This window comes from Winogradskyella arenosi (assembly GCF_003337305.1).
Classification (GTDB): Bacteria; Bacteroidota; Bacteroidia; order Flavobacteriales; family Flavobacteriaceae; genus Winogradskyella; species Winogradskyella arenosi.
In genome coordinates this window covers 865,073-980,415 of the sequence record NZ_QPJO01000002.1, presented here as the reverse complement: position 1 = coordinate 980,415, position 115,343 = coordinate 865,073, and the positions used below count along the sequence as shown (strand labels likewise).

The window sequence follows — 115,343 nt, the reverse complement described above, 5'->3', positions numbered from 1 at the left end:
CTGTATATAATTTATTGCTTCGTTCTAGCCTACTTACGAAAATCTTCGAGGTTTTTCTATTCAGTATTTATTTGTTAACTTAGTTGCTTAACCACGCAACAAACATTTACAAACACGTTGGGCATAATTTTGACCCGTCCTGAATAAAGGCTACATAATTTTAAACATTATGTACAAAAATGACAAAGTAATTAGACGTTACAGTGAACCTTTTAAATTAAAAATTTTAGACGAACTTAGCATTGGAAAACATACAAAGAGCGAACTTTGTAAACTCTACTCTATCGCACCTACAACTGTTAATGAGTGGATTAAAAAGTATTATCGTAAAGATTTAATGAACACCAGAGTAAAAGTGGAAACTAAAGACGAAACCTAACGAAGTGGTTCAGGGAAGCTAAATATCTAGAATCAAAGCATTGCAAAAAGAGAATGAAAAACTTAAAAAGCTACTGCTTAAAAAGGATCTGGATGCAATGGTAGAGGAATCTTATCTTGAGGTTGCTGCAGAAAAATTAGGATATAAAAATGTTCAGCAACTTTAAAAAAAAACTTAATATCTAGCTTTTATTAAAACTAGGAATAAAGCTAAGGGGTTTGCTTCTTTATCTACTATAGCAAGTTGTTTTGGACTTAAACGTGATGCGTATTATAAATACAAATCCAGAGCTGATAAACGTTTAAAACTAGAACAAAAGATTATAAACATAGTCAGTAAAAAACGTAAATCCCTTCCTAGAGAAGACGTACGTAAACTCATAAAATCATTAGATTATGAGTTTACTAAAACCAACATTAAAGTGGGTAGAGATACCCTATTTAATGTCCTTAGAAAACATAATATGCTAACACTTAGAAAGAAAACTAGTGCCAGAACTACCAACTCATATCATCGCTTTTATAAGTATAATAACATCATAATAGACTTAGAAGTTTCTAAAACTAAATAAATTAGGGTATCTGATATCACATACATGAGAACCGTAAAAGGGTTTTGTTATTTGGCTTTAATAACAGATATGGATTCAAGAAAAATAGTGGGTTGTGATATTAAGGACAGCTTAGAACTTAGAAGATGTGTGAGAGCCCTAAATAAGCCCATTTATCAAGCTAAAAACATTGAACAGCTTATTCATCATTCAGACAGAGGAATACAGTATTATAGCAATCAATTCAAAGATTCAAAAAATGAACCATAAATTTAAAACGCATTCTCCCCTTACCACTGTACAAAAACGTAAAATTACCTTCCTTTTTACCCTATGTGTTATAGCCTGTTTTAATGCTATATACGTACAAGATGTAAAAGAGAATGCCCTGATAAATGAGATGAAGAAAGACATATCGGAGCCCACGGTTATTCAGAATTTCATAAAATTAAGTAACGATTTAAACCGTATAGACCAATACCCTTGTTTGGGCCCTTAGCAAAAAGCATACATCCGTTGTTGTTCAATTAGCAGAAACCCCATCTCAAATCTTTGAGGGGAGATACACTCAAGATAAGATGCCCCTAACTACCACAATTCTTGGAGGTCCAACAACGTACCAAATTGTTAAACGTCCGGACAGCACCTTGCATCTTAAATCGCAACGTTATCAGGTCCCTCCTATTTCTGAACATAATCGCAATAAAATTGCAGAGCACTATTTTACACTAAGACACAAGCAAACTCTTCAGAAGTAAAATTTACCAATTCAATGGGCTAAAACAAACAACATCTCCCACTCTTACAACCACGTTTATTAAAAAATATCTAATTAGAGATGAATGAGAACGTCTAGAATATAGCCGACAAGCATAATCCAAAAAAAAGCTCCTTGAATAAAATGAATTAGATTCACCTTATACAAAGAACTATTTTCAGACTCAAATAATAATCAGTTTAGACCAATAAAATCCATTGATTTCAAACTCATAAATACCCTACTCAGGCATCCCAATGAAAAGGTTTTAAAATTTATTGCTCAAATTATAGCCTTACATCGCTTTCAGCCCTATATAGAACCCGAATGTCAAACCAACACAAAAGTCTATAAATTCATTAGAGCCTTCACTTCAGATCTCGATGAAAAATTTCAGGAACGCCGCACTAAGATCCTTAACTTAAACCCCTAGTTTCTACATCATACCTTTACTGAGACTTAACTCTACCCCTAACCCAAGCACACTGCAGTTAAGAAATTATGCTAAGGTCGTAGTTGAAAAAATAAAATCAATTTTATAATTTAGAGTATTAAAAATCATTTAAAATAACGACTAAATATATTGAATCATGACCGATAAAAAAAGATGGCAATTTGTTATTATTATGGTATTAATAGCTGTACTCATTGGTGCAATTTCCGTATTATTTGTCCATTAATCACATAAAAACCGAACAACACATTTCATTTTATAGGTTACTTAACTTATTGTTAATCAACCTATAAAACAACTCTAACCAGTCTATAATTCACCCTTATGAAATACAATTCTTATATAAAAGACACTGCTAAAGTTTCTGAAATTGGCCTTGGTGCATGGCAGCTGGGCCAAAATTCAGGATGGAAAAGTATGTCCGAAAAAGACGCGATACATTTGGTAGAAACAGCCATTGATTATGGGGTTAATTTTTTTGATACAGCCCCAAATTATGGACATGGTTCAGGAGAAGAACGGCTAGGAAAAGCTCTAAAAATCATCGACCGCTCTAAGGTTGTTATAAACACAAAATTTGGGCATACACATAAAGGTATCACCAATTACAAGGCCAGTTACATCCGTGAATCTTTAGAAGGAAGTCTTAAACGTCTACAAGTCGATTATGTTGATTCACTCATTATCCATAATCCACCGTCTTCCTACCTAGATGGTTATAAAAACGACCACTATGGACTCTTAGAAACTTTAATTGAAGAAGGAAAAATTAAAGCTTATGGCGCTTCCGTAGACACCTACAAGGATATGAAACTACTTATAAGCACCACTAATGCTAAGGTTATTGAAGCCTTTTTTAATATTTTACATCAAGACACGGCTAGAGGGTTTGATTTGGCAAAAGAAAAAGATGTCGCGATCATTGCTAAAATCCCGCTAGATTCAGGATGGTTATCCGGAAAATATAACAAGAACTCTAACTTTAAGGGTATTAGAAGCCGTTGGTCTAAAAAAGATATAGAAACCCGCGCACAGCTCATAGAAAAAATTAAAACCATCATAGGTGAAGACACTCATCTCGCTCAAAAAGCACTTTCATTCTGCCTAAGTTACGATGCCGTTTCCACAGTAATTCCCGGTAATGCTAATTGTAATCAGTTAAAAACTAATGTTGAAAGTGTAAATTATCCCTTATCTAAAAACACTATTAACGAATTAGAACAATTTTACCACACGGAAGTAAAACCTCTTAATTTACCATGGTAAGCTTTAATCAGATAAAGTAGCAACATCTAAACCTCTAATTTCTATAGATTAAAAACATGTGATAGAAGTTTAATTTCATTTGAAAAAACAAAAAGATAGACAGATCTGTCTATTTTTTAAAATATTGTCTATATTTGTTCCATGAGACATGCCGAAGTAAAACATAGAATTACCGAAACGGCCTCTTTTTTATTTTATAAAAATGGGTATAATTCTACAGGTATTAATCAAATTATTGCTGAAGCAGGAATTGCTAAAGCTACCCTATACAATCATTTTAAATCTAAAGAAGACATCTGTCTCGCCTACCTTCAGCATAAAAATAACAGCTTTCTAAAAAATTTTGAAGCCTTTACAAGCTCAAAGCCTAAAGGGAAAGAACAGATTTTAGCGATGTTCGATTTCTTACAATTGTTTTATCAAGATAAAGATTTTAACGGGTGCTGGTGTATTAAAACAGTTTCAGAAATACCTAAAAATAATGAACGCATTCGCAATGAAATTCAATCTCAAAAAAACGGTTTTATTACCCTTATTGCGCAACTTATTGAAAATAACCTTGAAGATATTAAGGCGGAACAAATCCCCTCTCTAGCCCGACAAATTTACCTCCTCTATGAAAGTGCTGTTGGCGAAAGTCACCTTCACCAAGACGATTGGCCTATTGTAGAGTCTAAAAATTTATGTCAAAAAATAATCCACTAAAAAAATTTACCCAAACATAGACCGACTTGTCTGTCTATAATTAATTATTAAATAAAAATTGCTATGAAAGAATTTGAAAACAAAACAGCCTTAATTATTGGCGGAACAAGTGGTATTGGTAAAGCAACTGCCCAAACCCTACTCCAAGGTGGTGCTACCGTTCACGTTGTAGGTAGAAATACAGCCAAAATTGAAGAGGCTCCAAACCTAATAAAGCACAGCGCAGACATATCAAACACCAATGATGTTGAGGCCTTAATCGCTAAAATAGATGCCTTTGATCATTTAGATTATTTGGTTAATGCTTCTGGGATTTTTGGTCCTAAACCTTTTTTAGACCACACTATGGAAGATTATAATTCCTATTTAGACCTCAATCGGGGCTTCTTTTTCCTTACGCAAAGTGCTGCTAAAAAGATGAAAGCCAACAATGGTGGATCTATTGTAAACGTGGGATCCATGTGGGCAAAACAAGCCGTAAAAGCAACGCCTTCTTCAGCCTATTCTATGCAAAAAGCAGGTTTACATTCTTTAACGCAACACCTGGCTATGGAATTAGCAGACGACAATATCAGAGTCAACGCTGTATCACCAGCTTTAGTGAATACACCAGTTTACCACGGCGTTTTTGGTGGTGAAATGGCTGCACAAGAGGCTTTAGTGGGGTTCAATGCTTTTCATCCTATTGGGCGTTTTGGGGAGTCGCAAGACATAGCCAATAGTATTGTGTTCTTACTTTCCGATAAGGCCGCTTGGGTCACGGGAGTTATTTGGGATACTGACGGTGGTGTTATGGCCGGAAGAAACTAAAAATAACCTACAACATAAGCCATGACCATGACTGCGGTTATGGCTTTTTTTTTAAACATGCTTCTAAAAGCATAAAACGGAGCCACAACTCATGAAATAATCCCTATTTCCCTTAATTATTGCCTTGGTCCTATTAGCTTGTAAAGCTAATGAGCATAACAGTGCAGGCCGTTACATAAACAAAACAACGTAAAACGCTATCTAAAACGGCAAAAATATTTAAGAACACTTCAGCCTCCTCTATTAATTGTGTGGGGTAAAAATGATACGTTTTTTCCTGAAAGTGGCGCTGAAGCCTTTAAAAAAGACGTTATACATCTCGATTACAATATTTATAATACCGCATATATTGCTTTAGAAGAAGAGGGCGATGCTATAATTCAAAAAAAATAAGAAGCTTTATGAGAAAACTCAACGCAGAAAACCGTCTAAACTAAAAGTAATCATTCCCTTAACCCTTAAACAACCTTATGAAACCGTTGATCCTAATTCCCTTTATCGTTTTAACGCTTTGGGCTTGCCAGAATCCTAAAACTGAAAACAACAGTACTACACAGACCAATATTCTACCAATACCAACAACTTATAATTATGTCGAAATTGATTCAGTTAAGCTGTTTTACAGAGAAGCAGGACCTAAACATAAACCGACCATCGTGTTGCTTCACGGTTATCCATCCTCATCACACTCGTACAGAAACCTCATTCCTATGTTGGCTTCACAGTACCACGTTATTGCTCCAGATAATTTAGGCTCGGGTTACAGTACGCATTTAGATCCTGAGACGACCAAACATACCTTCAATTTGCTAGCCGATTACACCGAAAAGCTCTTAGACACCCTACATATCAAAAACTACGTGATGTATATGCAAGATTTTGGTGCTCCTATTGGCTATCGTTTAATGATGAAAAATCCACAGCGCATAAAAGCTCTAATTGTTCAAAATGCAAATGCTTATTTAGACGGCTTAACACCCCAACGTCAAGAGTTTTTTAGAACAGCACAAACAGATACAACGCAAGCAAAGCATGATTTTCTGTATAATTTAACGAGTGAAGATGCTATTATAAACAAGCAATATTTATTTGACATAGACCCCTCAAGCAGAAATAGTCAAAATCCGGATGCTTGGACCCACGACCTGGCGTTTCTAAGTACTAAAAAGGATAGAGAAATTCAAGTGCAACTATTTCAAGATTACAATACCAATTTAATACGTTACCCGAAGTGGCAAAACATGCTGAAAATACAACAACCAAAAACCTTGATTGCTTGGGGAAAAAAAGATGTGAAATTCAACTATAAAGGTGCCAAAGCTTATTTGAGAGATCTCCCCAATGCTGAATTACACTTGCTTGATGCAGGACATTTTGCGGTTGAAGAAAAGACGAGAGAGATTGCAAAACTGATATTAGATTTCTTAGCGAAACACGAAATAGAATAAGCTTAAACAGCACTATTGTAAACCTAAAAAACGTTAACCCTAGCATATAAAACGATGTGCGATGACTAACGTTTTTTTGTTTCAGAACAATACAGTATTAAGAACTAAAACCTCCTATTATTTTGAAAATAGCTTTGGAATCCTCACAAATTTCTATGTGTTTACTACATTAGTTCCAACAACGAATCATTAGGCGATAGTTATACAGTCCTTAAACCCTATTTAAAATGAAAATTAACTACTTACTTGGTATATTATTATGGATTACCCAACTGTCGTTTGGACAAAACCTTCCCAAACTTGTTGAAGAAACTGAATTTTCCATTGGTAAAACCCTTCAAATTAAATCAGAAATCCTAAACGAGGATCGTGTTTTAAATATTTATTTACCGTCAAGTTATACTGAAGATAAAGCTAAAACTTATCCCGTTATTTATTTACTTGACGGTTCTAAAACAGAGGATTTTATACATATCTCAGGCATTGTTCAATTTGCTAGTTTTTCTTGGATCAATATACTTCCAGAATCTATTGTTGTTGGAATCGCAAACGTTGACAGAAAAAGAGATTTCACCTATCCGTCTCAAAATAAATTAGATCAAAAAGAATTCCCAACTTCCGGAAAATCCGAACAGTTTATAACGTTCATTCAGCAAGAACTTCAACCTTTTATAGAAAAAAAATACAGAACCACAACCGTTAAAACCCTTATAGGACAATCTTTAGGCGGGCTTTTAGCCACAGAAATTCTATTTAAATCACCAGAGCTTTTTGATCTATACATCATTGTAAGCCCAAGTTTATGGTGGGACGATCAAAATCTACTTTCTGAAATTCCTACATCTTATAACGACGAAAAATCCATTTATATCGCTGGTGGAAAAGAAGGCGAGATTATGGAAAAAACCACAAAAGCTCTTTATCAAAAATTAGCGGAAAACAAAGGTGCACAGACCCAATTGTACTATGAGTTTCTAGAAGATAAAACCCATGGCGATGCCTTACATATCGCCGTTTATAACGCATTTGAGAAATTTTTTAACACAGATAAAGAGTAAACCTTCATCTGAAACGTGTTTAAGAAAGATTCATCCTAAAACATGATGTTCTCGGTTTTTTAGACATTTTATATTCCGTATTTATTTGCTAATTTTAAGGTATAATCGCACTGTAAATAAGACCTATATTTCAGTTGTGAATTAAGATCCCAAGACGCTTATAATGAAAGAACTTATTCTATATTCAGGTTTTGCCGGCATTACTGTTTTTATCGGCGGACTTTTAGCCAATTATTTTAATCATCATATTAAAGAAAGTCCGGTTAAGTATGAAATTACCCATACCATGATGTCTTTTGGCGCTGGTATTATTTTATCGGCTTTGGCGTTAGTCCTCATCCCTAAAGGTCTTGAAAAATTAGAGCTCCTTCCCTTTACGCTTTCCTTCCTTTTTGGAGCCTTGTTGTTTTTAGTGATCGACCAATATCTTTCTAAAAAAGGCAACCAGACGGCAACACTTTTAGCGATGCTTATGGATTTTATTCCAGAATCTATTGCCCTTGGTGCTGTATTTGCCATAGAGCCTAAAATGGCTACCTTGCTCGCCCTATTTATTGGCTTACAAAATCTACCTGAAGCTTTTAATTCCTTTAGAGATTTAGTACAAAGCGGATTCGCCGTTAAAAAAACGCTGGTCATCTTTTTCTGTCTTAGTTTTTTCGGTATTGCAGGGGCACTCATTGGGCATTTCCTTTTAAGTGATTACCCTAATTTAACGGCCCACCTGATGACCTTTGCCAGTGGTGGTATCTTATATTTATTGATTCAGGACATTATCCCTGAAAGCAAATTAGACAAGAAATATTTAACGTCCTTAGGCGCTATTATTGGTTTTTTGGTTGGTGTTATTGGCGAAAAGCTTATTTAAGTTTGAAACTTTACATAATGGGTAGATACGTCCAAGAAAGCTAAGAGCATTAACGTTAAACCAAAAGCATTCCCATTTCTTTCCAAGTTTTTAAAGTAAATTTATACTGTGAAAATTTTAGTAATAGAAGACGAGCCTCAATTGCTCAAGAACATAAAAGAATCTCTTGAAAAAGAGAAGTTTATAGTAGAAACAGCTACCGACTACCCCAGTGCCATCGATAAGATTTTTATTTATGAGTACGACTGTATTCTGCTCGATATTATGCTGCCCTATGGCAATGGTTTTGATATTTTAGTTGAACTTAAAAAAAAGGAAAAGAATGAAAATGTCATTATCATCTCGGCCAAAGATGCTTTAGATGATAAGCTTAAAGGCTTAGAACTTGGTGCTGACGATTACCTTTCAAAACCTTTTCATTTAGCCGAACTCAATGCTCGCGTAAAAGCCGTATTAAGAAGACAGAAAATGGAGGGTAAAAATACCATTAAGGTCGCTAACGTTGTATTAGACATCACCGAACGTAGCTTTATGGTTCAAAATAAGGCCGTTCCTTTAAACCGAAAAGAGTTTGATATATTGAATTATTTTTTACTGAACAAAAACCGACTCGTAACCAAATCGGCCTTAGCCGAACACGTTTGGGGCGACCATTCTGACGGCGCTGACAACTTTGATTTTGTTTATTATCAGATTAAAAATCTACGGAAAAAATTACAACCGTCTAAGGCTGAGATAGAAATTGAATCGGTTTACGGCGTAGGTTATAAACTTGTTGTGATATGAAACTTCTTAACCAATCGATGACCTATTTATCCGTTTCAATCCTAGCTATTGTAACGTTATGGGCGACTGTATTTTACTTTAATATGCTAAGCGAAATTAAAAGCAGTATAGATGAAGGGCTAGAAAATCATAAACGTGTTATCATTAAAAATGCCCAGCAAGACCACACCATACTGACCAAAAACTACTTTGACGAAAGTTTCTTTACCATTGAGCAAATCGATAAAAACCAAGCCTTGAGTATTAAAGATTTATATCTCGATACCTTTTTAAATATGCAAGATGCTGATGATGATGCCCCTGAAGCTGAACCTGTAAGAATGCTCATTACCGCATTTGAATTAGATAACGCTTATTATAAACTAAAAGTGGCTAATTCTATGGTAGAAGAGGACGATTTAATGCAAGAATTACTCTACGATATTATCTGGTTATACATCTGCCTAATTGTCGCCATCATTTTCATTAACAACCTTGTCTTAAAGAAATTGTGGACGCCTTTCTACAATTTATTACATCAGTTAAAAGACTACCGCTTAGGAAAAACTAAAAATTTGCCTCAAGTACAGACCAATACCAAGGAATTCACTGATCTTCAGAATGCGGTTAATACCTTATTACAACACACGGTTGCCACCTATGAGCAACAAAAAAAGTTTATTGGTAATGCTTCACACGAATTACAAACCCCTTTGGCCATTGTCACCAACAAATTAGAGTTACTCTTGGAAGATGGGAACCTGCAGCAGACACAAGCTGAAAACATTGCTGAAGTCATGGCCATTATTGAGCGTTTAGTACGCTTAAATAAATCGTTATTGCTTTTAACCAAAATAGAAAACAAACAATTTTTAGAGCATAAAACCATTTCTCTAAACAAAACTGTCAATAACAGCATCCAAGATTACCAAGACATCGCCAACTTTAAAGAGGTTTCATTCCGTTATACTGAGCATGATGACCTTGGGGTTAAAATGGATCCTGCTCTGGCCAACGTCATTGTTTCAAACTTATTTAAAAATGCTATTTTTCATAATTATGACGGCGGTACTATTGCCATAGATATCGCGAAAAACAGCCTAACCATTAGCAATACCAGTAATACTGAAAAACTCGATGGCAAGCTTATTTTTAATCGATTCTACAAACCCAATCACAATACTAAAGGTACAGGTTTAGGCCTCGCTATTGTAAAAGCAATTTCAGACCTCTACGGCTTTAAAATTTCATATCAGTATAATAACAATAGGCACAGTTTTAAGATAACATTCCCGCTAACAGCTTAAGTCTTCCCAAGTCTTTCCAAATTCAGGTTGTTCTTTTGTCTCGTAATAAATTATAAATCTAAAAATTTTACAAGATGAAAAAACAAATTTCAATTTTTGCAACTACACTAACTTTAGTTACTGCGTTAAATGCGCAAGACATTCCTCAAAGTCAAGTTCCATCTGTTATCGTGAATGCATTTCATAAACAATTTCCTAAGGCTACAGATTTAGAATGGGAAATGGATGGGAATTTATACAATGTCGATTTCGAAATGCATTGGAATGAAGATCATGATGTGTGGTATAATGCCGAAGGAATAATGGTGAGACACAAGGAAGATCTTGCTAAATCCGACTTACCCGAAGCCGTACGTCAACGCATAAAAACAGATTTTACTGGTTATACTATAGATGATTTAGAACGCATTACAGATCGTGGCAATGTGATCTACAAAATGGAACTTAATGCCTTTACCACAACCGATTGGGACGTTGTTATTGATTCTGAAGGCAGCATTATTAGTAAAATAGCGGACTAAACAACACTTCAGAAATGCTAAGAATTATCTTAACGCCCCTACTGGTAATTAGCTTTAGTTTCAATGGCTTTGCTCAATTCTCTCCACCAGGATTGGGCGAAGCTCATACCGCAAGTTGGTTTGCTCTTGGTCTAAAACAACCGCTTAATAAAAGCGGAACACTAAGCTCTAAAACTTACTTAGGCTTAGGACGCATAAGCACACCAAACCGTTACAACGGCTTTGAAAAACCAGCAATCTATGTCCTTAATGAAGAAGTTACACACCGATTTCATAAAAATTGGTCCTACGCAGCTGCCTTAAGTTATCGCTGGCAATACCAATACAACAGCACACCGCCCTATGCCCAAAGTTCCCCTGACACACGACAAGAAATAAGAGCTTACAGCCGATTTTCTTATCATAATTCGGTAGGGAAATTAAATTATCATATTGGTTTTAGACCCGAACTTCGTTTTTTTTATAATCCTGACTTTAGTCCTTATTCTAAAAAAACACAGTTTAGATCACGTTTACGAGCTAAAGCCTCATTTTTTCTTAATCCGTCAAAAACACAGCAATTTATAACTACAGCCGAGGTCTTATATGCAACAACTAAAACCGATCAATGGAGCACCTTTAAATATCAAGATACCCGATTTTGTTTCTATTATTCCGTTGCCTTATCCCAACCGCAAGTCGTTCTAAATATTGGCTATATGACCGATCTAATAGGGACAACATCGTTAACAGATGTGCACTATATTGCCTTTGACGTACTACTTATGAACCCATTTAAAAGTTAATATCTGAAGAAGGTCTAAAGCAAAAAATAGGGCGTATGATTCAAAATCAAACGCCCTATTTTATTTATAATCTTACGGACTGAAAGCTTAGTGCCTACAAGCTTCACATTGTCCCATTAAAAGAATATCCGTAGAATCAATTTTATGATTCTTAACTTGTGGAATTTCAATTTCTAGAGATAAACATTCCACCTTATCACATTCCGTACATTGAAAATGCGGATGGGCATCTACGTGATGATTAGAGTCACAGCCATGACATTTCGCATACCATCTTAATCCATCTTTTCCATTAAACGAATGAATTATTCCATCTTTTTCAAACCGATCTAAAATACGATAAACCGTAGTTCTATTCATCTCATCTTTGAGCAATTCTATGAGATGAACAACGGATTGCGCATCTTCTTGTTCTTCAAAAATCTGAAGTACAGCAGCTACCGATTTTGTTTTTCTAATTATTCCCATAAATACTAATTTAATGCAACTAAGCCGCATTTACAAATTATTTAAGTCCTTATTACATCTATCCGAAAGCTTTAAAAGGGTAAACTTTATACGGTCCCTATTTTACACTTTCAGAAACCTTAAACGAAAGATAATCCCATTTCAAATTTCGAAGATAGCTTATTGATTTTTAGCATTTTAACAAACAAATCTCCTATTCCATGTTTAACTCAATCATATAAGAACCATGAAATCAACTTTCGGTTTAAACAAAAAAAGCCTTCTTAACAATTGCTAAGAAGGCCTTTTACATTCGCGTAATCCCCTATTTAGCGTTTGGTAAATTTTATAGTATTCCCATTTTCAAATTTTATAATATATACACCCTTTGGAAAATTAGATACCTCAATTTTATCGTTATTAGACGCCGTCCCTTGAAACATTTTAGAACCTAAAATATTATAAATTGAAAAACGTTCATTAGCTGTCATTCCTGAAACCTGAACATAATCACTAGCAGGGTTAGGATATAAAGAAATGCTAGGCGTATTTGGCGTTAACGGATCGTCTAAAGACAATGTAGCAACCTCTACACCTCCAACCCAGTTAGAGCTTGTTGCGGTTAATTCAAAATTATATAAAGTTCCATCTATACCAGAGCTTGAAGCATCGGTTAATGTCATTACTCCTGTATTATCGCCATTTGCGGTCCCTTGGTCAAAGGTATAATACCCTATTAATCCGGTTTCAGTACTCGCAGAGGCCGTGGTATAATGTTGTGAAATTTCAGAATCTGTACGGGCTATATTCCATAATCTTACTTCATCAATATGCCCATGAAAAGCATCCGAAGCAGACCATTTTCCTATTTTTAATTTTGAAGAACTAACGGTTATCGATCCCGTTTGTGGTTTTGTGGCGCTTAAAACCCCATTTACAAAAATTTTCATAGTCGCCCCATCATAAACCGCAGCGATATGCGTCCAAGTGTTCAAACTTACAACGTCTGTAGCATCAACTTGAGCCCAACCATATCCTACAATTTTAAGATGAAACGTAGGTATACCATTTTGAAGTCTTAAAAGATAAGAATCTTGGTACGTTACATCTCCGTATTTGGTAATGATAGAGTTCTCATTGGCATATTGCGTAGGATAAACAAAAGCTTCCATAGAAATTTCAGAGGTAATATCGAAAATGGCATCACTAGGAAACTCAACATAATCGTCATTACCATCAAAATTTAAAGCGTTGTTTTGGGCCTTTAACGAAAAAAAAGAAATCAGTAAAAAGGTCGTTAAGTAGAAATGTTTCATAATTTGAATTTTTAAATTTAGTTATAATTAGAGTTAATTGTTTACGTGTTGAGCAGCATAAAAACAGAAGCGTTTCATGAGCATTAGACATCAAAAGACTAAGGCGAATAGAACCCGATTAATAGTCTACCCACATCTTTTATAAGACGTACAAAATATTGGAAATAAGATTTAAGATTAGGAACTTAACGTGAGGTCCGTTTTGGTCTTAAGATTAAGACTATGCGTTAAGAATAATTGAAGCGTTGGTTCGCTTATAGATTGGTCGTCAAGTTCTTCTATTTGAAGTTGCGTTAAAGATTCTGAAGAATTTTTCAGAGCTTTAACAATCGAAATAAAAAAGATTTGGGTCATTTTTTTCAATTTAATCGGTATTTAAAAAAGCAACACCTTTAATAGATATTAGGCGTTGTCACTTCGTTTATGCTACTCCAAATCTAGTCTTTGTCTTCAAATTTTACTTTCAAAATATAACAAATGATACAAAACCTATATTTTTTGATATGAAAACTTGACGCTACAATTTTACCGTGTCATTAAAATGGTAAATTTGTTAACTTTAAAGTATGACACATTTTTAGAGGTTCTTTTCCTCACCCAATTTATGCGGTATACTTTAAATGCAAGGCCTTAAAAACCAATAAATAACCCAAACCGTTAAGCAATTACGCCTACTTGAAAGTTTTTTTAATCCTCACAGCACTACTCTCTTCCTTTTGCGGTTTTTCGCAAGACATCAACTATGACGAATTTTATAAAACGATTGAAAAACGTGTATTTTATCATGAGCATGCCAAGCTCTTAGATGAGATCAATGTTGTACTGGCTAATAATCCGGATGGGTACAGCACAAGTGAAATCGAGAATTTAAAGGTCTTAAAAGTACAGGCGCTCGTAGATGCCAATTTATTAGATGAAGGACTAGCCCTTTCTAATGAAATGTTATCAGAAAATCATTTAACGCCTTACCATCTAACAAGCTTATTAATTCAGCGTGCACTGATCTACGAAATTTTAGAGGAGTTCCGGAAGTCTTTTGATGATCTTAGTTCTGCAAAAGTTTACATCGATAAAGACCAGCGAATTAAAACCAAGTACTATGCCACATGGTTAATACGAATGTCTTCATGGTATCGGGTTCAAGATAAAAAAGAACAATCTTATCACTTAGCCTTAAAAGCTAAGGAATTTGCAGAAGCGCAGCACAATCTTAGTAAAAGCTCTGAGGCTGGTATTCTACTCGCTTTTTACCATTCTGACCATGAAAATTACGACGAGGCTATTGCGTTAAACAATAAAGCCATCGCTGTGGGAAAAGCGCTAAACAACAAAATAAGCGTTACTTACTTATACTTAAACCTCAGTGGTATCTATAAAAAATTAGATCAGGAACGGATCTCTAACATCTATATAGATTCGGCCTTTAATCATATTAAAAACACCGATTATCTCGAAATTAAATCGGCGAGTTATAAAATGAAAAGTGAAGCTTCTAAAGCCCGACAATTGTTAGACTCAGCCTTATATTACTACAAAACAGCTGTAGACTATGAAAAAGCGCACAATTTTAATCTAAAAACGATTAAAATCAATGAGCAAACTTTAGATTTTGAACTAAAAAAAGAGCAGATTGAAAAAGAAAAGGTCATAACAGAAAATAAAACTCTCTATAAAAACCTTCTTCTAATTTTCATCATAGCGCTTGTCTTATTAGCTTTTTTAATTCAAGAAATAAAAAGAAAAAAGCAAACGGACCGACAAAAACTCATCATTGAAAAAGAGGCTTTAAAGCTAGAACAAACGGTTAAGGATAAAACTTTTTTAATTCACGAAATCAATCATAGGATTAAAAATAATTTGGCTGTAATCTTGAGCTTAATTGAAATTCAGGGCCAAGAAAGCAATAAAACCACGGACGAGCAGATTAAGCAACTTCACGATCGTGTTAATACCATAGCGCTTGGGCATCAACTTTTTTCATACGACCTTGATACGGCGGAGAAATCCTTTGTGAATATGGAAACCTATGCCAAAACGGTTTTTGAAACTAAACGTTCTGCCACGACTAAACCTTTTAGTTACTATATTGAGGCATCTAAAGTAGAACTCATGGTTGATATTGCCCTTCCTTTTGGCTTGGTATTAAACGAACTTATTACCAATTCAATTAAGCATGCCAAACCCAATAATGCTAAGATTTTAGAGCTGAACTTAAACATTAGTTTACAAGACCAAAACATACAGGTTATTTATAAAGATAATGGTGCTGAATTTCCAACACCTCAAAATTCTGAAGCCATGGGGCTTTATATTGTAGAAGGTATGCTGAACCAAATATCTGCAACCTATACAAGAGAACTAAGTACATTTTTCATCACTATTCCTTATGCCAAAAACAGCTAATATCCTTATTGTAGAAGATCAAATGCTCATTGCATATTCTATAAAAAAAATGATAGAAAACCACTTCAATACGGTTGAAGTGGTTAAGAATTATGATGGGGCCTTGCAATGCTTAGCGTCTAAACCTATAGACTTAGCGCTTATTGATATTACCTTAAACCAAAGTAAAAGCGGTATTGACGTTGCCATAGAAATTAATAGAACTTATCACATTCCTTTTATTTACTTAACCGCCTCTACAGACGATGCCACATTAGCAAAGGTATTACAAACGGCTCCTAGCGCCTATATTTCTAAACCTGTACAAGAAACCAATGTTATTACAGCTATGAAAATAGCATTGGCCCATACCACAACAAAAAATATTACGCTAAACGTTGGTAAAACGGAATATCACCTTAATATGTCGGAATTTTTATATGCCGAATCTGAAGGCGTATATATCACCTTACATTTTACGCGAACTTCCTCTTTGTTGTTAAGAACCACCTTTGCAAAACTGGAAACACAACTCCCTGAAAGTCATTTTAAACGCATTAATAAAAGTGAAGCCATTAATCCAGAATTCGTGACCAAAAAAGATACGAATTGGGTTTTTATTGATAAAAAAAGTTTTAAAATCTCTAAGAAATTTTGGAATTAGCCCTTTAAATCACAATTCTAAATCAACAACAATCGGCTTCACCGGAACGCAACCAAAACCAAGTTTACATTTTAATCTTTTAAGATCAAATAAACGCTTTTAGCAAAATGACCATGGTCTTCCGACCCCTATTTTTTTAGATAGCATTCAAGAAGTACATCCCTAACTTCTGCCCTTTCCATTCGTTTATTCAGCTTTTATTTGTTAAATTACCTGAAGTCAATGATTTCAATTCGCACTCTTACTGCTGTGTATCAACTTTTAAAATTTCAATACAATGAACACTTCAAATTATACGAAATTTATTCTCATGCTCCTTTGTTCTGCAATATCCATGTACATCACCATGTATTTTAACACCTATGAATTTAGTCATGTCTTTTTTAGTTGGACTAGAATGTATATGACCCTCATTGGGATTGGTGGGATGGCTCTTATCATGTTTTTATTTATGCGAAACATGTATACCGATAAGACCAAAAATAGAGCTCTTGTTCTGGGGAGCATACTACTCATGATAATCCCAACGTATTTAGTTAGACAACAAATTCCTATTGATGATATCAAGTGGATGAGAGCCATGATTCCGCATCACTCCATCGCTATTTTAACGAGTAATAAAGCCGATATTAAAGATCCTGAAGTCAAAAAATTAGCAGAAGATATTATAAAAGCGCAAGAAAGAGAAATTACCGAGATGAAGAAAATGATTCAACGACTTGAAAACGAAAAATAGAATGCTAAAAAACATCATAATCTTTGTACTTCTTGTTTTAAACAGCAATAGTGTCATTGCTCAAATAGGAACAAATGGAGACGACCGATCCGAAGAAGGACGCCCAATAAAGACCTACAATTTAACTATAGATCAAGATGAAGTTACACTTGCTGGCGTAACTGCAGATGGGATGACGGTTAATGGCGGGATTCCTGCACCAACATTAGAGTTTACCATTGGTGACCTTGCTATAATTAACGTAACGAATAACATGGATGTAGAAACCTCTGTGCATTGGCATGGCATTATCCTTCCAAATTTTTATGATGGGGTTCCCTATTTAACCACGCCACCTATTAAACCCGGTACCACCTTTCAATATCGAATCCCCATAAACCAAACAGGCACCTATTGGTACCACTCACACACCATGCTTCAAGAACAAAAAGGCGTATACGGTTCAATCGTTATCCAGCCGAAGGAAAAAACGTTAGAATATGATAAAGAATTGGTCGTGGTCTTATCCGATTGGACCAATGAAAAACCAGAAAACGTCCTTCGAAATCTTAAAAGAGGGAATGAATGGTATCAAGTAAAAAAAGGAACCTCTGTACCCTTGAGCCGCGCCATAGCAAGAGGCGCCTTGGGCGCGCAACTAAAGATGTGGAGAGACCGTATGGAAGGTGCTGATATTGCTGATATTTATTACCCGGCTTTTATAAGTAATGGGAAGGCTATAGCCAACTATCCGAATTTTGAAGTTGGAGAAAAAGTACGGCTGCGATTTATCAACGCTTCGGCATCCACTTACTTTTGGTTAGATTTTGGCGCTGGTAATCCACAAATTGTTTCTAGTGATGGATTGGACGTGCAACCCGTAGCCAAAGACCGATTTCTTTTCGCCATAGCCGAAACCTACGATGTATTGGTGACAATTCCAGATGGCACATTAGAGATTACCGCAACCGCACAAGATGGTTCGGGACATACGTCTATTCAACTGGGAGAAGGCAAATTATTTCCGGCAATGGTAATTAACAGACCCGATAAGATTGCCATGATGCAACAAATGGCGAAAATGGATATGAAAATGGGTGCACCGTCTATCGTATTCAACCCGGAAAAGAAAGATCCTCAATTCTTAAAAGACCGATACGGGATGAAAATGGATATGAATCACAATAGCATGATGATGCAGAATTCAACCATGAAAGATTCCACTAAAACACAAAACATGAAGATGGCAGGCATAGATCATCATAAGCACCAGGAGCCCATGATGAAAAAGGAAACTATGACATTTGATCATGCAATGCGGAAAACGCATTTCAATTATGACTTTTTAAAAGCCAAAACCCCAACAACGTTTCCCAAAGAAGCCAAAGTGAATACGCTTTTACTTAATCTTACGGGAAATATGAACCGATATATATGGAGCATGAACGGTGTTCCACTAGCGGAGACGGACAACATCAAAATTAATAGCGGTGAAGTTACCCGGATTACCTTCAATAATCTAACAATGATGCACCACCCTATGCACCTCCACGGGCATTATTTTAGGGTTATCAATAAAAACGGCGAACGCTCTCCCCTTAAACATACCGTAAATGTTCCTCCGATGCAGGAGTTAACTATAGAATTCTATAATGAGGAATATGGCGACTGGTTTTTCCATTGTCACGTGTTATACCATATGATGAGTGGGATGACGCGTATCTTTAGCTACGACACACCAACAGATGAACGCATGGAAGCCTACCCTGTAGAAAACCTAATTCATGAAACCAATCAATATTACACTTGGGGAATGGCCCGTATAGGATCAAATTTTAATGAACTAACGCTAACCTCTAGTAATATTAGAAACGAATTTGGACTAAAAGTAGAGTTTGATTACGACGAAAATGCAGAAATTGAAGTGAGCTACAACAGATATCTTAATGATTGGGTGCGGTTATATGTTGCTGTGAATGCAGAAAATGAAAGTCCAGATATGTTTGGCAAAGTACATACCGTTGGTTTAGCAGGTGTCAAATACTTCACGCCTTATATGTTCAATGTTGATGTAAGTATGGACCATCAATTGCGCCCAAGAATCAGGCTGGATAAGGAGCTATTGGTCTTTCCAAGGCTATTTCTGGAAGGCGAATATGAATATAGAACCGATTTTGGTTGGGTCAATGATCTTGAGGAAGACGTAAACTATAAAGAAGAAACTGAATGGCTTGTGGCGCTGTCCTATATCCTTTCAAGAAATTTCTCTATCCAAGGTAATTATCACAATCATTACGGTTGGGGTGGCGGTGTATTGGTTCGGTTTTAATACTCCCTCTCTAGTCAAGAAGAAAAACGACTATTACTGTCGTTACCACACCTTCTACTTTCCTGATTCCAACGCTACTTGGACAGGTTTAAATATCTCTAAAAAAAGATAATGAATGTGACAAAAGTCATGTTTCTAAAGCTCTACCCATCGTAAATTTACGATAGTTAATTCGTAAAGAGATTTAGCCACATGGATACTATAAATGAATCTGAAAGTTTAGCGAAATACGCCAAAGCCTTAAGTCATCCCACTCGACTTGCCATCTTAAAGCATCTCGAGAACCAATCGTGTTGTTGTACAGGTGATTTGATAGAATTATTTCCCCTCGCACAATCTACAATCTCTCAACATCTTAAAGAATTAAAAAATGCGGGATTGATTCAAGGGGAACTAAATCCTCCAAAAATAAAATACTGCATCAACCAAACCCATTGGCAACAAGCCCAAGTCTTATTTCTACAATTTTTTAGTTGAAACCTGGTATAAAACAAGCGTATAATTTACCTAAAATAAAAATTAAAAACATCATGAGTAGAGTTATTAAAATATTAGGAACCGGTTGTCCAAAGTGCCAATCTATGACTAAGGTCGTACAAACTGTGATTACTGAAAATAACATCGATGCCAGCATTGAAAAAGTTGAAGATATGATGGACATTATGAAGTACAACATCATGACGACTCCATCATTAGTTATCGATGATGCCATTACCATAAAAGGCCGAGTGCCTTCTAAAGATGAAATTTTAGCTCTTTTAATATGATCTAAAATGACGTATTCAATTAAAGCGACCTCCCTTGCTAATAAAGCCGGGGAGATTCAGATTAAATAATCACAGATCACTTTTGGAACCACCTTTCAGAGCTCAGAAACCTTAGCAAACCCTGCGGAATTATTCTTAGCAGCTTTCAGCGCCTGTATGCTTAAAAATGTAGAGCGTTTTTCAGCCATGATGAATTTTTCTTATTCTAAAGCTAGCGTTGAAGTCCGAGCCACACGACTAGAGCATCCCCCTAGAATGGATCAGATCAATTATGAGTTAACACTATACAGTAATGATGACAGATTGAATGTTCCACTTTTAAAAAAGAACATTGAAAAACATGGCACTATTTACAATACTATAGAACAATCGTGCGCCATAATAGGTACTATTAAAACAACAGCAAATGTTTAATTGGCTACAAAATTTTGCAGATTGGCTTATTTACAGCATTTTTAATATTGCTCCTGGAAGCCATTTAGGAACGGCCCTTAATTTTTTTGTGTACGATACTCTAAAGATATTAATCCTCCTATTTGTCATTGTATTTTTTATGGGGATTGTAAATGCCTACTTCCCTGTAGAACGGCTTAAAAACTACCTTCAAAACACAAAACTATTTGGCTTAGAATACGTCTTCTCCTCTATTTTTGGAGCCTTGACCCCATTTTGTTCTTGCTCTTCTGTACCGCTATTTATTGGGTTTGTACAAGGTGGAATTCCTTTAGGAGTCACCTTTTCTTTTTTAATTACCTCGCCTTTAGTTAATGAAGTTGCCATTGCTATGTTTATAGGAATGTTTGGACCTAAAGCTACTTTAATCTATGCTTTATCAGGAATTTTATTAGGTACACTAGGCGGCTGGCTTCTTGGAAAATTACATTTGGAACCTTTACTATCCGATTGGGTAAAACAAATTTCAAACCAAAATATACAACAAAATTTATATGAAACGGAAGCACGTACCTTCTACCAACGCTTGCCTGAAATAGGTCGTGGCGCTTGGAGTATCGTTAAAGATGTGCTGATTTACGTTATAATAGGTATTGCGATTGGGGCCGCGATGCATGGCTTTGTTCCGGAAAACTTTTTTAGTCAGTATCTCGGTGGTGGCCAGTGGTGGACCGTTCCTCTTGCCGTACTTATTGCCGTACCCATGTATGCTAATGCCGCAGCAATTGTACCCATTATAGATGTTTTTGTCGCAAAGGGAGTGCCGTTAGGTACCGCCATTGCCTTTATGATGGCAACCGTTGGCTTATCCATTCCGGAAGCCACCTTATTAAAAAAAGTGATGTCCTTAAAACTGATCGCCATTTTTTTCGGCGTCATAACACTAGCTATTATTTTTTCAGGATTCTTATTTAATCTTCTACTATAAGACTCATGAATTATAGAAACAGTATAAATGCTAACGGACTATAAGGTTTATTGAAATCAATAATAAGCCTATTAAATCCTGTTTTAGCCTAAAATTTTAACGAGCAATTCCTTGAGCAAGTCGCCCTGAGAAACCGCATAAGACCCCACACCTTTACTTTTTACATCAAACTCTCGAAGCACTTCAATAACATAACTTACCTTTTTCATAGGGTAGTTTCTAGAAGCTTCAAGATATTCGTTTACAAAATAGGGATTCACTTTTAAAGCTGAGGCTACAGATCGCGGACTCTTATCAGACATGCCGTGTAAGTGCAATAACTGAGAGAAAAAACTAAACAATAAAGACACCGAAACCACCATAGGATTATCCTTCGGGTTTTCTGCAAAATATTTAGCGATTTGATGTGCTTTTACAATATTGCGTTGCCCAACGGCTTTACGGAGCTCAAAATTATTATAGTCCTTACTAATCCCAATATTCTCCTCTATATGGTTGGGCGTAATCTGGGTCCCTTCAGGTAAAACAATTTTAAGCTTATTAAGTTCATTATCTATTTTACTTAAATCCGTACCCAGAAATTCTACGAGCATCTGTGCTGCTTTTGGAGAAATTTCGTAATTTTTTCCTGCAAGGACGCGTCTAATCCAATCGGCCACTTGGTTTTCATAAAGCTTTTTACTTTCAAAAACAACACCGACTTTTTTTAGTGCCTTGTATAACGCCTTACGTTTGTCTAGTTTCTTATACTTATAATTTAAAACTAAAACGGTCGTTGGTTGTGGATTTTCAGCATATTTAGCCAATTGCTCAATGGTTCTACTTAAGTCTTGAGCTTCTTTTACAATAACCACTTGACGTTCAGCCATCATAGGGTAGCGCTTTGCATTGCTAACAATATCATCTATGGTCACATCGCGACCATAAAGCACCATTTGGTTAAAGCCCTTTTCGGTCTCATCTAATACCGTGTTTTCAATAAAATCTGACACTTTATCAATGTAATAAGACTCATCTCCCATTAAAAAATAAATGGGCTTAAGGTCTCCCTTTTTTATCGCGGCTACTAGTTGTTTTATTTCGTCCAAATTGTAAAAAATACCAAGTTAAATAATTCAATTTTTGTTCTTATCAATGCCCTAGCTAGGAAATCCTTAGATTTTACCAATTGAATATTGTGATTTGTACTATTCTGCTGTAACTTTGAAGAAAATTAGCTATTCTAAGTGTTGCAAGAACTCAACTTTCCAAAGTTTGAATACCGCTTCAAAAGTACAGAAAATAAAGTTTCTATTTTTGATGTGATTCGTAAAAAATTCATCATTCTTCAACCTGAAGAATGGGTAAGACAGCATTGCGTTCATTATTTAATGAATGTAAAAAACTATCCAAAATCTCTAATTAATGTTGAAAAAGAACTGAATCTTAACGGCTTAAAAAAACGTTACGATATTGTTATTTTCAATCCCGATGGAAGCATTTTCTTAATTGTAGAATGTAAAGCACATAGTATTACCATAAACCAAAACACTTTCGATCAAATTGCACAATATAATATGGTGCTCAACGCCCAATATTTAATGGTGACCAATGGTTTAAATCATTATTATTGCGAAATGGATATGGCTAATGAACAGTATGCCTTTTTAATGGATATCCCTGATTATACTCTAAATTAAATGCTACAAACCAAAGATATTGCCGTTGTTATTTTAAACTGGAATGGAAAAGCCCTGTTAGAACAGTTTTTACCTTCAGTTATACAATACTCAAAAGAGGCTCAAATTTATGTTGCAGACAATGCCTCTACAGATGATTCCGTAGCCTTTGTAAGGTCTAATTTCCCAACGGTACAACTGATTCAAAATCGTGAAAATGCTGGTTTTGCTAAAGGGTATAACGAAGCCTTAAAGGCCATTGATGCACCCCTACTCTGTTTATTGAATAGTGATATTGAGGTTACTGAAAATTGGCTCGATCCTATAGTGACAGAATTTAACAGCCATGAAGCTACCGCCATCATTCAACCTAAAATATTAGATTATAAAAACCCTTCTGCTTTTGAATATGCTGGTGCGGCCGGTGGTTTTATAGATGCCTATGGCTATCCGTATTGCCGAGGACGGATTTTTGATACGCTTGAAGAAGACCAAGGCCAGTATAATGACGAGGCTTCCATCTTTTGGGCCTCTGGTGCCTGTATGTTTATTAGGAATGCGGTTTTTAAAACACTCAACGGTTTTGATGCAAGCTTTTTTGCACATATGGAAGAAATTGATTTGTGTTGGCGCGCCTACAATAAGCATTATCAAATTAGATATATTGGCCATTCTACCGTATATCATGTCGGTGGTGCCACCTTAAAGACCGACAATCCTAAGAAAATCTTTCTTAATTTCAGAAATAGCCTCTTTACCTTAGTAAAAAATGCATCGTCTCAGGTATGGCTTAAAGTCTTTATTAGAATGGTTTTAGATGGCGTGGCGGCGCTTCGCTTTTTAGTCCAATTAAAGCCTTTGTTTTTTTTAGCCATATTAAGAGCTCATTTTGCCTTTTACCTTCAATTGCCTCGACTTATAAAATTTAGAAAATCAGTACCAAAGCGTGATGGTTACTACCATTCTAAGTCTATTGTATGGTCTTATTTCATAAAAAAGAAACGGACTTTTGATTGTTTATAAAACTGTTAAAGTTTTTGTTAATCCATGTGTGCGCCGTTATTCTTTTGCATAATTTTGTTAGGTTAAAATTAACTTTTTAAACTAGAAATCAATTATGAAAAAATTAATGTTATTTGGTGTATGTTCTATGCTATTTTTGGCCTCTTGTGTGTCGAAAAAAGAGTATGCTGCACTTCAAGAAAAAAATCAAAAAACCGAAGATTTATTAAATACAGCAACCGTTAAATTAAATAGTTGCCTTTCTGATGTTGCTGCGGCCAATGCGCGTGTAGAAACGATGAAAGATCAGCTTGCCGATTTACGTAAAGCTAACCAGGATTTAATTGACACCAAAGGTGATTTAACCATCTTAACGAAGAAAGGTTCTGAAAATCTTGAAAAATCTTTAGAAAGCTTAAAAGAACGTGATTTAAAAATTACGAGATTACAAGACGCTTTAACCAAAAAAGATAGTGTAACCCTTGCTGTAGTAACAAGTCTTAAAAAGGCCGTTGGAATCAACGATCCAGATATTGAGATTAATGTTGAAAAAGGTGTGGTCTTTATTTCTATTGCTGATAAACTTTTATTTAAAAGCGGAAGCTATAACGTAACCACTAGAGCTAAAGAAGTATTAGCTAAAGTTGCTAAGGTTATTAATAGCAAGCCAGATTTTGAAGCTATGGTAGAGTCTCATACAGACAACGTACCTTACAATAAGCCACCATTAGTGGACAACTGGGATTTAAGTGTAAAACGTGCGACTTCTGTAGTAAGAGTTTTAGAAAGCTTAGAAGTTAACCCACAACAATTAATTGCTGCTGGACGTAGCCACTATGTGCCATTAGTAGAAAATGATACGGCAGAGCATAAAGCTAAAAACAGACGTACACGTATTGTTGTAATGCCAAAAATTGACCAATTCTACGAAATGGTTGAAAATGAAATGAAGAATTTGTCTGAAAAATAAAAAGCAGTCAAAAATTTAAAATAAAAAAGCCCAATGTTTTGCATTGGGCTTTTTCTTGTTTTATAAGCTTAGTTTAAGAGCTCATAAGATTTTACCAACCTAATAAACTCAGCTCTATAACCGTTACGATCCGCTCCTCTTCCTTTCTCTGCCAAGGCTATAACTTGGTCTATTGTAGCATCGTTATCGTATTTAGAATTTCGTAATTGCATTCCGAATAATGCTACGGCAGAAGCAAACTGCATATCCGTAGAGATGTTGTCTAAGACATTGGCTTGTACGTGTACCATTTCAATACTTTTATCTTCAGTAGGCTTCTTATATCTAAATTTCACCGTAAACAACTCATCGTTATAATCCGATTTATTTTCCACCACCGTATATTTTAAATCAGGCACATTCTTAAGATAGTCACTAGGCACACCTTGAGGAATAATTTCGTACAAGGCCGTAACCGTATGCCCACTTCCTAATTCGCCAGCATCCTTAGTATCATCAATAAAATCTTCATCGGCAAGCAATCTATTTTCATAGCCAATTAAACGATAGGCTTGTACTTTATTCGGATTAAATTCAACTTGAATTTTAACATCCTTAGCAATCGTATAAAGTGTACCCCCAAACTCTTGTCCAAATACTTTCTGAGCTTCTTGCATATTATCAATATAAGCATGGTTCCCATTACCTTTATCGGCTAAAATTTCTAGCTTAGAATCTTTATAATTACCATAACCAAAGCCTAAAACAGATAAGAATACGCCAGATTTACGTTTTTGCTCAATTAACGTTTCCATAGCGTCATTAGTTGAGGCTCCCACGTTAAAATCGCCATCTGTAGCAAGAATAACACGGTTATTTCCATTTTTCTTAAAATGGGATTGTGCTAATTTGTAAGCCAATTCAATACCTGCCCCACCCGCTGTAGAACCTCCCGAATGCAATTGATCTAAGGCGGCCAAAATCGTTTCTTTTTGATCTCCAGACGTTGGTTTTAATACCACACCGGCAGCTCCTGCATACACGACAATAGAAACTTTATCTTTAGCGCGAAGTTGATTGACTAACAGTTTAAACGCACTTTTTAATAAAGGCAATTTGTTAGAGGCTCCCATAGATCCTGAAACATCAATTAAAAAGGTTAAGTTAGAAGCGGGCAAGTTGTCATTCTCATAGGTCTTTCCCTGAAGACCAATACGTACCAATTGCGTATCTTGATGCCAAGGCGTTGTAACCACTTCAGAATGTATTGAAAAAGGATGCTCGTCAGTAGGTTGTGAATAGTTATAGTTAAAATAATTCACCATTTCTTCTAATTTTACGGCATCTGGAGGAATGGTTTCTCCATTATTAATCATGCGGCGTACATTACTATAACCTGCTTTATCAACGTCTATAGAAAAGGTAGATAAAGGTGATAAACCCGTAGATTCAAAATCATTTTCTGTAATATTCGCGTAATTTTCGTTGTTTTCTATACGGTAGTTTCCGCCTGTGGTGGTAATAACAATGCAACCATTTTTAGCAGACGATCCAAACATTGATAGCGCCTCGTTACCTTTATAAACATTAATATGTTCTATAGATTTTGGGTCTATACTATCAACTAAAGTATTGTATGTTTTTTGAACCGGAACACCATCAATAATATATAAGGGGTCTTTATGATTTACAGATCCTACACCTCTAATTTGAACACCTGCAACTTGTCCTTTAAGTTGTTGAGCGATTTTAGAATGTGTACGGTGACGTTGGTTGTTTTTTCGTGTTCTAATCTGTGTAGCAGCACCGGTATAACCCCGAGAAACATGTGTTCCATAGCCTATAACAACGACTTCATCTAACTGAACATCTTCCTCTAAAGCTACATCTATAACTGTTCCGTTTCCTACCGTTACACTAACCGTTTTTAAACCCACATAACTGAATACGAGGAGGTCTCCTACTTGAGCTTTAAGTGTATAATGGCCATCAAAATCAGTAAGTGCACCGACGGTCTGCCCTTTAATAACAACATTAGCACCAGGCAATGGAAGACCATCTGACGCTGATGTGACAGTACCTGTAATGTTTTTTTGCTGTGCCTGCACCTGACATAAGGACCACATGAGGCAAAAAATAAGTGTAAGATTTTTCATAATAGACGATTTATAAGTTTATGTAAACCTATTAATAAATGCTACTATGAAAAATCTACAATGAGTAAAGTGACCCCTTCAGTGAGTTAACGTGCTAAAACGGTTTGTAGCGTTTTTTTACGTTGAATTTTTCCGTTGACGGTTTCAGCAAATTTTTCAGAAGTATAAATTTTCTTTGGAACCTCAAATTTATCTAAGGTTTTTAAGTTCTTAATAGACGTCTTAATGTCCTCTAAAGGATCCGTTGGATTTTCAATAATAAGAATTAATTTCTCTCCTAATGTACCATCTTCTTCCCCAGCAACAATAAAACGTTGCGAAATAATAGGCTGTAATTTTTCTTCTATTTGCTCTGGAAATAATTTTACACCACCAGAATTTATAACGTTATCAAAACGTCCTATAAGTTGAAAACTCGTGTCTGAATGTAACTCTACAAGATCGTTTGTTACAAGATCCTCATCGACTAAATTAGGTGCGTGGATCACCAAACAATTTCTATCATCTTTTTTAAAGGTAATGTTTTCTAAAGCCTTAAAATAAGGTTCTCGTTCTCCGGCTAAAGATTCTAACTGACGTAAGGCCACATGTGTTACGGTTTCCGTCATACCATAAGTTTCAAAAAACTTAGACTCACAGTGCTTAATCTTTTCTACTAAAGGTTTTGTTACTTTAGAGCCTCCTACAATTATGTTCTTAATATTATGAACGTGACCAATAGTATACTTGAGTTGCAACGGAATCATAGCACAGAAATCATAGGTTTTCTCGTAATCGAAAATAGGATGAGCAGAAGGCTCAACAAAATCAATCTCTAAGCCCAAAACCAATGCTCTTACAAACATCATTTTACCCGCAATAAAATGACTCGGCAAACAATGTAACGCTTTATCCCCAGGTTCTAAATTGAAAAAATTACCTGTAGCAATGGCCGAGTTCACCATGGTCTGTTTCTGTAATTTAATCTCTTTTGGCTTTCCGGTAGAGCCCGAAGTGCTGACGTAGATATGATCTTTACGATCTAACCAATCGATTAGAAAATCACCCGTCTCCTTTTCAAAAGGCTGTCCTTCCTTAATAAGACTGTATGCCACTTCTTTTAATTCTTCATGTGTAAAATGAAGCCCGTTAAATTTAAAACGATTATGTACTTTGTCGAATGTTGGTGTCATAATTACTCTATTATTTTATAATCTTCTTTTGCTGGCACTTGTACTTTTCCTGTTAATTTCTCTTTCCAATTGGACCAACCATACTTTTTTGAAAGAATCAATAACAATATAGGATAAACAATTAAAACAGGGGCAACAATTTCAGAAAAAGCCATCTCTTTAGGATCTGCTACCGAAGTTAATAAGGCATCGGTTTGTAAGGCAGACCATTCTGAAGTTACTAGTAAAGCGACGAAAATATTGTTAGCGGCATGGAATCCTAGCGCTAATTCTAAGCCTTCATCCATCAAGGTCATAATCCCTAACAACAGTCCGGTACCGATATAAAACACCATTATTATAGGTCCTAATTTATCGACTTCAGGATTTAAACCATGCAATAAACCAAAGATGACTGAGGTAATAATTAAAGGTGCTAATCTATTTTTTAGTAAAACACCGAAGCCTTGCATGAGGTAACCTCTTAGTAAATACTCCTCGAAACTGGTTTGTAAGGGCATAAAAATAAAGGCGATTAAACACAAAATGATAAAGGGCTGTACGTCTAGGTTATAGACATAATCTTCTGGTGCCAAATAATAAGATAAAAATGTACTTCCTATTGAGAAGATTCCCCAAATTACAAAGATGAATCCTACACGTTTCCAATCTATTTTAGATCGTGATGTGGTTAATTTTAAAAAGGATTGTTTATGGATCACTTTAGCTGAAACGATAATTCCAACGAGTCCTATAGCAAAGGACAAGAGCATTAAAAACAGGAATACATTATTCCCAAGTAACTTTGCCATTTGTGTGACGTCTGTAGCCATCGCTAAATCGGCGCCATTCACGACTTCTATACCAATAAAAATGAGCAAAGGAATCATTCCTATAATTTGCCAAAAGACAAAAATTAAAATTAAACCAATTAAATATCTCCACCATTCATGAAGCACGTTGTAGGCTTGTTCTATATAACCCATATTATAAATTAAATTTCCAATTATGTTTTAAATCGTAATGCAAAGTACCGTTATTTACCCTTAACGGCGAAGGAAAATTATTACTAAATAAACTCCCTGTTCCTAGGCCTTGTGGTCGTGGATTTTGAAGTGTATATGTCCACTGCGCAATAGCATTGAGTCCCACGTTACTTTCTAATGCACTCGTAATCCACCAATCTATGTTCTGAGATTCTGCAAGTGCAATCCACGCTTCACTTCCTTTAAAACCACCTACTAAACTCGGCTTTAAAATGATATATTGAGGTTGAATAACGTCTAAGACCTTTTGTTTGTCGCTTTTTGCAAAGACCCCAATTAACTCTTCATCTAAAGCAATAGGTAACGGTGTTGCCTCACACAATTTTGCCATTGCTTCTAATTGTCCAGATTGAATAGGCTGCTCTATAGAATGCAATTGATACTCCGACAATTGCTTTAATTTTTCTAAAGCTTCATCTGGCGCAAAAGCACCATTAGCGTCTACGCGTAATTCGATGTCATCCACAGAAAACTCCTGACGAATAGATTTTAATATGGCCAATTCGGTATTAAAATCAATAGCTCCAATTTTTAATTTAATACATGAAAAACCGGCTTTAATCTTGTCTTTAATTTGACTTCGCATAAAAGCTTCGCTTCCCATCCACACCAATCCATTAATAGGAATTGCGGCAGATCCATCGGTGAAAGCTGAAGGAAAAAGTTCAAAAGGCTTCGGACTCTTTAAGGATTTAAAAGCCGTCTCTAAGCCAAACTGAATACTTGGATAGGCTGATAATTCAGCCAACAAGGTCTCTAAACCTAAATTTATATGCTTACAGGCCCATTGAAGTTTTTCTTCATAATCGGGTTGATCGTCTACAGACAATCCTCTTAAAATTCCGCATTCTCCTACACCGCTGCGATCCCCTTCTTCTAAGGTGATGAACCAGGTTTCTTTTTCGGTCATAACCCCACGAGAGGTACCACTAGGTCTATTAAAATTAAGAATGTATTTTTTATATGTTGCTTTTATCATCTTATATGGTATGGTGCATACTTAGTTGTAATTGGCCTTTACCCCAATTTACGGTCTTCTGATTCATCCACCCTAATTGAAATCTTATATTGGGGTTTAAGACATAACCAAGCCCTAAGTAAGTTCTGTTTCTATCAAAAATTTCCACTGTGTTGCCATCCCCTATATCGGTATTTCCATTTATAAAAATCTCGTTATATAAGGCAGCATAAATGGTTTTAGGATCTAAAGTTTTAGCATTTATAGGCACATTAAGGAAAAGGTTGTAACGGTAACGCGTTCTAAAATCTTGATCGTCAACAAAACGTTGTTCGTAGCGAAAACGATGGGTTAAGTAAACTCTATTTCCTAATTTTTGAGGTATTAATGCTTCTTGATAAATTCTATGTTCTACAGCCGTCGCACTACTCTCGCCAAAAGTGCCACTTGTTACATGCCCGTAACCTAAAGTAAATTTTACGTTGGTTTTTTTAGGCGTATAGGTAAGTCCTGAACGAAGTAATAATTGCTCCATATCGCCGAGCCCTTGCCAATCTCTATATTGAAAATCACCTTGAATACCCCACTCACTTTCTTTAAACTGATGTTTATAAAAGTACATATACCAACTGCCTGTCTGAGACTCATCGACTTGGGCATACAAACCAGAAACACTTAAGCATAAAAGCCATAAAACACGAGTTAACTTCATTGATATGTTTTCTTAGATTAAAGCATAAAAATACACATCTCCTCGTATCTAAACGCTAATTTATTCTAAAAAAATAGTCTGAATTTAAATTTGTTTTTAAGTGTCTTAGACAAGTTAAAATAGGATTTATTAGCGAAGAGGAATACAGTTTTATGTATAAGGAAACCTCATAATTGCCTTCGTGTAAACTCCTAATTCAATTGACGCCATACACCATAAGTCATTACCATCTATACTACAGTCTTGATGAGCAGTATTGAGAAGACGTTACAAGGTACGTCGATAAACCTTCAACATTTTGTCTACCATCATATCTTCAGAAAAATGACCTTTAACATGTGCAAAAGCATGTTCTCCCATAAGTGATAATCGTTTAGGGTCTGAGCTTAGTTCTTCAATAATTTTAGCCAATTTGTCGTCGTCTTCAGATTCAAACAAATACCCATTGACACCATCCTGAATTTGATCCTTTGCTCCTTCGATATTAGACCGAATAACAGGCGTTTTCATCATCATCGCTTCCAAAGGAACTAAAGGAAACCCTTCTACCCGAGAGGGAAGAATTAATACATCCATCATATTATAAATATCCGAAGGATCTCTAAAAGGAATAAATGTTAAGCACTCCTCTAAATGATGTTCCCTTACAAAGTTCTCCATTGCTTTATCTTTTCCATCTCCTAAAATCACGCCATGTACATTGAGATGTGCGCAACGCTGCATTGCTTTTAAAAATACATCAATTCCTTTTCTATGGTTTAAGGTTCCCACAAAGCCAAATAGCATTGGCTCTAAAGGGATATGATAGGCTTTTTTTAAATTCTGAATTCCCTGCGGCATCAAAATACAATTCCGATCTTTAACGCCATTATAAATCCGGACCACTTCAGTCTTTTGGTAGCCGTAATTAGCGACTAAATCTTCTTCTAACTCTCTACTTATTGCAATGGCATAGTCCGCTTTCCTATTCAACAAATGCCTAGGAATATGCATGTTATGATAGGTTACAATAAATTTCTTCCCCGTAAGACCTCTATAAATCGAAGCTAAATAAGTAGTTACGGGATAATGAGCATGGATAACATCTGGCTTTAACTTAAAGAAGTAGAATAAAGCAATTGGAATAGCGAACAGATAATGCAATAGCTGATTAAACTGCGTTATTAGGTTGATTTTGTTGTAAAGCGGAAATGGTAAAGTGATAAAATTAACCCCGCGTGATTTGATCTGATGGTAAAGTTGCATAGCACTTGCATCCTTCCCCGGCCCTCTCGAAAGCATATAAACGGTATGCCCACGCTGCACAAGATTCTCTGCCACGGAATACATGTGAGTTGTAGAACCTTCCGCAGGTAAATACCTTGCTAATAGCACAATTTTCATAATAACATCCCCTAGAATTCTAGTCTTCTTTAGCGGTTAAAGTTTAATCCATGAAGACTTTATAGCGTACAGCGCATTGAAAACACAATCTGTCAGCCCCTCTAAATTAACTATAAATAACTATAAATCATAACGATGCATGATTTTAAAATCGCAAATCCTTATATTTTATACTGAATTTGTAATATGCTCCGGATGAGTAGTAACTTCTGACATCCCAGCCTTAAGAAGTGCTAATAAAATTACCTTTAAGGCCTATGTTTAAATACAGGAGAAATAAAATATTAGGTAAACCTTCCTCCATCGACTTATTTGATCCCCACAATCGTCATTAAAAAGAAAGAAATTGCAAGCTCTTATAACAAACAAAAGGCTTAAAAGGAGCTTCTAGAACACAAAATATGATTCTATCTACCTTTTAAGCCTATCGTCTTTTTATTAGAAGTCGTTTTCCCTTATCGTCATTCATACGAAAAGGAAAATTCACAATCTTAGAGCTCCATACTTTCTCCTATATCTAAAAGCATAAGGTCTTTATTTTTATCAAAGAATTTACGTTTGGCCTCTTCATGATCAATTTCAATATAACCAAAAGTATCAAAATGGTAACCTAATATTTTATCGCATTCAATAAAATCGCTCGCCAGAATAGCATCCTCTACCCCCATTGTAAAATTATCACCAATAGGCAGTATGGCTAAATCTAATTGTGTTTGCATCGGAATTAATTTCATATCCATAGTTAAGGCCGTATCACCTGCAATATAGATGGTTTTATGCTCGCCTTCTATAATAAATCCGCCTGGTTGTCCACCATAAGCGCCATCTGGAAATGAAGAGGTATGGATAGCATTAACGTATTTCACCGTTCCGAATTCAAAATCCCAAGACCCTCCATGATTCATTGGGTGTCCTTCTAAACCTTTATTCTGGTAGTAAGAAATGATTTCGAAATTAGAAACGATAACCGCTCCAGTACGCTTGGCAATAGCCTCAACATCTAAAATATGATCTTGATGCGCGTGAGTTACCAAAATATAATCCGCCTTAAGACTATCAATATCGATACCAGAGGCTTTATCATTTCCTGTTATAAAAGGATCCACAATGATATTTATATCTTTTATCTGAATGCCTAATGCGGCATGACCGTAAAATGTAATTTTCATAAAATTAGAATTTATCTGCTTAACAAAACGCTTTAAAATTAATATAAAATATACCCAACTCCTAAAAGTACAGCGATTAGAAATGTAGATAAGGCAACCACCTTTAGTTGACTATCAAAATCATTGGCCTGCTCTGCCTTCTTTACATTATTAAGATGCTTAATTAAAGGTATAAAGCCAATGAGATATAAGAAATTATAAGGCTCTACATAGTACAAAATTGAAAATAGAACCATCAGAAACATGGCTCCAAGGACAAGAGCGAAATGATAGCGCTTAGCCCCTTTTTTACCCAATTTTATAGCCAAAGTTATTTTCCCTGCATTTGTATCTGATTCTAAATCTCTCATATTATTAAGATTTAAAACGGCTACACTTAATAAGCCTAAAGCTACAGCCGGTAATAAGACCAAATGATCAATTTGCTGCACATATAAGAAATACGTCCCTATGGTACTTACCAATCCGAAGAAAATAAATACAAATACATCTCCAAGTGCCCGGTAACCATAAGGCGATTTACCCATGGTGTAATTTAAGGCCGCATAGACTGATAAGCCTCCTAAAGCTGTAAATAACAAGACGTATACAAACTGATTCGCCCCAAAAGCCACATAAAGCAATAAGAGGGTGACCACAATCACCACAGCGATATTTAAACGTATAGCGTTCATCATTTGCTGAGGCGTTATAACCCCACTTTGAATAGCACGCTGCGGGCCTAAACGCTCATCATTGTCGGTCCCTCGAACCCCATCACCATAATCATTTGCTAAATTAGATAGCACCTGTAAGGCAATAGTAGTCAATAAAGCTAGTGCAAATACAAGCCCATTAAATTTCCCATTATAAAAGGCAAAACAACTTCCTAAGATGATTCCTGAAACAGAAAGCGGTAATGTTCTTAATCGTATGGCAGAAAGCCACGGTTTTATTTTATTCATCACCATTCAATTAAGGAATCCACTTTTTTGGAAAATTAGGTTTTCTTTTTTCTAAGAATGCATCTCTTCCTTCTTTCGCTTCTTCTGTCATATAAGCCAATCGTGTTGCTTCTCCTGCAAAAACTTGCTGTCCTACCATACCATCATCGGTAAGGTTCATGGCAAATTTCAACATCTTGATTGAGGTTGGCGACTTTGCTAATATTTCTTGTGCCCACTCATAGGCTGTAGATTCTAATTCTTCATGCGGAATAACGGCATTCACCATTCCCATTTCATAAGCTTCTTGTGCTGAGTAATTTCGTCCTAAGAAAAAGATTTCTCTAGCCTTTTTCTGCCCAACCATTTTTGCTAAATAAGCCGAACCGTAACCGCCATCAAAACTGGTAACATCGGCATCGGTTTGCTTAAAAATAGCATGTTCTTTACTGGCTAAGGTTAAATCGCACACCACGTGTAAACTATGACCACCACCAACGGCCCATCCTGGAACCACAGCAATAACCGCCTTAGGCATAAAACGAATAAGACGTTGAACTTCTAGTATATTTAAACGGTGGTAACCATCTTCACCAACATACCCTTGGTGTCCTCTTGCTTTTTGGTCTCCTCCAGAGCAAAAACTCCAAATCCCATCTTTAGACGACGGTCCTTCTGCACTTAACAATACCACACCAATATTCACATCTTCATTAGCATCATAAAATGCATCGTAAAGCTCTGAGGTTGTTTTAGGTCTAAAGGCGTTTCTGATATCGGGTCTATTGAAGGCAATTCTTGCAACTCCATTGCATTTATGGTAGGTTATATCTTCATAAGATTTTGCAACTTTCCAATCTATATGGCTCATATTTATCAATGTTTTAGCCACAAAAGTAAGGAAATAATAATAATACTTTAATCTCAATTTTTAATTTGAGCATATCATTTAATAGAATTATTTTTGCACACTATTTTACTCAAAAACAATGAATTACAACCCTAAAATAAGCCCAAAACCATATAAATCGTATCATCTTAGTATAGGAAAAGTGTTTCTTTATGAGAATTTTATCGTTACAGAATTCAATGAAGGTGTAGAAATGAATTTTGAAAGCTTCAATGAAATTTCTGAAATCATTCTGTTAAGTTATAGAAATAAACCTTTTGGTTTTATTGCTAACAGAACTAATGCTTACGCGATTAAGTTAAAGGATGTTTTAGCTTGTAAAAAATCATACCAAAACTTAAAAGCTTACGCCATAATCGCCTATAGTGACCTTACAGAAAATATTATAGAAATTGAAGATCATTTCTTTAATTTTAACCGCAAGGTCTTTACAGATTTTTCGAATGCTATTCAATGGGTTGAAGAGGTCCTAGAGACCGAACCTAGCCCTATATTATCGTAAGTAAATCCCGTCAGATTTAATTTCAATCTGGCGTTCTTTATATAAAGATCCTACGGCTTTTTTAAAGCTTTTCTTACTCATTTGAAGACGCTCTTTAATCAGTTCTGGATCCGATTTATCATGTATCGGTAGAAAACCACCATTATCATGAAGTTCGTTTAGAATAAAGTCCGCATTAGGTTCAATATTACGATAACCTATTTGGTTTAAAGATATGTCTAACTTATTATCGGTACGTACTTTCTTTACAATACCTTTTAAGCGATCACCAACACTAATATCTTTATAAATATCGTCGTTAAAAACGAGACCTAAATGGGTTTTGTTTACAATGACATTCATCCCTAATTCTGAAGGATGCGACACAATAAGGTCTACTTCATCAAACTGCCCTACCGTCAATTCTTTATTATCTAAAAAACGGTTGGTTTTACTAGATGCCACCAAACGCTCGGTTTCTTCATCTAAGTAACAGTGTACCAAATACCAGCCGCCTGCTTTCATTTTGAACGCCTGCTCTTTAAATGGGCAAAACAATTCTTTAACAAGTCCCCAATCTAAAAAGGCCCCATATTCTGTAACCTGATTACAGCGCAAAAGTGCAAAATCCCCATTTTTAATATAAGGATGGTCTGTGGTGGCCACAGGTCGCTCTTCATTATCTAAATAGACAAAAACTTCAATTTTATCACCAATTTCGAATACCTTAGGGACATACCGGTTTGGTAAAAGAACTTCGCCTTCATTTCCGTCACCCAAAAATAATCCTGGTTCTGTGTCTCTTAATATTTCTAATGTATTGTATTCTCCTAAATGTATCATGGTGCAAAGGTAAATATATTTTTACGAGATTTAAGATAAAGTTTAAACCAAGCGTAAATAATTTTAACAAAAGAAAAGCGTCATAGAATACATTCTAAAACGCTTTATTTTTTAAGACGGTGCAACGTACTATGCGTATACCGATTCTTTATTAAAATGTTTTGTAAGTAAGTAATAAATAACAACTCTATACTTCGATCTGTTAGAACGACCGTATTGCTCTATAACTGAATCAATGGCGCTATCTAAAGCTTCGCTATCTTCTAAACCTAATTTTTTAATTAAAAAATTATTTTTAACCGTTGCAATTTCTTTAGCATCAGAACCTGAAACTGTAGAAGAATCTGCATTATAAATAGAAGGCCCTAAACCTATAGTCACTTTAGTTAATAAATCCATATCTGGAGTTACACCACATTTGTCTTTTAAATCTGCAGCATATTTAACGATTAAATCATCTCTTTTACTCATGTCTATATTTATATTAAGTTAATAATTGTGTCTTTAAAGGTAGTATTTTTTAGACACAATTAAAACGGAAAAGTCACAACTTAACAATTTAATCGTCTTTATTTAACAGCTTTAAAAAAGTCTAAAAGTATTTTATCATTGAGCTGTGAGGGCGTAAACACTTCCAATAATTTTGGGGCATCACTATCAGCATAGAACGTTTCTAATGCCGTATTCAGTTCGTCTTGATCGTTTGCTGAAACATACTGGAAACCGTACATTTTACATAAATGCGATGCACTTAAGTGATGTTTGGTTTCAAAATAACAATCAAAATTAGCGGTATCTTTTTGTCCTGGAAGAATTCTAAAGATCCCACCGCCTTCATTATTAACCACAATAATTCTAAAATTTTGAGGAATATAGGCATTCCAAAGAGCATTACTGTCATAGAAAAAACTTAAATCGCCTGTAATAAATGTCGTGCGTTTATCAGAACCTAAAGACGCTCCTATAGCTGTACTCGTGCTCCCATCAATTCCACTGGTCCCGCGATTACAGAAGACATGAACACTTTTTGGAACCTGAAACAATTGCGTATACCGTATTGCAGAACTGTTTCCTACTTGAAGTTGACTATGTCTAGGCAAGTTTTTTAGAAGCGTATAAAACACGGTAAAATCACTAAATGGTAAATTCTTTAAGTATGCTTTCTGAAGTTTTCTGCGCTTTTGGCGAACTGCTAACCACGTGCTCTTATATGTACTCTTGGTATGATGTGTAACCTGTGGTAAAAAAGCAGCTAAAAATGCGTTAGGGGCTAATTTAATATGTTTATCTAAAGTAAAAAAGGTGTCGTTTGCGCCATACAAATCAATATGCGCATGGAATTTTGGCTTATAAGCCCTTAAGAAGGCTTTAATTTTTTTAGAGACAACAAGACCTCCAAACGTAAAAAGCACATCGGGTTGAAGGGCTTTAAAATCATCTTCATCTAAAGGTGCAATCATTTTATCTATCCCCGGAAAAAAATCAGGGTGATGCAGATTAGAGGTTGTTTCCGTAAAGACAATAACACTATCATCATCAGCAATTTCCTGAATCCATTGCGTCTCAATAGCATTAGGTGGTAAAACACCAACTAAAATCATTTTTCGTTTCGCACTGTGCCAAACTTCTAAAAGACTTTTTATTTCAAAAGGATCTACTTTCTCTACCCTTTGCTGAAGTTTAAAGGGCTTGGGATTAATACTCAGTTCTTCCACCGTATCATATAAAGGCTCGTCAAAAGGGCAATTAATATGTACGGGACCCGAGTGTAATTTAGAAATTGTTAGGGCATCATGAATTTCAGATTCATTATGCGACTGAATATCTTTTTGTAAACCTAAAAAGCGCTCTAACTTATTTTCTATACTTTTTAAAATTGGCACCTCTTGATCAGGATGCCCCTGCTCTACCTCTAGCAAATCAAGTTTTAAGTTCGCATTGTGCAACACATGGGTTCCGTAAACGTTTTTTTGATTAATGGTTTGTCCATCCCCAATATCGATAAGATGTTTAGGACGATCGGCAGAAATCACTACCAGAGGAATATGACTATAAAATGCTTCAGCAACTGCTGGGTAGTAATTTAGCAACGCACTACCCGAAGTACAAATTACTGCCACAGGTTCTTGCAACTGCTGCGCTAGCCCTAAGGCAAAAAAAGCAGCACAACGCTCATCTACTATACTGTAACAAGAAAAATACGCATCATGGGTAAAGCCTATGGTTAAAGGGGCATTTCTACTCCCCGGCGAAATCACTATATGTTTTACCTCGTGTGTTTTACAAAGCGTAACTACTGTTTGTGATAAGGGTATTTTTGAATATATCATAAAATCAATGTTCTCTTACAAGGCACAGAAGACGTTATGAAGCCTAATACCTTGCGTTTTTTTAAACTAATACTGCACCAATCGTTCGCGATTTATTTACGGTTTCTTCCCATTCTGCCAAAGGTTGAGAATCTTTCGTTATTCCGCCTCCAACATAGAGTAGCGCTTTCCCTTCCTTTAATTGCATACAGCGTAGGTTGACATAAAAATTAGAGTGCGTCTTTACCACAGCATACGCATTGTTCTCTATATTTCTACGATTTGTATTTCTGGTTCTAGAAACTTTTAAGTTTAATTCTCCCAAAAAACCGGTATAAAATTCCCGTTTATAATTTTCATTTTGGAGGATAAAATTTTTAGCAGTTTCCTTAGGAAATCCACAGACTGCAGGTGTAGGATGCAAAGCCTCTATCATAGCGCTTAAATTTACCGAACGCTCCATGGTTCCAGTAATTTTAGACTTTAAATGAACTAAGTTTCCAGCTCTTACCGTTTCGGTTTGACCAACTGATGTGGTTTTACAATACGGTGCAATTTGCTCACTAATATAATCGGTAACAATTTGCTGCTCTTCCACTTCTTTTGGTGACCAATTCATCTCTGAATCTGCCTTATACCTCTGTGTTCCTGCTAAAGATATGGTGGTTAATTGCGGTCCGTTGACCTTTAAAAGCAACTCTGGTGTGGCTCCTAACCACAAGCCCACTTGCGGATGGTACCAACAATAAACCATCGCCTCTTTGTAAGTGTTAAATAATTTTTTAAAAATGTGAAAAGGATTATCGTTGCTTAGCTCTAAAGATTGACGCCGTGATAAGACCACTTTTTTAAGTGTTCCTTCCGTTATCGCTTCTATTCCATTAGCCACCAAGGCTACATGAGACGCTTTTTCGGTTTCCGAGGTTATAAAAGATGAATTCTCAGAAGACACTGCTAATTGCGAGGCATCAATTTGAAACTGTTCACAGTCTTGCTCAGGAAATAAAACCGTTTGTTCATTAAAATTAAAAGGGGCAAATACAAATCCGCTTTCCGTAAACGACGCTGTCTTATGTAATGCTGCATCATTCTGTAACCAACATTTTATTACGGAATTAACAGGTCGACTATAAACCACAAAAGGTAATTGCTTAGAATATTGTGCTTCTAAGGCTTTAAAAAAAGAATCTTCAGACTCCATAAACTTACTTGTTTTTAGGAAGTGAAATGGTCGATAAACGACAAATGGAAATTAGCTGTCCGGCTTCATCTGTCACTTTAATATCTAGAAGTTGTGTGGTTCTTCCTTTATGCAAAAAGGACGCTTTAGCAAATATAAATCCGTCTTTTACACTCTTTAAGTGATTCGCTGTAATTTCCAAACCTCTAACAAACATATTTTCAGTATCAATAAAAATATGCGAAGCAAAACTCCCTACACTTTCCGCTAAGGCTGCTGTGGCTCCGCCATGTAAAACACCATCAGGTTGGTGCACCCTAGAAGTCACTGGCATTCTTGCTACCAAAAAATCTTCTCCATAGTCCACCATAACGATATCTAAGGTTTCCATTAGGGTGTTTTTGCTTGCCGCATTAGCTTTAGCTAAGACATCCTCTTTAGTCATTTGCATATAAAAACAGTATTTTTGAATCCATTACAAAGATACAGAAACCGCCAAGAATAATGAATTCACAAGAGAAAGAAATCACATACACCACAAGTAATTCCTACTCTACCCTTAATCAGTTAACGCCCCAAACAAAAAGGGTTTGGTTGGTCTGTCATGGTATGGGCTACCTCAGTCGGTATTTTTTAAGATATTTTAAAGGTTTAAATGCTGAAGAAAATTATATCATTGCCCCACAAGCTCCCAGTAAATTTTATTTACAACCCAAGCGCCATGTTGGTGCTAATTGGTTAACTAAAGATGAAACGGCAGCTGGAATGGCCAATATCCTCAACTATTTTGACGCTGTTTTAAAGGCCGAAAAGCTTCCTAAATATTTTCCTTTAATTGTTTTAGGTTATTCTCAAGGCGTCAGTGTGGCTATGCGCTATTTGGCCCAACGCCAACTGCAATGCGATCAATTGGTATTACATTCCGGAGGGATTCCGAAGGAATTGAAAGCTTCTGATTTTAATTATTTATCTGAAGCTACTAAAGTGAAATTGATTTACGGCACCGAAGACCAATATTTAAATAAAGCACGTATTGAAGAAGAAACATCACGAGCCCGTGAACTTTTTGGGTCACGGGTAAGCCTTTTTCCTTTTAAAGGAAAGCATGTTGTTAACGTTAATTATATAGAAAAATTAGTCTAATAAATCTGGACTTAGTTTGAATTCTCTTGAAGGTCTGCCATAATGGCTTTTAATTGCTTAACTTTAATAGGCTTAATAATGTAATCTGAAATATCACTAATACTTTTAGCCTTTGCAATATCTACAGGGTCTACCGACGAAGACACCATATATATAGTAATCTCTTTATTAAGTTTAGGCTTAAGCTTTACGTATTCTTCCATAAACTGAAAACCATCCATAATAGGCATATTGATGTCTAGGAAAATAACATCAGGGAGTTCACTATCACTATATAGGTTATCTATCATAAAATCTAAAGCTTCCTCGCCATCAGAGAAAAGCAATATCTTTTTATTCATTTTAATAGAACTTAAGATCTTAGTAATCGTAAACTGATAGATGTCGTCATCATCAATGACACAAATATTAAAGTGGTTATCCATATTTTTTAAAAAATTATCGTAAAAGTTGAACCTTCATTCACTGTACTTGTCACTGAAATCTCTCCTCCCATAGCTTCTACTTGCGTTTTGGTCATGTACAACCCTAATCCTTTGGCCTCTGGATGGCGATGAAATACTTTATTTAAACCAAATATTTTTTCGCCATGCCGTTCTAAATTTATTCCTAATCCATTATCGCTAATCACTAATTTAGTGCGTCCCTTAAAGGTCATAGATTTTACCGTAATTTCAGGTGGTCTATCCTTTGCTCTATACTTTATGGCATTGTCCAACAAGTTAAGAAAAATACTTTCCAAATATATTTTATAATACCTTATTTCCGGAATCTCTGAAAAATTGGCTGTAATTTGTGCAGCTGTTTCTAAAATTTCTGCACTTAAAATTTCTTTAGTTTTAGTTAGTACATCGTCAAATTTAATATTTTCCTGCTTTTTACCTACACTATTTCTAATTTTAATAGCTTCTACTAATGTATTTAACGTTAAGGTTAAATGGTTAATGACACTTTCAAATTTCTTAAACAGAAAACGTTTTTCATCTTCATCATTAGATTCCAAGTAAAAGGTTAAAAGCGCATTTAGATTACTCACCGGTGCTCTTAGGTTATGCGAGGTAATTTGGGCAAAATCGGCAAGTTGATTATTTCTTACAATGAGACGTTCCGTTAAATCTTCAAGATCATTTTTGGCTGCGATTATTTTACTTTGTGCTAATTTCTGAACCGTGATATCGCGGATAGCGGCAGAAACTAAAACCCCCTCTTCAGTTTCTAAAGGACTAAAGCTAATTTGTACGGGAATTTCATTTCCGTTTTTATGGGTCGCAAAAAGCTCTTGAGCATTACCAACTCCCATAGTATCTACACTAGGCCCCACGAAAAAGCCATCGTGATAGCTCGAATTATGGTCATTAAATTGATAAGGAATAAGGATTTCTACCGGCTGTTCTACCAATTCTGAAGCCGCATAACCAAATAATTTTTCGGACTGCTTATTGATCAGTTGAATTACCCCATGCTCATTAAAAATCACCATAGCATCTGGTGCAGATTCTAAAAGCCCTCTAAACTTATTCTCCTCCATTTTTTGCTCCGTAATATCCTGACAAGCGCCCATCATTTCTACGACCTCACCTTGTCCATTAAGGATAACTTCCCCTAAAAAATGAACGGTTTTCACGTTTCCTTTACTCGTGATAATACGGTGTATAAATTTACTTGAAAACTGTTTTTCCTTAAAGGATTTCTCTACAAAATCAGCTATGTAGTCTTTATCCTCAGGGTGAACGTGACTAAAAAAAGTATCGTAGTTGAGATCTGTAATATTTTCATCATATTCAAAAATACGATAGAGATTAGAGGACCATTTTAAAGTGTCCGAAGCCACATCCCATTGCCAATTCCCCATTTGTGTAATGCGTTCTGCAAAATTGAGGATGTAGTTTTTCCTTAAAAGTTCTATTTCTACTAATTTCTGATCCGTTACATCTTGGCAGGTCCCGATCATTTCAACAACTTCTCCAGAAGCATCAGTAATAACTTCTCCTAATAATTGTATAATTTTCAAGTTTCCTTCGCCATCAATAATCCGGTGTGTAAAACTTTTTAAGTGTTTTTCTTCTTTTGTAATTCTAAAGTAGACAGTAACTTTTTCTTTATCCTCTGGATGTACAAAATTGAAATAAGTGTTAAAACTTAAATTTTTAGTATCAGGATTAAGTTTGAAAACGTTATATAAGTTTTTAGACCATTCCACTTGATCATTTACCGTGTCCCATTTCCAATTCCCCATAGCGGTCAGTTCTTCCGCATAGTTTAACAACTGATTGTTATGCAACAATTTATTTTCTGCAGCTTTCTTCTCTGAAATATCAGTAGAGACTCCTAAATACCCAATTAAGGTATTTTCTTCATCTTTTATAGAAGTCAATGTAAGCTGGACGGGTAACAACTTGCCATCTTTTCTTTTGTAGGTCCACTCTCTAGTATCATACCTATTGTGTTTTGCTAACTCATATTGAGCATTAAAACCTTCTTCTTTCTTATTATAATGTTTTGCTATATCCGTTACAAAATTTGTACATTCCTCTTTGAGCAAATAAAGATTAGGACGCTCCTTTCCTACCATTTCTTCTGCCGTGTAACCCGTTAAAATTTCGGCCCCCGGATTGAAACGATTTATGACCCCATCTAAATCGGTGGTCACCATAGCAACAGCTTTAGAATTGAATATCGCCTTTAATTGCGTATTGACTTTTTTAAGTTCTAATTGCGCTAATTTAAAATTATTAATGTCTTGAAGAAGCCCATATACCTTAACGGTTTTCCCATTGACTCTTTCAACTTGACCAATAGAACGCACCCAAACAACGTTACCGTTGGCATTAATCAGTTCTAACTCCAAATCGTAGGGTTTGCCATAATTTATAGCCTCTAAAAAGGCATTTTGGATTTTCTCTCTACTTTCACCTTCTTTATAACTTAAAACGCCATTATCCACACTGATCTCATAATCCTTAGAAATTCCATGAATCTCACGTACTACTTCACTTAAATAGGATTGCGAACTCACTAAATCAACCTCCCAAGTTCCTATTCTAGCAACTTCATTGGTCTCATGCAATATTCTTTCAACCTGTTTCCTTTGACTCTCATTGAATTTAAATTCTGAAATATCAGAGGTATGCATCACCAAACCACCAATACTCCCGTCTGCCTTATACCAAGGACGTGTATCCCAACTGATCCATTGTGTTGTGCCATCCTTTCTAATAAATGGGGCCTCATCACAGATATCAATAGCACCTTTTAAACATTGTCTATTTTTCTCTCTCCAATCCTCCCCTATTTCCGGAAATACTTCATAATGGGTTCTACCAATAACCTCCCTGCCTTCTAATTTATAATCCTTAATCCACGTTTTAGACACTGCTATATAGCGCAAATCGTTATCTAACATAGCTATAGCTGCTGGTATCTGTTCAATGAAGGCTTTATTAAACGTTTCTCTAGTTTCTAAGTCTACTTTTAACTTCTGAAGCTCCGCCATATTGGTTTTCAACTTCTGTTCTGAAATTGCTAATTTTTTGTTACTGGCCACTAAAGCATTACCACGCTGCAACAATTGATGTAAGGCCGGAACTAAGATAAACAGATACTCTCCTAGTAAAATGAGTAAAGCAATTATAGCCAGAATGTAGGTGATATTTTTTAAATTAACGAGATTAGACTCGGCTAGTTTTTGATATTCTTGAACCAAAAGTTCGGTATTACTCAAATAAGGACCTTCTGCTCTAGAGATAATTGCAATGTTTTTATCTATTGCCTCCTTCGTCTCTGCTTGCATAAGATCTTGACTGGCAATAATCATAACATGCTGATATTCTTTGTTAACATGTAAAAGCGAGTCAATAACGTCATGCTTACCGTTGTTTACGGAATCTAAATACTGATGAATATGCACCCATTCCGAAATCAAGTCCCCTAGTTCATTATGGGCAATATCACGCTGCTCAGTCTGCTCTGCGCTACCAATTTTATAAGCTAATTTAGCAACGCGCTGGCTAATAGTACGTTGCTTCCCACAAGTATTAATTAAATAGGCATCAGAATGCTGAGCATCAATACTATTTTTTATTATTAATATTGCCGCTAGGATAATTACAATAAATGTGAATATAAAAAGTGCATATCTCCTTTTTATATATTTTTCAAGTGTCTTCATTAACTGCTTTTTTGTATTGCGATTACCCCCTTATAAAAAAGTCAAAAAAAGGCGTTCGCTTGAATTCTTAAATTCTTTTTTATTTAAGACCCTTCCTAAAAATAAGAGGTCACTTATTCTTACAAAAAGACCTTTATAATTCAAAAAAATTACTAAATTGAATTTTATAATAAAATTCAATTTACGAAAAAAATCCTACAAATTTCATTAAACAGATGATTAGAAATAATTGATTTTAAACCCCTTATATATCATTTATTTAATTACGCCTAAAAGATAAATAAAGACCATTCAAATAAAATATTTTAAATTTATACCTTAAATTTTACCTAAATATTAAATCTGGAAGAATTTTTGATAAAATTTTAAATTTTGATTTCCTTTCCCTATTCATCAGCACATTGAAAACAGCTTAGCAAGCTAGCGTTTAAGTCTAAATCTTCAGACCCTTTTAAGGGGGCGTTTAGCAGTTTTTTTTTCTGTATTATGGCATGAAATTCTTTGGCATAGTCTAACAGATCATTACGACGTTCTTTTATTTTTTGTAAAATATCTTCTCCATCTAAAGCGCTAATCTGAGAAGGCCATACCTTTAATGCTTGTTCTAACTCCTGATCTGTAAGTAAAGCTTGAAGTGTTTTAGCCTGTTCTAAAAACGTGGACTCTGAGGTTTGCGATAAAAAATAGACATCAAAAGGGTAAACTAATCCTTCCATATAATCGATATCTTTTTCAAAAGGTCTTAATTCTTTAACGATGTGTTTATTAGAAAGTAGTTTGGGTATTACCCCATCGGCATTAAAAAAGGCATTATCTCGATCTCCACCAATCGGAATAGCGTTATAAATACTATCTTGTTTTTGAACCGCCCATCCCCATTGTTTAGTATGCCGATCCCAATCGCCGATAAGTAAATCAAAAAGTCGACTTCTTACTAAACTACCCTCATCAATCACTAACGAATCTTTAAGTTCAAGTTTCAATTCTTGAAGATTATCCGTATCCATAATTTCCATCACATTTTTGTGTGGAGTATAATTGACATCACTTTTTGTTTCGTACTCCAGTAAAAAAAGCCGATTTCCAAACTCTTGGTTGAAGTTTCCTAATATCTCTTGTTTTGGGACAAACACCAATTGTGGGTGCGTATGCAAGACTTGCGCTTTATCCGCCAATTCCGCGACTAATACAGCCGCTAAAGGATGCTGAGCAGAAATACCGTCTACAACAATATTTTCTAAGTGTAAGGTTTTTAAAAATTGAGGAATTAAAGGATTCACATCCTTATTAACGCTGCGTAAAGTATAACTGATACCATCTACCCCTAGGAGTTCTAAGGAATGTGTTTGCTTTCCTCCTCCTTTTTCAACAATAGTCATTCCTCCTTTAAGGGTATCTAAAAAAACAATAGGCACTTTTATTTTAGTTGACCAAGCCGCTCGGTATTGTTCGCCTTGAATCACTTTTTTGATCGCATCTGCCTTATACAAATCACTAGCTGATAACTCTACGGAATCATAAGCTTTAAAATCTACAGTTTCTAAGTCTTCAATATTATATAAAGTGGAGCGTGTAAAAATTTCATTTGTAGGTTGAGCAGACCAATATAAGAGTGCAATAACAAGGAAGAGAATGATTGTAAGGAATGAAAAAATAGAGCGTTTAGTCATCGGTTAATGTTTTAATACTCTAAAAATACCTGCTTAAGCGGCTACCTCTTAACTGTATAAGAAAATTTTAGAACTGATTTAAGAAGAACAATCACGAAGTTCCTATTAAATCTGAAACAATAGCTTTAACCGGACGAATTTCTTTAGTGTGCTCAATACTCGGTCCGGCTACCCACACCGTTTTATAAGTTGCTTTTTTAGCTGCATTTTCAGTCGCTTTCATACCGATTGAAAAACGGATCATCTTCACCCATTTTTTTAAGCTTTTATTCTTGTTTAAGAGATTTTCAATCCAAGTCGCTTTGGTGCCAATTTTTTGAACGTAAGGCGTATTAATAACTGTACATGGTGTTCCCGAAATGCGTTCAGTCATTATAATATCTTTCGCTCCATAATCTACACAGGCTTGTTTATAGTCGTCCGTAACACCTGCTTCTACTGAAGCTATAAAAGGACTTCCTACAGAAACACCCTGAGCCCCATAGCCAAACATCTTGTCAATATCTGCTCTACAGCCCACGCCACCAGCAGAAATTACAGGGATGGATAAGGTCTTACTTAATAAATTGGTCAATTCTTCTGGAGATAAATTTCCGCGATGCCCTCCCGCTTCATTATTAACAGCAATGGCCGCATCAGCCCCCAATTGTTCTACTTTTTTAGCAAATTTTAAGTCGGTAACATCACAAAATACTTTGATTCCCGACGCATGGGCTTGCTTTATGGTTTCTTCCGGACTCCCTAAGGAGGTGATAATAAAATCGCAGCCTTCTTCGCACAACACTTCAAGCTGTCCTTTATACTTTACATTAGATTTATTGACGATTAAATTGAACCCGAAAGCACCGCCTTCAACTTTAGCTACCTTTAATTCTTTTATAGCCTCACGTAAGCCTTCTAAAGTTCTATAATTTAAAGCTGGAATACAACCGGCAATACCAGCTTTCATAGCTTCACGAACCATAGCCACGTTAGAGACTAGAAACATTGGAGCCTGAATAATTGGATATTTTATGTTGAGAATTTTAGTAAGTTCCGATTGCATATGCATTACTTTTAGTCTCACAAATATAATTTATTTTATTATGCACGCATAGTACAAAATACGAATTATGCTTCAAAAGCTATAAAATGTTTTCAAAACAGCAATATTCTCCCTAAAAAAAGCATGAAATCACATAAAACAAAGACAAGCCCCTTTAATAAAGATTAGGCGCTATGGTCATCCATTATTACTCTAAAAACCGATAATAGCCACACTTTAGATAAGCCCCTTCCGGAAATGCTATAGGATGATCACTATCGTGTTTTGTTTTAAGTTCAGTTTCAAACAGTCGCGATTGCGCATTTAAAACTTGAGCATTTAAATCGAAAAAAGCCTGCGCTAATACTCTTGAAGAACAAGATGCCAGTACCAAAAGACCATTCTTAGCCGTTAGTTGTTCCCCTAAGCTCGCTAATTGGGCATATTTCTTTTTGGCTAAATCTATTTCAGATTGTTGTTTGGCAAAACTAGGTGGATCAATAACCACTACATCATAGGTTTTACCCTTAGCGATTAAGCCTTTCATTTCCTCAAAAGCATCTCCTGAAATGGTTTTATGTTTCCCTGAATAGGCATTTAATTTTCCGTTTTCACGCGCCATATCTAAGGCTTGCTTACTAATGTCTAAACTTGTGACTTCGCTAGCGCCTTTGGCTAAAGCATGTACCGAAAAACCACCGGCATAAGAAAACACATCTAAAACCGTTTTTCCTTTACTCATTTCACCTACACGATAACGATTTGCTCTGTGATCTAGAAAGTATCCCGTTTTATGACCTTTAATAACATTAGCCGAAAACTTAACATCGTGCTCTATAAATTGTACCACCTCATCCTTTAAAACACCGTAGATGACGTCGCCATCTTTAAAATTGTGCTTATCACTATTTTGAAGCCCTCTACTTAAGCGCATAATCACCGTTTTAGCGTCAGATATCTGTTGTAAACTTTCTAAAATAGGTGCTAAATACGGAAGCCATATTTCAGAGTATAGTTTTACCACAAGTACCGTATCATAAACGTCGGCAATTAATCCAGGAAAACCATCATTTTCGCCAAATAACAGGCGGTAACTGTTGGTGTTAGTTTGCAGTAATTCTCTACGTTTCTCAAAAGCTAATGTAATTTTATGTTGAAAAAACTCAGTATTAATCTGCACTTTCTTTTCGCCATTATGAATCATTTTAATGCGAATCGGAGATGCATTATCATACAGTCCCAATCCAACGACTTTATTTTTATTCTTACTGAAAATAATAGCTAAATCACCCGTTTCAGCATTGTCATTTATTTTTACTATACTGTTGGAAAACACCCAAGGATGCCCTTTAACAACGAATTGTTCGCCTTTGGCATTAAGCTTTACGGCTAATCGTTTTGGTGTGTAATTAGAGTGGATATGATCTGAAAAAGACATTCTTATATTTTAGGCTTCGAAAGTACGAAACTAAACCTAAATTACTTAATCTTCTATTTTTTTATACCATCTGCTTTACGATTTAAACTCATTTTTAAAATGGCTAATTAATATCAAATCGTAACCCAACAGAAAGAATATTGATATCCTCAGGATTATTTTTAAATACAGGGTTTAAATTATATTTAGCATATAGACTTACAGCGCTATACCCAATATAAGCACTTGGTCCAAAACTCAACGTATTTATATTCAAATTATCAGTTTCTGTTAACTTAAATTTACTTCCATTTTCCTCGTATTTAATGAATTGAGACGTATGAACTCTAACAGCGAAAAAACCACCAAGCCCAAGTCTAAAACCACGCTGCGAACGCAAATAAGTTTGCTCTGTTTTACTATGGTATTGGGGTTTTGAAAAATCCAATTCCATATGCACAGGAAGTCCAATAGAGATGTTATCTAACCTTGATCTTTTTAGATCAAACCCAATATCTTGAAGTGTAGTTTCGTCTCCATTTTGAACTAATATGTCATTATCTTCTTTTGGTCTAATATCCTCTACCATCATGGAGAGTCCGAATTTTAAATTCAAGAAATTAGATTCTTCTTTAAATCTATATTTAAACGTAAATCCCAACTCACTATTCCCTAAAATATTAGATTTAAACCCGTCTCCATAATAACCACTATCGTCGTTTAATATTTTGTTTACTCCAAAAGCTAAAACAAATTGAGTTGTAAATCGTTTTTCAATTTTTAATCCACTAATAGAGTCTTTATAAAAATTTTCGTCTTCAAAAACCGTAATAAATGCAGTATCCTCCTCATTTTCATCCTCATTTAACTCTAGTTTACCACTCACTTTATTTCTAATTAAAGTTTGTAGGTTTTGCTCTTCGTTATGTACAGCCTCATTAATCCGTTTTGCATAATAATTGGCTAATTTCTTTTTTTCAATTTCAGCCGTTTCTGAAGTCATTTCGTTTTGTTCAACTTTTTTGTCGAGCTTTTTAAGTGCTTTCTTTAAAGCGCTTTTTTCAGTGCTTGTAATTGAATCAATTTTAGACGCAATAATTGCGGCTTGAGCCTCAAAAGTGTTAGTTTGTGCAATTACACAAGAAGAATAAAATAATATAACACTTAATAATAGTATCTGTTTCATAGTATTAAAGTTGTAAATAGTTAATGTTTATGCTCGTAATTTCTATCAGCTACAGCCTCCTTTAGCTCTTTAAGTTGCTTAGCTGCTTTTTTAAAAATACTTTTGTTTTTTTCATAGAACAACTCCTTCTCCATTTCCACTAAAAGCACATCAGATTCTAAGTAATTTTTAGAATCCTTTGTTTTACTTTTACGAAGCTCGATGGTATTATCTGTTGTAGCAATCTGCAAAAGTTGGTCTGCCGTAATATATTGAAAAGACTCTTGACTATTCATTTTTGATTGCGATTCATTTGACTCTACCTTTACTAAGTTTTCATTTTGTAGGTTAGTATGCTCATTTGGCTGACTTTCTGAGCTTGTTTTTACAGGTAATTCTTCTGTCACCGGTTGATGTTTCAGGACTTTAGCCATAGACTTTGACCTACGTACGTTTACTGTTGTTGTTACAGGCTCTAAATCTACTTTCTTTACTGTATCAATAGCGTTAGTTACAATATGAGACTCACTAACATCATTATCCTCACCCCTTGTCTCTTCTACTATTTTTAAATTAGTTCCGCTTCTTAAGGGCTCAACAGGATTTTCTGTATTTAATAGAAATTGACTTCCTGTTAACAATAAACCTAATAATAATGAAGCAGCTACGGCATAATGTAACCACATTTTTTTCTTCTTTTTGAGGTTCGTATTTAGAGCTATAATTAAGCGTTCCTTAGCTTCTAGAGATGGTTTAATCTCTCGTGACTCAAAGTTATCCTGAATTAATTTTTCGATATTATCTAGTTCCATTGTCTTTTAAATTTAACTGTGAAAGACTATCTTTTAAAAGCTTTTTAGCATGAGCTAGTTGTGACTTTGAGGTCCCAATACTAACGTTTAATAATTCCGCTATTTCACGATGCTTATAGCCTTCAATCACATAAAGATTAAATATGGTTTTACAGCCTATTGGAAGTTGGTCTATGGCCATTTGAATGAGTTCGGAAGTGGAATAATCTGTGGTAGGTGCTGACTGCCTAAAATAGTAATCGCTAATTTCAACCCCATTAAATTTATTTTTCTGAATACGCAGGTATGAGATACACTCACGTACCATAATACGTCTTAACCAACCTTCAAAACTACCATATGGCTCATATTTGGATATATTTTGAAATGCTTTGTAAAATGCGGTGATCATAACATCTTCTGCAAATTGTAAATCTTTAATGTATTGTCTACAAATACCAAGCATCTTACCCGAAAACGTATCATATAGCGCCAGCTGTGCTTTTTGATTAGATTCTTGCGCTAATCTAACCAACTCACTGACGTCTTGATTTATAGATACTAATTTTGACATGGTTTAAACATGTAATTTAGTAAAGTTGTTTACAAATGACTATTTTACAAAGTGTTTTTATATTCTATAAGTAAAGTTGATTCCTGCATTTAGAATTCCACCTGGTGAAAAACTACTGTATGTTGACACAATTCGTAAACCATAATTAAAACTTCCACCGGAATTAAAGGTGGTTTGTACGCCTAAATCTACTCCAAGTCCATTATTATCATCTTCAAGGATCTCATCATCAAAGCTAAGGTATGAAAGTCCAAATATGGATTCGAGTTTTGTGTTTTCAGATTTTAAAAAATCATAAGCCACTTGAACGGCGTACTTATCTAAATTATAGTTGATATCTAAAGTATTACTTCTCATAGTTGCATTGGCAGCCGTTAAATATAAGCTCATATTAGTGTTTATCGCATAGCCAAAACTGCCTTCTATATTTTCTCCTGAGTCTTTCCCTACAAACTGTTCACTTAATGTAAACCCAATTGAAAATTTTGATGTATCTGCATTTATATCTTGAGCAGTAACTAAGTTGACATTAAATGTTAAGACTAAAATTAAAAGGTAGATTACTTTTTTCATAATAAATGTTTTTAATTTGTTATTAAGTTCTATTTAAGCACGCTAATTTGGTGTACTATTAATAAAAACGCTTTCAAATTAAAAAGGGTTGGATGAGAGATAAAATAAAACTATTGGAAACAAAAAAAACATAATCAAATTAATGATTACGTTTTTTATTATCTCAATAGTCTTCCACATTTTCATGTTTCCAACTTTAAGGTTTTGTGTTAAATGAGATGCTCAACGGCGTTGGCATAAGCGATTCACACAGCTTTCGCAAAAAAAGCGAAAGCTAGTTCTCTGCTTACTTCACTTCTTCGAAATCTACATCTTCAACATCACTACTGTCATCAGCAGCTTGTCCTTGAGCACCAGCACCTGCATCCGTTGGTCCACCTTCTGGGGCACCACCTTGAGCTTCAGCCTGCGCTTTGTACATTTCTTCACTAGCAACTTTCCATGCTTCATTGATTTTCTCTAAAGCAGGCTCAATAACAGCGATATCCTTAGTTTCGTATGCTTTTTTCAATTCTTCAAGCGCTGCTTCAATTGGTTGTTTCTTATCATCAGATAATTTATCACCAAATTCTTTCAACTGACTTTCAGTTTGGAAAATCATAGAATCCGCTTCGTTTAATTTCTTAGCGTTTTCTGCTGCTTTAGCATCTGCTTCTGCATTCGCTTCAGCATCTTGCTTCATCTTTTGGATTTCTTCTTCTGTTAATCCTGATGACGCTTCGATACGGATATCTTGAGTTTTGTTTGTTGCTTTATCTGTCGCAGAAACTTTGATGATACCATTAGCATCAATATCAAAAGTTACTTCAATTTGAGGTGTTCCTCGTCTTGCTGGTGGAATACCATCTAAATGGAAACGACCAATTGTTTTGTTATCTGCTGCCATAGCACGCTCACCTTGTAATACGTGGATCTCTACTGAAGGCTGGTTATCTGCTGCTGTTGAGAATACTTGTGATTTCTTAGTAGGAATCGTTGTATTCGCTTCAATCAATTTCGTCATAACGTTACCCATAGTTTCAATACCAAGAGATAATGGTGTTACGTCTAATAAAAGAACGTCTTTTACATCACCTGTTAATACCCCACCTTGGATACCTGCACCTAAAGATACAACCTCATCAGGGTTTACACCTTTACTTGGAGTTTTTCCGAAGAATTTCTCTACTGCTGTTACTACTGCTGGAATACGTGTAGAACCACCAACTAAGATAATTTCATCGATATCAGATTTAGATAAACCTGCTGCTTTTAATGCAGACTCACATGGCTCAATAGTTCGTTTGATTAAATCGTCAATTAACTGCTCAAATTTAGAACGTGTTAATGTACGTACCAAGTGTTTTGGTCCACTAGCTGTAGCTGTAACGTATGGTAAGTTAATTTCGGTCTGAGAAGAAGATGATAATTCAATCTTAGCTTTTTCAGCCGCTTCTTTTAAACGTTGTAAAGCCATTGGGTCTTTACGTAAGTCCATATCTTCATCAGCAATAAACTCTTCTGCTAACCAATCAATGATTCTTTCATCAACATCATCACCACCTAAGTGTGTATCTCCATCTGTAGATAATACTTCAAAGACACCATCACCTAATTCTAGAATAGAAACATCATGCGTACCGCCACCAAAATCGAATACTACGATTTTTTGGTCTGTACCCTTTTTGTCCATACCGTAAGCTAAAGCTGCTGCAGTAGGCTCGTTAATAATACGACGCACTTTTAAACCTGCAATCTCACCAGCTTCTTTAGTAGCTTGTCTTTGCGCATCGTTAAAATATGCTGGTACTGTAATTACAGCTTCAGAAACATCTTGTCCTAAATAATCTTCAGCCGTTTTCTTCATTTTTTGAAGAATCATTGCTGATAATTCTTGAGGTGTATATAAACGACCATCGATATCTACTCTTGGTGTATCGTTGTCACCTTTTACCACTTTATATGGTACACGTTCTGCTTCATTTTTAGACTCAGAGTACTTGTTACCCATAAAACGTTTAATAGAATAAACCGTTTTTGTAGGGTTAGTTACTGCTTGTCTTTTTGCTGGATCTCCAACTTTAATTTCTCCACCTTCAACGAAAGCGATAACTGAAGGGGTTGTTCTTTTACCTTCAGCGTTTGGGATTACAACTGGCTCATTACCTTCCATCACAGAAACGCAAGAGTTTGTTGTACCTAAATCAATTCCAATAATCTTACTCATAATATGTATTTGTTAATAGGTTTCCGCTTTCACGGAAATTATAGTGTTATTAATTTTTAAACTCGATTACTAATAGTCAATGATTATGCCATGACAAAAAATATGACATGATGTCACCTAATGAAATTATCAGCATTACAACAGACGTCTTAAACTGTAAGAAACCTTCCCTTAACATTCTTAAAAATTTCTTCATAAAGACATAATACTAAGCACATCATAAAGCAACGTTGCGATGATAATTTCACCTCAACTAAAACAACCTAAATTATGAAACATTATTTACGCTTATTATTTTTCTTCTTTTGTAGCGTAGCAAGTGCGCAACTCGCTACCGGAGATCTTGCTTTTGTCGCTTTTAATGCCGATGGCGATGACGACTTTGCTTTAGTCACTTTTGTAGACCTCCCTGCGAATACGGTTATTTATTTTTCTGACAAAGAGTGGACCGGAACCGCATTCAACTCTGGTGAAGCTAATTACGAATGGCAAACGGGAAGCGCCATCATCCCAGCAGGAACTGTAATGACCTTCTATGCCCTTAGTGGAACACCAACACTATCTCACGGAACCCTTGTAGGTAACCCTGGAGGCATGTCTGCTTCAGCTGAAGCCGTGTTTGTATACCAAGGACCAAATATAGACACTCCCACAACTTTTATTACTGCAGTTGCCAATTCATCCTCTGCTTATGATGATGGTGCTGGAACTGGATTATCGGGCACCGGACTTGTAGAAGGAACTACCGCAATCACTTACCCGAACGGAACCGATATCGCTGCTTACCATGGCCCTAGAACCAGCTTTACCGCAAATGGGTATCTAGTTGCTTTAAATGACATGAGTAATTATGACATGCAAGATGCTAGCGGAGACCAAGGTATAGACAACATCACTCCCGATGTTCCATTTAATATTGACGCTTTTATCCTAGCCACATCAGATACTAATCCTCCAAATGTTGCTCAGGTGACAGCGACTAATCAATATATTGTAGAGGTAAGCTTTACTGAAACGGTGACCTCAACGACTGCGGAAGACTTAAATCACTATAATTTTAGTCCAACCGTTAGTATTGATGCCGTTACCTATAATAGTAGTACACACACTGCGACTATTACTCATTCTGGTTTTACTGTAGGTACAGCCTACATCCTATCTATAAACAATTTAGAAGACGCTTCTGGCAACACGCAAGTAACGGCTTATGTAAGTGAAGCATTATTTTACAATGATTTATCTACAGGCTTAATCTTTACAGAAATCATGTACAATGCGCCTTCTGATAATTCTGATGCCTTAGAATTTTTAGAACTTTACAATACCACGACTACACCACTTCATTTAGGTGGTATTACGGTTAATGACGAAGGAAATTTCACTTTTACCTTTCCTGAAATGACCTTAGCCCCAGAATCCACTGTTTTATTAGCCACAGATAAAATGACAGCAGAAGCTTTTTATGGGGTTTCATTTTTAGATATGCCACAATCCATTTCAAATGCTTTAGGAAATGGCGGAGAAGTCTTAGAAATTAAAAATTCTGATGGTACTGTTATTTCACAGGTTGAATATAGCGATGACGCTCCTTGGCCAACCTCAGCAGATGGCGATGGACCTTCTTTAGAGCTATTAAATCATAATGCTGATTTTTTTGACGGTACCAATTGGGCTCCTGCTAATAATTTGGTAGGACCCTCTTTAGGAGATAATGTATTTGCTACTCCAGGAAGCTACACGCCTATTACCATGAGTCTTCCTCAAATTAGTTTTTCAGAAAGCACTTATGTGATTCAAGAAAACGGTCTTGCTATAGATCTTACTGTAGGCTTATCAGCAACACCAACAAGCTTAGTTTCAGTTGATCTTAATTTGGTTTCAGAATTATTAACCGCAACAGGACTTATTGATTTTACATTCACCAATCAAACGCTCATCTTTCCGGCGTATTCTTCCACTACGCAAAGCATCACTATTCCTATTATAGATGATAATCTCCCTGAGATGGATGAACTCTTTATTCTAGAACTGTCTAACCCGAGCAACGCCACTCTTGGTGGTACCCACACCGCAGGAATTTACATTTTAGATAATGATAACTCAGTACCCTCAAGTGCCAATGCTTTAGACATTGAGTATGTATCTAGTTATATGGTTGATGCTGCTGGCTCTGCTGAAATTGTTGCCCACGACCCTGTTTCGGAACGTTTATTTGTACTAAACTCAGTCGGGCAGAAATTAGAAATTATAGATTTCTCTGATATCAATGCGATTTCCACCCTTAACGCTATCGATTTATCGAGTTATGGCGACCCCACTAGTGTTGCTTACAAGAATAATATAGTAGCGATCGGTATTTCTAAAGGACCTTTAGAAGATGGCGTTGTGTTATTTTGCACTATTGATGGTGACATTTTAGCGACGGTTACTGCTGGAAATCTTCCCGATATGGTAGGCTTTAGTCCTGATGGAAATCAACTCTTAGTCGCAAATGAAGGACAACCGAATGCGAATTACTCTATAGATCCTGAAGGCAGCATCTCAGTAATTGATGTTACCGGAGGTTTAGCTAATATCTCACAGACTGATGTTACACAGCTTAATTTTAATAGTTTTGACAGCCAAATAAACACTTTAAAAGCTGCAGGGGTTAGAGTATTTGGCCCAGGTGCTACGGTATCTCAAGATTTAGAACCTGAATACATTACGTTTTCTACGGATTCTCAAACCGCTTATGTAACCTTACAAGAGAATAATGCCGTTGCCGTAATTGACCTAACTACAAATACCATTACAGACATTTTACCCTTAGGCTTAAAAGATCACAGCTTAACGGGTCATAGCTTGGATGCTTCCGATGATACGGATTTCATTTACTTATCTAATTGGCCTGTAAAAGGAATGTATATGCCCGATGCCATCGCCTCTTACGAAATTAACGGCACCACCTATTTAGTTACCGCTAATGAAGGTGATGCTAGAGAATACGATACCTTTGAAGAGGAAGAACGTGTTAGCGGTTTAAATTTAGATCCTACCATATTCCCTAATGCTGAATTTTTACAATTAGATCAAAATTTAGGGCGTTTAACAGCGACTAATGCTCATGGTGATTTAGATAACGATGGCGACTTTGATGAGATTCATGTTTTTGGATCCCGCTCTTTTAGTATTTGGAATGCAACCACCGGAATACAGGTTTATGATAGTGGTGATGATTTTGAACGTATCACCGCTAATCACCCAACTTACGGGGCTTTATTTAATGCCAGTAATAGCAATAATAATTTCAAAAATAGAAGTGACAACAAGGGACCTGAACCAGAAGGTGTTACTATAGCTGAAATTAATGGCGAATTCTACGCCTTTATTACCTTAGAACGTGTTGGTGGCTTTATGACTTACAACATTACAAACCCTAACAGTCCTGTGTTTGAAAACTACAGTAATAATAGAACCTTAGGTGATGATGAAGGCGGTGATTTAGGTCCTGAAGGTATTATTTACGTGCAACCAGAAGACAGTCCTAATGCAACTGGATTAGTCATTATGGCCAATGAAGTGAGCTCTACACTCAGTTTTTATGCGCTACAGAATAACACCTTAGGTACTGATAATTTTGACATAGCGTCTAAGCCGCTTAAGTTCTATCCTAACCCTTCTAAATCTAACGACATTGTTTACTTTAATAAAGTCGTAAGCTTAACATTAGTAGATCTTCAAGGTCGCGAAATTCTACAGAAAACAAACACGAGAACATTACAATTACCACACTTAAAATCGGGTACTTATATTGTAAAAATACATTCAGGAGAAAGCTTAAAACTTATCATCGATTAATTTAAGATTCCATACTTGAACCTCAAACACCTTCAATTTTGAAGGTGTTTTTTTATTTTAAAGTTTATATTATCGTCTATAGAACGTTAAATTTAAGTGTAGCATTCTAATCGTCATATAAATTTCATAACTTTCATTAAAAATAGAATCGCATGAAAAATTTCACTTATTTATTAGTAAGCCTCACCTTCTTCTTTATGGCCTGTGAAGGCGATCAAGGTCCACCTGGTTTAAATGGCTTATCGGCAGATGAATATGCCGCCCTATCCTTCGAAGTTTCCCCTGTAGACTTTCAATATAATCCCGACAACGGTTTGCAAGAAGCGCTCATTGCCCTTCCCTATAATTTACTCGATAGTGACGTGGTTTTAGTCTACCGCTTAGAAGATGTGGTTACCGTGAACGGAGAAGCTACGGACGCTTGGTCTCCCTTACCTCAGAATTTCTTCCTTGAGGACGCTGATATTATTCAGTATGTATTTAACCACACTTATGCAGATGTTGAACTATTGATTGATGGAAATTTTGAACTTTCAACTTTAGACAGTGCCTATACCCAAAATCAAGTTTTTAGAATTGTGATTTTACCGGCCGACCTTCTTAATCTCAATATTGATGTCTCTCAACTCGATGCCGTTATAGAAGCCTATAATATCACGGACTTTGAGGCTTTATAATGAAGAAACCAACCAACTTAGTAAAAAAATCCTGAAAATCTATTTCAGGATTTTTTTTATGTCTAGAACTATTTTCTTTTAAGTCACATCTTCTATATTTGCAACACGACTAAATTGCGATTTAAATGGAATGTATTTCTGTATTCGATATGCTTAAAATTGGGGTTGGCCCATCAAGTTCTCATACCTTAGGACCTTGGCGTGCTGCCGAACGTTGGATACAGGAATTAAAAGATAAAAAACGCTTTGAAAAAGTTGAACAAATAACGGTGGACCTCTATGGTTCTTTATCTTTAACAGGAAAAGGCCATGCTACGGACTACGCTGTAATTTTAGGCTTAACGGGTGCCGATCCAGAGCGAATGCCAATTGAAAACATTGACACTATTATTAATGCCGTAAAAACGGATGAGGTTTTAATGTTTAATAATGAAAGAGCAATTCCGTTTAATTTTAAAACCAATATTGTTTTCAATCGTAAATTCTTACCCTTTCACTCTAATGGGATGGTGTTTACCGCTCGTATTAATGGGCGCAATTACAAATCAACCTACTACTCTATTGGCGGAGGTTTTGTAGTGCAAGAAGAACGTAAATTAGCTAAGGCCAATAAAATAATTTTCTACTGTACGTTCCCTTATCCGGTTTCTTATGGTGAAGAGCTTTTAAAGTTTTGCAACCAATTGGATTTACCTATTTCTGGGGTGGTTTTAGAAAATGAAAAGTCCTTAAGAGCGGAATCTGATATTGATTTTGAATTGAAACGCATTTGGAACACCATGTTAGAATGCATGTACACAGGCTGCCATACCGAAGGTAATTTACCAGGAGGGCTCAACGTGAGACGTCGTGCTTTTGACACCCATAAAATTCTCATTGGAGACTATACCTATAATAGTCCGCAAGAATGGCTAGAAACCATAAGAAAAACGGAAGTTAAATTCCGACAAATTTTAAAATGGGTTAGCTGTTTTGCCTTAGCTGTTAATGAAGTGAATGCCGCTTTAGGTCGTGTAGTAACAGCCCCTACTAACGGTAGTGCTGGTGTAATCCCTGCCGTACTCATGTACTATTTAGTGATTGAAAATCATGATGCCGATTTTGAACACATTAAAAAATTCTTATTGGTTGCTGGCGAAATAGGAAGCATCTTTAAAAAAGGTGCTACAATCAGTGCTGCTATGGGAGGATGCCAAGCCGAAATAGGTGTTTCTTCAGCCATGGCTGCGGGCGCCCTTTGCGAATTACTCGGTGGTACACCAGAGCAAGTTTTAGTCGCTGCAGAAATCGCCATGGAACATCATTTAGGTTTAACCTGCGACCCTATTGGAGGTTTGGTGCAAATTCCTTGTATAGAACGCAATTCTATGGGTGCTATTAAAGCTATTAACGCTGCGGAATTAGCTTTAGACACCGACCCTAAAAATGTAAAAGTCCCCCTAGACAAAGTGGTAAACACCATGTGGGAAACAGCCAAAGACATGAATACCAAATACAAAGAAACCTCTGAAGGTGGATTAGCAGTCGGTGTTCATTTGACCGATTGTTAAACACTAATAACAAATTAAAACGTCATCTTAATTATTTATACTTAGCATACCTCTGAAAACTACAGTTCTAATATTGCTTTTTGGTCTTGTTACCACCAGTATGGTTTCGCAAGAGATCCATTCACAGTATGTTTATAAGAAAGAGAAATTAAAACAAAAATCTACAAACGGAATTTCATGGAATTATGTTGATTCTGACAGTTTAGTGCTTTACAAAAACGGAACTTTTCATCGTACTAAATTTTATCATTATCACAGCATAATTTATTCGGAATTAAAAGGGCATTGGAATATTGAAAATAGCACTCTAATTCTTAAGCTAACATTAGAGAAAGACGATAGATTAGACAACCATTGGACAGAAATTAATACCGCCCTCACCTACCGGATAAAAAAACGAAAAATTAAGCCTATAAACGGATTTGAGTTCTATGCGATCCGGAATTTGAAACGCGTTAAGGATTAAAAAGTTCTGCCAACACCATGCTTAATTCATTGTTTAGGACTGGTCTTTAAGAAATTGGCGTTTGTTTAATAACATTGGAATCACTTAGAGTGAGTTATAAAAACGAAAAATAAATGGAAACTTATAAAAAATTAAATATTGCCGTTATTCTTATTTTATTTGTCCTTGGCATAGTTCTATTATTAGTGATTAATGATCATCCTCTATCATGGAAAATTCCAGAATCCTTTATTTTAGGATCACCTTTATTGTTTCTTATAACGTTCGTTCTCTCTATCATTTCAATTCGAAATCATAAGAACAAAACGGCGATTGTAACGAGTGTAATTTCTAGTATATTTTTGGCTTTAACGCTGTTGGCCATCATCTATTTAATAAGCTTCACTTACGGTCATTGAATGTCTTAAATTTAGAAAACGAACCCTTTAAAGACATAAAATCTTTACCTAGAATATTATTCAAAATCGTTAAAAACAAAACATTAGAGACCTATGATGAAATTAAAAATAACCTGTCTGTTTCTATTTTTAGGACTTTACAGCTGTACAAGCCAAACAGAAACAAATTCGAAAACTATACACAACAAAGACTTTAACTGGACTATCACTATTCCTGAAAATTTTAATTCCATAGATGAGAAGGATTGGAATAAAACACAACAGAAAGGAAAAGATGCAATTGAAAAAACTTTCGGCGAGGAAATGATTAATCAAGCGACAACGATCTTCACTTTTAAAATGGACAGTTCAATAATTTTGAAGCTAATTATCAACCCTATGATATAGAAATTGACGGCAACTATCTAGAAACTTATCATGATGTCAATGAAATGCTCTATCAAACTCTCGAAACTCAAATACCACAAGCAAAACTCGATTCAATTTCTTCAACTCAAAAAATTAGCGGATTGGAATTTCAGAGATTTGACGTTGTTGTTGATTTTCCAAACGGAATAAAGATGAAAACCACAGGATTCAGCAGATTATTTGGTAAAAAAGAATTTACCTTAAATATAACTGCTGTCAACGATAAGATAAGACAACAAATGTTAGACGCATTTTTAAATTCAAAATTTAACTAAACACAGGCAACAATTCTGTATATAATGAATAGCAAGGTCGCTACCCTCTTTTATTAAACCTCTCAGAATTTACAGACTATTTTATTTGTTTAAACACAAAAAAAACAGCAAACAACTGCGTGATGGCCATATCAAAAAAGATGAATTGGAAAGAATTTAAAATAGATAACAAACCATTTAAATGGGGACAAACGTTTAACGACTTATTCGATTTATTTGAACGTGACAACCTAAACAAGACGATAAGTTCATGGAAACTGCACAAGGTAAAATCTAATGGATTCTTAGGATTAGAAGCCGTATCATGTGAATTCTACGGCCCAGCTTACGACAAACCAATATCTTCAATTTCGTTTGAACTAAAACCTATCCAAACAGGATGGCTTCAAAAGCCTCATTCCCCTTATATGGAACAACTAGAATCTATTTTAGGAATGCCAAATGGGACTCATAAAAATCCACTTCCAAAAGGAAAAAAATATAACGAAGGCTATAGCAGTCGTTATGTAACTTACGCACCGCATTGGTGGTTTGGTGATTTCAGAATCGGCTTATCCGTATATGGAGGTATCAGAAATGAAGAGTATGGAGAAACCGCAGCGTTGCTTTACATTGGCTGGTACAACGAAATAGAAATGGCCAAACCTTACCTCAGCGCATTCTACAACAAAGAAACTGAGTTTGCCAAGGGGTTGACTGTAATAGCCAATTTTGAACTGGAGTATTCTCAGACAAAAACCTTCCGAAGACATTACGAATTAGCTGATGCTTCTATAGCAAATAAGGACGATGACATCAGAGCCGCACAACTAGCTTTATACTATAAGGATCTCTTCAGAACGCCGAAAGCCATATCAAATGAAATAAGTCCTAACCAAGTTAGCCTAATGTATTCAGACCATACTAAAAAATACGTATTGGCTACTAAATTTGACTTCATCCTATTTGATAACGCGAGTACTATTGAATTTATAAAAGTATTACCGGCAAAGGGTTTCGGTGGCACAGAATTTAGAATTGGAGAAATCACACTTAAAGACCAACCCAATAGCAAAGCATTAACGGATCTTAAAGCCAAACTAGAAACCTTAGAACTTCCTGTAAAATTGTTGGAATACCAAGACGATTAAGACTTCCACATACCTGAACACAACACCTTAAGCTCTCAATAATTTATAAGTGCTCAGGGCTACCTCTAAACAGTAAACCCTAATACAGGGAACTAAATAAAATTTCAAACAGAATGGCATGATGCTAGTTTATTTTATAAATTTGCAGCCGATTTATAGATTTAGTCCAACACTGAAGAAGAAATAGGGACTGAATTTTTAGACATTTTATAAAAGTACATACTCAAGGAACTATTGTCGTTAACAGCTACTCAGCTGTCGCAGAACCACTACAATCAGAAACGCTATACTACTTCTTTGGCCTTACACAAAATATGCCGATGAGACCTTTACTAATGGCGGAACAAGCACTGCAAGCTTTACAACAAACTAATTGACATTAAAAACGGTTGCTTGCACAAACTTTTAAAATTAACGGTTCAGGTGTAAGCCTGAACCGTTTTGCGTTTCACCTATTGTTCCAAGACTTAGGTTTAAGCAAAAAGCTGATTTGTTATAAGCATTCATTTTTAAAATTTAGAATACAAAAAAAAATAGATTCCAAAACTATTTAAACTGTAGCTTGTTATATGGGTTTAAAACGACATTTTGAACGTTATCCTCGTCTTGCACTTTAAATCTCTTGAAACATAAACAGAGTTCAGTAAACTATTTCTTATTTTTACATTCAATTAATAGAATTACAATGTCAGTAGCAAAAAAAGAATACAAAAGAATAACAGTTAAGAGTCTTGTAGACATGAAAGCCCGAGGTGAAAAGATATCTATGCTTACCGCATATGATTATACCATGGCAAAAATTGTTGATGGCGCAGGGATAGACGTTATTCTTGTTGGAGATTCTGCCAGTAATGTTATGGCGGGTCATGAAACGACCCTTCCAATCACCTTAGATCAGATGATTTATCATGCTTCTTCTGTCGTAAGAGCTATTGATCGTTCTTTGGTTGTGGTTGATTTGCCTTTTGGTAGTTACCAAAGTGATCCTAAAGAAGCTTTACGTTCTGCTATTCGAATAATGAAGGAATCCGGAGGTCATGCCGTAAAAATGGAAGGCGGTAAAGAAGTTAAAGATTCTATAAAACGTATTCTTAATGCGGGTATCCCGGTAATGGGCCACTTAGGACTAACGCCACAGTCTATTTACAAATTCGGAACCTATACGGTTAGAGCTAAAGAAGAGCAAGAAGCACAACGCTTAAAAGAAGATGCCATAATGCTAGAACGCGCTGGCTGTTTTGGTATTGTTTTAGAAAAAATCCCAGCTGATTTAGCAAAAGAAGTCGCAGAGAGTGTTTCTATTCCGGTTATTGGAATCGGCGCTGGCGCTGGTGTAGACGGACAAGTTTTAGTCTTACACGATATGTTAGGTATGACGCACGAATTTAATCCTCGTTTTTTACGCCGCTATATGAATCTGTATGAAGATATGACCAATGCTATTGGCCAGTATGCAGATGATGTAAAGTCGAAGGACTTCCCAAATGACGAAGAGCAATATTAACGGACAGTAAGACCATTAGACTATAGTTTCTCAGTCCTCGGACATTCAGCTTTTGTTTGAAGCTAAAACTTGATAGACCTTAATAAATCTTGAATACCCTATACTTATTTAACAACCCTAACCTTTAGAATTACATTGCCTAAAATCCTTTCCAATAAAAATAACCTTCAAGTTATCTATGAGGACAATCACATCATCGTTGTAAACAAACGTGCTGGGGATATTGTTCAAGGAGATCGTACAGGAGACAAACCCTTAAGCGAGGTTGTAAAATCGTATTTAAAAGAGAAATATAAAAAGGAAGGCAATGTATACCTTGGTGTAGTGCATCGTTTAGACCGACCAACTACAGGAATTGTAATGTTTGCTAAAACCAGTAAAGCGTTACCACGGTTAAATAAATTATTCGCTGAAAAAACCGCTAAGAAAACCTACTGGGCCTTAGTGAAAAATGTCCCACCACAACCCGAAGGCACTTTAGTAAATTGGTTAAAAAAGAACTCTAAGAACAATAAATCTACTGCTTACGGCAAAGAAGTTAACGGGAGTAAAAAAGCCATTCTTCATTATAAGTTAAAACAAACTTTAGACAATTTCTACCTTTTAGAAATTGATCTAGAAACCGGAAGACACCACCAGATCCGAACCCAATTAGCCGCTATAGGATGCCCAATTAAAGGCGATTTAAAATATGGTTTTGATCGGAGTAATAAGGATGCAAGTATTAGCCTACATGCCAGAACGCTGAGTTTTGTTCATCCTGTTAAAAAAGAAGATATTTTTATTACTGCCCCTTTACCTAATGATCCGCTTTGGAAAGCGTGTAATACTAACGGTCTCGTATAACCGTCAGTTACGGTTTAATATGTGTTAATTTTCGGTTTAGAACTGACGTTAGCAATTCCGAGTGGATTCGGACGTAGTCGAATCCTCCGTAATTGCGGTTATACATTGTTAGCTGTAGTGTTTTTTTAATCCCATATTTTTGGTCTATCAATTTTCATTGCTCTTAAATATGACAAAAATTGTCCTGCGTGAACTGATTCGTGATATCCAATCCGCAATAAATATTTTCCAAGTATTTTCTTTTCTCCGTTCCCTGGATGAATGATTTCAGTTTCATTTAATTGCGTATCCGAAAATTGCCATACACTTTCCATAAATGTTTCTCTATAAGGTTCGGCAAATTCAAGTTCATCAGTAACATTAATAAATGGTCGGTTTTCCCAAGGTGTTTTATAATTTGTCATATCTCCTTGATTAATAATAAGGTTCCATCCATAATCAGCTTCCAAAACGTGTCTTATCATTTCTGACGCACTCATAGCTTTTTCGTCAGGTTTCCAATTATAATATTTCTCAGGTAGTCCATTCCAAAGTTTTATACTTCTTCTCCTTATTTCTGTAAAATTTAAAATTATAAGTTCAGATTGGGTCATTTTCTTTGTTTTCGAGAATGTCTTTTTACATTACAGCCAACTAGTTTTATACGGGTATTGTAACAATAAGGTTGTTCCTTCCCCTTGCTTGGTCTTTAACTCTAGTTGTGCTTGGATTAATTCGGCTCTTTTTTCTAAGTTGATAAGACCAGATCCTTTTGTTATAGTAGCCATATCAAACCCTTGTCCATCATCTTCCAACATAATCGTTAAATTCTCCGTTCCATATTCTAATGAAACATTGAGATGCTCTGCTTCAGCATATTTTAAGGTATTTGAGAAGAACTCTTGAAGCATTCTAAACAAAATCACTTCATCTTTTTTATTTTCAAAACTCACCTTCTCGCCTACCACCAATAATTCAGATCGAATCAAGCCTGATTTATTTAAACGGTCAATTTCATTTTTAACTGTCGCTTCAAATCCTAATTTAAAAATTACATCACTGTTTAGGGATTTAGACAAGGCTCTCACTTCCTCTAAAGCATCTTTTAAAGCCTTAGCTGAATTATCAACTTTAGACTTATCCTCTTGTTTTACACCATTAGCTAGCGCATTCATTTGCATTGTCGCTAACACTAACATTTGCCCTACGTTATCATGGAGCTCACGCCCCACGTGTTTTAAAGTCTCTTCCTGAATTTCCTGCTGCGTTTTTATTAATTCCGCATCAAATTGCTGCTGCTGCACCACTTTATCAAGCAATAATTGATTTTTTCGCTTTTGAAACATGAGAAAAAACAACACAAAGACCACTAAAATGGTCAACACAAAAAAAATGACGTAAGACATTAAGGCTATCTCTTCATTGCTTACTATTTTTTTCTCCGTAATGTGAAAAGAAAACAAAAGGTATAACATAAATAAAGTGAAATATTTGCTATAAAAAGATAGAAGTCTCTAAATTCTAAAAACTTATCATTGATAACGTTTAAATAGCTATTAAAAATAAAAATCGGAGTGACACTCAAGTACCAAAGCAACAAGCCTGAACTGATATAAAAAACAGGTAATTTGTAGAAGTATAAGATTTTATCACTTTTTAGGAGTTGCCTATAATAAAACATAACGAAAACAAACACCAAAAACGTTTCTACAAAAACACCATAAGGCAAAGAAAATATAAAGAAAGTCCCGCTCATCGTAAAATAAACGACCGTAAAACAGACATAAGCAATTACTAAAATTCTTATGAGTTTTGTAACTGAAGGATCTTTAATCACCCGCTCATAAAACTGTCCGAATAAAATTATAGACACAACTCGGTAAAGATTATAAAGCCAATTATTAGAACGAAACACCGAATTCTTTATCCAAACAAACCATTCATAATCGTAATCATTCTGTAAAATATAGCCATACATCCCAAAAGTTTCTACAAAGACCGTTACCCACAGGTACCACACAAAAACAGCTAAAGTCTTATCTTTAACCTTCAAGCTATAGTAAGACCCCGCTAAGGCCGCTATAAGCTCAACAATATGCATTGCAAGAACATAATTAGACATGCTAGACCTTTTTTATTGCGGATAATTAGCTCTTGGTGGCTTACCGTGACCGGCAAAATCTAAACCATCAGCCCCTTCAATATCATGACTGCCATCTTGAAATAGTAACATACTGCCTTCTGAGACATTTTTATAGCCCGTAGGCACAAGAAGAACAGTCGTAAGACCTTTCCCTTCACTTGTATCCGGATGTGCTCCTAAATACAGTCTTAGGCCGTCAAGAATATAACCTTCATTTGAGGCCTGTTGCTTCGCATAAGCCAAATACCCCTCTAAATCTTCTATGTTATACCAAGCCGATCGATTATCTCCGGTTTTAGAATTCTTAAACAACGAATCGTTTATGATCCTATAACGCTCATTATAGGCACGATCTAAGGTTTTAATTTGTTCCGGGCTAATTACCCCTGAAGGTGCTGTAACTCTGGGAGGAGATGTTACAACACTTTCCCTATGCATTAGAAAATATACAGCCAAAGCACCGCATAGAATTCCTAATACAAATAATCCTAAATTTCTCATTATACGTCGTTCTCGTGGTTTAATTACGGGAAAAGTATCAATTTTATCTTATATAAAAAATATAAATAAGACCTTTCTTACATCAGAACGCTACCAATCTGAACATCAAATCATCAGCCGTTGTTTTTTGACTTAAAATATGAATGGCTTTTTCAGTTAATTGCAACACTCTAGGATAGCCTCCCGTCGTCTGACAATCGCGCATTAACACCACCAATTGACCTAAAGGCGTAAATTGTACTGTTCCAGGCAATACTGGTCCAGTTAATATGGGTTTTAAATCATTCTGAATTAAAGGTTGCAGTTGATAAGCCATACGGCTGTTAAATTTAGAAACCTGATAGTCAGACTGTAAAAGCTCATCAACTTGAGAAGGCGTTAATTTTTCGAACTCTGGCCCTTTAAAAACATCTAAGGTTTTGGTTTGAAGATAAGAACCATTGAATTTTAATCGCGCATACTTCGCGCTTTTAAGTGTTAACTCATTTTCGATATGCAATTGCTCACCTGTGTTTAATTTAAAATCATCAGTAAGTCCTTTCAGCATACTACGACTTCCCAAAACCTGAGGTGCTAAAATCCCACCACGAACGGCGACATAGGTCCTAAACCCATCTTTTGCCTGCCTAAAGCTTAAAATATCGTTTTTATGAATTTTAATAGATTTAAACATCGCCACAGCCTTCCCATTTATTGTTGCCCCCATATCGGCTCCAGCAATAGCAATCCGTGTTGCTGTGAGAAATTGAAGTTCTGCGCCAATCATAGTCATTTCTAAAACTGCAGCATCCTTAGCGTTCCCTAAGAGCTGATTTGCAAATTTACTAGCATACTGATCCATTACACCGGAGCTAGGCACGCCATATTGTGCAAACCCCAAACGGCCCTGATCTTGAACTGACGTGTAAAATCCGGATTTTAAAATTTTAATCATGACATAAAAATTGTTCAGGGTTCATACTTGCATTCGCATAGCGCTTTTTAAGTTCGAAATATTCTGACTTTGAAATGACTTTAAACCTAACACGATCTCCCGCCTTAATGAAACAAGGCGGCGTTTCTTGAGGTAAAAAAAACTCCACCGGAGAACTACCAATAATGTGCCATCCTCCAGGGCTATCTTGAGGATAAATTCCGGTTTGTTTTCCACCGATGCCTACAGCCCCTTTTTTTATGTTTAAATCGGGTGTGTTTTTTCGATCTAAATGTAAACTTTTAGGTAGGCCTCCCAAGTACAAAAAGCCAGGTAAAAACCCAATAAAATAAACCTTATAAATAACACTAGAATGCAAATTAATAATCGCATCTTTAGACCGACTTACAGCTTTAGCATACGCCGCTAAATCGACCGCAAATTCCTCTTCATAACACACAGGAATTTCAAACAACCTCGACGACAATGCAGCAGAATTATCTTCATTAGTGTACCAATTTTTCAAGCTCAAGACACTATCATTGACATTATCAATAGCACTGCCGTAAACAACTAATAATGAATTGTATGAAGATATTACATTAACCAATACTTTAACAGTATTCGTTTCAATAAGCGCCTTAAAACGCAGTACATCATTAAGAATGTTTTCATCAATAATTGACGGCCACTCTATTAAAATAGAACGCTCATTATACTGCGAATATCGAAGTTCAAAATCCATAAAACACTATTGAATCCTTATATTATTTTCCTTTAATTTACACACCAAATACTTCACAATTTCCACCGCATTTTCTGTATCACCATGCACACAAATTGTTGAAATTTTTATCGCTACTTCCACCCCATTTATGGCCGTTATTTTTTGATCTTTTACCATCCTCAAAACACGATTAAAAACACGTTCTTTATCATGTAAAACCGCTCCTTTTTTTACCCTAGATACCAATGATAAATCGTCCTCATACCCGCGGTCTGCAAAAGCTTCATAAACCACCTCAACACCATTAAGCAAAGCCATTTTTGCTATTTCCGATTGGTATGGCGCATACAGCTTCAACAACGGATTTACCGCTTTAAGCACCTTCAAAACAACACGAGCCACCCCTTCATCTTTAGCCGCCAAATTATATAAAGCCCCATGAGGCTTAACATGATTTAAAACAACACCTTCAGCATCCGCCACCACCTGCAAACGCTCTATTTGCGCTTTTAAACTCGTATACAAATCAGAAGGAGACATCTCCATTACAGTTCTCCCAAAATTCAACCGATCTGGAAATGAGGGGTGCGCCCCAATCTTCACCTGATTAGATTTCGCTAATCGCACCACACTTGTCATACTTTCAATATCACCGGCATGTCCGCCACAAGCAATATTACACGACGACAAATACGGCATTAAAAGCATCTCATTCCCTACACCTTCACCTACATCTGCATTTACATCTATTGACCTAACTTTCATCTTATATCACATTAAACACAGTTAAAACACCTTTTAATCCTAAAACTATCGTTACCACCATAATCAAAATTCCTAAGGCATTCTGCTTTTTAGTATTCACATACTTTCCTAGAACCGAAGATTTATTCATCACCCAAAGCAAGAACCCTGCCACCACAGGCAACAACAACCCATTAGCCACTTGAGCAAGCTTTATAATTTCAATAGATTTAAAACCCAAACTAGAAAACAGCACTCCTAACAAGACAATAGCCATCCAAACCGCTCTAAATTTTCTAGATTTCAAGTCCGATCCCCACCCCAAGCAACCACTTGCCACAAATGCAGCAGCTAAAGGCGCTGTTATAGCGCTTGTTACTCCGGCAGCAAACAAACCAATAGCTAAAAAGTATTTTGAAAACCGCCCAAATAAAGGCTCAAGTCCTAAAGCTAAATCAGAAGCGCTTTTAATATCTTGCATTTGTATTGCCGACGCAGAAATAATTACACACATAGAGACCGTTCCGCCTAAAACCACAGCGACAACCGTATCACGCTTAGCCAAAGCTAAATCACGATCAGATTTCCATTTCGTCTTAGCCAATGAGGCGTGCAAAAAGAGATTGTACGGTACCACAGTAGTCCCAATTAAGGCCACGATAGTAAGAATACTCCCTTTTGGAGTTTCAGGAACGATAAGCCCCTTAAAAACATCGAGAAGATTCGGCTTGGTTAAAATCGCCGTTATAATGAAGGCCAAACTCATTAAAATTACCAAGACTATAAACGCTTTCTCTAACACTTTATAATTTCCTATATAAAGCAATATAAACGCCATTACCCCAATAATTACACTTGCTCCATTGAGCTGCAGCACACCAATGGTCCAGCTAAGATTTCCAGTTATCGCCTCAACACCCAAAGCACCACCACTAATATTACCCGCTTCATAAGCAGCATTTCCTAGCACCACAGCACTAATAATTAGAAGCATAACCCCACCTTTCACAAGCGGATACTTTATCTCTTCTCTTATAATTTCAGACAAACCTTTTTGCGCCACCACTCCTAATCGTGCGGCCATTTCTTGAAGAATAACGGTAGCAAACACAGATAAAACCATCGCCCACAACAGCGCAAACCCAAAGTTCACTCCCGCTAACGTACACACCGTAACCGTACCAGGACCTATAAATGCAGCAGCCACAAGAGGTCCTGGACCGATGTTTTTTAAGAATTTTAAAATCATTATTTAATAGAGTTCAGCGCATAAATAGCAAAACTCCCTAACCAATGCCTACCTTCGTAATGATCGCCTACAATATTAGGCAACGAATAATTAATATGCTGATTAGCTACATTGGTTAAATGCTTCAACGCCGGCATTTCCTTAGCTAAATAATTCAAACTCCATGCTCGGGAAAAATTAACCCCATCTAAATGCACTAACTTCCCATCTGTTCTATCAGACACCTCACCAACAGGTAACTTAAAGTCCTTATCAAAAAGTTGAGGCATAAAATTACGCGCCCATAACTCAAAGTCTCCCGCAGATAACACACGTTTCATTAAAGCCGCCTCCTCCAAGCATGGCGACAGAAAATCATACCCACTCGGCTCCCACTCTATAGGGCAATTTTGATCATTCTTATAAAAATCTTTAGCCCTGTTTTCAATAAGATGCATAAGCTCTTTATGCTGCACAGCAACCGCATAATCATACGCAAAACTCAAACCAAAGGCCGTATTAGAATGCTCCCCAACACGTATTGGATAATTTAACTTCGGAAGAAACTCCAAATACTTATTAACGATTAGATCCGTCATAGGCTGCAAATTAGCTTCTAATTGACGCGCTGCAGGGGCGTCCCAGCCTCTTAGCTCTTGCGCTAATTTTAATAACCACGCCCAACCATAAGTCCGCTCAAACGACTTATTATGCGGGCCTTCAAAATAAAGCAGCTCTTGAGCGATATGTTCTTCTGAAATATTCTGAAGTAGTTTTTGTGTAATAGCATCTTTCTGATCTAAATCTGGAAACTGTTTTAACAACGACACCAAACTCCAATGCCCATGAACCGCAGAATGCCAATCGAAACAACCATAAAATGCAGGATGCAACTCTTGAGGTGTTTTTAAATCTGAAGCACTACCAATGGTCTGACTTAATTTATTTGGATACTCTGTATTTATACAATTTAAAGGCAATTGCGCTAAGCGATTGGCTTGCTCTAAATTCAATTCCACCACTTCAATCGCTTCAATTTCCTCCTCAACACGATCAGTATTCTCCTTTGCATTCTCCGCGTCTTTACAACTAAAAGCCATCAAAATCGCCAATAAAATAAAATATTTTTTCATCAATTACTTAAAAACTTACTATTAAACTAAAACTTTAAACAAAAACCTATAATATACTATAAATCAAGATTAATTATACAAATAAAACTAACCCAACCAACCATCTCTATCGAGGCTACGGTACTGAATAGCTTCACTTATATGAACTCCTGAAACCTCTTGAGCGTTCTCCAGATCTGCAATAGTTCTGGCGACTTTCAAAATTCTATCATAAGCTCTCGCTGATAAATTTAAGCGTTCCATAGCAGATTTCAAAAGTAACATGGATGCATCGTCTAATTTACAGTAAGTTCTAATCTGCCTAGAATTCATTTGCGCATTGTAATGAATGTTTTCTAAATCCTTAAACCGTTCGGTTTGTTTTTCCCGCGCTTTAGTAACGCGTTTACGAATGTCCACGGAAGATTCCCCTTGACGCTCATCTGATAATTTTTCAAAAGGCACAGGAGTCACTTCAATATGAATATCAATACGATCTAACAACGGCCCTGAAATCTTCCCCATATAACGCTGCATTTCTGCCGGCGATGAGGTTATTGGCGCATCCGGATCATTAAAAAAGCCACTTGGACTAGGATTCATACTCGCCACAAGCATAAAAGACGAAGGATAAGTCACCGTAAATTTCGCTCTAGAGATGGTTACCTCCCGATCTTCCAAAGGTTGACGCATCACTTCTAGAACTTCGCGCTTAAACTCTGGCAATTCATCTAAAAATAACACTCCATTGTGTGATAATGAGATTTCACCTGGTTGCGGGTAACTTCCGCCGCCTACTAAAGCGACGTTGCTTATTGTGTGATGCGGACTCCTAAACGGTCGTTGTGCCATGAGTCCGGTATGTGCTTTTACACGACCTACAACCGAATGAATTTTAGTGGTTTCTAAAGCTTCATGCAGCGTCATTGGTGGCAAAATACTAGGCAAACGCTTCGCTAACATGGTTTTGCCCGAGCCAGGAGGACCGATGAGAATAATATTATGACCTCCAGCTGCCGCAATTTCCATACAGCGCTTTATAGACTCTTGCCCTTTGACATCTGCAAAATCGAACTCCGGAAATTCAAGATTTTTATAAAACTCCTCTCGAGTGTTAATTATAGTCTGCTCTAAGGGTTCACCATGATCAAAATGATTGATAACCTGCACGATGTTCTCTACACCAAAAACCTTTATATCATCTACTATAGCGGCTTCCTTACTATTTTGAATGGGCAATATGATATTTTTAAACCCTTCCTCTCTTGCTTTTACTGCAATGGGTAGTGCACCCTTAAAAGGCTGTAAACTCCCGTCTAAGGACAACTCACCCATAATGAGGTAATCCTCTAGGTTTTCAGCTTTAATTTGATTAGAGGCCGCCAAAATCCCAATGGCTAAAGTTAAGTCGTAAGCCGATCCTTCTTTACGCAAATCTGCAGGAGCCATATTTATGGTGATCTTTTTCCCTGGAATTCGATACCCATTATTTTGAAGCGCAGCGGCTATACGGTAATTACTTTCTTTGATAGCGTTATCTGGTAACCCGACTAAATGATAGCCAACCCCCTTGTCTACATTAACCTCAACGGTAATGGTTGACGCCTCCACTCCAAAAACAGCACTTGCAAATACTTTCTTAAGCATGAATGATTAGTTTTCCTAAATGTAAGAAAATCAAGGCAATAAAAAAACCTTTCAAAATGTAATCTTAAAAGGCTTTAAAACTTTAAATCGTAAAATTAGTCCAACAGAATCCAAATTGTTTTGCTAAAATCCTTAATTCCAACAGCAACTAAACCTATTTATTGAAGACACATCTAAAAACTGATTAATTCATTTTTTTCACAAACTCCAAAGCACGTCGTTCATTGTAATAAACATTGTCTTTATCTACAAAACCTACATGCCCTCCATATTTAGGCATTTCTAGATATACATTAGCGTTTTGCTTTGCCTCTTTGACAGGATAACAGGCGGCCGACAGAAAAGAATCGTTAAGCGCGTTTATAATTAAAGTTGGTGTTTTTATATGCGGCAGAAACTGTAAACTACTAGATTTTTCATAATAATCTAACGCATCTTTAAACCCGTGCGCTTTTGCCGTATACACGTCATCAAAATCTTTTAAGGTTTTAATCGCATTAAAATCGTCCATAGAAATATCATTAGGAAACTGCTCTAACTTAGGCTTAAGTTTTTCCTTTAAATGCCCTAAAAACCGAATCGCATAATGTTTGTTTTTAAAACTTAATAACGCTCCACAAGACCCTTTTAAATCGCAAGGAGACGATACCGCAATTACCGATTTTAATTCTTGAGGAAGAATACGATCTTCTCCAACATACTTCAGCACCAAATTAGCCCCAAGACTTATTCCTTTGATATACACCTCATCATACTGCCCTTTTGACAACACATGCTGCATTACCGCCTCTAAATCTTCAGTAGCTCCAGAATGGTAACTTCGGAATAACAAATTAGGAACCCCACTACAACTGCGAAAGTTAACCGCGCAGACATCAATAGCATTTTCATTAAACAATTTTGCCGCTCCTGTAATGTAAGGACGTTGCGCACTACCCTCTAAACCGTGAAGAAGAATAATAACTTTATTCGATTTTTCTTTAGCGTAGCTCCAATCTAGATCGAGAAAATCCGTATCCTCTAAAATGATACGTTCTCTGACCTGTTCTACTCCGTTCACCTTTCGAGCTAATCCTGAAAATACGGTTGACACAAAGCTTTTTTTCGCCCAGAATGGTGGTTTATAGGTTGACTCTAATATTGGCATCTTTTATGTTTCTATTGTATGAATTCACGTCAGTTCGAGTGAAATTGCTTTTTTACAATTTTGTATCGAGAACATATAAACGGAAATATCACCTAAAGCTTCTCGATACAATTTTTTCGTTCCTCAAAAATCACTCGAAGTGACGAATTTATTGAATTAGCACCTGTTATTTAAATACAGTAAACTCTATAGCTGAATCATTAAAGACCTTATGGGTCTGCTTCTGAAAATCGCTTTCCTTAGCTTCAAATATATTATCTACGTAGGTTTGAGGATTCGCATCGATATACGGGAAAAATGTGCTCTGTATTTGCACCTGAATCTTATGTCCTTTTTTAAAGGTATGAAATACGTCTTGCAACTTTAAATTCACTGCCGTTTTCTCGTTGGGCACAAAAGGCTCTGGTTGCGACATACTATTTCTAAAACGTCCTCTAATCACTTCACTACGCACCATCATGTGGTAATTACTTAATTTTAAATGATCTTGAACATCAGCCGTGTTTTTAGTATCAGCCGGAAATACATCGATGACTTTTACAATCCAATCGGCCGCTGTTCCTGTTGTAGAAACGTTTAATTTCGCCAAGATGTCACCTGCAAGCGTTACATCATCCTCTAATAGTTCAGTTTCAAAAGTTAAGACATCTAGACGTCTAGACGCAAAACGCTGATCGTCTGTCATAAACTTACGCGGTGTAAAACCAACACCAATATCTTCCGTGTAAGGAACAGGTTTTCTAGGGTCACTAACAAATTCTGATGCCGCTAACATACGATTAGCTTGTTTTGTTAAACGCTCGTTAGGTTGCATAAAATAACTTTCCTTAGTGGCGTTTTTAGGTGGCCAAGACGCAAACGACTGCCACTCTTTTGTACCGGTATTAAAAAACTGAGCTTCAGCCAAACCTGTATCGCCATTAGCTTCACCTTTTAAGAAATGATTAAAAAACTTGGTTTCAATATGTTTCTGAAAGTAATCAGAGATTCCATCCCCAAAATGAATATTCCCAACAACCTGTCTTTCACTATTTCTTGCCCAATCGCCATGACTCCAAGGTCCAAAAACAACGGTATTGTAATTATCACTATTCGCTTCAATATGCTTGTAAGTATTGAATGGCCCGTATAAATCTTCGGCATCAAATAAGCCCCCAACAACCATGGTAGCCGGTTTTATATCTTTTAAATGCTGAATAATACCACGAGATTGCCAAAATTCATCATACGTTACATGGGTTTTAATTTGTTCCATAAACACATTAGTACTGTCGTAATACTGATCTAACTTGCTTAAAGGCATATGATCTAAGAAAAATTGATGTTGATCTTCCGTCTTAAGATTTGGAAGACTATACCAAGCCGATGTTGTCGGCTCATCTTTCATATAACCAAATAAACCTGTTGCTCTCCAATAACTTAACATGTAAGCACCATTATGGATAAAATCATCAAAAAAGAAATCCCCAATACACGCTTGAGGCGATACAGCTTTTAATGCCGGATGCGCATCTAAAAGTGAATACGTCGCATAAAACCCTGGATAAGAAATCCCATAAGTCCCGACCTTCCCATTGTTATTGTCAATATTATTAACCAACCACTCAATAGTATCATAAGTATCACTTGCTTCATCAACTTGATTTCCTGTTTTATCTGGAATATAAGCACGCATATTATCATAAACCCCTTCGCTATTCCAACGACCACGCACATCTTGATACACCATAATATTTCCTTCTTCCATAAGGTATTTGTTAGGACCAATTTTAGATCTAAACTGATCTTCACCATAAGGTTTACAACTATACGGCGTTCGCATCATTAACATCGGATAGGTTTTACTCGTGTCTTTAGGCGAATATATGGTGGTGTGTAATTTTATACCATCGCGCATGGTAATCATCACCTCTTTTTTAGTGTAGTGTTCACTCGGATTGTACCCCCCCTCAACAGCAACTTCTGTTGTTTCTTTTAAGGTTGAGGTTTCCGAAGGCTTACAACTCGCAAGGGTTATAAAAATTAACAAAAAGAGGGTAATTCTTTGAAATATCATACTGATTAGATTTTAAAAATTTTAAAGATATGAAGTTTGCGTCCTATGCGTATAAGATTTTTAAAACCTAATAGGCTGGCGTTACTTTTAATGAAAATTTAATTGAAATGCATTTATAATATACGGTTGATAAACTACAAAAAACTTGCTCTAAGCGACTTCTACGGAGATGAATTCAAATTTACCACCATCAAATAAGCCTTTATCACTAAGTTTTAATGCAGGAATCACCAACAATGCCATAAAGGACAAACTCATATAAGGCGCATGAAGCTGACTGCCCAACGTTTTGGCCATTTTATCTAATTCTGAATAATGTTGACCAATAACCTCAGCATTTTGGTCACTCATAATTCCAGCCACAGGCAAAGGAATCACTTGTTCCTCAGTGTCCGAAACTGCACAAATACCGCCTTCATTTTCAATGAGAAGATTCACTGCCTTACAAATAGCTTCGTCCGACACCCCAATGGCAATTATATTATGCGAATCATGCCCTACAGAACTTGCAATAGCACCTTCCTTAAGGCCGAAGTTTTTAATAAACGCTATCGCTGGTTTCTCATTCTGATAACGATTTACAACCGTCATTTTTAAGACATCCGTTTCCGTATTAGAAACCAAATTTCCATCTTTAATGGTCGCATTCTCCGTAAGCGCGTTGGTTACGAGCTCGCCATCCACACATTCAATAACTTTAATTTTTGTGGTTTGCGACTCGAGTCTAAACTCTGAAACGTCTTTTTTACTCGTATTGAAATTATTGAGGTTTGTAAAGTGTACATGTTTTACTTTTGAAATGCCGCGATCAGACACTAATTCGCCATCAATATAAGTTTGAAGCGTTTTAAAGTCTTTTAAATCTTCCACAACAATACAATCTGCAGCATCACCAACATTTAACAATCCGACATCTAAATTGTAATGCTTCACCGGATTTACACAAGCAGCTTGCAACACTTTAAACACATCATTGCCTTTAGCAATCGCTCTTGCACAAAGTTGATTGATATGACCAACCAACAAATCATCTGGATGCTTATCATCACTACAAAACATCATATTTTCATAGTGTTCGTCTAACAAATCGATAAGGGCATTGAAATTTTTAGCCGCACTCCCCTCTCGGATAATCACCTTCATACCTTTTTGTAATTTCTCTAGACCTTCATCTAAAGTAAAACACTCGTGATCTGTAGAAATTCCTGCCGTAATATATTTTGTTAAATCGTCTCCTCGTAATCCTGGGGCATGACCATCAATTGGTTTATTATTGTGTTTTGCCCATTCAATTTTCTTTAAAACCTCAGCGTCATCATAAATCACACCTGGGTAATTCATCATTTCGGCTAAATATTTAATATCCGGATTTGCCATTAAGGTTTTAATAGCGTCAGAATCTATTACGGCGCCTGCAGACTCAAAACTTGTTGCTGGCACACAAGATGGGGCTCCAAAATTAAATTTAAAAGGCGTTTGCTTTCCGTTTTCAATCATAAACTCCACACCTTTTACACCAAGTACATTGGCTATTTCGTGAGGATCAGAAACCGTAGCAACCGTCCCGTGATTCACGGCAATTTTTGCAAACTCCGAAGGCACCAACATTGAACTTTCAATATGGATATGCGCATCTATAAAACCAGGAAGAATGTAATGATTTTCTTCGCAGTCCTTTGCTTCAACAGCGGCAATTTTACCGTTTTCAATGATGACCTCACCTTTAAAAATTCTTCGGTTTATAATATCTACAATGTTTCCTTTTAATTTCAAATTTCTAAATTTATAATTTCAAAACAAGCACAACTAAACAATACAAATCACTTAAAAACAATTTAATAAGTCAGTTTATCGAACTATAACTTTAAGCATCTGCTTTGTGTTTTCTGTGACTTTAAATCGGCCGTCGGCACGTTTTCCTACCAACCAGACCACCTTATCTCCAGAGGTTAAAACCCAAGTTTGTTCCTTTTCTACTAAGGATACTTTTTCGTCTTTCAGGTATTTACTCACCTTCTTTTTTCCGATCATTCCTAACGGCTGAAACACATCTCCAGCTTTCCATAAACGTAATTCTAGAGGGAATTTCACCAGATCCTTATCGACAAAAATACTATTTTTTGAAGTTTCAGGTCTCACCTCAACGTCCTCTAATCGGAGCTCCCCAATTGGCGTCTCTACAGCTTTATTATCCGCTTCAATTAAGATTGAAGTCTCACCATTTTCAGCTGGTTCTAAATCGGCTAAAATTAAAAACTCTCGATGTTTAATTAAACGGTGTGTGTTCGATTTTACCATTTTCCCCGATTGGGCCTCTAATAAATTCATCACATCATTCCACTCTGTAAACCCATAATGTTTAAAGATTTCAAACATATACGCTTTAGGATTGCTGAGCTTTTTAAACTCAACTACCTTAAAGGTTTGTCCATATTGATCATCAGCGACTAAGGCTTTCTTTAAAAAATTGGAAAGGCTATCCTCTACAATGTCCGCTGAATCCTTCAAATTGGTCATTGTGCTCTGAAAACTTGCTAAAAGCTGAGGGTTAATTTCCTTTAATAAAGGCACCACCTCATGGCGCAGTTTATTTCTCAGGTATTTTCGGGAGGCATTACTCGCATCTTCTCGCCACGTTATTTGATGGGCTTTAACGTAAGTTTCAATCTGACGTCTAGAAAACGGCAATAATGGCCGTACAATATTATTATTAATCAGCGGGATTCCGGTTAAGCCGTTGAGTCCTGTCCCGCGTGTAAAGTTAATAAGAAAGGTTTCGAGATTATCATCGGCATGATGTGCCGTGAGGATATAATCATAGTGAAGTTGTTGCGCTAACTCTGCAAACCAATCGTAACGCAACTCGCGCGCTGCCATTTGTATAGAACACTTATGAGTTTCTGAATACGGCTGGGTATCAAAATGCTGTACAAACACCTCTACCCCTAAGGTTTCGGCCAGTGCTACAACAAACGCTTCATCTTTATCACTTTCAGAAGCTCTTAGTTTAAAGTTACAATGTGCCAAAGCGATATCCAAGCCCATAGCATGACATAAATGCGCTAGTACCACGCTATCAATGCCCCCTGAAATAGCAATTATAAGTTTACTTTCTTTAAGTATAGAAAGCTTATTTTCGATATGATTATTAAAGTCTTTACGCACCGTTCAAAGGTATTGAATTTTATTCTTTCTAAAATTGAACCTGCTTTAAAAATTTAAAGGCTCATTCTTTAAATTGTATATTCATATTTTAACAAAAATTTCAATCTTAAACACTCATTATCAATAAATAAAACACAAGTACAATTTTAATAAATGTTTTTTTTAGGTTTAAACAAATGACGATTATCACATTAGAATCATTTCTTTTTAATTAACTTTAAGAGAATTTATAATTAAAAGGTTATGACTGTATCAGATAAATTATCACCAGAATCTGCAAGAACCACCTTTGACAAAAAGGTCCTTTCTGCACTCCCACATCTACATCCATACGTAAAACACAGAATATATATTGCTGAAAGCACCGGTATTTTACCTAAGAATATGTTTTCATCTAATGGACTCATTGATGAAAGTATCATTTTACTTTATGATCAGAAATTTGATCATAACGCTGATGCTATGGCCGTACGATTAGAGTTGTTTAAAATTGTAGATAACTATATGAACCTCCTTTTTAAAAACGAAGCTTATCATAAACAGACGATTAGTACAGATGATATCTTAAAAAATGAATTAGCAAAACTCAATGAAGATTATACGGTTGATGCTGATTTTGATTTTATCTTAAATACGGAGCTCAATGACATTTCTTATAAACAAGAAACTTCAGACCCTATACAGTTGTATGCCGATAAAGAATCGTCTTTATTAAAAGCTTTTGAGGTTAACAATCTGTCTTCAAGTCAATCTAATAAAGTCTTTAAACACCTCTACACTTGGCTTCCGTTTAATGTGTCTAATATTGTAGACTTGTATATTATAGGTAAACTAGACTTTGAAGCAATTGCCAAGATTAAAAACATTGAAACCAAACGTGTGATTGCAATTTTTGATAAAGTGAAGCGCACCTTTAGACGCCATATTGAATAACCATATGCTAAAGGCTTTTTTCAAGGCGAAGTGAAACGTAATTTTATATCAAACTTACTTTTCTAAAGCCTCACGCATGGCCTTAGCTTTGGTTAAGCATTCTTCGTATTCTTTTAGCGGATCACTTTTTGCAGTTATTGCACCACCAACCGAAAAGGACACGTAGTTTTCACTCGCATTATAAAGTATACTTCTAATGACCACATTAAAATCGAAATCTCCCTGTGGCGTAAAATACCCGATTGCTCCGGAATAGAGACCGCGTTTGGCATCTTCCAAATCTTCAATAATGCTCATGGCTGAAATTTTAGGGACGCCCGTCATACTTCCCATAGGAAACGTTGATGCAATAATATCTGCCGGATGAGTTTCTGGAGACACTGTTGACGCTACGGTAGAAATCATTTGATGCACTTGCAAAAAGGAATACACCTTACAGAGTTCCTTTACCTCCACACTCCCTTTCAGCGCGGTATGCGATAAATCATTACGCACGAGATCTACAATCATAATATTTTCACTGCGTTCCTTAACATCTTCAACTAAGTCTTGCTTTAACTTGGCATCATATTCCGAATCTAAAGCACGTTTAGCTGTTCCTTTTATAGGTTGCGATATCACCGTATGCCTCGTTTTCTGGATGTATCGCTCGGGTGATGCCGATAATACATAACGATCAAAATGTTTAAAAAAAGTAGCGAAAGGCGGCTTAGAAATACTATTTAGAGTTTTAAAGGTTTCAAGCGGATTAATACTACTGTTTTCAGCATAAAACTCCTGACAAAAATTAGCTTCATAAATATCCCCACGATGAATATGAGCCAACATGTCGTTTAACTTTTCAAAATAAGCTTCCTTAGACGTTCGTAATTTAATTTTAAGACCCGTTTTAGATTTAGAAATTTCAGGTGCTATAAAGTTTTCAATAGCTAGGAGATCCTGTTCTATCTCATCATCTACCATTTTAAGATACTGTATTTCTACTTGATCGCCTTGAATTAAAAATAACTTTTGAGGTTGAAAAAAATACAGATCCGGAAACCCTAAACCATCAAAATTTTGAGATTTTAAAGGTTCTTTACCATTTTTTAAATCATAGGTGAGATAGCCAAAAATCCAATCTTCAGTTGTTGATTGGTATTCCTTTAAACGGCTAAATCCCTCATCGTAATCTGTGGTTATAGATGTAAAGGCTTCTACGGCCAACACGGCATCATAACGACTGTATTCATCTTTATGTTGGTTAGAGTCTAGCCAAACGACATCTGTAAATTGCTGAGCCCAAAGCAATACGTTTTGCTTAAAGGTCTCTAGGTCTTTTGGGGAATAAATACGCTGTGTTCTCAATACTCAAATAATTGCCGCAATTTACCGAAATTAAAGCTTGTAGGGAAATAAATTTCCAAGCTCTGCCATTTTAAAACCTAGAGAAGAATTGTATCTTTCACCAAAAATTAAACTCCATGTACAGTATAAAAAATGAGTTCCTTAATATAGGTATAAAAGCTAAAGGTGCAGAATTAAGTCAAATCACCTCAGCGCAACATCAAACGGAATTTATGTGGCAAGCCGACCCTAAATTTTGGGGCAGCTCAGCACCCAACTTATTTCCTATTATTGGTTGTATGAAGGAGGATTTCTATACCTATGAGGGCCAAACTTACAAGATGCCAAAACATGGTTTTGCTAGACATAACGAAAATTTTACGGTAAGCAACCAAACCGATTCTAGTATTACATTTGTACTCACGTCAGATGAGACCCTTTATGCCCTCTACCCTTTTAAGTTTGAGTTGCACATTACTTATACACTTACTGAAAACACCCTCTCCGTACATCATAAGGTTAAAAACTTAGATATTAAACCGCTTTATTTTTCATTAGGAGGCCATCCTGCTTTTAATTGCCCTATTAATGCCGATGAAGAGTATAGTGATTACTTTTTAGAATTTGAAAAGCCTGAAGAGAGTCCATCTTATTTACTCAATATGAGCAGCGGTTTGTTAACGGAACACACAAAGCCTGTCTTTACTGAAGGGAACATCATAAAATTACGTCCCGATTTATTTGACGAAGATGCTTTAATTTTCAAATCTTTAAACTCTAGAGTTATCAATTTAAAGCATAAGTCTGAAGGCTTACTTCTCAAGGTTAATTTTGAAGATTTTAAGCAACTCGGTATTTGGGCTAAACCCAATGCCCCGTATGTCTGCATAGAGCCATGGTTAGGTTATGCCGACCTTGAAACTACCGATCAAAACATAAAAACTAAGGACGGAATTTTAGAGCTAGAAGCCGCTTCAACTTTCTCTGCTGCATACCATATTAGCATAGAAAAAAATCGTTTAGTGTAAGTTGATTAATAAAGTAGTAGCTTTGCACCAAAATATGACAACGTGACTTTTAACGATCTTAACTTAAATACGCCTTTATATAACGCCTTAGATGACTTAGGGTTTACAACCCCTACACCGATACAGGCTGAATCCTTTAATGTGGTTGCAGCTGGTAAAGATGTTGTTGGTATAGCACAAACAGGTACCGGGAAAACCTTTGCCTATATGCTTCCAATACTTAAAAACCTCCCTTTTTCTAAGCAAGACAATCCTAGAGTTTTAATCTTGGTACCGACTCGAGAATTAGTCGTTCAGGTGGTTAGTGAAATTGAAAAGCTTTCCAAATACATTAATAATCGTGTTTTAGGAGTTTACGGAGGCACCAACATCAACACTCAAAAACAAGCGGTTGCACAAGGGCAAGATATTATTGTAGCCACTCCTGGTCGTTTGTATGATTTAGCAGTGAGTCGTGTTTTACAGTTAAAATCCATTCAGAAATTAGTTATTGATGAAGTTGATGTGATGTTAGATCTTGGATTTAGACACCAACTTCTTAATATATTTGACATCTTACCAGAGCGTCGTCAGAATATTATGTACTCGGCTACAATGACAAAGGATGTAGACGATTTAATTGTGGACTTCTTTAAGAAACCATCTAAAATTGCAATTGCCGTATCCGGAACACCTTTAGAGAATATCACTCAGGTACGCTACGATGTCCCTAATTTTTACACTAAAGTAAATTTATTAGAACACTTACTTAGCGATAAAGAGATGTTTTCTAAAGTCTTAATATTTGTGGCTTATAAGAAAATGGCAGATCGCTTATTTGATCAGCTCGAAGAATTATACCCAGGACAGTCTTGTGTGATTCACTCTAACAAAACACAAAACTACAGATTACGTAGTATTGAGCAGTTTAGAGAAGGTGAAAACAGACTGTTGGTTGCTACAGATGTTATGGCGCGTGGATTAGATATCGAAGGCGTTTCTCATGTTATCAATTTTGATACTCCAGATTATCCTGAAAACTATATGCACCGTATTGGACGAACAGGCCGTGCTGAAAAGAAAGGCCAATCATTGTTATTTTCTACCGCTAAAGAGCAAGAAGGTTTAGAACGTATTGAAACCTTAATGCAAATGAAAATAGAGACGCTTGAAATTCCGGAAGAGGTAACGATATCTACCGAATTAATAGAAGAAGAGCGTCCGCAGATTAGAGAGCGTAACAATCCTACTAAGCGTCGTGATGAAGATGCTCCTGGACCGGCTTTTCATGAGAAGAAGGAAAAGAACAAAAAGGAAAATTTAGGAGGTTCTTATAAATTTAAGATTGCAGCAAAATATAAAAAGCCTAAAACAAGAGGTGATAAGAACTATAACAAACGCAATAAGAAAAAGTAATTGTTCTAATTGCCTTTAGCAGCAGCCATTACAGCATGCTTAGTCCTCAAGACACAATTGCTCTGAAGTAACGTGCATAAGCTCCTGAAGTTTTTTATCTTGAGGACGTATAGCGTGCGCCAATTGAAACTCAGAATAGGCCGCTGAGATTTTGCCTTTAGCTAAACGGTTTTCTCCAGATTTCATTAAAAAGTTAAACGCCTTATCATCCTCTTGCAAGCTTAGCAGCTGGACTTTATTCTGATGCTGTTTAAAGCTTTGTTCCAAATTAGGAATGCACAGCAACATAACAAATCCTAAGACGAAACCGAAAATGATTCCAAAATCATAGGTCGGCCTTGGTTTTGAAGGTTGTATTTTAAATTTCCGACTATAAGTAGGCAAGGCTGTAAAGGACTTTTTGCGTTGAATAGAAAAAGGGGCACGTGCTCGCATCCCATAAATCCATTTTTGCATTCCTAAACCCATGTATCCCATTATAAATCTTTACCTTATAAGTCTATATTTAGATATCATTGTTACACAAATCAGTAAAAATAAAAAACCCGTTAGCTTTTTAATGCTAACGGGTTTTCTTATAACGTGTGTGTAGGTTATTGACCACTGGCCGCTTTTAAAGCATCTAATTGACGCTGCAAAGCATTAATCTTTTCAGTTTGATCCTCTACTTTAGGAATCTCTATAATAGAATCTGTCGCTTGGATTAGAATATCTTCGTCTTGCGGTTCTTTTTTAAAATAATAGCCAATACCTTCACTAGCTCTCCACGCCTCATTAAGTTGATTATAGACTTCTTCATCCCATGTACTTGGGTGTTTTACATCAATCCAAATGACGTCTCTATATTCGCTATCAATTAAAACCAAATCTGGGGTTGCTGCCCCATCAAATTGTTGAGAGTCTGTTGCACTTATAGACGAAATAGTTCCTAAGAAAAACATACGTTTTCGGCCTGCAATATTTTTAATATAAGGTCTAAACTCCACCGGTGTACTCGCATTCCAATCATACTCTTTACGAGATTCTTTAACTTTTAATGGCATAGCCGATACCCCAGCATACCCTTGTTTTTTAGAGGCATGATCATAATAGTACAACTCATCAGTACCATCTGCAGGAACAAAAACACTATAACTTAAACTGGTACGCTCATTCCCTACGGGTTCTAACCCGAACCAATGGTACAAGCCACTATAGGCATTAGAATTAGAACCTGAAAAATCAAAATCCGTAACGTAAGGCTGTTGGTTCTGATCTTTTGGCATCACAGGAATTTTTACGGCAGTCTCCATATTCCATGGTAATGGATCACTGAATCCGCCTAAGAACTTTAAGGATTCGGCTTGTAATTGCGATACTTTTTCAGACAAGGTGTTTTGTTTATTTAAAAAGGGATAGTTTTTTATCTCATCAGGACTCACATAAGTCCCTTTTCCTATGGTAATACGTTCTAAATAATCATTAAAATCATGTTCTCCATTTTCAATAATCATAACTCCACCAAAACTAGGATACGGAAAAAAGAACCCTTTCCACTTAATTAAACTCACCACTTGAACCCATTCCCCTGAATCGTTTTTCATATAAAAGGTATCACTTGGCTCGTGGTTAAAAAGCATCCACGGGTTAAAGCGTTGCACCACGGCATTGTAGGTATTCCTACTAAATTTTAAGGATTCGCCTATTGAAAACGTCACACTTACACGGTTTTCATTTGAAAATCGTGGAAACGGTGTTGTACTGCTTACAGAAAATACTTCTTCTGTATTGTCATTAATACGTTGCATCACGTATTTTTCACTCGGTTGAATGGCCATTGTCCATTTATTCTGATCATCCACTCTAACCAAATGAGGTAAAGACACATCTTTAGTTTCACCAACACTTTCACGCCCCATAGAATGAATATTTCGCAAAGGTTGAATACGTTCATTTTGAGTAAGCGGCAACTCATTAATTTCAACCTTATGCATGCTATTAAACACATTGTAGGTTTTCATGTAGTCGTACATTTTAAAATGCCAACCCACGAGGTATAACAATCCAAAAAACGCAATAAGCAATGCTAAAACCCCTAAACGCGTACTGACTTGCGCTGAATTTCTAAATTTTCGTAAGCCAAAGAACAGGACCAAACTACTGAATAGAATTATAAAAATGAATTTTCTAATAAACAGTAATACAGGTTGATAATCGTCCCTAAAAAAGAACAATAACCCAACCATAATTAAGCCGACCAAAATGACAATTCCTTTTTGCTTTCCGCCTTTACTCCAATACTTTTTTATCATAATTCCTTGTTATTCCTACCGCAGTAGAACTCTAATTATATTATTTTTTAAATATTGCCTGCAATTCAGCAGACGCTCTTATTTTTTTTATCGCAATAGGGTTTCACTCCTAGGCTTTACAACAATCCTTTATCTTTTAAGCGGTCTCTAGCACTTGGCTTATTCGCTTCTAAATTTGTTTTAATTTCTTCCTTGGCCTCTTCAACCACTTTAGGATCTCTAACTTTTAAATCCTCAATAAAATCTTTACCTTTTTCTACAACATCTTCAAACCTATCTTCTATAGAATCGCTTTGTTCCTCTATAACTTCAGAAGTTTTAATTACAAAGCTTGCTAAATAAGTACCGATTAAGGTTCCCACAATAAAAGATGCAAACGCCGAAACCCCATAATAAGAACTAAATACAGCAATAGGCGTTAAAAACTCAATGATCAGTGCCGCTAAAAGCACAAAACTAACCACAAAGACCAAGCGTGGTAAAAAGCTCTGCTGGTAAATAAAGCCTTTGGGATTATTCGGACTCATTTGAAGGGCCTTGCTATTCACCATTTTATTTAAAAAACGGTAGGCGCCATTACCATTAGACTCTCTCCAGTACAGAAAAATTCCGAATAAAATAGCCGTAATAAATATAACGAGTTCTAGTCCCATGGTTTATTTTTTTTAGGTTGAACGCTTACGCAACGGCATTAGAAATACGCTGTAAACAGCATTCAACACGATTAATATTTTAATTTAAGATTCCGCTATTAAGCAAAATACAGTCTTATACCTTATAGGTCTCAAAAACTTAGATATTGTTACGAATACGCTCAATAACCCAGTCTTTAAAAGAATCTTCCCAAGTGGCATAATGCTTATAAAACTGCTCTTTATCATACCAATATAAAAATAGCACATCTTTTGGCGCAATATTAATAAGTAATTTATGAATTAAATCGCGATGATCCGCAGACAACGAAGAATGCGGTTGGTGTAAAGCAAAATATAAAGAGGGCTCTACAATATCTTCGATTTTATAAGCATTGCTACGCTCTAATTTTTCGAGATAAATTTCGACACTCATCACCTGCTTCCGAGCTTCAATATCAATTTTGTTAAGATAACTTTTAAACAAGACTTTATCATCTAAAATCGTCGCTAAAGGATGCTGAGGTTCTTTTATGAACTGTGCCAATTCAAATTTCTTTATACGATCGTAATTAGCCGTTTTTACAATAGCCTCTAAGTCACACTCAATAATGATATGATCTTTCAGTTTATCCATTAACTCGGGTTGCGAAATGTGATAAATTAAAACCTCGTGTACGGTGTCTTTAATGGCTTCTTTATAGCTGGCTTTACTTACAAAAATTACGATCGTTTTTATAAAATCGCGAAGCAAATAAACCCCACCAAAGGCCCGTGTATAAAAGGAGCTCACTGAAAAATTTAAAGCCTGCAAGTGCAAATCCCTATGTCTTAAATCGCCATAAGCTTTGGCCGAATTTAGCAGTTGTTGCTGAAGGGTTTCGTCAATAAAATTATTTCCGTTTTTAAAGGTATCTACAAGCGCTAACTGCTCTCTTTGTTTGTCTTCAAGCTGATTTATAAGCCTAAAAGAGATTGTAACACTGCTGTATTTTAAGACTTCTAAAGGCTCATAAAATACATCAATACCTTGGTCAAAATCAATACAAATTGCCGCGTCTCTCGTTATATCATTAATTTTATCGCCGTGAGTTTTAAAAATTAACTGCATCATCTCTCTATCAAAAGAGTGGTATGGCAAATACACCGGTTTATTTTTCTGCAAAGGAGAAATGATAATACCATGAGGGTTCGCATCGCCATGATTAAGGTAATGATTATCCTTTTTTTCTTCAGCAATTTCAGGACTCCACCCAATACCGTCAATTGAAAACGATGTTAATTTTGTTGGACTAAACCCTAAGGTTTTTAGACATTTGTTATAACGCTCAACCAGTTTTCCGTTAATAGGAATGAGTTCACTTCTAAATAAATTGGCTTCTTTTAATTTGTTCATTTTATACCCTTTCGGAATTCCTTTTACTTCTTTCTATTCTAAATCGTTCATCTTCTTTATCTTTAGAAGATGTTTAACTTAACCCAGCAATTTATGGATTTGCGCATATTGCACTAACATAATTGTTTTAGCGTCTCTAATTTCTTCGGAAGCTATCATAGCTACAACTTTGGCAAATGGAAGTTCTAATACTTCTATTTCTTCGTTTTCACTTTCCAAACCGCCGCCTTCACTGATTTTTGTAGCCTCGGAATATTCTGCCACATATAAAAACATTTTTTCAGTCAAAGCCCCGGGTGAGGTATAAGCTTTATACACTTGCTTAGCGTCCTTTATCTTATAGCCCACTTCTTCCTCGGTTTCTCTTATCACGGTCTCTAAAGGATCATCATTATGTTCAATAGAACCCGCACAAACCTCTATAGACATGCCTTCATCTTCGGTGTTTTCATAGATAGGCATTCGGAATTGTTTGGTTAAAATTATCGTTCCTTTCTCCACATTATAAAGTAAGATTGCCGCGCCATTTCCGCGATTATAACATTCTCTTGATACCGATTTCCAGGCGCCATCTTCAAACTGAAAATCATAATCAATTCGAGTTAATGTGGCCCATTCCTCAGAAAGGATGGTTTTTGTAATGTTTTTAATCTTATTCATAAATAAAAGGTTCAATTATAGGTTCTAAATTAAAGGTTTTTGTGAAAATCAAGCGTATTAGCCTTTAAACTCTGCTCTCGCTTTGGTTTCTATTTCTAATTGGTGTACTCTTGAAGCGACTTGACGTTTAAAATCAGTGTCCGCAATCGTGGCCACGTTATCTAAATAACGAATCACTTCTTGACGTCTAATATCTGAAAAATTTAAACCTTTCATATTAGACTTCATTAATTCCTGAAGCATTTGAAACTTGCTGTTGTAATTTTTTTTGAAATACTTCTCAGGGTGCTCAAACCAATCTTGTTCTAAATCGAAATCTGTTAATCGTAAAGATATAGCCGATTGGATATTACGAACATCTCTTGAAGAGAAAAACGGAAATATCTTCTGAATTTCTTTATACAGCGCCGCGTAAAACATATGATCGGTTTTATCATGAAGTTGTTCAGCCTTATCAAAAGCTTCATGAACTCGGGCTTCTGAAGGTACATCCAAGGCATGAAGAATTTCTCCCATACTATTGGCTAAACCTTGTTCTGACAAGTATTTGTACACTTCAGGATCGTTCATATTTACAAAATCAGGCATGGTATCTTGTAATTTCTTCCACCAAATATAATCCTGATCTACAAAATCGTGCTTGGTACGTGCCCCATCAATCTTAAAACGACCTTGCACACGAGAAATGACAGCTTTATCGAGCATTTCAGGAAGGTTGGTAAATAAGCCAATAGAACTATTCCCATAATTAACGGCATAAGCACCTTCTGTATATCTCAAGAAAACCCCAATCACTTCTTTTACTCCGGCAGAAACCCCTTGCGTGGTTCGTTCTTGTAAATTATTTTCAGCATCATCAATTGGAGCAAAAATCAGTTTTGTGGGATCTTGCATAGGCTTCATCCACTCTACCATTTTCTCTGCCGATCCTCCTTGAAACGTACTAATAAGGGTATCTGGCATTGGGTGAAACAAAAATGGAATGTCTAAATGGTCTGCATGTTCTTTTAATCGGGTGGCAATGGCCGCAATAAGCATACTTTTACCGGTTCCTGGAATACCATAGCCCATAAAAACCGGCATAAATCCGCCTAATTCTTGAAATGGATTTTTCTTCGCCTCAAAATCATAACTCAACATACGTTCCGTTAAACGTCGTGCAAAATGTTTGGCATCCCTATTTCCTACAATTTGTTCAAACTGAATTTTATTGAATTCAATACTTTTGGCCGTCCCAGAAAACACATTGTCCCAACCTGAAATAGCAAAGTCTGATTTCTCTAGTTTATAGGTTCTATCTAAAATGGTTTCGGTATACTCCAAACTGCTTTTACGCAATTGAATTTCTTCAATTAAAGCCTCAAAATACACCACGGTAAAATCTAAAACATCTTGATCTGAATTTATAATTTCAGGATGTCCTAAGTATTTATCGTAGTAAAATAGCTGACAAGAAATTCCTTTTAACGGTGTTAAAAAAGACACCTCGGGAATTCCTGCAAACTTTTGCTTCATTACCGACAAATCATCTGAGGTATGCGGTTTTAAATCATGTAATATTTTATACGACAAGGCAAACAACATAAAAGCAGTTGCCGTATGCATTTTACTCTCATACTCCCGACGTCCGGAACGGTCTAAAGCCGATTTATTTTCACTTAAACTCGATAAACCTGAAGCATCGTAATATGAATCTTTAATCCAAGTTCCTAATACCAAGCCTTCTTGGACCGCGTATAAGGTCTGGTTTAATAATATCGGTAAGGCTACCGACTCTGGTAATAACCGTTTTTTTAACGATAATATCGTTTTAGAAACCGACGTAATACTCACATTACCTCCATTATTGGCTCGAGATAAATATAATAATATGGATTGATCTTTAGTATCGCCCTCTCTGTTTTTTGCGCGCTGACTCTGCTCCCACTGAATGGACTTTAAATAAGAGGTGGCTTCATCGCGAAGCATATCTAATTCATTAATTTTTATAGGAAAAGTAGTGTTGTGTTCCATATGTATTGTGTCTTCTATAATGCGTACGCCGGTTTCAAAAATTACTGTAGCCGCCTACGCTTACTTTATTTAATTTCAGTCTCAATTTTTAGTGCTTGACCATGTAGCCTATTCTTGATACTTTTAATTTGTTTTTATTTTATAACTTGAATTCATCGAGATTTTGCCATAACCACATCACGTTCTTGCGGTGTTTCAAAACATTCACAATTAACATCTTATAAGCTGTTCTTTGATTTGAAAAGCCTAAGCTTAAAGGATAACAGCGGTTCTGTTACTTTTTATGATTTACCATTGAAGCCTGCAAACTGCTTACCTGAACAGGTGGCATGGCCAACTTATCCATAATTTCAGGTGTTTTATTGTATAACATTTGAATGATTCTATGCGGTGCAAAAAGATAATGCTGCCTATAAGCGGTATCCCAACGCTGAAAAGTTCGCTTACTAAAAAAGCTTCCTTCTTTAAATTCACTTTCAGATTTTAAATCATCGACCTTAAGTGAGATCACATAAGACTCTAAAGGAATTTCTTTTTGAGCAATACTCTGCAAAATAGCATGGGTTAATTTGTTTTCATCTTTCGCAAATACATTATGAATAGGTCCAAGATCTACACGTCTTATTAACTTTGGAAACACTTTTGGCAAGCGTTTGTCTATACCGTAAGCCATAGTATCTAGAGCCATATCTCTATCGGCACTATTTTTTAAAGCCTCATAAATCTCTTCCTTGTAGTTTTGAACGTCTTTACCATCGTAATTAAAATACATATAGCATACAAACGGTCGGTTATGTGAAATATCATAAAAGCTCCAACTCACCAAATGCTCTGCTACAGATCCTTCTGGGGCATCAATAATTTTACCTTGCACAAACCGATTAAAGATATATTCTTTTTTAGCCGATGAATAATAGACTATGGATGCGGCTTGAAAGAGTTTTCGTTTAGAGATTGGCGTTTTTTTTCGCATAAGCGTGTCTAAAAACTCCTCTTTTAAGGTCTCTATACTGGTGAGTTTTTCTAAATAATCTTCACGCAGGGCCAAATCATTAAACAAGTAACGGAATTCTAAATAATTAGGAAAACTAGAATCGGTTAAATCGACCTTCATATTTTCCTCATCGTCATACATATATTTTACCCGCATGGCTTCTATAGAATACAACAACAAATCTGAGTATTGCTTAAATAAGCGTAGCTCTTGCGGATTTAATATTTGTTTTTCTTGTACAGCAACAATGAGTTCCTTGAGTGCAAAATCTATCATTTTATGATAGAATACATATTGCTCTTTGGAATCTAATATTGCGGAATCTAAAGGTGTAACGATCATATTTAGTAAACAATTGGGTGTATTCAGGTAATGATGAGTTAGGACCAGCTCAGTTTGGTCTTTATATCGAAACCACATTTTGGTATCCTTTAAAGACAAAGCTTTATATAAAGGATATTTGTGAAGACGCGTTAAGGATTGCAACGGCATCCTTTTTTCTTTTTCTGAAAAAAGATATAGTGGAAAGCCTGACCTACTTTTGTCATTTAAACAAAAGTAGGTAACGCCCTTATTAATTTAGCCTAACAAATCATCTTCAGGAGCTGTTGGTTTTGGTTCGCTAGCCGGTTTCCCTGCTGTGTCTCCAAAAGGGGCGTTGGCATCAGCAGCGTAATAATCTTCGAAAATTTCTTTCATATCAATGCCGTAACGCTCCGCAAAGTTCTTTTGAATAGACTTATCTTTTTCTCTAATTTCGCTTAAAGCCTCAGCGTAACTGCCGTAAACGCCTTGCATCACTTTTTCGTGAACCGGAATATTATCCATCATTTCTTGACGTGCACGTGCACTTGCCGTATGCATAGCCGCTAACGTTTCGCCAATATGCTCATCGGTTTTCACTCCTAAATGCTCTAAAATTGCAGCAAATTCTTGGTCTGTACGTGCTTTTAACGCCACCACATAGCCATCGTAATATTTAAGACGCTCATCTGTATCTGACTTTAACTTTGCACGATGCGTTTGTAAATTACTACGTAACGAGGTTAAAACTTTGATGGTTAAATTGTGCTTATGAACGAAACTATCTTTAGATGCCGCAAGTGTGGTGTAGGCGTTTTTAAGACCTTCTAACTCTTCTACTTTTTGCTCTAAAGTGGTCACTTTACTTAAAGCATCTGAATATTTGGTAGACTGCTTATCGGCCACTTCCTCTAAAGATTGGCGTGCTTGCTTTAATAAGGCATACTGCTCCTCGAGCTTCTCCTCCACTTCTTTTTTCTTCTGAAGGGCTTTGGTATGGTTATTAGAAGCATCTACAATTGCCGTTTTAAGGCTCTCTTCAACTTCTTTAATTTCAATTTCTCTATCTTTTAAACGCTTAATGGCCGCTTGACTTTTAAACGATAATTCATTTAACAAGGTCTGCACATCAGCAGTCTCTATACGTTGTTGAAACATGGCTTTAGCCTCATTATCTGCAGCATCGCGTATTTTTTGCGCATTTTTAAGTTCTGCCTCTGCATCTTTAATCTTGCTTTTGCGTCCCCAAAGGTTATTCCACCAAGTATCGGGTTTATTATTAGCATTTTCAAGCTCTACTTTAGCACGCTCTAAACGTCTTACCGCATCATCGATCACTTTTTGTTCCGTAGCATTTAAAGCCGAAAAACCTTCAAACATGATACCGACTTCGTCTTGATAGTCCGTTAAATCCTTAATAGCATCTAATAAGGTAGAACGGTCTTTTTCGGCCATATCGACCACATTATCTAAGGTAGCATTTAGTATTTTCTGACGACTTTCAGGATCATCTTCTTGTGCTAGCTTCGACTTCATTTGGTCAATTGCTTTTCCCCAATTTACATCGACTTTTTCAGTCTTTTCTTGTGCGTTGGTTTCTAATAAATCAAAATCATCAGACATAGGTGTTGGTTTTATTTTGGTTGAACAATTTTAGATTAACAATTTCGGTAATTTTTATGATTATAAAAACTATACATCCTAGTAATATGTATCAAATCTTATAAATATGTTACAGATTTTTTATTTTAAATGCAGATTCAATATCTTTATCTAAAATTAGGAATCCGATGAAATTACTGAAAACCACCTTATTACTTTGCACAATTCTTGTTGCGACGAGTTGTAAAACAGAAACAAAAAAAGAAAAGGATATTGCCATTAAAGCGAGTAAAGCCATTATTGAAAGTCCGGCGGAATTAAAAATAACCCCAATTTCACATGCTACAATGGTTTTACAAACAGAAGACAAAACCATTTATGTAGATCCTACGGGAGGACTAGAGGCTTTTAAAGCCCAAGCGAAACCTAACTTAATATTAATAACAGATATCCATGGCGATCATTTAAGTTTAGAAACCTTGGAAGCTATTGATCTAACTGGCGCCACCCTTATTGCTCCTAAAGCTGTCGTTGAAAAATTACCAACAATGATAAAAGCCAAAGTTGTCACCTTACATAATAATGACACTTATGATTTTGAAGGCATCGCTATAAAAACCATCCCTATGTACAATTTAAGAGAAGAGGCCTTAAAATACCATAGTAAAGGAAGAGGAAATGGGTATTTACTGACCATTAATGAAGAGCGCATCTATATTTCTGGCGATACTGAAGATATACCCGAAATGCGGGCTTTAAAAAATATAGACAAGGCTTTTGTTTGCATGAATTTGCCTTATACCATGCCGGTAGAAAGTGCGGCCAGTGCAGTAATTGACTTTAAACCAAAAACGGTATATCCATATCATTACAGAGGAACAGAAGGTTTAAGTGATATTGAGAAATTTAAGTCTATCGTTAATGAAAAAGCGCCTTCTGTAGGTGTGGTTTTTCTAGATTGGTATTAATAAAATACTGATTTTATGAAACTTACAAAACCCTACTACAGCCCGTAAATAATGCGGTTTACCGATATATAACAAACTTTAATCGATAAAATTAACACAATTTTCATCTAAATTATTTAAAATTAGATATTTATGAATGAGATTTTTCCTATATTAGCCATGTAGAAAGGCTATCCAAATCTAAACATTGACTTCATGCTTAATTCATTATTTTTTAAAGTTTTAATGGTAACCACAACACAGTTAACCTTGATCTTAATTACTGTGGCTTCTATTTTTCTCGTTTTTATCCTTGTAGCGATTATAAAGATGTACAAGCTGAAAGCGGAAAATAAAAAATTAATGGAAACAAGCAGTTTTAAAGAGGAAGAAGAAACCTATACTGACTTTACAAGCGGACATTTGTACGGCGATCATTAAGGTTGTAAAACAATCTTAACTAGTCTATGCTTTTAAATCCTTTAGACTTTTACTGATGTTCTATTTTCTATAAGTTATAGTCCTTAGTCAAAACTAATTAAAGCAACATTTATCACAATAAAAAAAAGCCAGCAAATCGCTGGCTTTTTTATGTATACAAACTGGGTGTTAACGCACCAATTTTTTGTATTTAATACGTTTAGGCATTAAATCACCACCTAAGCGTTTTTTCTTATTTTCTTCATAATCACTAAAGCCACCTTCAAAGAAATACACTTGCGAATCGCCTTCAAAAGCCAATATATGTGTACAAATTCTATCTAAGAACCATCTATCGTGACTAATTACCACAGCACAGCCGGCAAAGTTTTCTAAACCTTCTTCTAAAGCTCTTAGGGTATTCACATCTAAATCATTGGTTGGCTCATCTAAAAGTAAAACGTTTCCTTCTTCTTTAAGCGTCATTGCTAGGTGTAAGCGGTTACGCTCCCCTCCAGAAAGTAATTTTACTTTTTTATTTTGCTCTCCTCCAGAAAAATTAAATCGGCTTAAATAAGCTCTAGAATTCACTTCTTTTCCGCCCATCATAACTAATTCTTGCTCATCACTAAAGTTTTGCCAAATAGTTTTTTCAGGATCTATATTAGAATGTTTCTGATCTACATAGGCAATCTTCGCGGTTTCACCCACTTTGAATTCCCCTTTGTCCGGATCTTCCTCTCCCATAATCATTCTAAAAATAGTGGTTTTACCAGCCCCATTAGGACCAATAACCCCAACGATTCCTGCTTGCGGTAAGTTGAAATTTAAATCGTCGTAAAGTAACTTATCGCCATAAGCTTTAGCAACGCCTGAGGCTTCAATAACATTAGTCCCTAAACGCGGACCATTAGGAATAAAGATTTCTAATTTTTCGTCAAGTTGTTTTTGATCTTGACTCATTAATTTATCGTAATTCTTTAAACGTGCTTTCTGTTTTGTTTGACGTCCTTTTGCACCTTGACGCACCCAATCGAGCTCTCGCTCTAATGTTTTTTGACGTTTAGAGGCTGTTTTGCTCTCTTGCGCCATACGTTTTGATTTCTGATCTAACCAAGAAGAATAATTGCCTTTCCAAGGAATACCTTCACCTCTATCGAGTTCTAAAATCCATCCTGCTACGTTATCTAAGAAATATCTATCGTGCGTTACAGCGATTACGGTTCCTTTATATTGTGCTAAGTGATGCTCTAACCAATGTACCGACTCGGCATCTAAATGGTTGGTTGGCTCATCTAATAATAAAACATCTGGCTCTTGTAATAATAAACGACATAAGGCCACACGACGACGCTCACCACCAGAAAGCACCCCGATTTTCTTATCACCATCTGGTGTGCGTAAAGCATCCATGGCAATTTCTAATTTGGTATCTAATTCCCATGCGTTAGAAGCATCAATCTGATCTTGTAATTCCGCTTGACGGTTCATCAGCTTTTCCATTTTTTCAGGATTACTGTAAACCTCCTCTAAACCAAATTGATCGTTAATTTTGTTGTATTCATCAAGAATTGCTACCGTTTCAGCAGCCCCTTCTTTTACAACTTCCATAACGGTTTTCTCATCATCGAGTTGTGGTTCTTGCTCTAAGTAGCCTACAGAATAACCAGGTTGAAAAACCACATCACCTTGGTAGTTTTTATCAACTCCAGCAATAATCTTTAATAAGGTAGATTTACCTGATCCGTTTAAACCTAAGATACCAATCTTGGCACCGTAGAAAAAACTTAAATATATATTTTTTAAAACGGGTGTATTCGCTCCTGAAAAGGTCTTGGTAAGACCAGACATGGCGAAAATTACTTTTTTATCGTCACTCATAATTTATTTTTAATTTTTTGCAAAGTTATGCATTACATTGTTACTTGTATCGGTTTACATACGTCCTTTTAAGGCGTTAAAAACCCACGCAATACAGTAAAATCCGCCACCAACAGCAGCAAACCCCCAACCTGCGACCTCATCATATCTAAAGGCTCCAAGCGCTATTAATCCACACCCTACAAACACCATTATCCATGTTGCCCAAGCTAAAACTGTATTTTTATTCATTGCCATAGTCCATCTAAAATTTAATAATTATTTAATTTTCAAATATCGTGAATTTTAGCAAGAAAATATATAAAATCATCAGTCAATTAACAGCATTCATTGTATTTATAGCTTAAGATGTGCCTTATGCCTATCAATTTAAAAGCTTAAGATTTTTCTCTTTTCTTAACAAACATTTCTTCTAAGCCCATAAACCTACTCGCATTTAAATATTTAGGTTCACCATAGTGCCTCCAAGACATGGAGAGCATCATTCCATCATGTTTGGATATTAGAAATACTAGTATAAATCAATTACCTCCTATTTTTTTGTTCAACGCAGTGCCCTCTAACCAAAGGACTTTATAAAATGGACTTTACAAATGGGCTTTAAATTTTCCAACTTCAATTTGTAACATCTCCTTAAGCTCTGCATCTATAATTTCTCCTTCTTTAAAATGCGTATTAAAAGAGGGTAATGAAAATGAGCCCACAATATTGGCGTCATGACGCGGAAAACGATCTAAGGCAATCTGCAAAACAGATTGTCCGCCGCGACCGCCTGGAGAGGTCGCCATAAGAAGCATCGGTTTATTAAACCAATTTTTTGACTCGATAACCGAGAGCCAATCGAATAAATTTTTAAACACTGCAGAATAAGCACCGTTATTTTCAGCTAAAGACAGAATGATGCCATCGCTTTTCTTTATTAAATCTAAAAATATGGTAGCATTTTGAGGTATCCCCTCTGCTTCCTGTAAGTCCTTACCATATATAGGCAATTCAAAATCGTTTAAATCTAAAATGGTAGCTTCAGCTGTGTCTACCAAACTTGCCGCGTAAGTGGCTAATTGTTTATTAATGGAATCGGAACTATTACTTCCTGCAAAGGCAATTATGTCTTTCATATTTATAATTTCAGATTAAAGTACAAAAGCGGCGTATACTTTCCAAGCTAAAGACGACCTTGAATTTTATTTTAACAGAATATTCACTTTCCAAACCTCTAAACATTTTCGTAAATTCGTGCAAAACAATTTTGTCAATGGATATCAAATTCAACATTAATGAAGACCATAATAAACTCTTACTTTCGGATCTCAAAAAGAGATTGGTCCGTGTAAAATTAGGAGGTGGCGAAAAAAGCATTGAAAAACATCATGCTAAAGGAAAAATGACGGCGCGAGAGCGTATAGACTACCTTTTAGACCCTCAATCTAAATCTATTGAAATTGGTGCTTTTGCAGGTGAAGGCATGTACGAGCAATACGGTGGCTGCCCTTCTGGTGGTGTGGTTGTAAAAATGGGTTATGTACAAGGGAAGCAGTGTATTGTGGTAGCTAATGATGCCACAGTAAAAGCTGGAGCTTGGTTTCCTATTACTGGAAAAAAGAATTTAAGAGCTCAGGAAATTGCCATAGAAAACCGACTTCCTATTATTTATTTGGTAGATAGTGCAGGTGTATTTTTACCTATGCAAGACGAAATTTTTCCCGATAAAGAACATTTTGGGCGCATTTTTAGAAATAATGCGATAATGAGTAGTATGGGTATTACTCAGATTGCTGCGGTTATGGGCAGTTGTGTTGCTGGTGGTGCCTACTTACCTATTATGAGTGATGAAGCCCTTATTGTAGATAAAACAGGAAGTATCTTTTTAGCGGGAAGCTATTTAGTGAAAGCGGCCATTGGGGAAACCATAGATAATGAAACCTTAGGCGGTGCAACCACGCATTGTGAAATTTCGGGGGTTACCGACTATAAGGCTAAGGATGATAAGGCTGCCTTAGATAAGATTAAATCTTTGATTGATAAGATTGGTGATTACGATAAGGCGGGCTATAATAAAGCTGAAGCAAAAAAGCCAAAAGACAACCCTGAAGATATTTATGGCATTCTGCCTAAGAGTCGTGCAGACCAATACGATATGAAGGAAATCATAAAACGTTTGGTTGACGATTCTGAATTTGACGAATACAAAGAAGACTACGGAAAAACGATTATTACGGCCTATGCTCGTATTGAAGGTTGGGCTGTTGGGATTGTAGCCAACCAGAGAAAGTTAGTAAAGAACAAACAAGGCGAAATGCAATTTGGAGGTGTTATCTATAACGATTCTGCCGATAAGGCCACACGATTTATTGCCAACTGTAATCAGAAGAAAATACCCTTAGTGTTTTTACAAGATGTAACCGGATTTATGGTAGGAAGTAAATCTGAACATTCTGGAATTATAAAAGATGGCGCTAAGATGGTTAATGCCGTAAGTAACTCCGTCGTTCCTAAGTTTACTATTATATTAGGGAATAGCTACGGTGCAGGAAATTATGCCATGTGCGGAAAAGCCTATGACCCACGCTTAATTGCCGCTTGGCCAAGTGCCGAATTAGCGGTGATGAGTGGAAATTCTGCAGCAAAAGTTTTACTTCAAATAGAAACGGCTTCTTTAAAGAAAAAAGGTGAAACCATAACTAAAGAAAAAGAAGAAGAACTTTACCAGAACATTAAATCGCGTTATGATGACCAAGTCTCTCCGTATTATGCAGCTTCTCGTATTTGGACAGACGCCGTGATTAATCCGCTAGATACACGAACCTGGATCGCTATGGGAATTGAAGCCGCTAACCACACTCCTATTGAGAAACCTTTTAATATGGGAGTTTTACAAGTTTAAGACCATTATTATGGCCATTGAAAAAAGGCCATAAAAAAAGAGCGCAAATAGCGCTCTTTTTTTTATATCTTAACTCAAGGATAACGCAATACTATTATTGTGTTAAACCTTCACGTTTTGCTTTTTTCTCTTCTCTAATCTCTTTTAAACGCTCCATAGAAGCCCCAAAAAGCCAATAAGGAACTACAAAGGTTAAAAGGAAAATCATTAACCAAAATCCAATAGTTAATATGGTTAAAAATGCTAAAAATCCTAAATACTGATCAAAGTCGAACATAATTCTTGTGTCGTTTACGTTTTGTGTGCACAAAGATATAACCAAAATCTAAGTTTTACAATAGCAATCCTTAGTTTTATTCAAAGGTTATTGAAATTTATAGGGCTTTCACTAATAAATCTGCTGTAGCCGGATTGGTTGCCAATGGTACATTATGGACATCACAAAGACGCATTAACATTAAAATATCTGGTTCGTGTGGATGGCGATCTAATGGATCTCTAAAAAACAAGACCATATGACACTTACCCTCAGCGACTCTTGCTGCAATTTGTGCATCACCTCCTAAAGGACCAGACATTAATGCATTAACACTAAAACCTGCTTTGGTTACTTTTTCGCCGGTGGTTCCGGTAGAAATTAAGTGAATGCCTTTTTTATGTAATATTTCGCTGTGCTGGTTTAGAAACTGAACCATTTCAGCTTTTTTTCCATCATGCGCTATAATTGCAATTTCCATAGTTATAAATTGTTTACGTGATAATTGACTAAACCTTCAATTGGGCGTCTTACAAAATTCCCAACTTTAAAACCTAATTCTTCAGCAACTTGCTTGATTTCAGCTTGGGCAAAAAATGCAATTGAGCCTGCAAAATGTACAGGAACCCCTTGCTCTAACTCTTGTTTAAACTGAAGAATCATATTTTCTGCAAACAAACGGATACCTTTAGTAATTAAGTTACTGATATATTCTGAATCTTTATTTATAAACATAAACTCTGCATGATCTGCGAGGTAAGCACTTGGATTAGCTTGTTTATAAACGTTATACTTTATAAAATCGGCATCTAGATTATGTTTATGCGCAAAGGCTACTCTAATCGTATCTGGCATTTTATTAAAGAAGTAATCTCTAATTAACTGCTTACCAAAATAGTTTCCGCTAGCATCATCCATTAAAATAAAACCAAGACTAGACACACGCTGGTGAAGATTACTACCATCGTAATAACTACAATTAGAGCCTGTACCTAAAATACAAACTACAGCAGCTTCATCATTGGTATTAATACAAGATCTTACGGCCGCATAGGTATCTTCTTTAACCTCTACCTTAGCATTGACAAAATAAGATTCTAAAACAAATTGTAATGACAATCTAGGCTTATCCGTACCACAACCTGCACCATAAAAATACACATGTGTTACGTCTTCAGCAATAGCCATTAACGCTTTGCTTTTCTTTATAATTTTATTAATTTTTTTCTCTGCAACAATAGCCGGGTTTAAACCTTTGGTTCTAATTTTATCCCCGAATTGATTCCCATCTTTATCGATTGCAATCCAATCGCATTTAGTAGAACCACCATCTGTAATTAAAATCATGATAATGTATATAAATAAAAATTCCGTAGTTTATGACAAGACATAATTCTACGGAATTTTCAGAATTAATAATATGTCTTAAAGGCTATTTACCTTTTGAGCTAAATCAACTAATTTGTTAGAATATCCAAACTCATTATCATACCAAGAGATTAACTTGAAGAATGTAGAATTTAATTCAATAGACGCATCAGCATCAAAAACACTAGTTTGTACTTCACTCACGAAATCTTGAGAGACTACAGCATCTTCAGTATATCCTAAAACACCATTCATTCCTCCTTCAGAAGCACTTTTCATTGCCGCTTTAATATCTGCTAAAGTTGTTTCTTTTTTAGTTTTCACTGTTAAATCTACAACAGAAACATCTACAGTTGGTACTCTAAACGCCATACCAGTAAGTTTTCCGTCTAATTCAGGAATTACTTTACCTACAGCTTTAGCTGCTCCTGTAGAACTTGGAATAATGTTGTTCAGTGCAGAACGTCCTAAACGGTAGTTTTTACGTGACGGTGCATCTACAGTAAACTGTGTTGATGTTGTTGCGTGAATTGTAGTCATTAAAGCTTCTTCAATTCCGAAGTTATCTTCAATTACTTTAGCGATTGGCGCTAAACAGTTTGTTGTACAAGACGCATTAGATACAATTGTATCTGAAGCTTTTAAAGTATCACAGTTAACCCCCATTACAAACATAGGAGCATCTTTACTTGGCGCAGAGATAACTACTTTTTTAGCACCACCATCAATATGGTATTGAGCTGTTTCTAAAGTAGTGAAAATTCCTGTACATTCTGCAACTACTGTTGCTCCAGCTTCATCCCACTTAAGGTTTTTAGGATCTTTTTCTGCAGTAATACGGATTGTTTTTCCATCTACAACTAAGTTACCGTCTTTAACCTCTACTGTACCATCAAATCTTCCGTGAACAGAATCATACTTTAATAAATATGCTAAGTGCTCTACATCTAATAAATCATTGATTGCTACAACATCGACATCATCACGTTTAACCGTTGCTCTAAATACAATTCTTCCTATTCTTCCGAATCCGTTGATTCCTAATTTCAAATTTCCCATTTTTTTAATTTATTTTAATTGTTACTCTTATTAAATTGACATAATGTCTGAAACTCTTAAAAGTTCCTTATCTATTTTTGATTTTCCTTTTACGGCTTGATCAAATGGTGTTAAATCCATTCCATCATTTTTAAGACCTACCATATAATTACTCTTTCCGGTAATAATACTTTCAACAGCTTTTACTCCCATTCTACTGGCTAAAACACGATCGAAACAAGATGGAGATCCACCACGTTGCATGTGGCCTAATACAGAAACACGTACTTCGTATTCCGTCATATTTTCTTCTACATAGTCCTTAAGCTCAAATACGCTTTTTCCTATTTTATCACCTTCAGCAACCACCACAATACTTGATGATTTTCCTGAAGTTTTACTACGACGTAGGGATTCTAACAAACGATCTAATCCTAAATTTTCTTCAGGGATTAAGATTTCTTCTGCTCCTGCTCCTACACCTACATTTAAGGCAATATGCCCTACATCGCGCCCCATAACTTCAATAAAGAATAATCGGTTATGTGAACTTGCTGTATCTCTAATTTTATCGATCACCTCTACCACGGTATTTAAAGCGGTATCGTATCCTAAGGTATGTGTTGTTCCATAGATATCATTATCTATGGTTCCTGGAATACCCATTACAGGAAAATCGAATTCTTTATTAAACACCATAGCACCGGTAAAACTACCATCACCACCTATGACCACAAAAGCATCAATTCCTGCTTTCTTTAATTGATCATAAGCCGCTTTACGTCCTTCAACGGTCCTGAAGGCTTTTGAACGTGCCGATTTTAAAATTGTTCCTCCTTTGTTGATGATCCCCTTTACACTTCGGGCATCCATTTCAACAAAATCACCATCTATCATTCCTTCATATCCTCTATAAATACCGTAGCATTTTATAGAGTGAAATGCACAAGTTCTAACTACAGCTCTAATTGCAGCATTCATTCCTGGTGCATCACCACCTGATGTTAAAACACCTATTTTTTTAATTGTTTGTAGCATTGTCTTATTTATTTACAGTAAAATTAATAAACTCTACATAGATTAAACTGACTATTATCATAAAAAGATGGACTAATTTTTAATTCAATCGTTTTCGTTAATAAGTATTCAAAATATTATTGAAAAATTTAGGAATTTCATAGTTTGATTTAGGATTATTCCTCCTTCATCATCATATAATCAGGTAGTAATTTCTCTTCAGCAGTCTTTGGTTTAGACTCTTGTTGGGGTGGATTTTTATCTTTTCTATTCTCGCCAGTAAAAATAATTCGCAATAATTCTTTAAAGGAATCGAACTCTACATTATAAGATAACCCAACTCCTTGGGTGTAGCCTATTTCTTCTCCGAAATTCCGTATGCTATTTTCTCTATTAAATACTTTAGCTCTTAAGGTTCCATCTTCATTTAAAAGTAAATCTATCTGTACATTACCACTAATCACGGTTTGGCTGGCACTACCAAAAGGTACCCCCACCTTACCATTAACTAATATTTTTTCACTTATTTTAGTTTGAAGGGTTACCCCAACCTTATTATCGGTTTGAAGCTCTGGTGTGTCCTGACCAATTTCAAAATCGAAACCAACATCTAAGTTGCCGTTGCTTGTCCCAAAAAGGTTATTGACGATTCCCGTAAGCCGTTCGGAAATAGTTCCTGTAAAATTTGCTCCGGTTACGCCACTAGAGAAGCCTCCAGACATTAAGAATATTAAGGCTTGGTTATCGCGCTCTTCTTTAGAGGACAAACGGTATTCTAGCTCCGATTTTACGGTAGAACTCACGTTTGGAAAACGGAAGTCGAACTGCGGATCGGGTTGCTCTAGCTTCCCGGTTAAATGAATTTCTACCTCTACATCTATACTTTGGTTTATAGGGTTATCTAACAACACTGAAGGGTTAGCATTACCCGCGTAAAGGGCTTTTAAATTAATTTCAGCTCCCATAGGCTCTCCTTCCCAAACGATACTCCCCCCTTGCTCAACTTTAAATTTCTTTTCTACAAAACCACCGTATTTGAAGTTGTAAAATCCTTCGAGCACCACAAAATCACCCCACATATTAAAGGTTCCGTTGGTGTTGATTAAGAAATTAAGTCCTCCCACACCTCTACCTTTAATGGTACTTCCGGCTTCTTTATCAATAACAATTTCTATGGTAGCATTCTCATTCACATTTAAATCAAAATCTAAGACTAGACCTTTAATTTCAATTTGTTCTGTAATCTCGCCCTTTATTCTGTTGGCTTTTTCTTCAGGACTTAAAAAATGGATAAAGGAGTTGTCTCCAAAACTTTCAGCATCATTTAAAGGAATAAAGAATTCCGTTCCGGCTTCGGTACGTCCATTAATCACTTTAATAACCAATTGTTCGGTAGGGCCTTTAATTTCGGCTTTTCCGGAGATAAATCCTGTTCCGTAATACAACTCGTCTTCAGACTCTTCGGTGTTTAACACTAATAAACGGTCTGTAGTGAGTTCTAAACCGAGTTTCCAATCGGAAAAATTATTATGAGCAATAAAACCATTAAGACTTCCCTTAGAGAAATATTTAGAATCCGTCATGGCCACGTCATTAAAGATAAATTGCTGCCCACGCAAGGACACTTTAGAATCGAAATCAAAACCATAATCTACATTGAGATACGGAATGGATAAGCCGGCACGATCTAAAAGCAACTCTCCATAAATGGCGGGCTTATTTAAACTCCCTGTAACATTGGCATAGCCCGAAACTAAACCTCTAATATTACTAATCACCCCTTCCCCTAGCGGATTTAAAGGATCTAGCATAAACTCTTCAAAGGTGACATCTAAATCTATCGTCGGATTTTTTTGCGCCACATCAATGGTCCCTTTTGCATCAAAAGATTTTAGGTTGTCATTAATTAATGTCACATCGACATCGTAATTGGTAATGGAATTATTCCCTTCAATTTTTGCACTAAGATTTCCTAAATCGTAATCATTAACAAACAAACTTGAAATTTCTACATTAGATTTTGGGAGATACACCCCGTCGTTCTGTACCACATCTAACTTCCCATTTACAAGCCCTCTTAACGCTAAACTATCTATACGAGGGGTGATCTTCACCAACTCTACGTCTTTAAAATCTACATTAAAACTCTTATTTAAAGAATCTTTTATGGCGCCCGATACGACTATCTCTTCATCTTCATGTGTTATACGAATAGGAAAAATGTTGAAAGCCTTAAAATCTCTATCAAACTGAATTTTGTTTAGACTGTCCTTTTTAGCATTTAAAAGCCAGTTGTACCCTTTAAAACGCACATCTGATTTTCTAATTCCCACAACCGATTTATTCGTTTTATCTATGGTGTAAAACAGATTGAGCTGAAAATCGTCCTTATTATTTTCTCCGCCTTTAAATTCCGTTTTAATCAGTAGTGTGTCACGTCTTGTTACATTAATTAGACTAAACTGAGACGCATTATAAATCCCCGCATTTAAACTATCAATTTCTATATAGGTATTGTAAAGCGGGTTGCTATTATCAATATTAACATTAATGTTATTTGCAAAATAATCCTTGAACTTAATTTCTGGCGAATTAAATGTAAGTTCAAATCCTTTTTCATCGGTTTCAATTTTACCCTCAATAAAGGTATTTTTCCCAAGGGTAAGATCTTTATAAAATACAGCCGCGATCTTAGAATAAATATTAAATCTAAAATCGATATACTGTCCTTTATCCACCACATTAGGCACAAAATTGGTATAAATACTCCCAACAGAATTCTCAACCAAACCTAAAATGTCTTTGGTTTTAAATTGCCCTGTAATGCTTCCTTCTATAATATCAGGAGAATTTATAGCTATGGTACGCTCTTCATCTTCAAACGTAGAGACGATATCAAAATCTTGAAATTCATAATTGCTATCTTGATTTTTATAGGTGGTATTTTTAATATTAATAGATCCTACAGCATTATCAATTGTTGTTCCTACTGCAGACATTGTCACTAAACCTCTAAATTCTGAAATACTATCTCGGGTTACAAAATTTAAGGCACTTAGATTGGCGTACCCCACATTGGCTTTAAAATCGAATTTCTTAAGGTCTTCTGAAAAATCAGCTAAACCATTAAAGTTGAGTTGTAAGTTGAGATCTTCAACATCGAGGATCCCATTAAAAATACTATTTCCTAAATCTCCAGAGAGTTTAATATCTCTATAGGTATAATGGTTATAGTTTAGTACAAAAATATCACCTGTAACTTCGGTGTTTAGGTTTTCTATGGTAAATCCTTTACCATTCACATCTAAATTTAAGGATGTATTTTCTACTAAAGGATCATTTATTAAGGCACCGATATTGAATTCTTCTAACACTACATTCCCCACGTAATTGGCGTTATCGATATCATCAATATTAGTCAATTCTAGATTCGATTTAATATAACCTAAATCGGTATCAATCTCTAAATCGGCCTCAACGCGTTTAGTGGTTATAAAAGACGTTCCTTTAATCTTAAAATTCCCCACCTTAGAAATCACCGTTGGAATTGAATTCCCCAGAAGTCTTGGCATCAATGCTGTAAGATCGCGATAATTAGAAGCGAGGTTTTGAAAATTTCCGCGTAAGGCAAAACTATCATCTTCCTTACTGAATAAATTTTCAAAGGTAATAGCGCCAATAATTCTTGTGTTACTGCTGGTACTTACATTGAGGTTTTTGGCTACAAGATTATTTAAAGTTCCAGAAAAATCGGCATTAAAATTAGCGTGCTGCTCGGTTCCAAATTCATCAAAAAAGACATTTAACTCTGTTAAAGAGATATCAGAATCCCTAAAACTGGCTTCCACATTTACCTTATCGCTAAAGTATTTAAAATCTTCACGGTTGTAATTAAACCTTAAATCGCCTTTTAATTCTGAAGCTTCTGTTTCAATATTTAAATCCCCAAAACTCATATGTTCCAAGGTGTATTCAAAATTGGCCATAAGGTTTTTCACCGCAATACCACGACTGTCCTTAAAACTGAATTTATTGATACGAGCGCTTACTTCAGGCCCATTAATTAAAAAATTGGTGGTGTTCGCATTTAAGTTGGTAAACTCAAAGATTTTAGGCGTCTCAAGATTTTCATCAAGCAATCTAAAAATTCCATCTTCAATAGACACATCGCTAGAAGAAAATAGAAACTCGCTTGGTCCAACACGTGGATTATCGGAATCAAATTTAGCGACAAACACATCGAGATTGGTATCGGACTCTCCTTTGTAAGTAATTAAATTAAACACCACATCCTGAAGATCGATATCGCCAAAATTAAGTTTACTCTTATACAGATTTCTAAAACTAATAATAGAACTGTTTAACTCCCCCACACTAATAAGGGTGTCTTTTTTATAGTCTCTAATTAAGATTTCTTTTAGCTCTACATCGCCATTAAGCTGAAGTCCAACACGCCCAATATTAATGTCTGTTTTAAAATCGGCATTCACACGGTCGGTGACATACCTTCCCAAACGGGTTTGCACCGCTGGAATAGAAAGTATCAAAAACAAAATAAAAAAAAGTAGCAATATGATTCCTGCTAGTTTTCCTATTATTTTAAGTATCCGTTTGATAGAATTAATGCGTTTTAATGTGTGAAATCTTATTACCTTTGTCCCTACAATACGTTGTTAAATATGGCCTTGGACTATAAATGGTAAAATTAACAATTATTGTGCCTAATATCGACTATGGAAAAAGAAAATATTTACATCCTCGGAATTGAATCCTCTTGCGATGACACCTCTGCCGCTGTGCTATGTAACGCTCAAATTTTAAGTAATGTTGTTGCCAATCAAGAAATACATACAGAATATGGTGGTGTGGTACCAGAATTAGCCTCTAGAGCACACCAACAAAATATTGTTCCGGTTGTTCATCAAGCTTTAGAAAAAGCCGGAATAAAGAAGGAACAGCTCCATGCTATTGCTTTTACGAGAGGCCCAGGATTAATGGGATCGCTTCTTGTAGGCACTTCTTTTGCCAAGTCTTTAGCTTATGGTTTAGATATTCCACTTATTGATATTAACCATATGCAGGCTCATATTTTGGCCCATTTTATTGATGAAGAGCATCAGCAAAAGCCCTCATTCCCGTTCTTAGCGATGACGATTTCTGGAGGTCATACACAAATTGTAAAAGTGAATAGCTATTTTGACATGGAGGTTTTAGGCGAAACTATTGACGATGCCGTTGGTGAAGCCTATGATAAAAGCGGAAAGGTTTTAGGTCTTGGATATCCTGCCGGACCAGAAATTGACAGACGTGCGCAATTGGGAAATCCTAAGGCTTTTAAATTTACGAAACCTAAAGTAGACGGTTTGAAATTTAGTTTTTCAGGATTAAAAACCGCCATTCTTTATTTCGTTCAACGCGAGGTTAAGGCCAATCCTAACTTTATTGAAGAAAACCTAAACGATATTTGTGCCTCTATTCAATACACGATTATAGGTATATTGATGGATAAACTAAAAGTCGCTGTAAAACAAACGGGTATTAAGCAAATTGCCATTGGCGGTGGTGTTTCTGCCAATTCTGGTATACGCAAGGCGTTAAAAGATGCTGAGCAGAAGTTTGGGTGGACCAGCTATATTCCAAAGTTTGAATATACCACCGATAATGCAGCTATGATTGGTATTGTGGGGTATTTAAAATACTTAGAAAAAGATTTCTCTGATTTTGATGTTATGGCCACAGCACGCTTAAAACTGTAAGGTTTAAAGTTTGTAGATTATTTCTGTTGAAGGTTTTTATGGGCTAGAAAGACCCAGGAGGTCACAATTTTAATAATTGTTGCCCCTTCGGATAACATATTAGTCCGTTTCGTTCCATAATCGCTTAAAATTTAGTTGTTTTGTAAGACACCCAAATCAAACACTTTTTTAAATTATGAAACATTTACTGACCTTATTACTTTTCATGCCATTTATCTGTGCAGCTCAATCTGACTTTGAGCAGCAACTCGATTCTATTTCAACACCAGAAGAAGCAACTACCTTTTTAAAAGAGAAGAAACCTTACAAAGGAAAACTTTTCACCTTTAACAAAGCCAAGCATAAAACAAAATTAGCCGACGAATTGTTTAGCATGTCTAAAGGCGGCAAAAAAGTGATTAAAAGCAACTACAAAAAAACCTACTATAAAGTTGTTGATAAGGCTAACGTTAATTATTCAAAATTTAGAATTATTGTTTTTGATGCCGCTAAAACTTCGAAAGAATCTGCCATAAACGAGCGTAAAGATGTGCTTACACAGTTTTTACAAGGCTATCGTTTTAAAGATTTAGCCAAACATTATTCTCACGGCCCTACCGCTAAAATGGGTGGTGACACCGGTTGGATTAAAGAAGGAGAAATGTCTCCAGAATTTGACGCAGAAGCTTTTCATGAAAATCACGCCTCTGATGAAGCTTTTATTGTAGACGACGCGACCCACAACAAATATTATCTAGTTATCCAAACCGAACCTATAACCTCTATTGAAGAGATTACGGTTTTAAAATTTAGTGAAAACATCGATTAATGCAATTATTTTACAATCCACATATTACGGCACAAGACACCGACTTTAGTTTTGATAAAGATGAAAGTCGGCATATTGTAAAGGTTTTAAGAAAAACCGTCGGAGATACGCTACAAATAACCAACGGTCAAGGTTGGTTATTTGAAGCGAAACTCACCTCTGCACATCAAAAGCAGTGTTCCGTAAGTATCCTTTCTAAGACCTTGCAACCACCACGTGACTACGACCTACATCTCGCGGTGGCACCAACAAAGATGAACGATCGTTACGAATGGTTTTTAGAAAAAGCCACAGAAATTGGTGTAAGCAGCATTACCCCTATTATCTGTGAGCATAGCGAACGTAAAGTTGTAAAATTAGAGCGCTTTGAGAAGATTATACAATCGGCCATGAAGCAATCTTTACAATATTACTTGCCCACTTTAAACGCTCCTATAAGCTTTAAAACGTTTATGTCTCAAGATTTTAAAGACCAAACCTTTATTGCCCACTGTGAAGAAACCGATAAAAAATCATTAAAATCACAATTACAACCTTCTGGCAGTTACACCATTTTAATAGGTCCGGAAGGCGACTTTAGCGTTAAAGAAATTGAAATGGCGTTGCAACATCAGTTTATTCCCGTAACTTTGGGTAAAACGCGTTTAAGAACAGAAACGGCCGCAATTGCAGCCTGCCATTCTGTAGCGTTTTTAAATGAATAAATGCATGAAAGTTTTCTTTTCCATACTCAGTCTTTTCGTTGCTTTAAATGTATTTTCTCAAGATGTCGCTATCTTAAAATACAAAGGCGGCGGGGATTGGTATAGCAACCCTACAGCGCTCCCTAATTTAGTGAAGTATTGTAATGACCAAATTGGTACTAATATTAAAGAGAATATACAAACGGTAGAAGCCGGAAGCATCGATATTTTTCAATTTCCCTTGTTGCATATGACGGGGCATGGCAATGTCTTTTTTAATGATGACGATGCTGAAAATTTAAGAAACTATTTAATTTCAGGAGGCTTTCTTCATATTGATGACAATTATGGTATGGCTCCTTATGTGACCAAGGAATTAAAAAAAGTTTTCCCTAATCAGGAACTGGTAGAAATCCCTCGCGACCATGAAATATTCCATACTGCTTTTGAATTTAATAACGGACTTCCTAAAATTCATGAACACGACGGAAAAACACCTCAGGCCTTTGGTATTTTTGTAGACAATAGGCTTGTTTTACTTTTTACTTATGAAAGCGACTTGGGTGATGGTTGGGAAGACCAAGAAGTGCATAATGACCCTGAAGCTGTTAGAGAAAAAGCTTTAAAAATGGGCGCTAACATTGTAAAATATGCTTTCGAAAACTAAATTTCAGTAGGGCTTAATATTACCTTCTCATAAAGCGTTTTTAGAATAACACTATGCAACTCGACCATTATACTACCAATTTTAAGCAGCAGCAACATCCTATTACTGTGGTGTGCGATAACGTTAATAATGCTCCAAATATTGGCAGTTTGTTTAGAACAGCAGATGCCTTTGGTGTAGAGGAATTAATTTTTTGTGGTACAGACCTTCAGTTAGGCAGGCGTATGGCAAAAACCTCGCGTGCAACCGAAAAATACGTATCGCATAGAATTAATGAAACTATTGAAACCGTTATAAACGATTTTAAATCTAATAACTATTACCTTATTGCACTTGAAATTTCTGAAACCAGCCAACCGTTAAGCACGTTTACACTAAAAACCGACCGCCCTATTGTCCTTATTCTGGGCGATGAAAAATTTGGCATTTCTAACACCATTTTAAGTCAAGTCGATGCCACTATTCATATTAATATGTATGGAAACAATAGCAGCATGAATGTGGTACAAGCCACAAGTATTGCACTCTACGAATTAACCAAGCAACTTAATGCTTAAATTTGCCTTGCTCGAGATAATTCAGCATCTTTGAGTAAATCTAACCTTATGAATTCAAAAATAATTTCCCAAGGCCTGTTAAGAGCGCTCGGTATCATCGTAGCGGTGCTTCTTGTCCTCTATTTTTTATTTAAAATTCAGTCCGTAATTGTTTATATCGCTATTGCCGTAGTTATTTCGTTAATTGGACGTCCAATTATTCTATTTTTAAGGAATAAGCTTAAGTTTAATAATACCATCGCAGTCGTAACCACAATGCTTTTACTTGTAGGACTTTTAGTAGGACTAGTGGGCTTATTTATCCCGCTAATTGTGGAACAAGGCCATAATTTAGCCTTGCTGAATATAGAACAGCTTCAAGGCAATATTGAAAATCTCTACGATCAGATTATTACGTATTTACAGTTTAACCATATCGATGTAGAACAATCCATTAAAGATTCTAACCTCTTTGCTAAACTCGATTTTGCCATTATCCCTAATTTCTTAAACGGATTTATAAGTGGATTAGGAAGTTTTAGTATAGGTTTATTTTCGGTGCTTTTTATCTCATTCTTCTTTCTAAAAGACAGTAAATTGTTTGAAGACGGCCTTATGACCTTTATCCCTGTGGGCAACGAAGAGCGTTCAAAACGTTCTATAAATGCTATAAAGGACCTTCTTTCACGCTATTTTGTAGGCTTAATATTTCAGATTTTAATTTTATTTATCATTTACACAATCGTTCTTTTAATATTTGATATTGATAATGCTATTGTGATTGCCTTTCTATGTGCTTTGCTCAATTTGGTCCCTTA

Annotated in this window: 110 protein-coding genes (1 of these 110 cut by a window edge); 50 read left to right on the top strand and 60 right to left on the bottom strand. The window is 35.9% G+C overall.

The annotated features are described in order from the left end of the window. Positions 1-169 precede the first annotated feature (169 nt). The 16 genes from DFQ08_RS16330 (at position 170) to DFQ08_RS08930 (ending at position 11,673) form a co-directional block, all read left to right on the top strand. Entirely contained in the window at positions 170-379 is a 210-nt protein-coding gene (locus DFQ08_RS16330) for a transposase (protein ID WP_245935401.1), read from the top strand. Between the two features lie 40 nt (positions 380-419). After that, on the top strand, positions 420-545 hold the full coding sequence (locus DFQ08_RS16380; protein WP_262508877.1) for a hypothetical protein: 126 nt from the start codon (positions 420-422) through the stop codon (positions 543-545). Positions 546-950: 405 nt separating this feature from the next. After that, positions 951-1,199: a DDE-type integrase/transposase/recombinase gene (locus tag DFQ08_RS16410; protein ID WP_394347176.1), complete on the top strand. Its 249-nt coding sequence runs from the start codon at positions 951-953 to the stop codon at positions 1,197-1,199. After that, positions 1,189-1,428 carry a hypothetical protein gene (locus DFQ08_RS16165; protein WP_114309656.1) on the top strand — a complete coding sequence of 80 codons (240 nt, stop codon included), beginning with the start codon at positions 1,189-1,191 and terminating at the stop codon, positions 1,426-1,428. Before DFQ08_RS16410 ends, DFQ08_RS16165 begins: the two co-directional genes overlap by 11 nt. Before the next feature lie 79 nt (positions 1,429-1,507). Further along, entirely contained in the window at positions 1,508-1,687 is a 180-nt protein-coding gene (locus tag DFQ08_RS16035) for a hypothetical protein (protein ID WP_147269461.1), read from the top strand. Between the two features lie 777 nt (positions 1,688-2,464). Further along, positions 2,465-3,406 carry an aldo/keto reductase gene (locus tag DFQ08_RS08980; RefSeq protein WP_114309655.1) on the top strand — a complete coding sequence of 314 codons (942 nt, stop codon included), beginning with the start codon at positions 2,465-2,467 and terminating at the stop codon, positions 3,404-3,406. A 141-nt stretch (positions 3,407-3,547) separates the two neighbouring features. Further along, on the top strand, positions 3,548-4,111 hold the full coding sequence (locus DFQ08_RS08975; protein ID WP_114309654.1) for a TetR/AcrR family transcriptional regulator: 564 nt from the start codon (positions 3,548-3,550) through the stop codon (positions 4,109-4,111). Positions 4,112-4,174: 63 nt separating this feature from the next. Next, positions 4,175-4,921: an SDR family NAD(P)-dependent oxidoreductase gene (locus tag DFQ08_RS08970; protein WP_114309653.1), complete on the top strand. Its 747-nt coding sequence runs from the start codon at positions 4,175-4,177 to the stop codon at positions 4,919-4,921. Between the two features lie 249 nt (positions 4,922-5,170). After that, on the top strand, positions 5,171-5,314 hold the full coding sequence (locus DFQ08_RS08965) for a hypothetical protein (RefSeq protein ID WP_220235580.1): 144 nt from the start codon (positions 5,171-5,173) through the stop codon (positions 5,312-5,314). Between the two features lie 77 nt (positions 5,315-5,391). Then, positions 5,392-6,369 (top strand): alpha/beta fold hydrolase, encoded by a 978-nt coding sequence (locus DFQ08_RS08960; RefSeq protein WP_114309652.1) that lies wholly within the window; start codon positions 5,392-5,394, stop codon positions 6,367-6,369. Positions 6,370-6,596: 227 nt separating this feature from the next. After that, positions 6,597-7,427, top strand: a complete 831-nt coding sequence (locus DFQ08_RS08955) for an alpha/beta hydrolase (protein WP_114309651.1) — start codon at positions 6,597-6,599, stop codon at positions 7,425-7,427. 163 nt (positions 7,428-7,590) lie between these two features. After that, entirely contained in the window at positions 7,591-8,295 is a 705-nt protein-coding gene (locus DFQ08_RS08950; RefSeq protein ID WP_245935400.1) for a ZIP family metal transporter, read from the top strand. Positions 8,296-8,403: 108 nt separating this feature from the next. Next, complete coding sequence (locus tag DFQ08_RS08945; RefSeq protein ID WP_114309649.1) at positions 8,404-9,081, top strand: response regulator transcription factor; 678 nt, start codon at positions 8,404-8,406, stop codon at positions 9,079-9,081. Beyond that, on the top strand, positions 9,078-10,367 hold the full coding sequence (locus DFQ08_RS08940) for a sensor histidine kinase (RefSeq protein ID WP_114309648.1): 1,290 nt from the start codon (positions 9,078-9,080) through the stop codon (positions 10,365-10,367). Before DFQ08_RS08945 ends, DFQ08_RS08940 begins: the two co-directional genes overlap by 4 nt. 74 nt (positions 10,368-10,441) lie before the next feature. Then, a complete protein-coding gene (locus DFQ08_RS08935) occupies positions 10,442-10,888 on the top strand; it encodes a PepSY-like domain-containing protein (RefSeq protein ID WP_114309647.1) in 447 nt (148 codons plus the stop codon). Positions 10,889-10,902: 14 nt separating this feature from the next. Then, positions 10,903-11,673, top strand: coding sequence for a DUF2490 domain-containing protein (locus DFQ08_RS08930; RefSeq protein ID WP_114309646.1), 771 nt, complete (start codon positions 10,903-10,905; stop codon positions 11,671-11,673). A gap of 87 nt (positions 11,674-11,760) precedes the next feature. Here DFQ08_RS08930 and DFQ08_RS08925 read toward each other — a convergent pair whose 3' ends face one another. The 3 genes from DFQ08_RS08925 to DFQ08_RS16160 form a co-directional block, all read right to left on the bottom strand. Continuing rightward, on the bottom strand, positions 11,761-12,141 hold the full coding sequence (locus DFQ08_RS08925) for a Fur family transcriptional regulator (RefSeq protein ID WP_114309645.1): 381 nt from the start codon (positions 12,139-12,141) through the stop codon (positions 11,761-11,763). Positions 12,142-12,449: 308 nt separating this feature from the next. Continuing rightward, positions 12,450-13,436: a LamG-like jellyroll fold domain-containing protein gene (locus DFQ08_RS08920; RefSeq protein WP_114309644.1), complete on the bottom strand. Its 987-nt coding sequence runs from the start codon at positions 13,434-13,436 to the stop codon at positions 12,450-12,452. A gap of 177 nt (positions 13,437-13,613) precedes the next feature. Next, the gene (locus DFQ08_RS16160; protein WP_181858382.1) at positions 13,614-13,790 is read right to left on the bottom strand and encodes a hypothetical protein; all 177 of its coding nucleotides are present in this window, start codon (positions 13,788-13,790) and stop codon (positions 13,614-13,616) included. Positions 13,791-14,111: 321 nt separating this feature from the next. On the opposite strand from DFQ08_RS16160, the gene DFQ08_RS08915 reads away from it, so the two are divergent. From DFQ08_RS08915 to DFQ08_RS08880, 8 genes are all read left to right on the top strand, one after another. Next, complete coding sequence (locus DFQ08_RS08915; RefSeq protein ID WP_114309643.1) at positions 14,112-15,839, top strand: sensor histidine kinase; 1,728 nt, start codon at positions 14,112-14,114, stop codon at positions 15,837-15,839. Continuing rightward, positions 15,823-16,482, top strand: coding sequence for a response regulator transcription factor (locus DFQ08_RS08910; protein WP_114309642.1), 660 nt, complete (start codon positions 15,823-15,825; stop codon positions 16,480-16,482). Before DFQ08_RS08915 ends, DFQ08_RS08910 begins: the two co-directional genes overlap by 17 nt. Before the next feature lie 277 nt (positions 16,483-16,759). Further along, positions 16,760-17,218 (top strand): DUF305 domain-containing protein, encoded by a 459-nt coding sequence (locus tag DFQ08_RS08905; protein ID WP_114309641.1) that lies wholly within the window; start codon positions 16,760-16,762, stop codon positions 17,216-17,218. 1 nt (position 17,219) lies between these two features. Beyond that, on the top strand, positions 17,220-19,526 hold the full coding sequence (locus tag DFQ08_RS08900) for a multicopper oxidase domain-containing protein (protein ID WP_114309640.1): 2,307 nt from the start codon (positions 17,220-17,222) through the stop codon (positions 19,524-19,526). A gap of 192 nt (positions 19,527-19,718) precedes the next feature. Then, the gene (locus tag DFQ08_RS08895) at positions 19,719-20,003 is read left to right on the top strand and encodes an ArsR/SmtB family transcription factor (protein WP_114309639.1); all 285 of its coding nucleotides are present in this window, start codon (positions 19,719-19,721) and stop codon (positions 20,001-20,003) included. A 53-nt stretch (positions 20,004-20,056) separates the two neighbouring features. Then, the gene (locus DFQ08_RS08890; RefSeq protein WP_114309709.1) at positions 20,057-20,293 is read left to right on the top strand and encodes a thioredoxin family protein; all 237 of its coding nucleotides are present in this window, start codon (positions 20,057-20,059) and stop codon (positions 20,291-20,293) included. Positions 20,294-20,368: 75 nt separating this feature from the next. Further along, on the top strand, positions 20,369-20,707 hold the full coding sequence (locus tag DFQ08_RS16325) for an OsmC family protein (protein WP_262508878.1): 339 nt from the start codon (positions 20,369-20,371) through the stop codon (positions 20,705-20,707). Then, on the top strand, positions 20,700-21,674 hold the full coding sequence (locus tag DFQ08_RS08880) for a permease (RefSeq protein ID WP_114309638.1): 975 nt from the start codon (positions 20,700-20,702) through the stop codon (positions 21,672-21,674). Before DFQ08_RS16325 ends, DFQ08_RS08880 begins: the two co-directional genes overlap by 8 nt. An 83-nt stretch (positions 21,675-21,757) precedes the next feature. On the opposite strand, the gene holA is transcribed toward DFQ08_RS08880, so the two are convergent. After that, positions 21,758-22,762, bottom strand: coding sequence for a DNA polymerase III subunit delta (gene holA / locus DFQ08_RS08875; RefSeq protein ID WP_114309637.1), 1,005 nt, complete (start codon positions 22,760-22,762; stop codon positions 21,758-21,760). 141 nt (positions 22,763-22,903) lie between these two features. Here holA and DFQ08_RS08870 point away from each other — a divergent pair, with 141 nt between their 5' ends. The 3 genes from DFQ08_RS08870 to DFQ08_RS08860 all read left to right on the top strand — a co-directional run bounded on the left by DFQ08_RS08870 (position 22,904) and on the right by DFQ08_RS08860 (position 25,304). Then, positions 22,904-23,353 carry a type I restriction enzyme HsdR N-terminal domain-containing protein gene (locus DFQ08_RS08870; protein WP_114309636.1) on the top strand — a complete coding sequence of 150 codons (450 nt, stop codon included), beginning with the start codon at positions 22,904-22,906 and terminating at the stop codon, positions 23,351-23,353. After that, positions 23,354-24,355 (top strand): glycosyltransferase family 2 protein, encoded by a 1,002-nt coding sequence (locus DFQ08_RS08865; protein WP_114309635.1) that lies wholly within the window; start codon positions 23,354-23,356, stop codon positions 24,353-24,355. It begins immediately after the preceding gene. 94 nt (positions 24,356-24,449) lie between these two features. Continuing rightward, on the top strand, positions 24,450-25,304 hold the full coding sequence (locus DFQ08_RS08860) for an OmpA/MotB family protein (RefSeq protein WP_114309634.1): 855 nt from the start codon (positions 24,450-24,452) through the stop codon (positions 25,302-25,304). Between the two features lie 68 nt (positions 25,305-25,372). Here the strand turns inward: DFQ08_RS08860 and DFQ08_RS08855 are convergent, their stop codons facing one another. From DFQ08_RS08855 to DFQ08_RS08815, 9 genes are all read right to left on the bottom strand, one after another. After that, positions 25,373-27,439 carry a vWA domain-containing protein gene (locus DFQ08_RS08855; RefSeq protein WP_114309633.1) on the bottom strand — a complete coding sequence of 689 codons (2,067 nt, stop codon included), beginning with the start codon at positions 27,437-27,439 and terminating at the stop codon, positions 25,373-25,375. 86 nt (positions 27,440-27,525) lie between these two features. Further along, on the bottom strand, positions 27,526-28,611 hold the full coding sequence (locus DFQ08_RS08850) for an AMP-binding protein (RefSeq protein ID WP_114309632.1): 1,086 nt from the start codon (positions 28,609-28,611) through the stop codon (positions 27,526-27,528). Between the two features lie 2 nt (positions 28,612-28,613). Continuing rightward, positions 28,614-29,576 carry a CPBP family intramembrane glutamic endopeptidase gene (locus tag DFQ08_RS08845; protein ID WP_114309631.1) on the bottom strand — a complete coding sequence of 321 codons (963 nt, stop codon included), beginning with the start codon at positions 29,574-29,576 and terminating at the stop codon, positions 28,614-28,616. Between the two features lies 1 nt (position 29,577). Beyond that, a complete protein-coding gene (locus tag DFQ08_RS08840) occupies positions 29,578-30,615 on the bottom strand; it encodes an o-succinylbenzoate synthase (RefSeq protein ID WP_114309630.1) in 1,038 nt (345 codons plus the stop codon). Position 30,616: 1 nt separating this feature from the next. Continuing rightward, positions 30,617-31,306: a DUF2490 domain-containing protein gene (locus DFQ08_RS08835; RefSeq protein ID WP_114309629.1), complete on the bottom strand. Its 690-nt coding sequence runs from the start codon at positions 31,304-31,306 to the stop codon at positions 30,617-30,619. Between the two features lie 267 nt (positions 31,307-31,573). Further along, positions 31,574-32,689, bottom strand: coding sequence for a glycosyltransferase family 4 protein (locus DFQ08_RS08830; RefSeq protein WP_114309628.1), 1,116 nt, complete (start codon positions 32,687-32,689; stop codon positions 31,574-31,576). A 491-nt stretch (positions 32,690-33,180) separates the two neighbouring features. After that, positions 33,181-33,858: a metal-dependent hydrolase gene (locus DFQ08_RS08825; RefSeq protein WP_114309627.1), complete on the bottom strand. Its 678-nt coding sequence runs from the start codon at positions 33,856-33,858 to the stop codon at positions 33,181-33,183. Positions 33,859-33,896: 38 nt separating this feature from the next. Next, positions 33,897-34,802: a 1,4-dihydroxy-2-naphthoate octaprenyltransferase gene (menA, locus tag DFQ08_RS08820; protein ID WP_114309708.1), complete on the bottom strand. Its 906-nt coding sequence runs from the start codon at positions 34,800-34,802 to the stop codon at positions 33,897-33,899. Positions 34,803-34,812: 10 nt separating this feature from the next. Next, positions 34,813-35,652: a 1,4-dihydroxy-2-naphthoyl-CoA synthase gene (locus tag DFQ08_RS08815; RefSeq protein WP_114309626.1), complete on the bottom strand. Its 840-nt coding sequence runs from the start codon at positions 35,650-35,652 to the stop codon at positions 34,813-34,815. Positions 35,653-35,770: 118 nt separating this feature from the next. Between DFQ08_RS08815 and DFQ08_RS08810 the strand changes: the two genes are divergently transcribed. After that, a complete protein-coding gene (locus DFQ08_RS08810) occupies positions 35,771-36,193 on the top strand; it encodes a hypothetical protein (RefSeq protein WP_114309625.1) in 423 nt (140 codons plus the stop codon). Here DFQ08_RS08810 and DFQ08_RS08805 read toward each other — a convergent pair. The 5 genes from DFQ08_RS08805 to DFQ08_RS08785 form a co-directional block, all read right to left on the bottom strand. Beyond that, positions 36,185-37,015, bottom strand: a complete 831-nt coding sequence (locus DFQ08_RS08805) for a CvfB family protein (protein WP_114309624.1) — start codon at positions 37,013-37,015, stop codon at positions 36,185-36,187. The genes DFQ08_RS08810 and DFQ08_RS08805 overlap by 9 nt on opposite strands. A 129-nt stretch (positions 37,016-37,144) precedes the next feature. Then, a complete protein-coding gene (locus DFQ08_RS08800; RefSeq protein ID WP_114309623.1) occupies positions 37,145-37,486 on the bottom strand; it encodes a DUF2853 family protein in 342 nt (113 codons plus the stop codon). 98 nt (positions 37,487-37,584) lie between these two features. Continuing rightward, on the bottom strand, positions 37,585-39,345 hold the full coding sequence (gene menD / locus DFQ08_RS08795; RefSeq protein WP_114309622.1) for a 2-succinyl-5-enolpyruvyl-6-hydroxy-3-cyclohexene-1-carboxylic-acid synthase: 1,761 nt from the start codon (positions 39,343-39,345) through the stop codon (positions 37,585-37,587). Positions 39,346-39,406: 61 nt separating this feature from the next. Continuing rightward, positions 39,407-40,525, bottom strand: coding sequence for a chorismate-binding protein (locus tag DFQ08_RS08790; protein WP_114309621.1), 1,119 nt, complete (start codon positions 40,523-40,525; stop codon positions 39,407-39,409). A gap of 4 nt (positions 40,526-40,529) precedes the next feature. Then, a complete protein-coding gene (locus tag DFQ08_RS08785) occupies positions 40,530-40,955 on the bottom strand; it encodes a hotdog fold thioesterase (RefSeq protein WP_114309620.1) in 426 nt (141 codons plus the stop codon). 53 nt (positions 40,956-41,008) lie between these two features. Between DFQ08_RS08785 and DFQ08_RS08780 the strand changes: the two genes are divergently transcribed. After that, positions 41,009-41,647: an alpha/beta hydrolase gene (locus tag DFQ08_RS08780; RefSeq protein ID WP_114309619.1), complete on the top strand. Its 639-nt coding sequence runs from the start codon at positions 41,009-41,011 to the stop codon at positions 41,645-41,647. Positions 41,648-41,658: 11 nt separating this feature from the next. Here DFQ08_RS08780 and DFQ08_RS08775 read toward each other — a convergent pair whose 3' ends face one another. The 10 genes from DFQ08_RS08775 to dnaK all read right to left on the bottom strand — a co-directional run bounded on the left by DFQ08_RS08775 (position 41,659) and on the right by dnaK (position 55,235). After that, positions 41,659-42,072 carry a response regulator gene (locus tag DFQ08_RS08775; protein WP_114309618.1) on the bottom strand — a complete coding sequence of 138 codons (414 nt, stop codon included), beginning with the start codon at positions 42,070-42,072 and terminating at the stop codon, positions 41,659-41,661. 5 nt (positions 42,073-42,077) lie between these two features. After that, the gene (locus DFQ08_RS08770; protein ID WP_114309617.1) at positions 42,078-45,815 is read right to left on the bottom strand and encodes a PAS domain S-box protein; all 3,738 of its coding nucleotides are present in this window, start codon (positions 45,813-45,815) and stop codon (positions 42,078-42,080) included. A 386-nt stretch (positions 45,816-46,201) separates the two neighbouring features. Beyond that, positions 46,202-47,485 (bottom strand): hypothetical protein, encoded by a 1,284-nt coding sequence (locus DFQ08_RS08765; protein WP_114309616.1) that lies wholly within the window; start codon positions 47,483-47,485, stop codon positions 46,202-46,204. A 91-nt stretch (positions 47,486-47,576) separates the two neighbouring features. Then, positions 47,577-48,530, bottom strand: coding sequence for an NAD(P)H-dependent flavin oxidoreductase (locus DFQ08_RS08760; RefSeq protein WP_114309615.1), 954 nt, complete (start codon positions 48,528-48,530; stop codon positions 47,577-47,579). Positions 48,531-48,717: 187 nt separating this feature from the next. After that, positions 48,718-49,947 carry a class I SAM-dependent rRNA methyltransferase gene (locus DFQ08_RS08755; RefSeq protein WP_114309614.1) on the bottom strand — a complete coding sequence of 410 codons (1,230 nt, stop codon included), beginning with the start codon at positions 49,945-49,947 and terminating at the stop codon, positions 48,718-48,720. 103 nt (positions 49,948-50,050) lie between these two features. After that, the gene (locus DFQ08_RS08750; protein ID WP_114309613.1) at positions 50,051-51,112 is read right to left on the bottom strand and encodes a hypothetical protein; all 1,062 of its coding nucleotides are present in this window, start codon (positions 51,110-51,112) and stop codon (positions 50,051-50,053) included. Positions 51,113-51,132: 20 nt separating this feature from the next. After that, the gene (locus DFQ08_RS08745; protein ID WP_114309612.1) at positions 51,133-51,903 is read right to left on the bottom strand and encodes a hypothetical protein; all 771 of its coding nucleotides are present in this window, start codon (positions 51,901-51,903) and stop codon (positions 51,133-51,135) included. Further along, the gene (locus tag DFQ08_RS08740; RefSeq protein WP_114309611.1) at positions 51,890-52,456 is read right to left on the bottom strand and encodes an RNA polymerase sigma factor; all 567 of its coding nucleotides are present in this window, start codon (positions 52,454-52,456) and stop codon (positions 51,890-51,892) included. The genes DFQ08_RS08745 and DFQ08_RS08740 overlap by 14 nt, the downstream gene beginning before the upstream one ends. A gap of 57 nt (positions 52,457-52,513) precedes the next feature. Then, positions 52,514-53,029 (bottom strand): outer membrane beta-barrel protein, encoded by a 516-nt coding sequence (locus tag DFQ08_RS08735; RefSeq protein WP_114309610.1) that lies wholly within the window; start codon positions 53,027-53,029, stop codon positions 52,514-52,516. A 286-nt stretch (positions 53,030-53,315) separates the two neighbouring features. Further along, positions 53,316-55,235, bottom strand: coding sequence for a molecular chaperone DnaK (gene dnaK / locus DFQ08_RS08730; RefSeq protein ID WP_114309609.1), 1,920 nt, complete (start codon positions 55,233-55,235; stop codon positions 53,316-53,318). Between the two features lie 270 nt (positions 55,236-55,505). Between dnaK and DFQ08_RS08725 the strand changes: the two genes are divergently transcribed. The 9 genes from DFQ08_RS08725 to DFQ08_RS08690 all read left to right on the top strand — a co-directional run bounded on the left by DFQ08_RS08725 (position 55,506) and on the right by DFQ08_RS08690 (position 66,329). Next, positions 55,506-59,075: a choice-of-anchor I family protein gene (locus DFQ08_RS08725; protein ID WP_114309608.1), complete on the top strand. Its 3,570-nt coding sequence runs from the start codon at positions 55,506-55,508 to the stop codon at positions 59,073-59,075. A 152-nt stretch (positions 59,076-59,227) separates the two neighbouring features. Further along, entirely contained in the window at positions 59,228-59,752 is a 525-nt protein-coding gene (locus DFQ08_RS08720; protein ID WP_147269460.1) for a collagen-like protein, read from the top strand. Positions 59,753-59,877: 125 nt separating this feature from the next. Further along, positions 59,878-61,302, top strand: a complete 1,425-nt coding sequence (locus tag DFQ08_RS08715) for an L-serine ammonia-lyase (RefSeq protein ID WP_114309606.1) — start codon at positions 59,878-59,880, stop codon at positions 61,300-61,302. A 100-nt stretch (positions 61,303-61,402) separates the two neighbouring features. Continuing rightward, positions 61,403-61,768: a hypothetical protein gene (locus DFQ08_RS08710; protein WP_114309605.1), complete on the top strand. Its 366-nt coding sequence runs from the start codon at positions 61,403-61,405 to the stop codon at positions 61,766-61,768. Positions 61,769-62,259: 491 nt separating this feature from the next. Continuing rightward, on the top strand, positions 62,260-62,553 hold the full coding sequence (locus DFQ08_RS16260; protein ID WP_220235579.1) for a hypothetical protein: 294 nt from the start codon (positions 62,260-62,262) through the stop codon (positions 62,551-62,553). Positions 62,554-62,597: 44 nt separating this feature from the next. Continuing rightward, the gene (locus tag DFQ08_RS16255; protein WP_220235578.1) at positions 62,598-62,849 is read left to right on the top strand and encodes a hypothetical protein; all 252 of its coding nucleotides are present in this window, start codon (positions 62,598-62,600) and stop codon (positions 62,847-62,849) included. 140 nt (positions 62,850-62,989) lie between these two features. Beyond that, the gene (locus tag DFQ08_RS08700; protein WP_181858381.1) at positions 62,990-63,979 is read left to right on the top strand and encodes a hypothetical protein; all 990 of its coding nucleotides are present in this window, start codon (positions 62,990-62,992) and stop codon (positions 63,977-63,979) included. Between the two features lie 685 nt (positions 63,980-64,664). Next, a complete protein-coding gene (gene panB, locus DFQ08_RS08695) occupies positions 64,665-65,483 on the top strand; it encodes a 3-methyl-2-oxobutanoate hydroxymethyltransferase (protein ID WP_114309603.1) in 819 nt (272 codons plus the stop codon). Positions 65,484-65,618: 135 nt separating this feature from the next. After that, positions 65,619-66,329 carry an RluA family pseudouridine synthase gene (locus DFQ08_RS08690; protein ID WP_114309602.1) on the top strand — a complete coding sequence of 237 codons (711 nt, stop codon included), beginning with the start codon at positions 65,619-65,621 and terminating at the stop codon, positions 66,327-66,329. Between the two features lie 125 nt (positions 66,330-66,454). Here the strand turns inward: DFQ08_RS08690 and DFQ08_RS08685 are convergent, their stop codons facing one another. The 14 genes from DFQ08_RS08685 to tilS all read right to left on the bottom strand — a co-directional run bounded on the left by DFQ08_RS08685 (position 66,455) and on the right by tilS (position 81,691). Then, positions 66,455-66,922, bottom strand: coding sequence for a DinB family protein (locus tag DFQ08_RS08685; protein ID WP_114309601.1), 468 nt, complete (start codon positions 66,920-66,922; stop codon positions 66,455-66,457). A gap of 30 nt (positions 66,923-66,952) precedes the next feature. Continuing rightward, positions 66,953-67,714: a sensor histidine kinase gene (locus DFQ08_RS08680; RefSeq protein ID WP_245935398.1), complete on the bottom strand. Its 762-nt coding sequence runs from the start codon at positions 67,712-67,714 to the stop codon at positions 66,953-66,955. 23 nt (positions 67,715-67,737) lie between these two features. After that, positions 67,738-68,430 carry a hypothetical protein gene (locus tag DFQ08_RS08675; protein ID WP_114309599.1) on the bottom strand — a complete coding sequence of 231 codons (693 nt, stop codon included), beginning with the start codon at positions 68,428-68,430 and terminating at the stop codon, positions 67,738-67,740. 12 nt (positions 68,431-68,442) lie between these two features. After that, on the bottom strand, positions 68,443-68,952 hold the full coding sequence (locus DFQ08_RS08670; RefSeq protein WP_114309598.1) for a hypothetical protein: 510 nt from the start codon (positions 68,950-68,952) through the stop codon (positions 68,443-68,445). Between the two features lie 82 nt (positions 68,953-69,034). Next, the gene (locus DFQ08_RS08665) at positions 69,035-69,886 is read right to left on the bottom strand and encodes a 5-oxoprolinase subunit C family protein (protein ID WP_114309597.1); all 852 of its coding nucleotides are present in this window, start codon (positions 69,884-69,886) and stop codon (positions 69,035-69,037) included. Next, positions 69,879-70,610 carry a 5-oxoprolinase subunit PxpB gene (gene pxpB, locus DFQ08_RS08660; RefSeq protein WP_114309596.1) on the bottom strand — a complete coding sequence of 244 codons (732 nt, stop codon included), beginning with the start codon at positions 70,608-70,610 and terminating at the stop codon, positions 69,879-69,881. The genes DFQ08_RS08665 and pxpB overlap by 8 nt, the downstream gene beginning before the upstream one ends. 6 nt (positions 70,611-70,616) lie before the next feature. Beyond that, complete coding sequence (gene pxpA, locus DFQ08_RS08655; RefSeq protein WP_114309595.1) at positions 70,617-71,357, bottom strand: 5-oxoprolinase subunit PxpA; 741 nt, start codon at positions 71,355-71,357, stop codon at positions 70,617-70,619. A 1-nt stretch (position 71,358) separates the two neighbouring features. Next, positions 71,359-72,585 (bottom strand): Nramp family divalent metal transporter, encoded by a 1,227-nt coding sequence (locus tag DFQ08_RS08650; RefSeq protein ID WP_114309594.1) that lies wholly within the window; start codon positions 72,583-72,585, stop codon positions 71,359-71,361. After that, positions 72,585-73,697 carry a DUF2891 domain-containing protein gene (locus DFQ08_RS08645; RefSeq protein ID WP_114309593.1) on the bottom strand — a complete coding sequence of 371 codons (1,113 nt, stop codon included), beginning with the start codon at positions 73,695-73,697 and terminating at the stop codon, positions 72,585-72,587. The genes DFQ08_RS08650 and DFQ08_RS08645 overlap by 1 nt, the downstream gene beginning before the upstream one ends. An 87-nt stretch (positions 73,698-73,784) precedes the next feature. After that, on the bottom strand, positions 73,785-75,323 hold the full coding sequence (locus DFQ08_RS08640; RefSeq protein ID WP_114309592.1) for a YifB family Mg chelatase-like AAA ATPase: 1,539 nt from the start codon (positions 75,321-75,323) through the stop codon (positions 73,785-73,787). Between the two features lie 184 nt (positions 75,324-75,507). Continuing rightward, positions 75,508-76,470, bottom strand: coding sequence for a YheT family hydrolase (locus tag DFQ08_RS08635; protein WP_114309591.1), 963 nt, complete (start codon positions 76,468-76,470; stop codon positions 75,508-75,510). 166 nt (positions 76,471-76,636) lie between these two features. Beyond that, positions 76,637-78,526: a CocE/NonD family hydrolase gene (locus tag DFQ08_RS08630; protein WP_114309590.1), complete on the bottom strand. Its 1,890-nt coding sequence runs from the start codon at positions 78,524-78,526 to the stop codon at positions 76,637-76,639. A 150-nt stretch (positions 78,527-78,676) separates the two neighbouring features. After that, positions 78,677-80,299 (bottom strand): adenine deaminase, encoded by a 1,623-nt coding sequence (gene ade, locus DFQ08_RS08625; protein WP_114309589.1) that lies wholly within the window; start codon positions 80,297-80,299, stop codon positions 78,677-78,679. A 75-nt stretch (positions 80,300-80,374) separates the two neighbouring features. Further along, a complete protein-coding gene (tilS, locus tag DFQ08_RS08620; protein ID WP_114309588.1) occupies positions 80,375-81,691 on the bottom strand; it encodes a tRNA lysidine(34) synthetase TilS in 1,317 nt (438 codons plus the stop codon). Positions 81,692-81,934: 243 nt separating this feature from the next. On the opposite strand from tilS, the gene DFQ08_RS08615 reads away from it, so the two are divergent. Next, positions 81,935-82,624, top strand: coding sequence for a hypothetical protein (locus DFQ08_RS08615; protein ID WP_114309587.1), 690 nt, complete (start codon positions 81,935-81,937; stop codon positions 82,622-82,624). Positions 82,625-82,678: 54 nt separating this feature from the next. On the opposite strand, the gene DFQ08_RS08610 is transcribed toward DFQ08_RS08615, so the two are convergent. Further along, on the bottom strand, positions 82,679-83,971 hold the full coding sequence (locus DFQ08_RS08610) for an anthranilate synthase component I family protein (RefSeq protein ID WP_114309586.1): 1,293 nt from the start codon (positions 83,969-83,971) through the stop codon (positions 82,679-82,681). Between the two features lie 116 nt (positions 83,972-84,087). On the opposite strand from DFQ08_RS08610, the gene DFQ08_RS08605 reads away from it, so the two are divergent. Then, positions 84,088-84,978: an aldose 1-epimerase family protein gene (locus DFQ08_RS08605; RefSeq protein WP_114309585.1), complete on the top strand. Its 891-nt coding sequence runs from the start codon at positions 84,088-84,090 to the stop codon at positions 84,976-84,978. A gap of 42 nt (positions 84,979-85,020) precedes the next feature. Then, a complete protein-coding gene (locus DFQ08_RS08600; RefSeq protein WP_114309584.1) occupies positions 85,021-86,373 on the top strand; it encodes a DEAD/DEAH box helicase in 1,353 nt (450 codons plus the stop codon). 39 nt (positions 86,374-86,412) lie between these two features. Here DFQ08_RS08600 and DFQ08_RS08595 read toward each other — a convergent pair whose 3' ends face one another. The 8 genes from DFQ08_RS08595 to DFQ08_RS08560 form a co-directional block, all read right to left on the bottom strand. Then, the gene (locus DFQ08_RS08595) at positions 86,413-86,850 is read right to left on the bottom strand and encodes a hypothetical protein (protein ID WP_114309583.1); all 438 of its coding nucleotides are present in this window, start codon (positions 86,848-86,850) and stop codon (positions 86,413-86,415) included. 116 nt (positions 86,851-86,966) lie between these two features. After that, positions 86,967-88,664, bottom strand: coding sequence for a hypothetical protein (locus DFQ08_RS08590; RefSeq protein WP_114309582.1), 1,698 nt, complete (start codon positions 88,662-88,664; stop codon positions 86,967-86,969). Between the two features lie 116 nt (positions 88,665-88,780). Continuing rightward, positions 88,781-89,317 (bottom strand): hypothetical protein, encoded by a 537-nt coding sequence (locus DFQ08_RS08585; RefSeq protein ID WP_114309581.1) that lies wholly within the window; start codon positions 89,315-89,317, stop codon positions 88,781-88,783. 139 nt (positions 89,318-89,456) lie between these two features. Continuing rightward, on the bottom strand, positions 89,457-90,692 hold the full coding sequence (locus DFQ08_RS08580) for a DUF6638 family protein (protein ID WP_114309580.1): 1,236 nt from the start codon (positions 90,690-90,692) through the stop codon (positions 89,457-89,459). Between the two features lie 78 nt (positions 90,693-90,770). Continuing rightward, positions 90,771-91,352, bottom strand: coding sequence for an NUDIX domain-containing protein (locus DFQ08_RS08575; RefSeq protein ID WP_114309579.1), 582 nt, complete (start codon positions 91,350-91,352; stop codon positions 90,771-90,773). Positions 91,353-91,409: 57 nt separating this feature from the next. Next, complete coding sequence (locus DFQ08_RS08570; RefSeq protein ID WP_114309578.1) at positions 91,410-93,365, bottom strand: AAA family ATPase; 1,956 nt, start codon at positions 93,363-93,365, stop codon at positions 91,410-91,412. Between the two features lie 274 nt (positions 93,366-93,639). Further along, a complete protein-coding gene (locus DFQ08_RS08565) occupies positions 93,640-94,701 on the bottom strand; it encodes a hypothetical protein (RefSeq protein WP_114309577.1) in 1,062 nt (353 codons plus the stop codon). Between the two features lie 237 nt (positions 94,702-94,938). Next, on the bottom strand, positions 94,939-96,285 hold the full coding sequence (locus DFQ08_RS08560) for a microtubule-binding protein (RefSeq protein WP_114309576.1): 1,347 nt from the start codon (positions 96,283-96,285) through the stop codon (positions 94,939-94,941). Between the two features lie 167 nt (positions 96,286-96,452). Here DFQ08_RS08560 and DFQ08_RS08555 point away from each other — a divergent pair, with 167 nt between their 5' ends. Beyond that, on the top strand, positions 96,453-97,232 hold the full coding sequence (locus DFQ08_RS08555) for an MBL fold metallo-hydrolase (RefSeq protein ID WP_114309575.1): 780 nt from the start codon (positions 96,453-96,455) through the stop codon (positions 97,230-97,232). 195 nt (positions 97,233-97,427) lie between these two features. Next, entirely contained in the window at positions 97,428-97,652 is a 225-nt protein-coding gene (locus DFQ08_RS08550) for a hypothetical protein (protein WP_114309574.1), read from the top strand. A 168-nt stretch (positions 97,653-97,820) separates the two neighbouring features. Here the strand turns inward: DFQ08_RS08550 and ettA are convergent, their stop codons facing one another. The 3 genes from ettA to DFQ08_RS08535 all read right to left on the bottom strand — a co-directional run bounded on the left by ettA (position 97,821) and on the right by DFQ08_RS08535 (position 100,630). Then, positions 97,821-99,512 (bottom strand): energy-dependent translational throttle protein EttA, encoded by a 1,692-nt coding sequence (gene ettA / locus DFQ08_RS08545; protein WP_114309573.1) that lies wholly within the window; start codon positions 99,510-99,512, stop codon positions 97,821-97,823. A gap of 54 nt (positions 99,513-99,566) precedes the next feature. Further along, the gene (locus tag DFQ08_RS08540; protein WP_114309572.1) at positions 99,567-99,749 is read right to left on the bottom strand and encodes a CAL67264 family membrane protein; all 183 of its coding nucleotides are present in this window, start codon (positions 99,747-99,749) and stop codon (positions 99,567-99,569) included. Positions 99,750-100,099: 350 nt separating this feature from the next. After that, positions 100,100-100,630, bottom strand: a complete 531-nt coding sequence (locus DFQ08_RS08535) for an NADPH-dependent FMN reductase (RefSeq protein WP_114309571.1) — start codon at positions 100,628-100,630, stop codon at positions 100,100-100,102. A 137-nt stretch (positions 100,631-100,767) separates the two neighbouring features. Here DFQ08_RS08535 and DFQ08_RS08530 point away from each other — a divergent pair, with 137 nt between their 5' ends. Further along, complete coding sequence (locus DFQ08_RS08530) at positions 100,768-102,396, top strand: acyl-CoA carboxylase subunit beta (RefSeq protein ID WP_114309570.1); 1,629 nt, start codon at positions 100,768-100,770, stop codon at positions 102,394-102,396. 94 nt (positions 102,397-102,490) lie between these two features. Here the strand turns inward: DFQ08_RS08530 and DFQ08_RS08525 are convergent, their stop codons facing one another. The 6 genes from DFQ08_RS08525 to DFQ08_RS08500 form a co-directional block, all read right to left on the bottom strand. Next, the gene (locus tag DFQ08_RS08525) at positions 102,491-102,673 is read right to left on the bottom strand and encodes a hypothetical protein (protein ID WP_114309569.1); all 183 of its coding nucleotides are present in this window, start codon (positions 102,671-102,673) and stop codon (positions 102,491-102,493) included. 97 nt (positions 102,674-102,770) lie between these two features. Further along, positions 102,771-103,133, bottom strand: coding sequence for a methylglyoxal synthase (locus tag DFQ08_RS08520; RefSeq protein WP_114309568.1), 363 nt, complete (start codon positions 103,131-103,133; stop codon positions 102,771-102,773). Positions 103,134-103,135: 2 nt separating this feature from the next. Then, entirely contained in the window at positions 103,136-103,999 is an 864-nt protein-coding gene (locus tag DFQ08_RS08515; RefSeq protein WP_114309567.1) for a BadF/BadG/BcrA/BcrD ATPase family protein, read from the bottom strand. A 78-nt stretch (positions 104,000-104,077) separates the two neighbouring features. Continuing rightward, the gene (gene gap / locus DFQ08_RS08510) at positions 104,078-105,079 is read right to left on the bottom strand and encodes a type I glyceraldehyde-3-phosphate dehydrogenase (protein WP_114309566.1); all 1,002 of its coding nucleotides are present in this window, start codon (positions 105,077-105,079) and stop codon (positions 104,078-104,080) included. Between the two features lie 30 nt (positions 105,080-105,109). Beyond that, entirely contained in the window at positions 105,110-106,096 is a 987-nt protein-coding gene (gene pfkA / locus DFQ08_RS08505) for a 6-phosphofructokinase (RefSeq protein ID WP_114309565.1), read from the bottom strand. A 155-nt stretch (positions 106,097-106,251) separates the two neighbouring features. Beyond that, complete coding sequence (locus DFQ08_RS08500; RefSeq protein WP_245935397.1) at positions 106,252-110,622, bottom strand: translocation/assembly module TamB domain-containing protein; 4,371 nt, start codon at positions 110,620-110,622, stop codon at positions 106,252-106,254. Positions 110,623-110,808: 186 nt separating this feature from the next. On the opposite strand from DFQ08_RS08500, the gene tsaD reads away from it, so the two are divergent. From tsaD to DFQ08_RS08470, 6 genes are all read left to right on the top strand, one after another. Next, positions 110,809-111,831, top strand: coding sequence for a tRNA (adenosine(37)-N6)-threonylcarbamoyltransferase complex transferase subunit TsaD (gene tsaD, locus DFQ08_RS08495; RefSeq protein WP_114309564.1), 1,023 nt, complete (start codon positions 110,809-110,811; stop codon positions 111,829-111,831). 175 nt (positions 111,832-112,006) lie between these two features. Then, a complete protein-coding gene (locus DFQ08_RS08490; protein WP_114309563.1) occupies positions 112,007-112,639 on the top strand; it encodes a peptidylprolyl isomerase in 633 nt (210 codons plus the stop codon). Continuing rightward, the gene (locus DFQ08_RS08485) at positions 112,639-113,343 is read left to right on the top strand and encodes a 16S rRNA (uracil(1498)-N(3))-methyltransferase (RefSeq protein WP_114309562.1); all 705 of its coding nucleotides are present in this window, start codon (positions 112,639-112,641) and stop codon (positions 113,341-113,343) included. The genes DFQ08_RS08490 and DFQ08_RS08485 overlap by 1 nt, the downstream gene beginning before the upstream one ends. Positions 113,344-113,347: 4 nt before the next feature. Next, positions 113,348-113,989 (top strand): DUF4159 domain-containing protein, encoded by a 642-nt coding sequence (locus tag DFQ08_RS08480; protein ID WP_114309706.1) that lies wholly within the window; start codon positions 113,348-113,350, stop codon positions 113,987-113,989. 53 nt (positions 113,990-114,042) lie between these two features. Further along, complete coding sequence (locus DFQ08_RS08475; protein WP_114309561.1) at positions 114,043-114,546, top strand: TrmH family RNA methyltransferase; 504 nt, start codon at positions 114,043-114,045, stop codon at positions 114,544-114,546. A 48-nt stretch (positions 114,547-114,594) separates the two neighbouring features. Further along, positions 114,595-115,343, top strand: partial view of an AI-2E family transporter gene (locus DFQ08_RS08470; protein ID WP_114309560.1) — the 5' portion only. It continues 340 nt past the right edge of the window; only the first 749 of its 1,089 coding nucleotides appear in the window; it begins with the start codon at positions 114,595-114,597; the stop codon falls past the right edge of the window.

What these genes read in the sequence shown, in the direction of transcription:
- DFQ08_RS08855 (WP_114309633.1), bottom strand. Translation starts at nt 27,439, where the DNA reads ATGAAAAATCTTACACTTATTTTTTGCCTCATGTGGTCCTTATGTCAG.
- DFQ08_RS16165 (WP_114309656.1), top strand. Translation starts at nt 1,189, where the DNA reads ATGAACCATAAATTTAAAACGCATTCTCCCCTTACCACTGTACAAAAA.
- DFQ08_RS16160 (WP_181858382.1), bottom strand. Translation starts at nt 13,790, where the DNA reads ATGACCCAAATCTTTTTTATTTCGATTGTTAAAGCTCTGAAAAATTCT.
- DFQ08_RS08490 (WP_114309563.1), top strand. Translation starts at nt 112,007, where the DNA reads ATGAAACATTTACTGACCTTATTACTTTTCATGCCATTTATCTGTGCA.
- DFQ08_RS08960 (WP_114309652.1), top strand. Translation starts at nt 5,392, where the DNA reads ATGAAACCGTTGATCCTAATTCCCTTTATCGTTTTAACGCTTTGGGCT.
- DFQ08_RS08750 (WP_114309613.1), bottom strand. Translation starts at nt 51,112, where the DNA reads ATGAAACAGATACTATTATTAAGTGTTATATTATTTTATTCTTCTTGT.
- DFQ08_RS16260 (WP_220235579.1), top strand. Translation starts at nt 62,260, where the DNA reads ATGATGAAATTAAAAATAACCTGTCTGTTTCTATTTTTAGGACTTTAC.
- DFQ08_RS08740 (WP_114309611.1), bottom strand. Translation starts at nt 52,456, where the DNA reads ATGTCAAAATTAGTATCTATAAATCAAGACGTCAGTGAGTTGGTTAGA.
- gap (WP_114309566.1), bottom strand. Translation starts at nt 105,079, where the DNA reads ATGGGAAATTTGAAATTAGGAATCAACGGATTCGGAAGAATAGGAAGA.
- DFQ08_RS08580 (WP_114309580.1), bottom strand. Translation starts at nt 90,692, where the DNA reads ATGAACAAATTAAAAGAAGCCAATTTATTTAGAAGTGAACTCATTCCT.
- DFQ08_RS08815 (WP_114309626.1), bottom strand. Translation starts at nt 35,652, where the DNA reads ATGAGCCATATAGATTGGAAAGTTGCAAAATCTTATGAAGATATAACC.
- DFQ08_RS08745 (WP_114309612.1), bottom strand. Translation starts at nt 51,903, where the DNA reads ATGGAACTAGATAATATCGAAAAATTAATTCAGGATAACTTTGAGTCA.
- DFQ08_RS08615 (WP_114309587.1), top strand. Translation starts at nt 81,935, where the DNA reads ATGACTGTATCAGATAAATTATCACCAGAATCTGCAAGAACCACCTTT.
- DFQ08_RS08685 (WP_114309601.1), bottom strand. Translation starts at nt 66,922, where the DNA reads ATGACCCAATCTGAACTTATAATTTTAAATTTTACAGAAATAAGGAGA.
- DFQ08_RS08975 (WP_114309654.1), top strand. Translation starts at nt 3,548, where the DNA reads ATGAGACATGCCGAAGTAAAACATAGAATTACCGAAACGGCCTCTTTT.
- DFQ08_RS08635 (WP_114309591.1), bottom strand. Translation starts at nt 76,470, where the DNA reads ATGCCAATATTAGAGTCAACCTATAAACCACCATTCTGGGCGAAAAAA.
- DFQ08_RS08790 (WP_114309621.1), bottom strand. Translation starts at nt 40,525, where the DNA reads ATGGAGTCTGAAGATTCTTTTTTTAAAGCCTTAGAAGCACAATATTCT.
- DFQ08_RS08725 (WP_114309608.1), top strand. Translation starts at nt 55,506, where the DNA reads ATGAAACATTATTTACGCTTATTATTTTTCTTCTTTTGTAGCGTAGCA.
- DFQ08_RS08700 (WP_181858381.1), top strand. Translation starts at nt 62,990, where the DNA reads ATGAATTGGAAAGAATTTAAAATAGATAACAAACCATTTAAATGGGGA.
- DFQ08_RS08715 (WP_114309606.1), top strand. Translation starts at nt 59,878, where the DNA reads ATGGAATGTATTTCTGTATTCGATATGCTTAAAATTGGGGTTGGCCCA.
- DFQ08_RS08800 (WP_114309623.1), bottom strand. Translation starts at nt 37,486, where the DNA reads ATGAGTAAAAGAGATGATTTAATCGTTAAATATGCTGCAGATTTAAAA.
- DFQ08_RS08955 (WP_114309651.1), top strand. Translation starts at nt 6,597, where the DNA reads ATGAAAATTAACTACTTACTTGGTATATTATTATGGATTACCCAACTG.
- DFQ08_RS08775 (WP_114309618.1), bottom strand. Translation starts at nt 42,072, where the DNA reads ATGGATAACCACTTTAATATTTGTGTCATTGATGATGACGACATCTAT.
- DFQ08_RS16255 (WP_220235578.1), top strand. Translation starts at nt 62,598, where the DNA reads ATGCTCTATCAAACTCTCGAAACTCAAATACCACAAGCAAAACTCGAT.
- panB (WP_114309603.1), top strand. Translation starts at nt 64,665, where the DNA reads ATGTCAGTAGCAAAAAAAGAATACAAAAGAATAACAGTTAAGAGTCTT.
- DFQ08_RS08595 (WP_114309583.1), bottom strand. Translation starts at nt 86,850, where the DNA reads ATGGGATACATGGGTTTAGGAATGCAAAAATGGATTTATGGGATGCGA.
- DFQ08_RS08900 (WP_114309640.1), top strand. Translation starts at nt 17,220, where the DNA reads ATGCTAAAAAACATCATAATCTTTGTACTTCTTGTTTTAAACAGCAAT.
- DFQ08_RS16035 (WP_147269461.1), top strand. Translation starts at nt 1,508, where the DNA reads ATGCCCCTAACTACCACAATTCTTGGAGGTCCAACAACGTACCAAATT.
- DFQ08_RS08810 (WP_114309625.1), top strand. Translation starts at nt 35,771, where the DNA reads ATGAATTACAACCCTAAAATAAGCCCAAAACCATATAAATCGTATCAT.
- DFQ08_RS08540 (WP_114309572.1), bottom strand. Translation starts at nt 99,749, where the DNA reads ATGGCAATGAATAAAAATACAGTTTTAGCTTGGGCAACATGGATAATG.
- DFQ08_RS08525 (WP_114309569.1), bottom strand. Translation starts at nt 102,673, where the DNA reads ATGTTCGACTTTGATCAGTATTTAGGATTTTTAGCATTTTTAACCATA.
- DFQ08_RS08720 (WP_147269460.1), top strand. Translation starts at nt 59,228, where the DNA reads ATGAAAAATTTCACTTATTTATTAGTAAGCCTCACCTTCTTCTTTATG.
- DFQ08_RS08520 (WP_114309568.1), bottom strand. Translation starts at nt 103,133, where the DNA reads ATGGAAATTGCAATTATAGCGCATGATGGAAAAAAAGCTGAAATGGTT.
- DFQ08_RS08935 (WP_114309647.1), top strand. Translation starts at nt 10,442, where the DNA reads ATGAAAAAACAAATTTCAATTTTTGCAACTACACTAACTTTAGTTACT.
- DFQ08_RS08565 (WP_114309577.1), bottom strand. Translation starts at nt 94,701, where the DNA reads ATGATCGTTACACCTTTAGATTCCGCAATATTAGATTCCAAAGAGCAA.
- DFQ08_RS08485 (WP_114309562.1), top strand. Translation starts at nt 112,639, where the DNA reads ATGCAATTATTTTACAATCCACATATTACGGCACAAGACACCGACTTT.
- DFQ08_RS08760 (WP_114309615.1), bottom strand. Translation starts at nt 48,530, where the DNA reads ATGCAATCGGAACTTACTAAAATTCTCAACATAAAATATCCAATTATT.
- DFQ08_RS08890 (WP_114309709.1), top strand. Translation starts at nt 20,057, where the DNA reads ATGAGTAGAGTTATTAAAATATTAGGAACCGGTTGTCCAAAGTGCCAA.
- DFQ08_RS08765 (WP_114309616.1), bottom strand. Translation starts at nt 47,485, where the DNA reads ATGACTAAACGCTCTATTTTTTCATTCCTTACAATCATTCTCTTCCTT.
- DFQ08_RS08880 (WP_114309638.1), top strand. Translation starts at nt 20,700, where the DNA reads ATGTTTAATTGGCTACAAAATTTTGCAGATTGGCTTATTTACAGCATT.
- DFQ08_RS08895 (WP_114309639.1), top strand. Translation starts at nt 19,719, where the DNA reads ATGGATACTATAAATGAATCTGAAAGTTTAGCGAAATACGCCAAAGCC.
- DFQ08_RS08585 (WP_114309581.1), bottom strand. Translation starts at nt 89,317, where the DNA reads ATGGGACTAGAACTCGTTATATTTATTACGGCTATTTTATTCGGAATT.
- pxpB (WP_114309596.1), bottom strand. Translation starts at nt 70,610, where the DNA reads ATGGATTTTGAACTTCGATATTCGCAGTATAATGAGCGTTCTATTTTA.
- DFQ08_RS08910 (WP_114309642.1), top strand. Translation starts at nt 15,823, where the DNA reads ATGCCAAAAACAGCTAATATCCTTATTGTAGAAGATCAAATGCTCATT.
- DFQ08_RS08940 (WP_114309648.1), top strand. Translation starts at nt 9,078, where the DNA reads ATGAAACTTCTTAACCAATCGATGACCTATTTATCCGTTTCAATCCTA.
- DFQ08_RS08805 (WP_114309624.1), bottom strand. Translation starts at nt 37,015, where the DNA reads ATGATACATTTAGGAGAATACAATACATTAGAAATATTAAGAGACACA.
- DFQ08_RS08830 (WP_114309628.1), bottom strand. Translation starts at nt 32,689, where the DNA reads ATGAAAATTGTGCTATTAGCAAGGTATTTACCTGCGGAAGGTTCTACA.
- DFQ08_RS08560 (WP_114309576.1), bottom strand. Translation starts at nt 96,285, where the DNA reads ATGTCTGATGATTTTGATTTATTAGAAACCAACGCACAAGAAAAGACT.
- DFQ08_RS08530 (WP_114309570.1), top strand. Translation starts at nt 100,768, where the DNA reads ATGGATATCAAATTCAACATTAATGAAGACCATAATAAACTCTTACTT.
- DFQ08_RS16330 (WP_245935401.1), top strand. Translation starts at nt 170, where the DNA reads ATGTACAAAAATGACAAAGTAATTAGACGTTACAGTGAACCTTTTAAA.
- menD (WP_114309622.1), bottom strand. Translation starts at nt 39,345, where the DNA reads ATGATATATTCAAAAATACCCTTATCACAAACAGTAGTTACGCTTTGT.
- DFQ08_RS08735 (WP_114309610.1), bottom strand. Translation starts at nt 53,029, where the DNA reads ATGAAAAAAGTAATCTACCTTTTAATTTTAGTCTTAACATTTAATGTC.
- DFQ08_RS08860 (WP_114309634.1), top strand. Translation starts at nt 24,450, where the DNA reads ATGAAAAAATTAATGTTATTTGGTGTATGTTCTATGCTATTTTTGGCC.
- DFQ08_RS08590 (WP_114309582.1), bottom strand. Translation starts at nt 88,664, where the DNA reads ATGATAAAAAAGTATTGGAGTAAAGGCGGAAAGCAAAAAGGAATTGTC.
- DFQ08_RS08930 (WP_114309646.1), top strand. Translation starts at nt 10,903, where the DNA reads ATGCTAAGAATTATCTTAACGCCCCTACTGGTAATTAGCTTTAGTTTC.
- DFQ08_RS08845 (WP_114309631.1), bottom strand. Translation starts at nt 29,576, where the DNA reads ATGGGTTATATAGAACAAGCCTACAACGTGCTTCATGAATGGTGGAGA.
- DFQ08_RS08925 (WP_114309645.1), bottom strand. Translation starts at nt 12,141, where the DNA reads ATGGGAATAATTAGAAAAACAAAATCGGTAGCTGCTGTACTTCAGATT.
- DFQ08_RS08480 (WP_114309706.1), top strand. Translation starts at nt 113,348, where the DNA reads ATGAAAGTTTTCTTTTCCATACTCAGTCTTTTCGTTGCTTTAAATGTA.
- ettA (WP_114309573.1), bottom strand. Translation starts at nt 99,512, where the DNA reads ATGAGTGACGATAAAAAAGTAATTTTCGCCATGTCTGGTCTTACCAAG.
- DFQ08_RS08645 (WP_114309593.1), bottom strand. Translation starts at nt 73,697, where the DNA reads ATGAAAAAATATTTTATTTTATTGGCGATTTTGATGGCTTTTAGTTGT.
- DFQ08_RS08780 (WP_114309619.1), top strand. Translation starts at nt 41,009, where the DNA reads ATGAATTCACAAGAGAAAGAAATCACATACACCACAAGTAATTCCTAC.
- DFQ08_RS08605 (WP_114309585.1), top strand. Translation starts at nt 84,088, where the DNA reads ATGTACAGTATAAAAAATGAGTTCCTTAATATAGGTATAAAAGCTAAA.
- DFQ08_RS08770 (WP_114309617.1), bottom strand. Translation starts at nt 45,815, where the DNA reads ATGAAGACACTTGAAAAATATATAAAAAGGAGATATGCACTTTTTATA.
- DFQ08_RS08555 (WP_114309575.1), top strand. Translation starts at nt 96,453, where the DNA reads ATGAAATTACTGAAAACCACCTTATTACTTTGCACAATTCTTGTTGCG.
- tsaD (WP_114309564.1), top strand. Translation starts at nt 110,809, where the DNA reads ATGGAAAAAGAAAATATTTACATCCTCGGAATTGAATCCTCTTGCGAT.
- DFQ08_RS08755 (WP_114309614.1), bottom strand. Translation starts at nt 49,947, where the DNA reads ATGTCTTTTTCAGATCATATCCACTCTAATTACACACCAAAACGATTA.
- DFQ08_RS08980 (WP_114309655.1), top strand. Translation starts at nt 2,465, where the DNA reads ATGAAATACAATTCTTATATAAAAGACACTGCTAAAGTTTCTGAAATT.
- DFQ08_RS08575 (WP_114309579.1), bottom strand. Translation starts at nt 91,352, where the DNA reads ATGAATAAGATTAAAAACATTACAAAAACCATCCTTTCTGAGGAATGG.
- DFQ08_RS08835 (WP_114309629.1), bottom strand. Translation starts at nt 31,306, where the DNA reads ATGAAGTTAACTCGTGTTTTATGGCTTTTATGCTTAAGTGTTTCTGGT.
- DFQ08_RS08650 (WP_114309594.1), bottom strand. Translation starts at nt 72,585, where the DNA reads ATGATTTTAAAATTCTTAAAAAACATCGGTCCAGGACCTCTTGTGGCT.
- DFQ08_RS08850 (WP_114309632.1), bottom strand. Translation starts at nt 28,611, where the DNA reads ATGACACCAACATTCGACAAAGTACATAATCGTTTTAAATTTAACGGG.
- DFQ08_RS08825 (WP_114309627.1), bottom strand. Translation starts at nt 33,858, where the DNA reads ATGAAAATTACATTTTACGGTCATGCCGCATTAGGCATTCAGATAAAA.
- DFQ08_RS08865 (WP_114309635.1), top strand. Translation starts at nt 23,354, where the DNA reads ATGCTACAAACCAAAGATATTGCCGTTGTTATTTTAAACTGGAATGGA.
- DFQ08_RS08840 (WP_114309630.1), bottom strand. Translation starts at nt 30,615, where the DNA reads ATGATAAAAGCAACATATAAAAAATACATTCTTAATTTTAATAGACCT.
- DFQ08_RS08675 (WP_114309599.1), bottom strand. Translation starts at nt 68,430, where the DNA reads ATGTCTAATTATGTTCTTGCAATGCATATTGTTGAGCTTATAGCGGCC.
- DFQ08_RS08905 (WP_114309641.1), top strand. Translation starts at nt 16,760, where the DNA reads ATGAACACTTCAAATTATACGAAATTTATTCTCATGCTCCTTTGTTCT.
- pxpA (WP_114309595.1), bottom strand. Translation starts at nt 71,357, where the DNA reads ATGAAAGTTAGGTCAATAGATGTAAATGCAGATGTAGGTGAAGGTGTA.
- DFQ08_RS08950 (WP_245935400.1), top strand. Translation starts at nt 7,591, where the DNA reads ATGAAAGAACTTATTCTATATTCAGGTTTTGCCGGCATTACTGTTTTT.
- DFQ08_RS08475 (WP_114309561.1), top strand. Translation starts at nt 114,043, where the DNA reads ATGCAACTCGACCATTATACTACCAATTTTAAGCAGCAGCAACATCCT.
- DFQ08_RS08710 (WP_114309605.1), top strand. Translation starts at nt 61,403, where the DNA reads ATGGTTTCGCAAGAGATCCATTCACAGTATGTTTATAAGAAAGAGAAA.
- DFQ08_RS08535 (WP_114309571.1), bottom strand. Translation starts at nt 100,630, where the DNA reads ATGAAAGACATAATTGCCTTTGCAGGAAGTAATAGTTCCGATTCCATT.
- DFQ08_RS08920 (WP_114309644.1), bottom strand. Translation starts at nt 13,436, where the DNA reads ATGAAACATTTCTACTTAACGACCTTTTTACTGATTTCTTTTTTTTCG.
- DFQ08_RS08785 (WP_114309620.1), bottom strand. Translation starts at nt 40,955, where the DNA reads ATGCAAATGACTAAAGAGGATGTCTTAGCTAAAGCTAATGCGGCAAGC.
- DFQ08_RS08570 (WP_114309578.1), bottom strand. Translation starts at nt 93,365, where the DNA reads ATGGAACACAACACTACTTTTCCTATAAAAATTAATGAATTAGATATG.
- DFQ08_RS08670 (WP_114309598.1), bottom strand. Translation starts at nt 68,952, where the DNA reads ATGAGAAATTTAGGATTATTTGTATTAGGAATTCTATGCGGTGCTTTG.
- DFQ08_RS08630 (WP_114309590.1), bottom strand. Translation starts at nt 78,526, where the DNA reads ATGATATTTCAAAGAATTACCCTCTTTTTGTTAATTTTTATAACCCTT.
- DFQ08_RS08665 (WP_114309597.1), bottom strand. Translation starts at nt 69,886, where the DNA reads ATGATTAAAATTTTAAAATCCGGATTTTACACGTCAGTTCAAGATCAG.
- DFQ08_RS08970 (WP_114309653.1), top strand. Translation starts at nt 4,175, where the DNA reads ATGAAAGAATTTGAAAACAAAACAGCCTTAATTATTGGCGGAACAAGT.
- menA (WP_114309708.1), bottom strand. Translation starts at nt 34,802, where the DNA reads ATGAATAAAATAAAACCGTGGCTTTCTGCCATACGATTAAGAACATTA.
- DFQ08_RS08550 (WP_114309574.1), top strand. Translation starts at nt 97,428, where the DNA reads ATGCTTAATTCATTATTTTTTAAAGTTTTAATGGTAACCACAACACAG.
- DFQ08_RS08515 (WP_114309567.1), bottom strand. Translation starts at nt 103,999, where the DNA reads ATGATTTTAATTACAGATGGTGGTTCTACTAAATGCGATTGGATTGCA.
- DFQ08_RS08640 (WP_114309592.1), bottom strand. Translation starts at nt 75,323, where the DNA reads ATGCTTAAGAAAGTATTTGCAAGTGCTGTTTTTGGAGTGGAGGCGTCA.
- DFQ08_RS08680 (WP_245935398.1), bottom strand. Translation starts at nt 67,714, where the DNA reads ATGTCTTACGTCATTTTTTTTGTGTTGACCATTTTAGTGGTCTTTGTG.
- pfkA (WP_114309565.1), bottom strand. Translation starts at nt 106,096, where the DNA reads ATGCTACAAACAATTAAAAAAATAGGTGTTTTAACATCAGGTGGTGAT.
- dnaK (WP_114309609.1), bottom strand. Translation starts at nt 55,235, where the DNA reads ATGAGTAAGATTATTGGAATTGATTTAGGTACAACAAACTCTTGCGTT.